The following is a 115,343-nucleotide window of genomic DNA, read 5'->3' on the forward strand; positions in this document are numbered from 1 at the left end:
CGCAGGTCGACGCCGATGTGGTGGCCGAGATGGTGGCGCTGATCCGGTCGTTTGGGCCGAAGCTGGTCATCAATGTGGCTCTCCCCTACCAGGATCTGCCCATCATGGACGCCTGTCTGGAAGCCGGTGTGCATTACATGGATACCGCCAATTACGAACCTAAAGATGTAGCCAAGTTCGAATACAGCTGGCAATGGGCTTACAAAGAACGCTTCGAGCAGGCCGGCCTGATGGCCCTGCTGGGCTGCGGCTTCGACCCCGGCGCCACGCAGGTGTTTACGGCCTATGCCAACAAACACCATTTCGACCGGATGGACTACCTCGACATTGTCGACTGCAACGCCGGTAACCACGGCAAAGCCTTTGCAACCAACTTCAACCCGGAAATCAACATCCGTGAAATTACCCAGCCCGGTCGGTACTGGGAAAATGGCGAGTGGGTCGAGATACCGGCCATGAGTATTCATAAGCCCATCGACTACCCGGAAATTGGCCCCCGCGAGTCGTATGTGCTGTACCACGAAGAACTCGAGTCGCTCGTCAAGAACTTTCCGACCCTGAAGCGCGCCCGTTTCTGGATGACATTCGGCCAGGCTTACCTGACCCACCTCGAGGTGCTGCAAAACGTAGGCATGACCCGCATCGACCCGGTGCCGTTTCAGGGTATGAACATCGTTCCGCTCGAGTTCCTGAAAGCGGTATTGCCCGCCCCCGACAGCCTCGGCGAGAACTATACCGGCCAGACCAGCATTGGCTGCCAGATCAAAGGGGTTAAAGACGGCAAAGACCGGACGTACTTCATCTGGAACAACTGCGACCATGCCGAAACGTACAAAGAAGTGCGCGGCCAGGCGGTTAGCTACACGACCGGTGTGCCGGCCATGATCGGCGCCATGCTAATGCTGACGGGCGTCTGGATGAAACCCGGCGTCTGGAACTGCGAAGAGCTGGATCCGGACCCGTTCATTGAGCAAATGAACAAACAGGGCCTGCCCGTGCAGGAGCGCGTAGACATACCGCTTCCTCACGAGTATCCGGCCTGAGCCTAAGGCAACGGCCTGACCCGAATCGGCATCAAGCACAGTCGGTCATTATAGTGACAAACGGCCATGTGTTTTGATGCCGATTTTGTATTTTTACCCCTATTCATTCCCGTTAACCAACGAACTATCATGTTCCTAAAACAGTACGCATTAGTAGTACTGGTGCTGCTTCCCTTCGCGCTGCAGGCCCAGACGACCGACAGCAGCCGGACCAGGCGGGCGCTTAAACCCGACCCGGCGCCGGTCACGTCCAGGCAGCCCAACAACCCGCCCCTGACAAACCAGGAAATGTCGCAGATTGTCAACGCGGTGGGTAGCGCTGGTAGCCCGGGCATCATGGTCCGCACCATCGACACGCGCTACGAAGGCCTCCGCGGCACCCCCTACTTCCTCAACGGCTGGTCGAAGGGACAGATTCTGCTGCTCGGGGGCAAACGCTATACCGACGTACCCATTAAATTCGACGCTTTCCGGCAGGCACTGATTCTGCTTCGGCCTACGATGGGAAACGACTCCATCATTATTGATCGCAGCACGGTCAGCCACTTTCAGCTGGTTAGTCCTGATGGGCAGGAATACCTGTTCAAGCGATATCCGAACGTAAAAACATCCGATGCGGCCGCCGATGGCAGCTATTTTCTGGTGTTGTATGAGGGCAAGACCGCCCTGCTGAAACGGGTCGCGAAAACGTTTCAGGGCGCTGATTACAAGCAACCCTACTCCAACGACATCCGGTACGACTCGTTCCAGAACAGCCACGCTTACTACCTGCTCAAGCCCGACCAGACGCTGGTTAAAGTAAGGCTGACGAAAAAATCACTGCTCGACGCCCTGTCCGACAAACGCGACGGGCTGAAAGCCATGGCTGACCAGCTTAGTTTCAAGAACGAGGGCGACGCGGCCAGCCTGGTGGAGCAATACGATAAACTGTAGTCATAGCTGGTCCGCAAAAAAAAGCCGCCCTCATCGAAGGCGGCTTTTAATCGTTCCTACTTAATTTAACTCACATGATTACTGGGGCCCGGTGGTGCGCGTGTCCCAGAAGACAGGCCGCTCACTCAGGCTATTTCTTTGGCTGATATTGGGATTGGCATCGACCTCCTGCTGGGGGTACGGTAAAGCCCGCGGCACACGCCCCTGATTACCCGGGTTCACGGACGTCGGTATGCGCGACAATCCTGGGTAACCGGTTCTGCGCCAGTCGTTCCAGGGCTCGAGCGCCACCATGAAATTGCCAACGTACTTTTCTTCGATAATTTGCTGGAGCTGCTGCTCAGGTGAACCGGTCAGGGTGCCGTTGCGGGTAATATAGGCCGCTGCCTGAGCCCCTAAGCCCGCGTCGGTAAACGAGGCCGTAATACCGCGCTGAAAGAACGTCTGTGCATCGCCGGGCCCACCGTATCGTAGGGCCAGCTCGGCACGGATGAAGTTATACTCCGCAAAATTCAGCATTTGTACCGGCGCCGTACCGTCGTAGGCCAGGCCGGTCACGCCGAGCGTTGGGCCGGCCGGTACCGATGCCGCCGGTGTAGTCACGTTACCCCGCACGTAGGTGTGTAACCGCGACAGGGTGTTCCGAACCTGGTTGCCCCCCGTACCATTCTGCAGGCCTATATACCCTGTTGTACTGGCCGGGGGAGTTGCCAGAGCCGCCGGGCTGAACGGAGCGGGCGTAAAATAAACCGCCCGGCGCGGGTCGGCCTTGCTGTTCATCAGATTCATGATCGTTGCGCTCACCGCAATATCGTCCGTGCGGGTCAGGATGAACTGATGAATAGGGTTCTGGCGGTTGGCAGTTGCTTCGAAGCGCTGCTGAAAGTCGTCGGCCACCCCGGTCATGAAGCCTGTCTGCGCGTTGGCCTCGGTAGTCCGAACAAACGCATTCACAAACTCGGGCGTTACGGCACCGGCGTTCAGCATATGCAGGTATAACCGGAGTTTAAGCGTATTGGCCAGGCGAATCCAGCGCTGCGTATTTCCAGCATACACATAATCGGCAGTCGTGGGCGCGGCCAGAGACGACGTCTTTCCCAGATCAACGATGGCTTCGTCCAGGAGCCGGATCAGGCCCGTGTAGATATCACGGGATGGGTCCAGCTTGGGCTGGGTATTCGTTGTTCCCTGCAGGGCCTGCGAGAAAGGCACATCGCCCCAGAGATCGGTAATGACGCTGTACGTGAACGCTTTCAGCGTTTTCGCAATTCCGAAGAAGGCCGGGTGGGTCACCTGCGGGTCTTTGGCCAGTATCTGCTCCAGATCGGCCATAACACCGGCGTAGAGGTTAGTCCGGAACAGCCCGTTTACTTCAGTCGACTGAAGGTTATAGGCATCCCAGGCCTCCGTCTGCCGACCGTTCTGAGCAGCCAGCTGCTGGGAGAAAAGCAAGGTATACCGGTGTACATCACTCCCCATCGTAAACCCGAGCATCCCTTCAGCACTTGTCAGCAACAGGTTGGCCGGTGCTGACGCAGCCAGGTTAGGGCTGGTATTTACATCGAAATAGTCGCTGCAACTCGTACCGGTCAGTAGTAACCCCGCTACGATCAGCGAACGAAATCCTGCTTTGTATGTATTCATTGGTGATTTTTCTTTTTGCGTGAAACACAATGGCCGACTTAGAACGATAGCCGCAACAGGGCTCCATAGGTCCGGGCCTGCGGCATGGTGTTGAACTCAATACCCTGCAGGTTCTGGTTGCTGTTGACATTGAACTCCGGGTCAATATGAGGCACCTTTGTCCAAAGCAGCAGATTACGGCCGTTGACACCCACTTCGAGCGAACCGAATGGCGTACGATCCAGCCATTTCTTAGGTACCGTGTAGGTCACACTAGCTTCACGCAGGCGGGTCCAGGAGCCATCGAAAACGAACATGCCGGGCGCGTTGAAGGTATAGAGCTGCCCCCAGTACTGCTGACCCGATATAGCAATGTCGTTGGCCACGGGGGCCTGGCCCGACGCCAGAGCCTGCCCTTCGCGGGTTGTCAGCACCGGCGCGTTCGTTGTCGGATTTATCGTTCCGTTGCCATACACGCCATCAATCGTATAGTTGCGCAGTGGCTGTCCGTCGGCGCCAAAACGGGGTCGGTCAGCGGTTTCAGCCGCCACACCCGTCCGGCGCAGATCGCCCACCACCCGCGACAGCACATCGCCACCCCGGCGGATATCGATCAGGAAATTCAGATTGATGCCTTTGTAGCTGAAGTTGTTGATAACGCCCCCCGTCCAGCGCGGGTTAGGGTCGCCTACGTTCTGCAGACCACGGGGGTCCAAAATGGGAAGCCCGTTGGTTGGGTTAACGACCAGCTGTCCTTGTGGTGTGCGGAGCAGTGTGTTGGCAAACATAGTTCCGTACGGCAGTCCGGCCTGAATACGCCCCTGGGCGGTTGTGAACGGCCCGAGCGATATGTTCTGCACCCCTTCGGCCAGTGAAATCACGTTGTTGCGGATGCGGGCTCCGTTGAAACCGATATCCCACTTGAAGTTAGCCTTCCGAATGGGTGTAATGCTCAGGTTCCACTCCCAGCCGCGCGACTCCAGCACCCCGGCATTTCGGGCTACGTTGGTAAAGCCGGAAGCGGCCGCAATGGGTACCGAGATAATGATATCGGTCGAGCGCTGGTTGAAATGGGTTATGTCTAACCCGATGCGGTTTTCCCAGAACTTCAACTCTACCCCATATTCGAGACTGCGCGTGAATTCGGGACCCAGTTGCGGGTTACCGGCTCCGTCCTGTAAGGTACGCCCCTGCTGCCCCAGAAACGGATACTGTATCTGCGGACCAAAGCCATCGGATGGGTTGGCGTTATCAAAATAGGTAGCCGTGGCAAACAGAAACGCTTCGCGGCCTACCCGCGCCCAGGCCCCTTTCACCTTGGCGAACGACAATACCCGCTGGTCGGCAAACAGCCGGGGCAGCGCATCGCTCAGGATAACGCTTCCCGACGCAGAGGGGTAGAAATACGAGCGGTTCCCGGCAGCAAACGTCGATGACCAGTCATTCCGGCCCGTCAGGGTCAGGTTGGCCCATCCTTTGTAGCGAAGGTCGACGTTGGCAAACACCCCAACCAACCGCCGGCGCAGCTGTTCGTAATACGGGATAAAGTTGGTAGCGTTGTTGATATTGTTGAAATCACGCGTGGCGAGCGTATTACCAACAACGGCCTGATCGACCTGATTGATCTGGTTGATTTCGCTACCCACCAGGGCCGTCATGCGCAGGTCTTCGGTCAGATCACGGGTCGCCGTAAACGTATTATAGAAACTCGTTTCCCGGCGGGTTATGTTTCGGTTGCCGATGGCGCCTACCCCCGCCACAGCGTGGTTGGCTTGCCCCCGCGACCCGATTGCATCGACCGTAAACCGGTTTTCGGTGAACATATCGGTACCCGCGCGACCCGTGTACGACAGCCAGTCCGTCAACTTGTAGGTAAGGTTCACGTTACCAATCAGCCGGCTCCGGTTGTCGTCGTAGAGGTTGTTGCGGAGTGTCCAGAACGGATGATCGGTGTTGGCATTGAAGTACACCTGCGAGCCATCAGGACGGGTATTGGGTTCGCCAAGCAGATCATAATCGCGAGGCAAAAACCACCCCCGAAACAGCGGATTGGCCAACTGGTTACCAATCTGGCTCCGCTTCGATGTGTTGTAAATGTATTGAATATTGGTACCGACGCTCAGCCGGCTGGTCAACTGCGAGTTAGCGTTGGCCGAAAAAGTGTGGCGATCCAACTGGTTGTTCTCCAGAAAACCACGATCACTCAGCATCCCGTACGAGAAGTAATAGTTCGACTTATCGGTTGCGCCAGAGAAGCTGACATTATGCTGCTGGTTGATTCCCTGCCGAAACATGTTACGGACGTTGTTGGGGTAAGCAGTCAGCGTAACTGAATCGGGCAGGTTGAACAGCGTACGGTCGGCAGCCGAGTACGAACTCGCCACCCGCTGACCCCGAATAACGGGGCCCCAACTCAGCTGATCTGCATTGGGCTGATAAACGGGGGCCGCGGGCTGCCCCTGCGCATTGAGCGAGGTGCCGCGGGCGTATTCATTCTGGTAGTCAGGAAACCGGTTCACCTCAACGACGTTGAACGAACCGGTATAGTTGACAGTATTTTTTTTATTGCCGTTGGCCCGGCCTTTCTTGGTGGTAATCATAATGACACCGGCCGCAGCCCGCGACCCGTACAGGGCGGCAGCAGCAGGCCCTTTCAGCACGGTCATCGTTTCTATATCATCCTGATTGAGATCGATGCCACGGTTTGAGTTAGACACCCCCGTTTGCGAATTCGAGGTATTGAGCAGACCGGAACCGGCTACCCCGCCCCCGTTATCGACCGGAATGCCATCGACCACGAAGAGAGGCTGATTACTCTGCGTAAACGTCGTTAGCCCCCGAATCTGAATGTTCGACGAGGAGCCCGTCATACCATTGGAGCCGGCGATGCGCACCCCGGCAATTTTACCGCTCAGTGCGTTGGCAATGTTGGTGGTTCGGCCAACCGTTAGTTCCTGGTTGTTGATGGATGTCTGGGAGAAGCCTAGTCCTTTGGCTTCTTTCTGAATTCCCAGCGCGGTCACGACAACCTCTGTCAGTTGTCGCGAATCGGGTTTGAGCGCAACATCTATGACCGATCGACTCCCAATTTCAACTTCCTGGCTCATCATGCCAACGAAACTGACGACAAGCCCGTTGTCGGTACCTACATTGAGCCGGTAAGTGCCATTGACGTCGGTTGTAGTGCCACGGTTCGTCCCTTTTATCGAAACACTGGCTCCCGGGATAGGAGTGCCATCTTCCACATTAGTGATTTTTCCGGATACAATCCGCTCCTGGGCAAAAGCCAGTCCGGGTAAAATCAGCAATAACCATCCGCCCAGCAGTAATCTAATACACGTTATACGCATGATACATCTCGATTAAGTTACAAGAGTAGGGTAAGTAATATCACTTAGATATTATTACTATCTAACTCAATAGCAAAGTAAATAGTTTTGATAGTATTACTATTATTTATACGCAGAAAAATTACTTACCCCCAGTAAAGCGCACGTTCACCTGACTTCCTGGCTTCTCTTCGTCTGAATTGTGGAAATTGTTTCCGGTGCGCATCCATGCGGTACAAACCAAACCGCTCCGAGATCATGTCCCGTATAGCTACGCCAGCCGATGCGCTGACCTACAACGAAATCATTTTTCAGGCCCGGCATCGGGCCTACGGTGCTTTTGACCTGCGCCAGCAGTACCGGCCAGCGCTTACCCGCGCCCTATGGGTCGGCGTGGGTTTGTTTCTGCTGGGTCTGGCGGCACCAACTCTCTACGCCCGGCTTTTTCCAAAGCCCGACCTGAGCGATCAGATCGTACTGGTCGAAACTGATCTGGTCAAACTACCCGACACGCCCAACGAACAACCCGTACCGATCCCGCCGGTTGAACAGGCCCCGGCGGTCAGTACCGTCCGGAACCTGCCACCGGTAGTACTGCCCGACCCCGAGGTCGTCGACGAAGCCCTGCCACCCACAACCGAGCAGCTGGAGAAAGCCACCTCCGGGCCGGTTACGGCCGAAGGAACGGGGGTCGATGAAGTCATTGCCGCCCCCGAGGCTACCGGCCCCACGGCAACCGAACGGGCCCTGGACGTAGCTCCTACCAACCACGACGAGACCTTTATTGCGGTCGAGCAGCAACCCGAGTACCCCGGCGGTATGGCCGCCCTGAGCGACTTCGTTACCCGTACGTTACAATACCCCCGACGGGCCAGCACGGCGGGTATATCGGGTCGGGTATACGTCAGTTTCATTGTCAACACAGACGGGAGCCTGACCGAGGTTCAGGTGCTGAAAGGAATAGGATTCGGCTGCGACGAGGAGGCCGTACGCGTGGTCCAGAAGATGCCCCGGTGGCGCCCGGGTAAGCAGTCGGGGCGCTCCGTTCGGGTGAAATTTACCTTACCTATTGCCTTCACGCTCGAATAGCCCGGCCGGCGGGGTAGTAATGCCGGATCGGTCGCGTGGTCAGAACCAATCAGGCCGTACCTTTGCGCCATGCAAACGACCTTACATCAACCGGCTTATATCAATACGGCCCCGTCGCCCTGTTTCGTGCTCGACGAAGCCAAACTACGCCGGAACCTGGAACTCATCGACTCGGTGCAGCAGGCGGCCGGTGTCACCATTATTCTGGCGCTGAAAGGGTTTTCTATGTACAGCGCGTTTCCACTCGTGCGCGAGTACCTGAGCGGAGCCACGGCCAGTTCGCTGAACGAGGTCAAGCTCGTAAACGAGTACATGAATGTTAAAGCCCATACCTATATTCCGGCTTATCAGGATAGCGATTTCGACGAGGTCGTTGAGCGGAGCAGCCACCTGACGTTCAACTCCTGGAGCCAGTGGGAACGGTTCGGGCGCCGGGCAGTGGGGCGGGTATCCTGCGGGATTCGGGTCAACCCCCAGTATTCGGAAGTAGCGACAGACATGTATAACCCCTGCGTACCGGGTTCGCGGCTGGGTGCCACCCGTGATCAGCTTCCCGACCAGCTCCCCGAAGGCCTGGAAGGCATTCACTCACACACCCTCTGCGAAAACGACTCCTATACGCTGGAACGCACCCTCGACGCGCTCGAAAGCCGGTTCGGCTCTTTGCTTCACCAGGCCCGGTGGGTTAACCTGGGCGGGGGCCACCTGATGACCCGCGAGGGCTACGATACCGACCACCTCGTCCGGATTCTGCGGGCGTTCCGGCAGAAGTACAACGTAGATGTCATTCTGGAGCCGGGTTCGGCCATTGCCTGGCAAACGGGCGTACTGGTTTCTACCGTACTCGATGTGTTTAACAGCCAGGGCATCGATGTTGCCGTTCTGGACACGTCGTTTGCCGCCCATATGCCCGACACCCTCGAGATGCCCTACAAACCGCGCATTCTGGGAGCTTACCACGAGCCGGTAGCCGGCAAGCCTACCTACCGGCTTGGTGGTATGACCTGCCTCGCCGGCGATTTCATGGGTGATTATTCGTTCGACGAACCGCTGGCCGTTGGCGACCGTATCGTTTTCGACGATATGATTCACTACACCATGGTGAAGACGACCACCTTCAACGGCGTGAACCTGCCCAGCATTGGTATCGTCAACGAAGACCAGCACTTCCGGCTGGTACGGAGCTATGGCTACGATAGCTTTAAAGATCGCCTGAGTTAACCGGTTACCGCTGGCGCAGATCTGTTCCGTTCGGCGGAGTAGATTCGCGCCAGCGGACCGGCCATAAAAAAACCTGCATGCATCGGGGCACGCAGGTTTTGATCAGACAGCTAAAGGTGTTCTGCACAAGGCAGATACTGCCGTAAAAGTACAAATAGATTTACGATTTCGTGATAAAGTTTCCAACTCGTTCCTAGGCCGGTCGGATACGCGCCAGGCGGGGAGCTCGTCTACCTTATTTGAACTCGCGATGATAGGCGGCTTTGTACAGTTCTTCCTGAGGCAGGCTCTTGAAGTATTCATACGTAACCCGAAGTCCTTCGGCCCGCGACACCCTGGGCTCCCAGCCCAGTAGTTCCTTAGCCTTGGTAATGTCGGGCTGCCGCTGTTTCGGATCGTCTTTCGGCAGGTCTTTAAAGACCAGTTTCTGCGACGTACCGGTCAGCTTGATAATTTCTTCGCCAAACTCCCGAATCGTGATTTCAGACGGGTTACCGATGTTGACCGGGTAGGCATGATCGCTGAGCAGCAGCCGGTAAATGCCTTCAACCAGGTCGTCGACGTAGCAGAACGACCGGGTCTGGCTCCCATCGCCAAACACGGTCAGGTCTTCACCGCGCAGGGCCTGGCCAATGAAAGCCGGCAACACCCGACCGTCGTTCAGCCGCATCCGGGGGCCGTAGGTATTGAAGATCCGGACAATGCGCGTTTCCAGACCGTGGTAGGTATGGTACGCCATCGTCATGGCCTCCTGGAACCGTTTCGCTTCGTCATAGACACCCCGCGGCCCGACCGGATTCACATTGCCCCAGTACTCTTCGTTCTGCGGATGCACGGTGGGATCGCCGTATACTTCTGAGGTCGAGGCAATCAGTACGCGGGCGTTTTTTACCCGGGCCAGCCCCAGACAGTTGTGAATACCCAATGAGCCTACTTTCAGCGTCTGAATCGGGATTTTCAGGTAATCGATTGGGCTGGCGGGCGAAGCAAAGTGAAGAATATAGTCTAGTTCGCCCGGTACATGGATGAACTTCGAGACATCGTGATGATAGAACTCGAAATTCGGCAGGTGGAACAGGTGTTCAATATTCCGGATGTCGCCCGTGATGAGGTTATCCATCGCAATGACGTGATAACCTTCTTTAATGAAGCGATCACTCAAATGCGACCCCAGAAAACCGGCCCCGCCGGTAATAAGTACACGTTTCATGAAATGCCTGTAAAATGAATAAACATAGCGAAGTAGCTAACCACACAGCGTAACGAAGATTGCCGTATGCTCTGCAAATCTCCGTTACGCCGTCGTTAAAAACTACACTTTTTGCTCTACTGGTGCCAAAACGGCTTCGCGGCCTACGCTATAGTACGTATAGCCCTGTTCACGCATCTGGTCCAGTTCGTACACGTTACGACCGTCGAAGATGACTTTGCCTTTCAGCAGCAGGTTCATCTTGTCGAAATCGGGGGTACGGAACAGCGGCCACTCCGTCACGATCACGAGTGCGTCGGCATCGTCGAGGGCGGCATACTGGGTATGGGCGTAGGTAACGGTGTTGCCGATCAGGTTGCGCACGTTCTCCATCGCTTCGGGATCGTATACGGTTACTTTAGCACCCGCGTCGACCAGCGCCCGGATGTTGTCAAGCGCCGGCGCTTCCCGAATATCGTCAGTATACGGTTTGAACGCCAGACCCCATACGGCAATGGTTTTGCCTTTCAGATCACCCCCAAAGTGGTTCAAAATCTGCGGAATGAGCTTGATCTTCTGCTCGTAGTTTACCTCCATGACCGACTTCAGCACTTTGAAGTCATAATTGAAATCCTGGGCGGTTTTGGCCAGCGCCTGAACGTCTTTCGGGAAACAACTACCGCCGTAGCCGATACCCGCAAACAGGAATCGTTTGCCGATACGGCTGTCGGTACCGATACCGCGCCGGATGTCGTCAACGTTGGCGCCCGCCCGCTCACACAGGTTGGCGATCTCGTTCATGAACGTAATCTTGGTAGCCAGGAACGCATTGGCTGCGTATTTGGTCATTTCGGCCGAGCGCTCGTCCATAAAAATGACGGGGTTACCCTGCCGCACCAGCGGGGCGTACAGTTTGTTCATGACCGACTTGGCCCGCTCAGAACGCGTACCGATAACCACCCGGTCAGGCTTCATAAAGTCTTCTACGGCTACGCCTTCGCGCAGGAATTCCGGGTTCGAAACCACGTCGAAATCGACCGTTGCGTTGTCGGCGATGTGGGCGTGTACCTTTTCGGCAGTTCCTACCGGCACCGTACTTTTATCCACGATCACCGCGTACTGCTTCAGGATCGGGCCCAGATCACTGGCTACTTTCAGGATATATTTCAGGTCGGCCGACCCATCTTCGCCCGGCGGGGTGGGCAGGGCCAGGAAAATAACTTCGGCACCTTTGATGCCTTCTTCCAGGTTTGTAGTGAACGATAAGCGTCCTTCTTCTACGTTACGGTGAAAAAGCGTCTCCAGTCCCGGCTCGTAAATTGGCACGATGCCGTTGTTAAGCTTCTCTACTTTCCGTTCGTCAATATCGACGCACGTCACCTGGTTGCCGGTCTCCGCAAAGCACGTTCCCGTCACAAGACCTACATAGCCGGTTCCAACGACTGCCAATTTCATAGACTGAACATTAAAGAGTTGTTACTAAGAGTTGGTTGAGATAGACCGAATGACGGTCGAACGTTGCAAAAATAGGAGTTTTTTAATAATACGCTACGTTTCCATACGAATACTAACTATTGCAGCTAAACTTATAGACCTGATTGACTGCTCCCGGTATGGTGCTTTATCCCGTATGACCTGAGCCAGTGGGTAAGTTATTGGTAATCAGAACGACTCGGACTCGTATTTTCCGTGAAAAATGTCTCAATTCTGGTATCCATTTTGCCTACATGGTGGTTAGATAAGAAGCGATTGTATTTATCCGTTTTAAGGATAGCTTCAACAACAAACCGATAAAACCAGGAACTGCACTTATGGTCAGTGAAATTGTAGAAAACCAAGTTAGTACATCTGAGCGAACGGCACTGTCGCAGCTCATTATCCAGGCCGTCCGTGACATCAGTGAGCGTCATATCCGCCCAAACAGTCGCCAGTGGGACGAGACCCAGCATTTCCCGGCCGATCTGTTTCGCCTGTTGGGCGAGCAGGGCCTGATGGGTATGCTCGTGCCGGCCGAATACGGCGGGGCCGGGCTCGGCTACCGCGAATACGTAGCCGCTATTGTTGAACTGTCGCGGGTCGATGGCTCGATTGGCCTGTCGATGGCCGCCCACAATTCGCTCTGCACCAACCACATTTTATTATTCGGCAACAGCGAGCAGAAGCAGGCCTACCTGCCCCGGCTGGCCAGCGGAGAATGGATCGGAGCCTGGGGCCTTACCGAGCCCAATACCGGCTCCGATGCGGGCAACATGCGCACAACGGCGGTTCGCGACGGCGACGAGTGGGTTCTCAACGGGGCCAAGAACTTCATCACCCACGGCAAGAGCGGTAACCTGGCCGTAGTGATTGCGCGCACTGGCGAACCAAACGCCCCCCATAACGCTACGGCCTTTGTGGTTGAGCGGGGTACGCCCGGTTTCACGGGTGGACGAAAAGAAGATAAACTGGGCATGCGCGCTTCCGAAACAGCCGAGATGCTGTTTCAGGACTGCCGGATACCAGACAGCCAGCGGCTCGGCGAAGTAGGCGACGGCTTTGTTCAATCGCTGAAAGTGCTCGATGGCGGGCGTATTTCGATCGCGGCTCTGAGTCTGGGAATTGCCTACGGAGCCTACGATGCCGCAGTAGCGTATGCCAAAGAGCGCGAACAGTTCGGCAAGCCGATTGCCAGCTTCCAGGCCATTGGGTTCAAACTAGCCGATATGGCTACCGAAATCGAGGCCTCCAAACTGCTGACCTACCAGGCAGCGGATCTCAAAGACGAAGGTAAGACCGTAACGAAAGAGTCGGCCATGGCCAAGCTGTTTGCGTCGGAGACGGCGGTGCGGGTTGCCAACGAAGCCGTTCAGATATTTGGCGGTTATGGCTATACGAAAGATTTCCCGGCCGAGCGGTTCTACCGCGATGCCAAGCTGTGTACCATTGGCGAAGGCACCAGCGAAATCCAGAAGGTTGTGATCTCCCGCCAGATCCTGAAATAGTCTGAAAACAGCAGCGGGGTCAACAAGAAGAGGAATGTGCCGTATCCTGCTTCTTGTTGACCCCGCTGCCTGTTATAGTCTTTATTATACCGTCCGGCGCGAGCCTTTGATCAGAGCCGCAACCCCGAGGATAATAACTGCCCCTACAAACGCGGTCAGAATCTGATCAATGATACCACCGTCGCGGCCAAAAATCCATCCGCCAACGAATCCACCGGCAATACCGAGCAGAATTTCGACGAGCAGCGAAAACGAGAACCGTTTAAAAACAAGGTCGGCCAGCCAGCCAGCTACCGCACCCACCAGGATTGAAACTAGGATACCCATGGTCTTGTGTGTTTGGTTTATTATGCGTTGAGTAAAAGTTGTTTGTGTCAAACACATACTTAACATGGGACCTCTAACTTTGTTTAAGAGACCGATCCAATGACCGCGAGCATACGCCCCGTTTGCCCCTTCTCGGCCCGGTACGAGAAGTAGTCGGCCCGGTGGGTTACCGTCGAGAAGGGAGACAGCTCGATCTGGTCAGCCGGCAAACCGGCCTCGATCAGCTGTTGCCGATTGGCCGCTTTCAGATCGACAGCCGGGCGCTGTGTCTCGGGTTGCACCTGTACGAAATCGGCGGCAAACTGATCAGCCACCTCCGGCCCCACCTCAAACGAGCAGGCATCGATACAGGTACCTATATATCCATAACAATCGGCCGGGTCGGTACCGAACTGGTCAGTCATAGCGGCCAGCGTTTTCACGACAATACGGCCCACGGTACCGCGCCAGCCCGCATGAACAGCCGCTACGGCCCTATGCCGGGGGTCGTAGAGCAGGATCGGCACGCAGTCAGCTACCGTAACGCCTACCAGCAGCCCCGGTACGTTCGTGATTAGCGCGTCGTATCCGGTATACCGACCCGGCTCGGTGGCATACAGCACATCGGTGCCGTGGATCTGGTGAGCAGACGCAAATCCCAGATCGGTGGCGCCGATGTGCTGGAAGAAGCGACGCCGGTTCTCCTCCACATGGGCGGGCAAATCGTCGGTATTGATACCCAGATTCAGGGAAGCAAACGGAGCCGGGCTTACACCGCCATGCCGGGTACTCTCGGCCGATACCAGCGCATCGAACCGGGCAAACAACGCTGGTTTTCGATACAGCGGGGTTTCTGTCGTAGTTGGTTGATTGATCATGTTGCTCATCTGCAAACCAGACGGGTTCGCCATAGGCCGTTAACGCCCGAAATGTACGAAATCGGTTAGTTTACCTAATGATCCGGACAGCTTTGCTCCCGTACGGCGACCGGCTGCCAGGTTTGTACCGCATCGAACCAGGCTGACTGCTGCGCAACTTGACAGGCCTCAAACCACTCATCCCGTCTATCGACCATTCCGCTAGTTTGTAATGCATAGTACTGTTCGGTGCCTATATCTTTGTTTCACCAACCGAGACAAACCCGGCTGCTGAACACAAACAACAAAAGCTATGAAAACCCTCATCAAATCACTGGCTCTAACTATTCTGACAGGCATCGCTACAACATCGTTCTCGCTGGCCGAAACAAAACCCATTGTTCGCCCTACGGCTGCAGCTTCCTTTAAAACGGGTGTTTACAGCACCCCCAGCGGCAAACTGCACATCTCGCTCGACAAACAAACCGGCGGTACGGTCGACGTTCGGCTCAAGGATGCCAAAGGTACCGTACTGTACAGCGAACGCCTGGGCCGGAACGAAACCCGCTACCGCACCCGTCTGGATTTGTCCGAACTGGAAAACGGCACCTACGAACTGGAGATGACCAACGGCGTTGAAACCACCCGCCAGACAGTCGTCATCAACGCGCAGCAACAGCGGATTGTCAACATTCAGCTGCTGGCCGCCAACTGATGCGAACCGCCCACTGGCCCCGACCGCCGGACTGATCACCCAGTCCGGCTTTTTTATGGCAAAAAAGGCCAAATTCGAGGTGTAGCGTATCATTTTTGGTACTGTTTCTGCCCATAAATACGTTACTTGTGCTGTCTAAGTTGCCCATCTCTGACCGCTCGTCAACCTGTATACGCGTTATGGACAAACCGCCCCGCTACCAGAATTACGTAATCCTCCCCGCTATCGGCGTTCATTTTTCAAACAATCATCCGGTTTCAGAAACGCAGGTTCAGTACGCCAGACTCACGCCCAACACCCACCTCAACACCCTGCTGGACGGTGGCCTGCCCGACCAGGCGGTGGTGCTGGACTCGACCGAACGGGGCGATATCAAGCTCATCCGGCTGCCCGAGTCCGAACTACCCGACCTGCGGGCTCAGCTACCGGGCCTTCGCTTTGTTCCGGAAGTGTTTTACTACCCACAGCGCTGGCAGCACGAAGTCCGCAACAAACCGGCTCCGCTGGCCAACCAGGTTCGTACGGCGGTGCGGATTGTGCTGCGGGCCGCCAAAACCAATGTCCCCATTGCGGGTGCCACGGTCATTGCCTTTACCAACTTTGACGAGCGGGAAGGCGAACAGGCGGTCTCGAATGCGCAGGGCGTTGTTCGTTTCAACAGCGTCGGCAACCGACCTATCGATCAACTCTTCGTGTATCCTAAAGTGGGGTACTGGAGTTTCTGGAAGCAAAACCTGAAGTTGACCAACAACGAGGTCTTTCCGATACAGCTCGTTACCCCCGACTATACTGACGCCAAGACCTATTTTTACCCACCCGCGCCGGCAGGAGACCCCAACGGCCGACAGGTCAAAGTAGCGGTTATCGACACCGGTGCCGGCCCCCACCCCGATCTGATCATTAAAGGGGGAGCCTGTACCGTAACCGGCGATGACCCCGACGATTATGCCGATATCGATGAGCACGGCACCCACGTATCGGGCATTATTGCCGGACAGGGCACCCCGCCAGACAGCCTCCGGGGCGTAGCACCCAACGTCTCGCTGTATGTATACCGCGTATTTGGCCGGAGCAGCCAGGGAGCGTCCAACTTTGCGATCATCAAGGCCATTGAACAAGCCGTGGCCGACGGCTGCGACCTGATTAATATGAGCCTGGGAGGTGGTGCATCAGACGACGCCACCGAAGATGCTATCAGCTATGCGCACGCAAACGGGGTTGTCTGCTTCGTAGCGACCGGCAATGATGGCCGGCAACCGGTCAGCTTTCCGGCTTCTTACTCGCTGGCCCTGGCGGTTGGGGCCATGGGGCGCAAAGGCACGTTTCCGGCCAACACGACCGACGCGCCAAACGTAGAGGCTCCTTTCGGGACCGACCGCAAAAATTTTGTAGCCGCCTTTTCCAACATTGGTCCCGAAGTCGATTTCATTGCGCCGGGCGTAGGGATCGTCTCAACGGTGCCGGGGGGCTATGCTCCGCTCAGTGGTACGAGTATGGCCTGCCCGCTGGCAACGGGTATCGCAGCCCGGCTGCTCTCGGCCGACCCCGACATCCTCAACATGCCGCGTACAGCTGCCCGGGCCGAAGCCATTGTCCGCCTGCTGGCTACGAAAGTAAAAACACTGGGTTTCGGACCAACCTTCGAAGGGATTGGAATGTTGTTTGTGTAAGTTTTGTTGGCTATCTATGCAAACAGTTTGCAACCCAATGACAATCAGGACTATGGCGCAGGACAGATATATCTTGAATTTTAAGGGCACCCCGCCCCTGCCTGCCGATGATATCCGGCTGATCCGGGCCAAGTCGAACGTGGTCGATTCGAGTCGAAAAACGCTGCTGGTCGAAGTCAACGAAGAGGAAGCCGTTTATGAGCTAACCCGCCGACTAACCGACTGGACCGTTAAAAAGGAAACCCACTACGCCGTACCGACCACCCGACCCAAGGTTCAAAAACCGCCCCGGCCGTACAAGAAATAACTCATTGATACCAAGCCAGTCTTCTGCATACGAAGACTGGCTTTTTTTCTGGTAGCCGGCCACTGCCCAGGTCGGGCTAACATTGGGCTGTCGCGTTTGTTGTATATTCAAGAAATTATTTACTTACAACCGTTGACTGACTGGCACAGACCCTCGGCTCAGGCCCGGCTGCCCGCCACTCGTTGATCAGCCCATAACCGTTGCGCAGACCCCGGTCGGCCAGCGCCTTATCCAGTATGTCTAGTACGCCGTCTATCTCCTCAACCACCGCCTGGCCTGACCTGGCTACCGATACTCAATTCCGGGCTGATCTGGCTCAACTCTTACTGCCGTATATCAACACCTGCCGTTGGTTTGCCGGTAAAGCCCGGCAGCAGACGGGCTGCTCCGTACAAACGGTTCACACCCTGCCGCTGCCAGACGATTCCGTAGCGTATCTGCTCATTCTGGAAGCTACCTACGCCGACGGCATCCCGGAAAGCTACCAGCTTCCGCTGGCGTTCCTGCCCGAGGACTCACCCGCGCTGGAGGCTGTGCCCGACAAAGGCCGCATCGGTACCGCCACCCTGGCCGGTCAGCCCGGTACGCTGATCGACGCCATTTACGACGAGCGTTTTCGAACGGCTTTATTTACAGCCATATACGCCAACCAGACGATAGCCCAGCCGGAGGGTACGCTGGCGTTTCACCGCGGTAAAGGCCTGGCCGACGGCGATGCCAGCCTGCCTTCTCAGGTGTTGCCCGTCGACTCGAGTAACTCGGCCATGACGTTCGGGGGCAAATACTTTCTGAAGCTATACCGCAAGCTCTTCAACGAAACCAACCCGGAGGTCGAGATGGTCGCCTTCCTGACCGACGAGAGCGAGTTTGCCCATATCCCGGCCTTTGGCGGTAGCCTGGTCTGGCAGCGGCCCGAAACCGATATAACCCTCGGGATGGTACAGCGTATGGTGCCGAACGATAAAGACTCCTGGGCACAAACGGGCGATTACCTGAACGACTTCCTGTACGCCGTACCGCAGCGCCTGTTCGCCATCCGCGAAGACGTATTCGACAAAGTAGAACTACTGGGCCGACGAACCGGCGAAATGCACTGCGCCCTCTACAAACCCGACCGGCCCAACGAACCGGCCAACCCGGCATTCGCCCCGGAACCGTTCACCAATGAGTATCGCGACTTCCTGATCCGGCGTTTCGAAGACCTGCTCGACCGCCGGTACGCCCTGCTGATCGACAACTACACCCGGCTCGACGCACAGGCGCAGCGGCTGGCCTGGGTATTTATGGAGGCCAAAGAGATGATCGACGCCTTCGTCGACGATTTTCGCACGCGCCCCCTCGACTCGCTCCGCATTCGGATTCACGGCGATTATCACCTCGGACAGGTGCTGGCTACGGAGTCGGACTTCGTGCTGATCGACTTCGAGGGCGAACCGGAGAGCAGCATCAGCGAACGAAAAATAAAACACTCGCCCCTAAAAGACGTGGCGGGCATGATCCGGTCGTACCATTACGCCGTGTCGGCCAAGCTCTTCAACTCCGCCGAAACCGAAGGCATCGACCCCGACCATCTGCAACGGGTGTCGGACCGCTGGTTTTACCTGATTCGGGATACGTTTCTGGATGCTTACCTCGACACCTTTGGCGCACCCCACCCGCTCTTCAAGAACAACAACGAGATCAACTTCCTGCTGCTGATCTACCTGCTCGAAAAAGCCGTGTATGAGCTGGGCTATGAAATCAGCTACCGACCCTCCTGGGTAAAAATTCCGCTTAAAGGTATTATTGACGTGGTACGCGAGATCGAAAAAATCCGGCTTAGCGACGGCGACCTCATACCCGACGTACCCATGCTGCAAACAGGGCTTTTGCAGGGGAAGCCTAGCTGATCGTAGTTCGTCCTAAACCCATACCGTACACTTGAATCCGTTTCAGAACACCATCGTCCTTATTACCGGAGCCGGGTCAGGGATTGGCCGCCAGCTCACGATTCAGGCCGCAGCGCAGGGAGCCGCTGTGCTGGCCACCGACCTCAACGAAGCCGGTCTGGCCGAGACCAAAGCCTTGTCGACCGGTGCGGTTACAACGGCCCGGCTGGACGTTTCGGACGCCGGCGCGATTCGGGCATTTGCCGCCGAAACCATTCCAGTTCTGGACGGGCGTAAACTCATTCTGGTCAACAATGCCGGGGTAGCCCTGGGCAGCGGCCCGTTCAGCGAAACCGACCTGGACGATTTCGAGTGGCTGCTCAGTATCAACCTCTGGGGCGTTATCCGGATGACCAAAGCCTTTCTGCCGTATATGCTGGATGGGAGTCGCGCGGATGGCCCGGCCGGTCATATCGTCAACATATCGAGCGTATTCGGCCTGGCGGGTGTCATGAACCAGTCGGCCTACTGTACGGCTAAGTTCGGCGTTCGGGGCTTTTCAGACGTGCTGCGCATGGAGTTGCTCGACACCCCGGTTCGGGTAACCTGCGTACACCCGGGCGGCATCAAAACCAACATTGCCAGCAGCGCGCGCGTCGGCAAAGGAACGTTCGTTACCGAGGCCATGCATAAACAGGGAGCCGCCAGTTTCGAGAAAGCCGCCCGAACCACCCCCGACGAAGCCGCCCGGGTGATCTGGAACGGCGTTCGGAAAAACAAAGCCCGGGTTCTGATCGGGGCCGATGCCTACCTGATCGAGCGGCTGACCCGTTTGTTTCCGACCGCCTATGTCGGGCTGATGAAGAGCCAGATCGAAAAAGCGTTTAGTACGGAAGGCTAAGATTTTTTCTAACTTTCCGGCCCTGATCGCGTTCAACAACGTACGTAATCCGATTCGTATACCCAATGGCAAAACGCACAACTTCTTCCGAATCAACGTCTGATTCCTCCAATACGCCCCGGCCGACCCGTTCCCGTTCGGCCAAAAAAAGCGACCCCATCACCGAATCGATCAACGCGCCGGAGGTACCGGTTCAGGCCGATCCCGTCGGCCAGCCGCCCACCGAAACCGGGCCTTACTCTCGCTTCACTGATTTCGATATACACCTGTTCCGCTCGGGCAAGCACCAGCGGCTGTACGAAAAGTTCGGCTCGCACGTGGTTGAACACAATGGCGTTACAGGCACCTACTTCGCCGTATGGGCCCCGTCGGCTCGTTATGTAGCCGTCATCGGTAACTTCAACGGCTGGGACCGGGGCAGCCACCCCATGAACGTTCGCTGGGACTCGTCGGGTATCTGGGAAATTTTTGTTCCGCATATCGGCAGTGGCGAATCCTACAAATATTTCATCGTCCACGAAGGCGGCCGCGAGCTTGAAAAAGGAGACCCCTATGCCCACTTCTGGGAAGTACCACCCCGTACGGCTTCCATTGTCCGGGATACCTACTACGAATGGCAGGATGGCGACTGGATGGCAAACCGAAAAGCCAAAAACGCGCTCAACGCCCCCGTTTCGGTCTATGAGGTTCACCTCGGCTCGTGGAAACGCGACCCGTCGGACCCCGAACGGGAGCTGAGCTATGGCGAAATAGCCGACGCGTTGGTGCCGTACGTGCAGGACATGGGCTTCACCCATGTCGAGTTCATGCCGGTGATGCAGTATCCCTACGCCCCGTCGTGGGGTTACCAGATTACGGGCTACTACGCCCCCAGCAGCCGCTTCGGCACTCCCCAGGATTTTATGCGCCTGGTCGAGCGGCTCCACCAGGCCGGAATCGGCGTATTGCTGGACTGGGTACCGAGCCACTTTCCCGGCGATGCCCACGGGCTGTACGAGTTCGATGGGTCGCACCTGTACGAGCACCCCGACCCGCGCAAAGGCTATCATCCCGACTGGAAAAGCTATATTTTTAACTACGGCCGGCCCGAAGTGCGCTCCTTCCTGCTGAGCAACGCCCTCTTCTGGCTTGACCGGTGCCATGCCGACGGCCTCCGGGTCGATGCGGTCGCGTCGATGCTTTATCTCGATTACTCGCGCAATGCGGGCGAGTGGGAGCCGAACGTATTTGGCGGTCGCGAAAACCTCGATGCCATCTCGCTCTTCAAAGAGATCAACGAAGCCGTTTACCTCAACTACCCCGACGTACAGACCATTGCCGAAGAATCGACGGCTTTCCCCGGCGTGTCGAGACCGGTATTTACGGGCGGACTGGGCTTTGGCATGAAATGGATGATGGGCTGGATGAACGATACGCTTCGTTACTTCGAGCGCGACCCCGCCTTCCGCAAGTTCCACCAGGACGAGCTGACGTTCAGCACGGTTTATGCCTTCACCGAAAACTTCATGCTGCCGCTCTCCCACGACGAGGTCGTGTACGGAAAACACTCGCTGGTCGGCAAGATGCCCGGCGACGAGTGGCAGCGGTTCGCCAACTTACGGTTGCTGTTCAGCTACATGTTTACCCACTCAGGCACCAAGCTGCTGTTCATGGGTGGCGAGTTTGGGCAGACATCGGAGTGGAAGTTCGACGCCAGCCTCGACTGGCACCTGCTGGAGTTTGCCCCGCACCAGGGTATGGCGGCCTGCGTCAAGGCGCTCAATAACCTGTACCGCACCGAGCCAGCGCTGTTCGACCGCAACTTCACGGCCGACGGCTTCGAATGGATCGACACGACAGATCGCGAGAACAGCGTCATCACCTACGCCCGGAAGGGTGAAAATCCGGCCGATACGCTGCTGATTGTCCTGAACATGACCCCGATTCCGCGTGGCGATTACCGCATCGGAGTACCGTCGGCGGGTTCGTACAAGGAGATTTTCAACTCCGATGCGCGGGCTTTTTACGGAAGTGGCGTACAAAACGAAGGAACCATCGGCAGCGAAGAGCAGCCCTGGCAGGGTCGGCAGCAGTCGATCCGGCTTAACGTGCCTCCGCTGGGGGCGGTGGTGCTGAAGATTAGCCAGTAAACACCCACTCCTGCAAAGGCCGAGGGAGGACACCGAGAAGAGCAGACCGTTAGCTCCCTTCTTTGTGTCCTCCTTCTTCTGTTTATTCGCTTTCTCTATCTTTGCCCGCATGAAGACAGTTTTTGCTGGTTTGTTTCTCCTGCTATCCGTTCAAAGTTTTGCCCAGTCGCCGGTGGCAGCCCGCCTGAACAGCGGATATGATCTGGGCATGGCCTACTCGAAAGATCGTTATAACCCCTCGCTTGCTTATTATCAACTCATCAACATCGGCGAACGAAAGCTCTTCTCCCTGGGGTGGACACTACGGCTTGGCGCCTTCTACGGAGATAACCTCAATTACTACACGGCTCCGGCCCGGCTCACGCGCGAGAAAACCGGTTTCGAAGCGCTGGGAGCTCCGCTCGTGGTGCGGAATGTAGACACCGTTCGTTATGATTACATTACCGCCACTTCGCTGAACGTAGGCGTTCGGGCCCAGGTCAACCTCGGGCGGGTAACCCTGGGCGCCAGTGCCGACCTGCTGGGCCTCACGCTAGGTCGCTGGCGCACGGGGCGTTACCGTTCGTCTACGGGTCAGTTTACCATACCGAGTGCTTCGGGCAGCGATTCGGCCAATGTCTTCTTCCAGGGAGCCAACACCTTTCAGCGGTCGTACCCTAGCCGGGTTAACCTGAGGCTCCTGGGCGATAATGATATCGGCACCCTCTCGACCGAGGTATACGCCCGGATCAGTGTGTCGCAGCGCCTGGGCGTGAAACTCGGCTACCAGTGGCTTACCACCGAAGCAACCGTTCAGAACCGCGACGTCATTGCCGACAACAACCGCTTCCGGCATCGCGCGGGCATGCCTTATCTGGCCCTGACGTTCCCGATCTTTTACTGACACTTTTCTACCATAACTAAAAAAGGGACGGCGCCAAACCGTCCCTTTTTTAGTGTAGCTGCGTGTCTCTTTTGCCGCCTGCCGGCTAGCAGAAGGGGTGATACTGAGAAACGAGCCTATAGGAGCGGGCCACGTTTAATTCTCTATGGTATCCAGCCCCTGCTCCCTCAGTTTGGCCAATTCGTCTTTCATGGCTTTAACCTGTTCGGGGGAGTGTCCCTGCCAGAGCGTAACCTCCCCAACGACTTTAAAGGGATGCACGGAGCGATACGCCATCGTCGGATTACCGGGAAACTTCCTGTTGGTCAGATTCGGATCATCTTCGATCGGTCCCGTTGGTTCTACCAGATAGATCCGTTCGCGGCCCTCGCCAGATGCGAGTTCGGCGCCCCAGACAGCCGCGTCGAGCGTTGCGGTCAGGTAGATGTGGTTCAGCTTACCGTACTGAGCATAATTTGAGTTGAAGCCCACCTGTATATAGTCACCTACCTTCAGGTCGGCCCTGGTACCGTGCAGGTATGTCTGGGCAAACGGGCTGTAAGAAGGGGCTGTCGTTTTCGTTTCGCGCTGCGCGTCTTCCATAATCGAGAGTTAAGAAGAATTCGTTGGTTGATGTTTTATGACGTGACACTCGGGCGTAGTGCTCAATGAAGGGCTTCCTTACAGCTTGTTTCTTCCTGACTAGTCTTCCGATTTTTTGACAGTCGGGAGCCAATCAGCAAAGAAAAAACCAGCAATAAGAAGGGAAGGATACCCTCTTTCTGTGTAGACGACCAGATAAACAGGCCAAGCTGTACACCAATGAGCAGCGCATACGGAATTTTCTGTACGTTCATTCTTTGCTTTTCTGCCACTATTTCATCTACCCAAAAACACCCAGACGGAGCCCAGTCAAAGCATCTGGTTCCGAGCTTGTAGCTCCTTCTTGACGATTCTCACATCATTTATATTAATATAAAGAACCGAAGACAGGGCCAGAGGAATCATCAGCAGGGGGAGTCCGATGGAAGCCTGCTGATTAAAGCACAAAAAGAGAGCGGCCAGCAGCAGGACCGAGAGTAATCCACCGAGCGCAGCTGTTACCACTTCGGTTGTCTTTTTCCGTTTGAGCAAAGCCTCGTTGCTCATCTCCTGAATTGTCGGGCTTTTCATACAGCTAATGTAGCAAAATCAACGTTATTTATCGGGTGTATAGTCCGTTATCGGAACGCTTCCTGGCTAATCCGGCCTTACCTGGAACCGTCATCTATATCGCACCGAGCTTAAAAGCGCGACCTCCCGGAGCGTACCTTCGTAAGCCAGGACCGCCTGCGACTTTCAAACCCCGCCAGCTAACTACTTAGAGCATCACTACCAGTTAACCCGACGGGCAAGCAAATAGTGAATTGCTCCTATCAGGAAACATAACAAACCTACCCCCCTTAGCAGAATCCCCCAGCCGATGACGTAATACGTGTCATAAAGCTGAATGTCAAATTCACTACGACCAGCCCCAAAAGAGACAACTATCAATAGCAGGCTAAATCCTAATAATATCAATCTGGTGTTCATTACTACTTTGTCTACGATGAAGATGTGTTCAGGTCCACGTTCCCGCTGCACGAACGCGGGCACACGAACATTGACGAACGGTCCATCCAACGCCCGAAAGGGCTGATGGCCGCCACTCTACTGAACGCAAATAATGTGCCCTGACCTTTTCACCCTTGTCTGCGTCGGGAGTCGCTTTGGCATACCCAGCCAGTTTCCTGTCTCAGGTAAGTGGACCCCGCAGAGCTGAATTCTGGACTACCCGCTTGCTGGTTTCACTTACTTAACTTATCAATATATTTCACGATCATCTTGATTTGCTTCTCTTCGTTTCCTCCAGAAAGAATTTTAGCCAAAATCCCATTTCTCTCCTTTTTCGGCAACTGCTCAAATGATTCTAAAACTCCTGATTCTTTGAAAGTGTCCAAAATCTGTTTCTCTGTTATTGGGTCTTTGGTAGTCAGTAAGTAAAGTGTCACAGTTACGATATCGCCACCACTTTTGTTGATTGAGTCTCTTATTACTTGATTTATAGAAATGAGTTTGTCCTGACCCTTAATTGTAAAAAGGTTTTTAGCTTCCAGTTTATATCCGTCAATAAAGCCTGAAACTTTGAGATCTCCCCACTTTCCTACAATGTGTTTCGTGTTCGGAATCTGAATGTGATAGGTCCAGGCACCTTTCCCTGATTCATATTTCAATTCAAGTTTTTCGTCTCTTACCAGATAATCCATTTTTGTCATTGTCGTCTTTTGGCTCTTTTAATTTACTTCTGAAATGCAAGTAGCCTAATTCGTTTTGAGCCGAGGCTATCAATCGATGGCACTCAGCTACAGCTTGCACCGCAAGGCTGGGTTCCCGTCGGTCAAAACGCATTTTACGACGTTCTACTCACGGTGAATTAGCCTGTCGCCGGATGCGTTGCCGACCAGCCAAAACGTGCTATCGAACAGGCTTTGACCTGTCTACAGAGATCCCAATTTTAACTTTTATCCTTAGCCTTTCTGTTGTAGTAGTAATACGAAGCACCAACCACAAATACACCCATAAACAGAATACGTTTCCAGTCTACAGAAATTAATGATTCAGAAAAACTCAAATGATTGGTTAGGTTTTTGAAGACTTCATATAGATAAGCCCCAAATCCGATTCCCACTCCAATTCCTAAGACAAGTTGTACAGTTTTGCTATTCATGATCTGATTTTTTGAATTCCTCTCGCCCAACGCCAACGAGGGCTGATGGATGCTGACGCTACGTCCCTGAACAACCGAACTCGCAACCTTTACACCCTCGTTTGGTTGGGCTGCAAAGCCTGCCCACCGGGACGTGCTTCCTGTCACACGACAGCTACCCCACGCGGAGCGGACAATTACGCAAAAGATGTTATAACAAATCCAAATAACTTGCACCACTTTCGATTAGCTCTCTGATTACGCCTTGAGTTACCTGAGATGCTGTACCTTCAAGTAACTTTTTGAGAAAACCCTTAGCTTGATTCTTTTCTTCAACGTTTGACTCATTACTCTTAATTTGCTGAATAGCTTTTGCAATTGATTCTCTATCAGCAGTAGATGAATTATCAGTTGCAAGCAATTCAATTATCTTCTTATCTGTGTCAGTGAAAACAGAATTATTGTTGATGATTTTATCACCAAACTGTTGGTTACCTCCGTATATTTTTTGACTATTAATTTTCATAAGTCATGTTTGATTATATCTGCAAATTGTTGATTTCCTCCATTAATCAATTGGGCATGAATAATGTTGTCCTTATTAGTTATACGTTCAAGTAAAGTATAAATTCTATCATTTTCTTTTTGAAGCATTGAATTTTTAAGATTAGCAAGCTCCATACTATGCTTCAAATTTGTTATTTGTTGTTTTAACTCTAAAACAAATATATCAAAACCTTCCTTTGTTATCGGCGTTTCAATGTTAACGCTTAAAGAATCAATATTCTTTTTTGTGAAATTGATATACTCACTCAGATATATCTCAAAATCACTTACAGTAATTGATTCATCTACTAATTCCATATCTATTATTAAACTTTCATTCCTCTTTAAAACATCAAATTTTATATTTTTCCCTTTTGTTATCTCTACGTAATTTGTAAAAAATGATAAGAATTGTTGGTATGACGTTACTAATTCTTTCGGAATCTCAATTTCAATAAACTTAAATTTATTATTAAAATATTCTACGAGTGGCTTTAAATCATTAATATTTTTAACAGTTATACTGTGGTCATAGAATTCGTGAAACTTTTGGTTTGTTAAATAAGTATTAATATAATCTGTGCTATCGTTTATTTTTTCTGTTGATATAAAGATTCTACCTGACAAAATATTTGAATATCCAATGTCTCTTGTAAAAGAACCAAAAAAGCAATTATTCTCAATTGTTGATAAATCACCAGCAATACTTATTTCATAAATCAATTTGGCTGGAGCGTATCTAATTTCATTATTCTCTTCGTCATTCTTTTGATTTTTATTTATATAATAATCATCTGTTAGAAGTGACCATTCTTCGCTATTAGCAATAACAGGTTTTTCGTATATTTTACATAATGTAGAGCCGTTATTCAATGTATAAGAGCCGATATATGATTCATCGTTTTTAATATCTCTAAAAGTGTAATTCTGTTCCAATACATCTATTCTGCCTTCAAGTAATTTTAAAACTTTTGTGTCTTTTTCAAACAAGTATATGTAACAATCGTGTATGTAATAGCTTTCTTTGTCTTCATGAATAAAACCAATTTCTCCGTTATCGTTAACTAAAATCGAAAGTTTGTATTTTTTCAGTAGACGAACCAAATAATTCTTTCTCGTTTCATAAGAAAGATGATTGTTCGGGTTTTTTAAGCCATAAAAATATGAAGCAGAAATTTCAAGTTCTTTTGCAATACTCTTAGTGCTTACCTTTTGATAATGTCTAACATATGTCATGGTAGCATCAAGTAAGACAGTGACTTGAGAAGGGTGAAAAGTAAATTTATTCATATTGGAGCAGCATTCTTAAGCTTTATATAACGACCAACAGCACTTGCCAGATCAATAAGTCGATATTAGGACGAAGCATAATGTAGTGGTTGTTGGCGCAATGTAAGCAATCGCTAACTGATTAAATATGTTGGCTAGCCCAACCGGAGCGTTTCCTTTGTCGCAGGAAAGTCCGATATGGAAGCTCAGCGACCCAGCCGGGGCACTTCTCGTGTCAACGGGAGCCGGACTTTGGCGCCTAAAAGTTCACTGTCCGAGCCGTGCCCCTTGTCGACCGAAAGCCCACCACTATGTTGTTTCTCAGCCCCGCACCCAACGACCATGAGTGTTGATGGTGGTTTAACAACTCACGGCAACGAACGTACCTGAACCTTTACACACTCATCATGTTGGGCTGCGACCTGCCTTCGGGACGAGCTTCCTGTCGCAGGAAAACTACCCCTTATAAACTCAAACTAATAAAATTGCCATTCCAGCCTTTTGTCTAACCTCGGTTTCTATTTCTTCAATGCTTTTCCAAAGGCATTGAAATTAGCCGGTTCAGTCTGTATGTAGAATGTAGCCTTGAAGCTATTAGGAGCAGTAAAAAAGTTCTTAGCCACAACCTTCATGGCAGATGCACCGTTGGGGGCAACGCAAAATACTTCAAGTAATATATAGTGGCTTGAGTTTTCCCAATCGCCTGATTTGTATTGTACAATGTGGTTGGTGTTTTTCGGGAAATCTACAAGTGCATTACCAAACTCTAGGAACGTCTCGTCATCTGCATAAAATACCAACTTGCACGAAGTCTCACCATTTGACATCCGAATGGAAAGCTCAACCATGTCATCGTCATCCCAAATGTTTGTAATGTCAATTGTTTTCATTTTTTCTGTTCAAACCTGACTTAGCCAAGTGGCCAACTTGTCGAGGGAACCTGCTCCAATTAATCTTGGGCTTGCCTAGTACGGCGTTCGCCCTGTCAACCGGAACCCGACCAACGAACCCAAACTTGCCTATCGGGGCGGCTCCACTGTCGCCGGTAACCCGCCTTGCACTCATATCCTGGCCGGATCACCCAACACCCCTGAGTGTTGATGGTTGGTAACGCTACGTGCCTGAACGCAAACCGCTTTCAACCTTTACACACTCAGTCAGTTGGGCTGCCAACTTTCCTGCGAGACGTGCGTCCTGTCCCCCACTAACTACCCCACGCGGAGCGGACAACTACACATTGTTCACTCGCATGGAACACTTATTGTGCGGGTAGATATTTTATATATGCAAAATATCTACTTGGTGCAGTACCTTCTTCACCATATGCAAATCTAATTCGTCGTCCAGGTACCAAAATAGCATGGAGCCAGCTTAATCCCGCTCTTCCAACGGCTTGTTTGGCTTCCCAAGGATCATATAAACTTACCCAAACTTTATCATGCACTCTGAGCCCGCTTTCATCACTTCCGCCATTCTTGGTAATATATATTTCGTAAGTTGTATTTTTTTCATCTACTTCTGTAATGATTCCTTCACACTTATCGCTAACCCAAGAACCGTTTCCGTTTCTACTTTTCAGTGCTGAATATGATTCTTCGTCTAAAAGATTTTCTGTGTTGAATTCAGACATCCCTCCCGTGAAATCATCAATATCTGGTGGTGGCGGTGGAATTGCAGAATTGTATCTTGTTTCATTTGCTTCATTCCAGCCCTTTTCAATAGCGGCTAATCTTCTCTGTTTTGCTGGATGAGTCAAAGATTCGGTTTCACTACCAAGCGTTTCCATTGCTGCCTTTGCTTGGGCAAGCGTAGCTCCAAGTTTATACAGTACAAAACCAGAAAATTTATCAGCCTCAAGTTCATCTGATGGATTTGAGCCTTTTTTGGAAATAGTGTGACCTGCAAGGTGGTGTCCGATTTCATGCGCTAAAATAGACATTGAAGACCAATAGTCGCCAGACTGCTGGTCAGTATATGCTAATAGTCTTGGGTCATATAAAATGTATCTTTCATTGTTTACAATTGTGGCAATGGCATTCTCAATATTGGCACTAAAAATCTTAAAATTAGATGCAAGGCCCGAAAATTTTAAGATTGAATTAATTTGACTTAATTCTCTAGGTCTTGGTTGATACAAGGTTATTGAATTTTGCTCAGGTGTTTTATTATAGCCACATCCGCCGGAAAATCCATCAATTTTACCGTTGATCGACTCAGTTGGTTCGGTTACTTGAATAATTGTATGTTCAGTATGCATTTGATTTTGAGTGGTTTCATTGTTTGTTTTGCTTGGCTGATTGTTGCACGAAACTAACAACAAGCTAAAGAGAAATAATTTTGTTGTTTTCATAGTTGCTATGGGAATTCAAATTGTCAAATCCCTAATCTATCTTTTATCTCATTAATATCATCTTGGATTTCATCAATTTGAGACCAACATTGGCAACTGTCAGCTTCATCTAAAATCTGTGCTTGTTGAAATGCTAAGAACAAAAGCAGAGCAATTATAATTAACTTTAAATGATTGACGACTACAGAATTTTTTGCTTTTTCCATTGCGTATATATTTACTGCTGAACACTCAATTCTTGCATACGTTGTACAAAACTCCTTCTTCGAAAAGTGCTCGCTGTCAGCGGAAGTCTGTCTACGCGAAGCGAGCAAAACGAACTTTATCCGCTTTTGTCGAGCCGCAAGCACCGGGACGTTTCCTGTGTCGCAAGAAAGGGGCTAACCTATCTAAGCCCGAATTACGGGGCGGTTGGCTTGTCAACGGGAGCCGCCTAACGAGCTAAAACCACCCTGTCACGGGACGTACCGTCTGTCGACCGACGCCCGCAAACACGCTTTTCTTTATACCTGTCTGGCGCACCCAACGACCACGGGTGTTGATGGTGAGCGAGTCACTTGCTTGAACAAAAGCCACTTGAACCTTTACACACCCGTTCGGTTGGGCTGAAAATCTTCCTCCGGGGCGAGCAACCTGTCACAAGAGACGACCTCACGCGGAGCATATGCAACTTCTTCTGATTTAGAAGTCCAAAAAAAGTTGGCTTTGGTCAGTCTTCTGTTCACCCAATCTTGTTTTTAAAAACGGTAAAAGAAGAGATTCTTTAAATAAAAGAGTCTGGTCAGATTGCCTTATAGTTATGTATTCTTTGTTACTTAAATTGTGAACTGCTTCCTCCAATGAAGCACGATTTAAGTTAGTTATTGAGAGTAATTGTTTATAGATATCACTTGCTTTTGTAGGTTTATAAAACCTAATCAAAGCTTTTAATATCTCTTTTTCAGAAACGCTTAATTTGTAAAATGTAAATTTGTATTTAAATAGTAAACTACTAAAAGCAGATTCAAAAGCTCTTTCCTTACCTTTCAAATAATGTTGAATGTTAATTGTTTTACTGGATTTATCATTATTGAATTCTTCCAGCATATAAAAACCAACCTGCTGTGCATAATAGGGTTGTCCTAAAGATTCAATAGCTATAATTTTTTTTATTTTGTCTGGGATTTGTAACTGAAGATGTTCCTCAGCTTTCGACAAGAAGATAAATATGTTTTTCTCGTCAAGTGGTTTTAAATAAATAGGTGTAATATTTCTGCTTATGCTAGGATGCTCCCCAAATATTGAATGTACTTCTTTTCCGATTCCAGCAAAAACAAATTTATGTGGAAAAGTATCGGATTTATTAGAAATAGCTTTAATTAGTGAAACTAAATTGTGTTTTGTTCCATTATCGAGGGTATCCATTTCATCAAGAAAAATTATTTTCCTATCCTTAATTTTTCTCATTTCAGACTCAAGCATATAAGCGTTAAACTGTGCATTGGCTATGCCTTTTTCTGACGATGTTGTTTTTGAACTTGAATCAAGTGAAGCTTCAATCAAAAACTTGCCACCAATTTTACCTACCTGTTGATTTTCATACGTATTATTTGTAATACTGATATTTAATCCACACTCATTCAATATTGCAAAAGAAAGTTCTGTAAAGTTAGCTACAGTATTGACTTCTATTTGTATAAAATTCTCGGGTAATGAATTTTTCACCAAGGATGTTTTTCCTATACCACGTGGCCCCAAGACAAAGGGGTATTGTCCCGATGATTCGAGAATAGATAATAGGCGGCTTGCTTCTTCCTCTCTTCCTATCAACATATCACTATATACAGGAGGAGAACCTGGGGTGAAAATGTTTTGATAAGTTACCTCGTTCTTAGTGGCCATAAATCTATTGTTAGTCGCACCTACCATTTTTGTACCGAGCCTTGTCAAGCCTGACTATTGGGGCGGTTGGCCTGTCGCAAAGACGCGGCCCCGCAAACCAAAACCTTACTAACCGGGGCGTTCAAATTGTCGACCGAAACCCGCCGAACGAGCAAAAACCTGACCGTTGGTGCAGGCAACCTGTCGCCGGAACGCTGCCCTGCAAGCACTTTATGGACTCGCACCCAACATAGTATTGTACGCAAAACTGCGGAACTACTTCTTGCTGATAGTCAGGCAGATATAGTTCCGCAAGTGACGCTTAATTTTGTGTAGCTTCCAGCACCGTTTGTAAAGAACGAGAAAGCCAGTAACCCCCACAACTACTTACTATCCAATTGACTAAACGGTATATATCTTTATCAGTACAGCGGCTTTGGGATATCGACGGTTACCACAATTACTTCTTCGATCAGGCTGGTCAGTTGTACCGATTTACGGCCCGCGGTGATGTCAAAACTGTGCGCCGGACGATGAAGCGATACACACAGGGCTATGTATTGACCAGTAAATTCTATAGTCTGACCCAACTTCGTCCCCTGCTCCGGCGGCACGTACCTACAGATTATCTAATGGGTTCGTGAGGGTGCCGATTTTATTAGCCGTAACGTGGGTGTACTGCATGTGCTCATGACCTAAACGTCACGGCATAGCGAGTTGGCCGTGCCCATCGCCAGACGGCAGTCAGCTACGAAAGCATCGCGTGCGCGAGATGAAACTGAGCCGACACGACTGAAAAAGCCACCTTGGTTACCGTTAGGCCTCTACGGGCTTCAGATCAAAATAGGTCTGAAAAATGGCCGTACCCACTTCGTTTGTGCGCGTCTGAAACTGATCGAGGTACTGGTGCAGGCCCGCCTTGAAAATATCGGCGGTTTCGGTGAATTCTATTTCGGTACGGAGCTTGGAGAGAGCCCGTTCGGCGGGGGTACCGAAGCCCTGGGTCGGGTTATTGCCCGATATCTCATACAGCGACAACTCGGCCTGCCGGATACAGTGGGCCACCGCTCGGGGAAACATCTTATCCAGGATCAGAAATTCGACAATGCTGGATGGCGTCAGGCTGCGGTACTGCTGGCGGTGCATGTTATACGCACTGACCGACTTCAGTACGGCCGACCAGATCATGAGGTCGATGGTTGACCCGACGGCGTCTACTTCGGGCAGCAGCGTGAAATACTTCACGTCCAGAAAGCGCGACGTTTTGTCGGCGCGCTCCAGAAACCGGCCCAGCCGCCCAAAATGCCAGGCTTCGTTGCGGGTAATGGTGGCGTCGATGATGCCGTAGAACAGCTGGGTGCTGTTGCGTACTTCGGTAAAAAAATGCTGAGTCTGGTTCTGGCCCCACTGCTGCTTGGGAGCCATGTCACGCACCATGAGGTAGAACTGGTTCAGGTGTTCCCACATCTCTTTGGAGATGGCCTCCCGAATGGTACGGGCGTTTTCGCGGGCGTTGCTCAGGCACGACACAATCGAGTTCGGATTCCGCTTGTCGAACGTCATAAACTGAATTACGTTCTCCCGGGTGGGCTGGTCGTAATATTTCTCGAACAGATGATTGTCGGCCGTAGCAATCAGCAACGGCTCCCACTGCTGGTCTACGTTGGGAGGTAGGTCGAGCGCCAGGTTAAAATTCACGCTCATGAACCGGGCGTAGTTCTCGGCCCGCTCAATATAGCGGTGCATCCAGTAAACAGAGTTGGCAACGCGGCTCAGCATAGACTAAAAGCGTTAGTTTTAGAGGTGGGTGACCAACAAAAATAGGGTTTATGCGCTATTCTACAAGTATTGCAACCCTGGTTTTCGCTTTTCTCCCGTAGCGACGGTAGCCGACCACTCCCCTACCGGCCCGTCAGTACAAACCTACATTCCTGTATCAACCACGGCTATCCCTATCGCCTGCCCGTCTTTACCATTATGTCCAGACTATCTTTTTTACTGACCCTCATCATGCTGTCAGTGTCTACGCTGCATGCCAACGCAGCACCGGGAAAACCGGCTTCGTCCAAGCTTTACGAAATTCGCATCTACTACCCTACGCCCGGCAAATATGCCGAGATCGTGGATCGATTCCGGCAGTATACGACCCGGCTCTTTGCGAAGCACGGGATGGAAAATATCGGCTACTGGACTCCTACCGACACGAGCCGCAAAGAATTGATTTACATACTGGCCTATCCCGATCGCGAAGCCCGCGAAGCGTCGTGGCAGGCATTCAGAAACGACCCCGAATGGCAGGCGGTAGTAGCCAAAACAGAAGCTAAGGGAAAGCTGGTCGACCACGTAGACCAGATTTTCATGACCGAATCGCGGCTGTCGCCCACCATCAAAACAGGCGTCAAAAACCCCGAGCGTGTTTTCGAGATGCGTACGTACACGTCCCCTCCCGGTAAACTACCGAACCTGCTGACCCGCTTCCGGGACCATACGATCAAGCTGTTCAGCAAACACGGCATGACCCATATCGGCTACTGGATTACGACCGAAGCCGATAACAAACAGCCTAAGCTCATCTACATCCTGGCCCATCCGAGCGAAGCAGAAGGCCGACAGCACTTCAAGGACTTTGCCGCCGACCCCGACTGGGTCAAAGCCCGCGAGGCCTCAGAAGCCAACGGCAAAATCACCGAGAAAGTCGAGTCGGTCTATATGAAGCCCACCGATTATTCCCCGATCCGGTAGAGACGCAAGGGCCGGGCGGCCCGGCGCGACGGCGGCCCAGCCCTCGCGACAGCAACAATCCATCCGGTCAGGAGACGTAACCCATCCGGTCAGGAGACGCAAGGGCCGGGCCGCCGGGCGGTTGCGTCTCTACGGGTTCGAAGAAATACGACATGCGTTCGCCTTCTACGTCGTCGTAGGTGTAGATGGTGCGGGGGCGGTGTCTGTACCAGTACCGAATCAGAACAAAATCGCCGATGCAGGCACTGCTGTGAATGAGCAGAAGCCCCGCCCAGAACACGTAATAGGCCGGCACGAGCACCCAGCCCGCAACCAGGCCGATGGTGATAACCAGAAAAGGCATAACGGCCACAAAGGCCACTTCGCGCATGGTGGTCGGGAAGTGCTGGCTGTAGGCATATACCATCAGACTTTTCAGGGAATACCCATACCCTACCTTTGGCGCACCGATGTATTTGAAAGCCAGCCCGTGGATGAGCTCATGAATAGGTAGCAACAAAAAAAGTCCCAATACGGCCGCGCCGATCTCCCATAACTCTGTTCCAGCGCCCGATTTGCCCACGCTGCTTACCAGGTAGTAGGTAACAGTAAAACCAAGCGCCCCGCTGATGGCACCCACTCCCATCATGGTCAGTGTTTTCTTCCAGTTTTGCCGGGCGGATTGCTGCGGAGATGGGGCCGTGCCCAGTTCGCGCATAATGAACTGATTCATCTCGTCGATTTTAAACGATTCGATCAGTCGATACTGCCCGGAATGATGTAGTTCTTCGACGGTAGGACGCATGGGCGCAGTCGATTAGTTTTCGTAACAAAGGCACAAACAGCAGGTTCAGTCACCAAAGCTACAACGTTATGAAATTACTTGAACACCTCGCCAATGGGCCGGCTACCGACACCACGGATACCGCTTTGTCGCGCCAGCATTTTCTGCGGCTGGCGGGGCGCAGCGTAGCCGCAGGCTTCGCGGGAAGCCTGGCCGCATCGTGCCAGACGAGCCGGAACCCGGCCACAGCTTCGGGCGTATACAGTACCGCGGGAGGAGCGTCGGTGCCAAAGCTCCCGGCCACATCGCCCCCCGCCAACGTACCCGACAAACCCGAAGATCCCGTTAAACTGGAAGCCTGGAAGGCAAAGACCGAACGGGAGTCCGGGCCTACGCCGACCCCCATGGCCCCGGATCAGCGCGTTGGCTATGCGCTGGTAGGTCTCGGCCATCTTACCCTGGAAGAGTTGCTACCCGCTTTTGGCGAATGTAAAAAGTCGAGGGTGGTAGCCTTGGTGAGCGGTAATCCGGACAAAATGCGTAAGGTAGCCCGCCAGTATGGCATCAAAGAATCCAGCCTCTACAGCTACGACACCTACGACCAGCTGAAAAACAACCCGGAGGTTCAGGTCATCTACATTGTACTGCCCAACGGCATGCACGCCGAGTACACCATCCGGGGTGCGCAGGCGGGCAAGCATATCCTCTGCGAAAAGCCCATGGCCAACACCCCCCAGGAGTGCCAGGCGATGATCGACGCCTGCCAGAAGGCCAACCGAAAGCTGATGGTAGCCTACCGGATTCAGTATGAACCGAACAACCGCATGATTCGGGAAATGATACAGTCGAAGCGATTTGGCCAGACCAAGTTCGTTGAAGCGTTCAATGTGCAAAACTCAGCCAATCCGGATCACTGGCGCCACAAGAAAGCGCTGGCGGGTGGCGGAGCCCTGCCCGACATCGGCTTGTACTGTCTCAATACGGTTCGCTACCTGCTGGGCGAAGAACCCACCGAAGTGTTTGCGTATCAGTACAGCACGCCCGGCGACGCCCGTTTTCGGGAGGTAGAAGAGATGGTCAGCTGGCAGATGCGGTTTCCGAGTGGTATCGTTGCCAACTGCGGCACCCACTACGGTGTTCACGAAACCCGTCGCTACCGGGTCATGGCCGAACGCGGCTGGATGGGACTCGATCCGGCTTTTGCCTATAACGGACTGCAGCCAGAGGTGTCTTATGCAGAAGGAAAAATCGAACATAAAGAGCAGCCGAAGCAGGCCGAGAAAAATCAGTTTGCAGCCGAGATGGATCACTTTTCTGACTGTATCCTGAACGACAAGCAACCCTTTACCCCCGGCGAAGAAGGGCTTCAGGACCATAAAATCATGGCCGCTATCTACCAGTCGGCCCGCGACGGGCGCCCCGTGAAACTAACGGCCGTGACGAAAAAAGATGCGTTTCGCGGACCACTGCCGGAGATGCAGTAACCGGCCCGGGGCTAGAGTAGCACAAACTCGACCCGGCGGTTCTTTTTTCGGTTTTCTTCGTTATTGTTCGGCGCCACGGGTTCAGTGGGGCCACGCCCCACGGCCCGGAGCCGCTGTTTACGAATGCCTTTGCCAACCAGATAATCAACCACCGACTGGCAACGGTCGCGAGAGAGCTGAACGTTGGCGTCGAAGTCGCCCTGGTTGTCGGTATGGCCCTGTATCTCGATACGCATCGACGGATACTGGCTCAGTACCTCATACAGCTGATCAAGTTCGGCATAGGATTCGGGACGCAACACCGGACTGCTCTGATCGAAATACAGCTTGTTGAGCCGGATGCGTTTTCCTTTTTCAACCACACCGAACGCTTTGGTAGCTACCGCCGATACGGAAGCGGCTGCGGTTTCGGGACCAGGAGCTGGCGTTGGCGTTGGCCTAATCGCGCTGGAGTCCGTCTTCTGAGCGACTACCGCAACGGGTTTCGCCACTAGTCTGACCAACACCTCGTTCTGCGCCTTATCAATGGTAACGGACCGGCTCAGGTCTTCGTACCCTTCGGCCAGGGCGGTAAGCTGATAAGTTCCTTTCGTGGGCACGTGAATGCTGGCCTGCTGCGTACGCGCATCGGTTTTTAGCGACTGGGGTTCCGGCTGGTCGGGCCCGGCCAGCCGGAACTGCGCATTCGGAACGGACTGGCCGGTCTGGCTGTCGACGGCCCGCACCGTCAGAAAAAAACGAATCGCATCCAGCTCCGCGTCGAACTCGTACCGTTTCCCGCCCGCCGGTACGTCGATGCGGAGCGTTCGTCGAATCGATGTATAGCCCGGCGCACTCACCTCGATCGTCAGGTCATCGTTGGCCGTGAACTGTTGCTCAAGTCGCCCGTCGGGTAGCGTAAACTGTTCCGTTTTCCCGCTGGCTGTCGACGTGATGGCAACGACGGCCGAACGCAGCGGCTGCCCGATGTGCATGGCGAACACTTTGATGGTTAGCACGCTGGGCTGTCGGCGCACGGTATCGGTCAGCACCAGACGCGCCGTATCGGCCAACGCCGGTTGTGACGCCCGTATTCGCTCAACGACGGGCTCTGCCGGTTTAGGAGCCGCTACGGGCGGGGGTACGGGTTCCACACTGGTAGCCGCCGACCGCGGTGGCTCGGTTACAATTACAATATCGTCGGCATGACGGCCCGCTGCGGGCAGGGTGCTGGGGTCTGCCCGAATGGATCTCAACCGAAAATTGGCCGGAATGACGGCGCAGGTCAGGTAAGCTGCCCGGTCGACAGCCCGGCTCATAAGCCGGTATTCTTTTTCATTGACCGACAGCCGATACCCGTTCGTTATGGGCAGCAGCACCGTATAACGCCCATCGGCCGGGTTGGTCTCGACCGTGGTGACCACGCTTCCAGACGCTACGTCGGTCACCACCACCCGGACCGGCAGGGGCGCGCCCGTCAGCGAGTCGGTCACGAAGCCCTGTACGGTAGCCAGTTTAAACGGCCGGAGTTCTTCAGGAATTGCCGTTGTGTACAGGTCGCCGTCGCTGACGTAGTAGAGCAGATCCCCGCAGGCGCTGATGGCCACCGACTGATCGGATCGTTTCGTGTTGATATATTGTAGGTTCTTCGGCTCTGACCAGCGCCCGTCGGCCTGCATGGTACTCATGTAAAGATCGAAATCGCCCATGCCTCCGGCTTTGATCGACGAATACACCAGGGTGCGGCTGTCGGCCATGATGCGCGGAGCTTTCTCGCAGTCGAGATTAACCGGCGGGGGCAGTTCGATCGGGCGTTTCCACTGGCCGTCGCGTCCTTTTTCGGAGACCAGGATGCTGTAGCAGGTATGCCCCTCGCGGGAGCGGCTGGTCAGGTTTTCGCGGACAAAATACAGCCGGCGCCCATCGGCCGAAATACTGGGAAACCCTTCGTAGCCGCTGGTGTTGATGGCCGGGCCGGCGTTGACGGGCGGTCCCCAGCCGTCGCGCTGCCGAACGCAGTAGTAAATATCCTCGCGACCAAAACCGGGTTTGGTGGGAAAATTGGCAAAGAAGAACAGGTAATTGCCATCGTAGCTGATGCTGGGCCCGCCAATCAGGGGTGTCATCCCATCGCTATCGTATCGATTGATCGACTGGATCGGCTCGGGCCGGGTCCACTGCCCGCTCGGGTGCAGATGCGCTTCGTACACGCCGAAAAACTGGGCGCTGAGCTTATCGTCGACAGCCTGCTGATCACCCTCGGCGTTGATACGCGGCACTTTCCGATACGCATTGACAAACAACCCGTAGCGATCCGACTGAAAAATGAGCGTTTGCCCGTCGGCACTCACCGATGGGGCATATTCGATATGTTCGCGTAGGTTCAGCGGCTCCGGCATTCGCTTTTTCCCCTGCGCCAGCGCATCGGCACCTGGCACAGTCAGCAGCCCGGTCAGTACGGCCCTGGCCAGATACCTAAAAACCGGTCGACTCAGGCATTGCCGGAAGCCAATAGTGATCATCATGCAGGTTGTTTTCAGCTATCGACGCGATGCTCGACTCCTTTTATTCATCCTTGAACGAAACCCGCAGGCCGGCTGCGGTACCCGACCGCACCGCTACCGAGAAACGAAACCGTTTCGTATCGCCGAAAGCCGTGCCCAGCTCTTCTTTGAACAGATTAGCCACCCGAACCAGCGGTTCCTGATCGCTCCCCGAAAACTCCAGCACAACCACCCGCTTCGGATTGGCCGACAGGTACGTTTTCAGGTTCCCAATCGCGTCGTCATCTTTTTTGGGCCCAAGCAGCCAGCGCCGGTTCAGTTGATCGAGCAGAGCGCTTTCGGCAGCCGACAAATTCGCAGCAGGCAGCGGCTCCAGTGCTTTCAGGGCGCAGCCATCCAGTTCTTTCAGGCCAGCTTCGGTAGGGCAGGCGTCCTGACTATCGCGCAGGCCATCCTGATCCCGATCGGGGCAGCCGCCCAGCGCCGGTACCCCCGCCACCGTCGGGCATTCGTCGTCGTTATTGGCGATTCCGTCGTTGTCCGTATCGGGGCATCCGTTGAACCGGGCCGGGCCTGCTTCGTTGGGGCAGGCATCGTTTTTATCGAATATACCGTCTTTATCAGCGTCGGGACATCCTTTTGTTTCCGCGGGTCCGGCATCCTGCGGACAGGCATCATCTTTATCCTGAATACCATCGCGGTCGGTATCGGGGCATCCCTGAAACATCCAGATACCGGCCAGATCGGGGCAGCGGTCCCGGCGGTTCGACACATAATCGCCGTCGCGGTCGGGTGGTCGTCGGGCGCCTATGGGCAGGGCTACACCCGCAAAAACATGGGCCGACAAGCCGTTGTCGCTGAAGAAGCCCAGCAGGTTATCGGTACCGACCGTAAACAACCCCACCCGAACGTGGGTACCGACCGAGAACTTTCCGAGTGGCTGCCAGTAGTTACCCGTCACCGAGAACTCGCTGCCCGCCGACTCGTAGCGCGGCCCGAAGGTAATCAGTTCGGCCCGGTGCTGGGCAGCGGCATCGGCGGTAGTCGGTTTCCACCAGGCCGCGCCGAAGAACCAGCCCTTCCCCAGCTGCGCATCGGCCTGAACCGAGAACGTCTGCGGGAGTTTATGGGTCAGATCACCGATGCTTCCTTCGGGCAGCACCCCCAGCGACTGCGCTACGGCATTGCGTACCTCGGTGGGTGTTTTGGGGGGTTGAACGGCCGCCTGCTGCAGCGTGCCGGTTCGGGGCTGAACGGTCCATGAACTGGCATTTTTATACCGGATCGAGCCGATATCGAGCAGGGCCAGCCCCAGCCGGAACTGGTATTTGGTCTGCGTCACATCGGCCATTGGCTTGCCATCCATCTGATAGCGGAACGACTCGGCCCGGGGTCTGAACTCATAGGTAACGCCAATGTCGAAGCCACTCCCGCTTCCCGGAACGCTACCGAGCAGTACATCGGCGACGTTCAGCTTGCTCAGCGTGGCCAGGTCTGAGTAGGTCGTCTGCAGGCTGTTCAGCGAATAACTGACCTGGGTAGACGGGGCGCTGAAATCGCCGTTGGCCTGTAGGCTGGACGATTGAAGCCCCCGGATGTATTTGTAGGTAAGCCCCGCTTTCACGAAATGCTGCTGCCAGTCGAATACGGGCATCGCATACGAAAAAGCCACCTCGCCGAACGCATCGGAGCTGAGCGCCACGGAGCGGTTCCCGGCGGGGAGCGGGGCTTTGCTTCCTTCGAACCAGTCTACCAGATCGTATCCCCCCGTCAGGTTGATGTCGGATCGGTAGCGGGTTGTAATCGCAAACGCTTTACTGTCGCGCAGTTGTACCATCAGGCCCGGTCCGCGCAGGTCTGCCTCTTTTACGGCCAGGTCCTGCCCGCGCAGTTTCAGGCTGGCACTGGCAAAAGGAACCGTAGCCAGCGGCAGGCGGGGCTGAGCTGCAGCCTGAACCGATACCGTAGCCAGATTGATGTGCGTACCCAGTCGCGAGTCAGCCATCGAAGACGGATTCAGATATACGCCGTTAGTACCGGCATAATTACTGAGCTGATAGGCCGTCAGGCGCTGGGCAAACGCATGAGCAGACAGCAGACACAAAACAAGCGCAACGAAGAAGTGGGGCATATCGAGAGGAGAAACGTACCCGGCAAAAATGCCGAATTGTGCCCCCGCATCCAAAACTAACCCAGTCTGATTTAGTAAGCGCGCAATCTACTGATAACCACGAGCCTGCAAACCAAACAATTCGGCGTAGCGACCGTCTTTCTCGAGTAGTTCGTAATGACTGCCAATTTCGAGCAGGGTGCCGTTCTCCAGCACCAGAATCCGGTCGGCCATCCGAACCGTACTGAACCGATGGGAAATGATGACTGATGAGCGGCCTTCGGTCAGTTTGATGAACCGCTGAAACACCTCGTACTCGGCGCGGGCATCGAGGGCGGCCGTGGGCTCGTCCAGAATGATCAGCTGCGCATCGCGCATGTAAGCCCGGCCCAGCGCTACCTTCTGCCACTCGCCCCCCGACAGTTCAACGCCTTTGTTGAACGAACGACCCAGTTGCTGATCGTAGCCCCCGGCCAGTTTAGCGATTACGGTATCGGCCAGGCTTCGCTCGGCCGATGTTTCAATGCGCGGCTGGTTGGTTCGTTCGTCGATGTCACCCACGGCGATGTTGACCCCCGCCGACATTTTGAAGCGTGTATAGTCCTGAAAAATAACCCCGATGTTTCGCCGGAGTTCGAGCAGGTCGTACTCGCGCAGGTCATAGCCGTCGAGCAGGATACGGCCTTCGGAGGGGTCGTAGAGCCGGGCCAGCAGTTTAACGAGCGTGGTTTTACCCGCTCCGTTCTCGCCGACCAGCGCCAGCTTTTCGCCAGCCTGCAGCGTGAACGACAGGTTGCGTATGGCCCAGCGTTCGCTGTTGGTGTATTTGAAGCCGACGTTCTCGAACACGAACCCGATGCGAATGGGACTGGGAAAAGGGCGCGTCGTTGCGGGCGAGTCGATCAGCGGCTTGATGGCAAAATAGTCGAACAGGTCCTGCAGGTAAATGGCTTCCTGAGTCAGGCTGCTGAACTGCAGCAGGATCCCTTCCAGCGAAGCGCGCACCTGCCGGAACGAGCCCGCCAGAAACGTCAGGTCGCCCAGCGAAATCTGCCCGTTTACGGCCCGGAGCACAATCCAGACGTAGGCCCCATAGTACCCCGCCGTACCCAGCGCCGTCAGCAGCACTCCCCAGCTGGCCCGGCTGATAGCCAGCGCTTTGTTTTTCTGAAAGAACTCGCTCGATAAGGTCCGGAACCGATCGATCAGGAAACCCGACAGACCAAAAATCTTTACTTCTTTAGCCGTTTCATCACTGGCCCCTACGTAGCGGAGGTAGTCCAGCTCGCGCCGTTCGGGCGTCCAGGAACGCGACAGCGAGTAGCTACGCTGGTTGAAGTAGTTGTCGCCGATAAACGAGGGGGTTACGGCTACCAGAATCAGCAGCAACAACCAGGGGTTATACACGGCCAGACCAGCCGCCAGAAAGCCAACCGAAATTAACTCCTGCACCTGCCCGAACACCCCCGACAGCAGCACCGTACGACCCGTAGTTTGCCGACGGGCGCGCTCCAGCTTATCGTAAAACGTAGCGTCTTCAAACTGTTCCAGATCGAGCGATGCAGCATGCTCCATCAGCCGGATCGAGGTGCGGTTGGCAAACAGATCGCCCAGCAACCCGTCCATGAGCGACACGGCCCGGCCCAGAGCAGTAGACAAAATAGCCATGCCAAATTCGGCCGCCACCAGCCACCACAGGTAATCGGTATCCTTGTCGGCTGTCTGTCCCGCCAGCCGCACCACTTCGTCGATGAGCAGCTTGCCCACGTAGAGCGTCGCTGCCGGAATAGCCGCCCGCACCAATCGCAGGAGTGCATTCCCGATAAAAAGCCCCGGCGACACCGCCCAGACCAGTCGAAAAAAGGCGGGCAGGTTACCCAGAGCGGCAAACCGGTCGCGCCAGCTTAGCTCTTCCTTCCGGTCCGTTGGCACCGCACCGTTCGGCGGACCGGCGGGGCGTGTAGTTGTCTTTGCCATATACGAAAAAGACAAGGGTCGTATGTGATTAGTTCATAGATAGCCGACCCCGCCAGACTGGTAGTAAAATCATATTATGCCAGTCTGGCCAGAATAGCCGTTATTTCGTGTAAAGATGCCAAACTGCCCCACTGCATGAATACGAACAAATTCACCGCCTTCTTCGAACGCTTCGCATCCCGGGCCACCCGTGCCACTGGCTCCTCAACCGCCTTTCTGCTCGCCCTGCTGACCATCCTGGTCTGGGTGATCACCGGCCCTGTTTTTGGCTATTCAGACACTTGGCAACTGGTCATCAACACTGGCACGACTATCATCACGTTTCTGATGGTGTTCCTGATCCAGAAATCGCAGAATAAAGACTCGCTGGCTATGCAGATCAAGCTGAACGAACTGATTGCCGTCAATCGAAAAGCCAGCAACCGCCTGCTCAACCTCGAAGACCTCAATGAAGCCGATCTGATTGCACTGCATCAGTTTTTTGGTCGACTCGCTGAGAAAGCCAAACAGGAAGACAGCCTTTCGGAGTCACACTCGATCGAAGAAGCCGAAGAGATCCACTTCGAAAAACAGGAGGAGAAGAAACAGCGAAAACAAAAGAAAACATCTAAAACCAGCCCGCAGAGCACTCAGGCGTCAACGCTGTAGACCAGTGAACTAGCTGGCCTGCCCGGACACCTAAAATATTCAACTGACTGTCAGCGAATTATCGACGTACCAATTACGAAATACAGCCTTTTTTGAGAGGGGTAGATGACTTTGCGCGCTGCTATCGTCAATAGCGCACAGTCATTTACCCTTTCTTATGTTACGACCCTACAAAATTGTGGTATGCGTTGTACCAGCCATCCGATCCACGATCCTTTTTCTTTTCGGACTCTGGCTGCTTGCGAGCTGTAGGGAAACGTTGCAACACCGGAACCGGCTTACAGGAGCGGCACCGAAACCAGTTGTTCATTCAAGGCCTCAGGAAGAAGGAAATCATCCTCAGGTTGATTTCGCCCACAATTCGATTGCTCTGTTAAAAAGCCACTTTACCGCCTATCCTGGCGACGGCGTTGTTATTTGTCAGAAAGAAAATCAGTTCAATAAAAGCGACATCGACTTTACCGGAAAAGTACGCCCTTCAGACCGGGCTTCGGATCGTATGACCGACCACGCTACATCGATAGCCTCCATGCTGGCTGGTCTAGGGCATTCGTCACCGCTGAATGAAGGAATTGCGCCAAACGCTCATTTAATTTCAGCCTCTTTCAATTCATTATCGCCGGAGCCAGATGAGTTTATTCTGGACAACAAAGTATGCCTGGTCAATCACTCTTACGGTTCTTCGATAAGCTACCAGTACAGTGCTGATGCCGCTGCCTACGACGAGCAGGTAAGCCGGCTTCCGTACCTGATGAACATTTTCTCAGCTGGCAATAGCGGCCAGGATACGGCTTCGGATGGTCTTTACAGAGGAATTCCGGGCTTTGCCAACCTGACAGGTCATTACAAAATGGCTAAGAACGTGCTGCTTGTCGGCGCCGTCGATGCAGAGGGATCCGTTATGGAAAACAGTTCGCGGGGTCCGGCTTATGATGGTCGGCTGAAGCCCGAACTAGTGGCTCACAGTCCCGATGGTACTTCGTTTGCGGCAGCCCTGGTTTCGGGCGTAACCGCCATTCTGCAGGATATTCATCAAAAATATTATCGGCAAAAAGCACCGGCCTCCCTGCTGAAAGCATTACTTATTAATTCGGCCGACGATCTGGATGTACCGGGTCCAGATTTTAAAACGGGATATGGAGCCCTGAATGGGTATGCAGCAGCATCGGCTTTAACCAATAAGCTCTTTAAAAACGGTATCGTAAGTAATGGCAAAGAGGTAACGTTTAGCCTGCCCGTACCAGCCAACGTACGCCGAATGAAGGTCACATTAGCCTGGGTAGACCCTGCTGGGAACCCCCAAAGCCTGACATCTGCCGCTTTAACCAACGACCTGGATCTGGAAGTCGTACAGAACAAAACCGTATGGCAACCCTGGGTGCTATCAAATAGCGCCCATGCAGATTCGTTACGATTACCAGCCCGGCGCAAGCGAGATGCACTCAATCCTGTTGAGCAGGTAACCCTGGATAACCCCAAAGCTGGTATTTATACAGTGCGGATAAAAGGTAACAGGCTTACATCGTCTGCGCAATCCTTTCATGTTTGCTACCAATTTGATCTGGCCAACACTTTGACCTGGCTCTACCCTACGGCTAACACCCTTCTTCGTAGCGCTCAGACAACAACCCTTCGCTGGAAAAGCACCTATACTGCTGACGAAGGAAGCCTGCACTATTCAATCGACCAGGGAAAGACCTGGCGTCTGATTTCCAGCGAGGTACCCTTAAAAGCAGGCCAGTACACATGGGAACCTCCCAATCTATTAACCGACTGCAGGCTCCGTCTAACCCCAAACGGTAGTGTAGTCCCTATAGACGTACGCTGTTCGGTATCACCCCAGCTGGAAGTAGTTCCGCAACGGCTTTGTGCCGATTCCTTGCTACTCACCTGGCCGTCTGTACAGGCTACCACACCGGTTCGGTATCTTGTTCAACAATTTAATACTCGTACGGGCTGGGCCACTATAGCCTCAACGGATCAGCGTCAGGTTTTTGTCAGACCTTCCGATAAAGCGGTCTGGCTTGCCATAACCCCCATCTTATCATCTGGCAAAGCAGGGTTACGCAGTACCGCGTTTTCTTTGGCCGACCAACCCGTTTATTGTTACTACGAAAGCTTCGACGCTAGCACAACCAATAACATGAGCGCGAATCTCTTCGTAACGCTAACCCAGACCACAGACATTGCGGAGGTCGTATTTGAAAAAATGACTTCATCGGGTGAATTCAATCCAGTATATACAAAGCCCGTAACGCCTGATTCGCTATATTACGAAGCTACAGATGCTACTCTGAACGATGGTTTGAATAGATACCGGGCGCGAATTCGGTTGGCTTCAGGAGCCGAAGTGGTCACAACCACAAAGGAGGTTTTCCGATTCCAGGAGCGGCAGCCGATTGTGTTATATCCTAACCCCATAAACGCCCAGGCTGCCGAGCTGACTGTTATGATTCAGCAGCCTAATGACTACACACTGGTGCTTTATAATCTGCTCGGGCAGATCGTACTCAGCACCAATCTATCGCAGTCAACGAATACCGTAGGTTTGACGGGGCTGCCACCTGGCCTCTACATAGCCCGCATCCAGCTGGCCGGCCAACTCGTTCAGACCAGTCGACTTCTGGTTCGGTAGGGCTGACTTTTGTTTATCGGTAAGCTATCGAGTACCCGTTTTGCAACACCAACCAGTTAACGAAGCTTAACTCTTCCGCTAACCAACCGATAAATAGACTATTGAATGCGAACACTGGCCATAGCTGACCAGGGTGACACACCGTTATCGGTATACAGTATCCGCACTTTGACATTCAACAAACCTCCTCCTGTTGTACATGCACAACGTCTGTAACGGAATGTGTATGAGCCAGCTCTACCGTCTGAAGTCTGTATAGTGAAGACTGGGTTATCAACCTCAATACCCCGCTGAATGGTTGAATGGACTATCTGAAAACCGGCTATTCTGTGGTAAGGACCTTTCCAGCGTAAAATTACCGGTATACTAGTCGGGTCAAAGTACAAACTGTAGGGCGCTGACGGATACAGGGCTTTAACAGCTAGTTTGTCTTTTGCTGAAAGTCCGGTCAGATTGCTATTACTACTAACAATGTAAACAGCGTTCATAATTGAGGCAGCGTCTGCTCCGGGCACGGCTGGTATGTCAACAGAATTTGGTTCACCAAAACGGCGCCAGTCTGTATGACGAAAGCCAATGGTATGACCAAATTCGTGAGCTATCAAAACCTTCTTAATATTATCTGGCATCACACGTATTTTGGCCACATCAAGTACGATGTCTCGCCCAGGCTTTCCCAGCAAGGGCAAGTTGGATTCACCAACAGCATCAGGACCATCTATAGTGCCGTTGTAAATAGTTATATCTCTATCAAACCGGTTTGGGGCATTTACAAATCGAATGCTGCTCCCGGCATTGTTCCACATTTGCATAGCTTGCATTACATGGCCAGCAATGGGAGCTATTTCTGGCTGTGCCCAAACCCGGATGTTTCGAATTCGGTTATATCGCTCGATCAAGGCATCTCTATCTTCCCAGGCCTGCTCTTCCAGGGCACCAGTCAGGTTGGGCACTTTCCTGTCTTTGGGAAACCTCATATCGCCTTCGACCACAAAGTATTCGCCCGCATCGACAATCAGTGAGTCGGCATAGCCTAACTTATTGAGGTAGGCCCGCACGGCCGCAGCGTTGTCGGCACTGGTGGGGAGGGGTAGCTCCTGCACCTGACAGGCATATGAAAAAACCAATACAACCAGCAGCCAGACAAATCCTAAAATGATCCGCATAATTTAGTAGTATTAAAAATGGGTAGAGATAAAACGAGGTACTTCTTTCACCCCCCTTTTCGTCGTCTTAGACTAGCAAAAACACCCAGGTAACCACATCGCGTCAATTTGCTTTCAGAAATAGACTTTCTGTTCTGAACACTGACCGGCGGCAACCAAGCACCCACCCATTTACTCATAGCCAATTCGTTAACCATCCCCCATCTGTCCGTTCAAAACAAATTTTTAAGTATATCAAACCCGCCAATCAGACACTAGTAAGAGCCGCTTTTACTTACTGGCTACGTCGAAAAATTGACAATAAATTAATTGACCCATCGCTATGTTGTTCACGCTGAACAGGTATAACCAAGGCCTTCAAATCGTCACTTCGACATGTTGGGTTTGGGCAAGTTCTATGAACTCAATTTTATAGATACCAATAAGAACACTGCTATAGTCCTTAGTGCCCCATCGGCTATCTTTATGCCATGAAGCGACTTATCTCCGTTTGTGTACTGTGCCTGCTGCTAATCAATGTCCGCGCCGACGAGCCGATGGGTATGCGGTTCTTTGTTGGCTCCTGGCAACAGGCTCTGGCCGAAGCCCGCAACCAGCATAAACCGTTGTTCGTCGACTTCTATACAGCCTGGTGCCCGCCCTGCCGTCGTATGGCCCGCGAAGCGTTCCCCAACCCGGCCATCGGCGACGCATTCAACGGCCGTTTCATCAATTACCAGCTCAATGCCGAAGTCGGTGAAGGCCCCGATGTGGCCCGGCAATACGGCGTAGGCAGTTACCCGACCGGCCTCTACCTGACCCCTACTGGCGAACTGGTTCATCGGTCGGTTGGTTACGCGGGCGTTAACGCCATGATTCAGCAGGCAGACCTGGTCTGGCGGATGCCCAGGCTACGCCGGTCGATCAGCAAACGGAATCGGGTCTATACCGAGGAGGGAAAGTAAAAACACCGCATCGGGCACTTTCTCTGGGGTTGGTACTTACAGATCCTTAGCCCGGCTATGCTCACCCGTCGTGACTTTTTACAACGTTCTTCGCTCAGTGCGGCTGGCGCGCTGGTAGCGTGGGAAACCACCTCCGGCACGCCCCTCCAACTCCCAACCCAGCCATCCGGCGTTCAGCCGCCCGCTGGCCTTCGGTTTCGACAGGTACACCTGGACTACCACACCAGCGAGCTGATTACCGATGTGGGCGCCCAGTTCGACCCCGACGAGTTTGCCGATACGCTTGCCAAAGCCCGCGTCAACTCGGTTACCTGCTTTGGGCGCTGCCACCACGGCTACATTTATCACGACACCAAACGCTTTCCGGAGCGGCATCACCCCCACCTGAAGCGGAACCTGCTGAAAGAGCAGATCGAAGCCTGTCACAAACGCAACATCCGGGTTCCTGTGTACCTGACCGTGCAGTGGGATCATTTTACGGCTCGGGAACATCCCGAATGGATCGTCATTGACGAACACGGCAAAGCCAGCGGCACCGAACCCTTCGACGCCGGATTCTATCGCAACCTGGATGTCAATACGCCCTATGGCGATTTCCTGAAGGAATACGTGGCCGATCTGTTCGAAGCGGTACCGATCGACGGGCTGTTTTTCGATATCGTTAAAGTGCTCGACTCGTCGAACCCGCATACCATCCGCCAGATGACGGCCAAGGGAATGAACCCGGCCCTGAAGAGCGACCGCATCCTGTTTTATAACGAGGTAATGGCCAACTGGCGGGCTGATATGTCGGCCTTCGTTCGCAGCAAAGACCGCAACGCTACCATCTTCTACAACTCCGGCCACGTTGGGCCGTATATTCGCCGACACCTGCCTACATACAGTCATCTCGAGCTCGAATCGCTGCCGAGCGGTGGTTGGGGATACCTGCATTTTCCGCTCACGGGCCGCTACGCCCGCACGCTGGGCATCGATTTTCTGGGTATGACCGGCAAGTTTCACACCTCCTGGGGCGATTTTAGCTCGCTTAAGAACAAGGCCGCTCTGGAGTTCGAATGCTTCTCGATGCTGGCCCTCAACGGCAAATGTTCCATCGGCGATCAACTGGCCCCCAACGGTAAAATCGACCCGGCCACCTATGATCTGATTGGCTCGGTATACAGTCAGGTCGAGCAGAAAGAGCCGTACTGCGTCGACGCCCGGCCCCTGGTCGATATTGGTGTTGTAACCATGGAAGAGATTCAGCCGCTCGACGTCACTACCCGCGTACCGGACCCGATGATGGGCGCTATCCGGATGTTGCAGGAGGGTAAACACCAGTTCGACGTCATCGACGGTCTGACCGACTGGTCGGGCTACCGCGTGCTTATCCTGCCCGACCAGATCCTGCTGACCGACGCTCTGAAGACCAAACTCGACGCCTATCTAGCCGGGGGCGGTGCTGTACTGGCCTCCCACAACTCGGGCCTGACACCCGACAAGCGAGCCTTTGCTACCAACGCCTTTGGGGTGTCGCTCGTGGGCGAAGCACCGTATAGCCCTGACTTTATTGTGTCGACCGGCGAAGGAGTCAGCGCCGGGTTACCCGCCACAGAGCTGGTCGTTTATCAGAAAGCCAATGAAGTCCGGGTAACCGGCGCTACTGTACTGGCCATGACCAATGTGCCGTATTTCAACCGGACGTATCAGCATTTTGTGTCGCATCGCCACACGCCCTCCAGCGGCAAACCCGGCTACCCGGCCATTGTACAGAATGGGAAGGTCATTTACATGGCTCATCCCCTCTTTTCGCAGTACGCCCAGAACGCGCCACGCTGGTGTCGCCAATTGGTGCTGAACGCCCTCCAGCGGCTCCTGCCCGACCCGCTCGTGCGTACGCCCGAGGCTCCCACTAGCCTGCTGGCCACCCTGAACAGCCAGGCGACCGAGAACCGCCGTATCCTGCATTTGCTGCATTACGTTCCCGAACGGCGCGGGCGCGATTTTGACGTTATCGAAGATGTGATTCCGCTGTACAACGTAGCGGTTTCGGTAAAAGGGTCGGCCAAACGGGTAAGCCTGGCTCCGTCGGGAACAGCGCTGAAGTTCACCCAGCGAAACGGTCGGGTCGAGTTTGTGGTGCCGGCGCTGCGCGGGCACCAGCTGGTGGTGTTGACCTGAGTTAGTCGGCAACCGCCCAGGTACCGGAAGCGACGTACTGTACCCGACCGCCAATCTGCAGATCAAACAGCCCTCCGCTGGTGAGCGAACCGTTCAGTTCGAGCAGCGATGGTCGGCCCGCTTCGTAGCCCTGTTCAAGCCGCAGCTGAACCGGACCCAGGCCAAATACCCGATGCCGGAGCAGGTAGGCCAGCAGGCATGACCCCGCGCTGCCCGTAGCAGGATCTTCGGCTACCTGCCCCTGCTCAAAGCAGAACATGCGCGCATTGAGCTGATTGGTGGCCTGGTAGGTTTCCCGGCAGAACGGGTAGAGCGAGCCGTGCAGCCCTTCGGGACTGTTGGTCTTATGTAACCCATTCGCCAACAGCCAGGCTTCCAGCTCGTTTTTGTCGAGTCGGATCGCGCGCACCGCAGCCAGCGAGCGAAGCGGCACCATCACGTAGGCAAGCCCTGTACTGACCCATTCAACGGGCCAGTCCGTATCCATTGCATCGGGATGCAGGTGTAGCAGGCGAGCCAGATCGGCAGAATCATAGGTTTGACCGAAACGAGGCTGGGCGGCTTTTAGCCAGGGCGTCTCCCCTTCCCATCGCACCGGAACGGGGCCTACACCCAGGTTCAGCGAAAAAGGAACAATGCCGGTTTTAGCCAGATGGTGGGCCAGTACCCAGCTCGTTCCTAACGTAGGGTGGCCAGCAAAAGGCACTTCGTATTCGGGCGTGAAGATGCGTACATCAAATCCCCGCTCCACCGACCCACCCATCACGAACGTACTCTCCTGAAAGTTTATCTCGCGCGCCAAGGCCAGCATCAGCTCGGTTGTCAGTACATCGGCGGGTGTATTACGCGCATCGAAAACAGCCAGGGGGTTGCCCTGATAGCGCTGGCTGGCAAACACATCGACAATAAAAAACGGCAGAGTAATCATGGGAAGCGTACAGATCAGGCGGTAATCTCGATCCGATTCTGCTCGGGATCGAGTACCACACTTTCGTAATAGCCGTCGCCGGTTCGGCGGGGTTCACCCACGACGGCGTAGCCATCGGCCCGAAGCCGTTCGGTCAGGGCATCGACGGCGGCTTCGCTGCCGACTGATATGGCGAAATGAATCAGTCCCAACGCCTGTTCGAACGGGTCGTTCTGCGAGTAGGGAATTCCGGGCATTTGCATTAGCTCCAGCCGCGCCCCACTGTCGAAGCTGAGAAAATAGGATGAGAACCCGGTCCGTGCGTTTCTGTACGTATCGTTACTGGTAGCGCCGAAGTAGGTTTCATAGAACGTTCTCATCGACTCCAGATCAAGAACCCAAATAGCCAGATGGTCGATACGCATGTCAGAAACCTACTTTTACGGCTTCCTGCCGCTCGCCCGAAACTGTTTGTTCTTCGAGGTTGAAGATGTCGGCCAGCGTCATGGCCTCCTGGGTGCGGTACTCCATACCGAGATGAGCCAGCAGGTCGTTGGCTTTGTTGGTAGCCAGTTTGCCGAAGGCGTAATCGACCATCAGGCGACCTTTCCGGAGGAGAGCTTTGTCGAGCAGATGCTTGCTGGCGTTGAAAGTAGCAATAACCTGAATGTGCATACAGTCGGCCAGCAACCCGTCGGTCAGGTTGAGGATGTTGGAAACGCTGTTGGTATCGCCCCCGGCCTCACGCGACTGAAGAATCCGCTCCGCATCCTCGATGATCAGCACCGAATCTTTGTTATCGAGCAGAAACGGAATGATCTCCGGCGAAGTCAGGTAGTTGGTCATGTAGGGCGGCAGAATCAGCATGTCCTTCTTGACCAGTGAACTCAGGTACTTGATATAGGTTGTTTTGCCGGTTCCCGGTTCGCCATGGAGCAGAATCAACCCTTTGCTTTTGGGTTGTGCCAGCAGGTTTACCAGCCGTTCGTGTACCGGCGGAAAATCGCTGTTGTAATGCAGTTCGAGGTCTATGCTCGGCGGCAGAATCTCAACGCGCTCGGTATGCAAGCCACCCAAACCGCTCTGAATCAGATAAATATGCGTCTGATTCTCTTCATGCACGTATTTGTGTTCGTAAAAACCGGTCAGCAGTTCTTTTGCCGAGGCCTCATTGAGGTAATAGCCATAGAGCCGAAAGAAGCGTTCGCCAACAAATTCGGCTTTCAGTACCAGGCCTTCGTCGTGTTGATAGATACGCTCGATGGTGTGCCAGCCTTCGTCGTTGACGCGGCTCGTATGGTTGATCAGCCGAAACCCACGCCCATCCAGTAACTCCCGCGCCGACAACTTGAAGTCGTCGTTAAAGTGCAGATAGTTCGGGTAGGTACCGAACGCCTGTACAAAATGGGGAGCCAGCGGAAACTCACGGTCAAGATCGCTGGGAATATACAGGTTCTGAATAGTTTGTTGGTTGGGCATACGACTGTCGGCCGTCAGATAGCGAAACATGTCAGCCCTTGAAAGCTCTTCGTAAGGTTTCAACGGGACGCTGGATTACGTTTCAACGCGTCTAAGTTACCGAAAAATTAACGAATAGACCAAGGAGTATTGTGTGTGTACAACCCGGTTTGCGTGGCTAGTAGACGAACTGCAATGCACCGGGCGAGAAGCGTAACGCAATTTCGTGGACGCTTGGCTGGAAATACAAACTGGCGTTCGGATTCTCGGGTGTTTGTGAATAGAACAGATAGCTGATCCGAATCGCTTTGGTAAACTGGTATTCGGCCAGGGCGTGCAGGTAGTTGGTTTGCACCAGACCGGGGCTGTTGTGCCGATACGAAATGCCCAGTCCGATCTGCTCGTGGAACCAGATGCGGGCATTCAGGTCAGCTCCCACCGGGCGATCGGCAATTTTGGAGATCAGCACCGACGGGATCAGGACGGCGTTGTCGCCAACGGCAAAGCGAGTGCCGGCCTGCACCATCAGCGGCCGTACGCTCTGGTACAGAAACCGCCCTGACAGATCGAGCGCGCGTCCCGTAAGTTCGGGCAAGGAAATACCGCCAAAAAATCGGTCTGACTGGTAATAAACGCCAACGCCAAAACTTGCGATAGCCCGGTTCAGGCTCGATGCGGTGGCATAATCATACAAGGGTAATACATTGACACCGCCCTGAACGCCGATCGACAGTCTTGCCAGCGCGGGCAGGTTAAACCGATACGCCACGCTCCCCGACACGCCGGTAGCGGCAAAGAGCCCCATTCGATCATTGAGCGCCTGGAAACCTAACCCGACCCGCCCGTTGGCCACCGCCCCATCGGCAGCCACGCTCTGCGTCAGTGGCGCCCCCCGAACACCGAGCCATTTGCGTCGAAGCAAAGCCGTCAGCTGAAACGATTCGCGCGCGCGCGCATAAGCCGGGTTGATAGCCAGTGGATTAACCAGGTACTGTGAATAAAGCACTTCGCGCTGGGCCTGGACCGGCTGAACCAGCCCGCCACATAGGGCAGTCAGAAAAAGGAGAAAAAAACGGACGCGAACAAAGCGGGGCATACCAAAAACCAGAGTTGAGCAATCAAATTGGTCGCTTTTCATCTAAAATCCTAATCGGGACAACTGAGTTGCCCTGTTAGCCCGATGCCTGTTTACAAAAGCAAAAGCGAGCAATACACCAGGGTATTGCTCGCTAATTTATTGTTAAGTTGGATAAAGCGCTTGTCTGTTAATAGGCAAAAACTATACCAATGTTTCTACATTTAATCAATCCATCGACAGAATTTTTATTTCTGTACGCCGATTTTGCTGATGATCCGTCTCTGAGCAGTTGATACCGTCTTTACAGGTGTTCAGCAGCAACGTTTCTCCGTATCCTTTGGCGATCATTCGTTTGGCCGGAATACCTTTCGATTTCAGGTAAGCAACGGCTGCTTTGGCACGGTTGGCAGAGAGCGTATTGTTGTAGGTACTGGTAGCGCGGCTGTCTGTATGCGACCGCATTTCGATCCGCATGGTTGGATATTTCGTCATCAGCGCTACCACTTTATCAAGCTCCACAGCCGCATCCGGGCGGATGTTGAATTTATTGAGGTCATAATAGATGTTGTCGATTTTGATAACATCCCCTTTGCGGAACATGAGCAGCTCGGTAGACCCCGTGCCATCTTTGGCGATATGCGATCCGGTAGTACCCATGTCGTTTTTCATCGCTTCGAGCGAGTAATCACAGCCCGATGTAATCGAGAAGGAGTAGCTGCCGTCTTCTGTCGTAGTCGTTTCCTGGGAGCTGCCATCGCATTCGTTGATCATTACTACCTTAACGCCCGACATGGGTTTTTTATCAGACTGGGCTATTACACGCCCCCGCAACGTACTAACCACCCCCGCGGCTTTGGCTGAACCTTTGGGGCGACTGAGTGGAATGTCGAGCCGGGAGGGCTGATCGTCAGCCATGTCTTTGGTCGAGAAACCGATTTTATTGTCGAGGTACCCATCCCGGCTGGCCAGGATGCTGAATTCATTATCTACGTCGACGCAGAATCTGACCAGTCCTTCGGCATCGGTCTGGAGTTGCTTCTGCCCGTTAGCCGCTGCATTATCGACCGCCACCGTGGTGTTGATCAGCGGTTCGCGGGTTTCAGCGTCGAACACGCTTACCGTCAGCTCCCGACACGGATACAGCGAGCCTTCGCGCGTGAATCGATACAGATCGTCGTCAGCCCCTCCGTTTTTTCGGTTACTGCTGAAATACCCCCGCTGCCGATTGCCATCGGTAACAATGCCGAAGTCATCTTTGGGCGAGTTGAGCGGTTCACCCAAATTGCGGATGCTGGTAGCTGACGTTCCCTCTTCTATCAGGCTCGCATAAAACATATCCAGATCGCCCAGACCCGGGTGGCCATCCGACGAGAAGTACAGATTACCTTTTTCGTCGACAAACGGGAACAGCTCGTTGCCCTTCGAGTTGATCGTAGGACCAAGATTCACGGGTTCACCCCATTTATCTTTGTTCCAGCGGGAGACATAAATGTCACTCCCCCCGAAGCCACCTGGCCGGTCAGATGCGAAGTAAAGCAACTGATCTGGCGTGCCGTTTTTATCTTTAGCCAGGGCCGGGTGACCCGTTGAAAACTCGTCGCTATTGAATGGTAACTCTTCCGCTTCGCTCCAGTACCCATTGGTATGGGAAGAGGAATACAGCTTTAGTTTGTTAATCCGGTCAGAACTCTGGCCGTATTTCCCGTTTGTATAGTTATTCCGGGTGAAGATGACCCGTGAACCATCTTTGGTAAATGAAGCCGGCCCCTCATGGTACTTGGTGTTAAGGGTCTGGCTAAACCGATCTGCTTCGCTAATGACCTGATCTTCGTACCCCTGGCTGATATTTTTACCCCCAAAGAAACCTACCGTGCGCGAATCATTGGCCGTAGGACTGGTAAAATCATCGCTACCCAGCGGACGAATGAGCTGCATACGAGACGCAGGCTGTTTTATAGCCGACCCACCCAGGCTCGAGGCTTTAGCGGCCCGTAGTCCTTTTACTTCCGGGAGGTAATGCAGATCCAGAAATGGGGTGCTGTTCCAGTTAAATACGCGCTTTATACCGGCTCCACTGCTTTTGGACGATACAAATACCAGTCCGTCTTTATACAGCATGGGGCTAAATTCAGCTTTGCGGGTATTCATCCGCAAAAATTCAACCTTGTAACTAGCTGCGTTTTTTGTGAGCGGGGTTAGGTCGCGGTAGAGTTTGGAGAAAGCGGGCCCGCGTTTGTCCATCGTCTGAAGAGTACTGTATTTTTCGTAAGCTTCCTGCGCTTCGCGGTACTTCCCATTGCTGGCCAGCGACTGTGCATAATACAGGTAATATTGATTGTCTTCGGGCGATAATGAGCCGCTACTAATCAGGTCTCGATAGACCCGCTCGGCGTTGACCATATCACGAATTTGCTGGTAACTGTAGCCCAAACGCGTTTTGGTCAGGCGCAGCTCTTCGGCCGAGAGTGAAGCCGGTTTAGCGAGTGCCTGTTCATAGAGTTCAATCGCTTTGGCGTAGGCCAGCTGGTTAAACTGCGTGTCGGCTTGTTTGACCAGCGACTGAGCCAGCAGCGAACCCGCCCAAAGACACAAAAAGGCAAGAATAGGAAATGTACGTGTCATACATTATGGTGGTTATGAGACGGAACGAGAGGGAGTGAGCAATTTTATGCTTTTTGAGTCCCGTAGAAAATACACCTTTCCAGTAAGCAAATACTGCGCCGAATTTCTGACTTCTGGTTACGGAGAAAACAACCAAACGGCCCATGATATCGACAGCTTTTCGGGCTTTGTCAACATCATGGGCCGTTAGAAACCCACACGCTATAGGATAGGTCTATTAGAAGTAGCGCGGGGTCAGGATGCGGTTTTTACCGAAGCCAAATTCGTACCGAAGCATGACCTCGTGTGAACTGGGCGCAATGGACCGCAGGCCGTTCATGGTTCGATCATAGGCGTACCCAAACCGGAACTGATCGGTCAGCTGAACCTCCAGCATCCCTACAATGGCATCAGTCGAATAATCGGTCCAGGTAGAGAACTGATTTCGGCGAATCGAAGCGCCAATGGCTATCCGATCGGCAAACCAGAAGTTGATGTTCCCGTCGAAGCCGAGCGGTGCGCCTTCTGCATATTTGACCAGTACAGACGGCTTCATTTTCACCGCCGGGCTAATGCCGACTACGAAACCAGCTGCCGCAAAGGCATGACGCGCCTGCACCGACCGCAGATCCCCGACGTTGTATTCGCTCAGCTTATTCTTGATCAGGCGCGGTACCGATAGGCTCAGGTACGACCGGTCATTACTGAGGTAAATTCCGGTACCGAAGTTGGGCAGCACTTTTGAGATATTCTGCGCAAAGGCCGGATCGATTGATCCGTCGGGATTGGTGATTACCTCTGCCAGGTTAGCCCGGTAGCTGGATGCTCCACCCTGCAAACCCAGAGCCAGCGTTGTACGCTGCCCTACCTTGATTCGGAATGCGTATGACGCAAAGGCACCGGCCTCCTCCATCACGCCGTACCGATCACCATACAACTGCAACCCGATACCGACACGCTCCTGGTTGAGCGGCATGTCCATAGTGAACGTAGCGGTTTGAGGAGCCCCCTGCACGCCAGTCCACTGATTTCGGTAAAGTGCCGACATGCTCAGCACATCACGGCTTCCCGCATAAGCCGGGTTCAGGGCCATCATATTGAACATGTACTGCGAGAACATCTTGTCCTGCTGCGCCCGGACCTGGCTGCTGCCGATCCCGAGGATCAGCAGCAGCGCGATTGCCCACTGTTTTTTTACTAACTGGTTTACCATCGGTATTAGCGGTTAATCGTCATGTATCGTACAAACTTGCGCCCGTCGCTCAGGTTGATCACGTAGTAGTACGTTCCGTCAGGTACACCAGCAGCGTTGTCGCTGATTACAGTCCCTGCATTCGGCTTACCGTCCCAGTCGTTGCGATAGTCATCTTTCTTGTAAACAAGGTGTCCCCAGCGGTTGTACACCTCGAGATTGATCGTTGCCGCCCCGGTTCCGCGAATGACGAACAGGTCGTTGATACCATCACCGTTTGGTGAGAAACCTTCCGGAATAAACAACGCGGTGCTGGTAGCGGGCAGATTCAACGGAGTTGCTTCACGCTCGTTCAGATCGGTTGGGTTGCTGTTTCCGTTGATGTCCGGGTTCAGACCATTGGTCGAGACATCAGACACCTTCTCCGTACCCGAGATTGCCTCTGCGTAAGCCGTGTTCAGGAAGGTAGTTGTGCTACCGAACGTAACTACGTTCACCACAAACAGAATGGTGTCTACTTTACCGGCAGCCAGTGTACTGGTGCTATCGCCGAGAACGAGCAGCGGATTAGCGCTGCCATCGAACGCTGGGTTCAGCTTCAGTGCGCTACCGGTCGAAATTGTCACCGGCGGACTCACCACCTTGTAGCTGGCTCCGGTTATGTTGTTAAACACCTTGGAGAGCGTATCACTGACTGACACCTTCTTCAGCAACTCACGACCGAAGTTCTTTACAACGACCTGATACACTACGTTGAAGCTTTGATCAGCCTGACGAACGGTATCCCGAACAGACATAGCCACACCGATGAACGATCGCGTCGACAGGCTATTGAGAATCACCGGTGTTGGTGCGCTGTTGTTACGCGGGTCGAGGTCTTTATCCGGATCATAGTCGGTACCCGTCGTCGACTGGTCTTCAACTACTTTTTTATCCGGTGTCAGTGCTGTAGCCTTTGCCGTGTTATAGAACGTCAGCGAATCCGCATTGCGGGCATCTACCCGTACTATGAACGAGAGGCTACGACTTTCTCCTACGCCCAGGCTACTCAGTGAATCGACCAGCATCTGCGTAATCAGTCCCTGACCAGTATACTGCGGGTTAACGGTCAGCCCCGAGCCAGCACTTACGCTGATCTGATTGCTGACAATAAGCGCCCCGTTACCAAACGTTTCGGAAAGATTATCAACCACCTGCACTTTGGTGAGCGGCACCGTACCACAGTTTTTCAACGTGATCGTATATGGGATGTCGAATACACCTTCAGAGACAGCTATCGGCTCTCCAGCCAGCTTGGCTACACCGAGCAGACCGGCGGGCAGATCAAAGCGAACAGGTGTTGAGACGGCACCCGGCTTAACAGGATCAAGCCCGTCATTCGAGATGTCACTAACCGTCTGATTCGTTCCAGTCGTCTGTCCTGTCACCGTTGCCGAAGAGAAGAATGGACCATTATTGCCATTCGGCTTCACATTGACCACAATCAGAACAGTATCCTGCTCGCCTGCTGCCAGTTTGCTGGTTCCGGCAAGTACATTGGGGTAGGTATTGCCGTCATAATTGGCATCCAGTACCAGCTTGCTGCCAGCGCCTACTTTTGTGCCCACCACCGTATACGATACCGGCGGGGCGAAGGCCTGTACCAGACTGTCGGTCAGACTAATGCCTGTCAGATCAACATCACCCAGGTTCTTGATTGTTGCCTTGTAGGTAATGGTATAGCTGCTGTCAGCCTTCGGCTCAACCTTCAATACAGTGAGGGCCAGACCAATACCCGGTCCCAGTGGCTGTCCACCACCCAGCGTAAAGCTGGTTACAGTCGAGTTGTTGGTGGGGTCACCATCACCATCCGGATCAGTATCGCCACCGCTTGTCGACAGATCGGTTACGGTTCCAGAGCCATTCAGTGCCGTAGTACTTGCAATGTTGATAAATCCTCGGGTCGTATCGCCCGGTACGCGTCTTACAACCACGTCCATCGTGAATAGCTGCGAACGGCCTGGTGCGATATAGCTTACCGGGTCGAGCAGATCAACGTTACCTCCTGCACCTGTGAAGGTAGCAAGCGGCTTCAGGGTAGAACCGACCTCTGGCTTCACGACCGCACTCACCAGTTGGTTGGGTGCGAAGAAGAAAGCCAGATCATCAACCACCTGCACTTTCCGCAAGGTATCGTCACCGAAGTTAGTCGCAACGAAGCGGTAGGATACTTTGATCAATGAATCGCCCTCAGCTTTTGGCGTACCTAGTACCGACTTGGCAAGACCAATCTGGCTTGGTTTATAGGCCGAGTTGTTGGTAACCGTCACACTAGCCGTGTTGTTAGCCAGATTGGTGTCTTTCTGGTCGAAGTAAGTGATAGCAGCCGTATTGACAACCGCGCCTTTGGCTACGAGTCTTGCCTGGAAACTGATCGAATCAGACTCCCCAGCCTGGAGGCTGTCAATCCGCTTCGTTATCACACCATTCGATACCGAGAAGTCAAAGACCTCACTTGGTATCAGTTCGAGTCCCTTAGGCAGTACGTCGCGTATGTCGATGTTCTTAGCCGTATGCAGGCCGTTGTTCGTTACCTTGATGGTATACGTTACCGGCTCTCCATCCTCTACCGTCGATATATCTGCCAGCTTACTGATAGATAGGTCTGTCTTAACTGTATCTGTAGCACAGTTGAAGATACTTACTACCACTTTGGCAGGTGCGCTCACACAACCGTTGCTGTTCCGGGCAAATACGTAGTATGTGCCGGCACCTACTGAGTCAGGGCGCGTGATGAGTTTCGACCAGGCTGGCTGCCCGATACGGTACTCATAGGTGCTACCCGCTGTTGTTGCCGAGAGAGCCGACGTCAGGTTAGCTACTACCGACGGACAGTTGTTGCGAATGTTCGCGACGAGCGGCATGGGAGCTGGTTCGGCTACTTTCACGACAACTGGCTCGGAGAAAGCTGAACTACATCCGCTTCCATCTACAACCTGCAGGGTGTAGGTGCCACTGGTTTTCACTACGATGCTCGATGAGCGCTCTTTGTTACTCCAGACGTAGCCGCTAGCACCTACTGGTCCAATAAGCTTGACAGAGTCACCATAACAGAGGTTCGTTGATCCTACGATCTGAACCGTCGGGACGGTCTTACTACCTTGAATCGTCAGCACCATCTCGTCCTTAGCGACTGCGCAGGCTGCGTTGTTCGTACTTACTGACAGCGTCAGCGTTACTTTGCCTGACGCTATATCCTCGGCGCTGGCCGTATACGTGGCGTTCAGCTGGAACGAGTTATCAAAAGTACCTGTACCGCTGGTGGTCCAGTGGGCGGTTTTACCCGCACCACCCATTACACCCGCTAGTTGATAGGTCTTCGCAGCGCATATGCTGGCGTCAGCACCCGCATTGGCCGTTGCCGGATTCTGCGGATTACAGGGTGAAGCGTCGCCACAGGTATTGATGTTAATATGGATGGCAACCGGCAGGCTATAGCAGCCGTCAATCGTTTTCTCCACCACATAATACGTACCGGCACCTACTGCTGTGTTCGTCACCTTTGAGGCTGCGCTCAGCGACTGGCTCGTATAGAACTCAAATACACCACCGCGGGTCGAGACCTGACTAGTTACGGCCGTCGTCAGATCGACCGTATTAATTGGACAGGTATTGGCTTTGTCTACTGTCTTCGGCTGAGCCACTTTCGGTAGTACCGTCACTGTTACCTCATTCGAGGCTTCGCTCTTGCAATTATCCGATGTGCAGCAGCGGGCCGTATAGGTTTGCGTAGTAGCCAGAGACACCGTCAGGGTCGAGCCTACCTGGTTGTTCGACCAGGTAACGTATGAACCAGCCGGGCAACCCTGCGCTACCAGCGTTACTGGTGCACCGAAGCAAGCAGTCGTGCTGGCTCCGCCGGCCACCGAGATCGTTGGCGCAGCAGGAGCACCTGCTTTAATAGTCGTGTATGGTGACCAGGCGCTCGAGCACTCTCCAATCTTACACTTCACCCGGTAGCTAACATCGTTTGTGGCGATGAATGACAGGCTGCTACCCGTTGTAACGTTGTCGGACCAGATATACTGACCACCCTCACAGCCTGTAGCGGTGAGTGTTACCCACTCGCCTTTGCAGGCAACCATCCGATCGGCAGAGATCGTTGGTACGTTCGGCGTGCTCACTATTGCATCGCCCATGTTCGAGTAATCGCTGGTACAGCCATCGATGGTGCACGTAGCCATTACCCATAGATCGGCCACGATTGTTTTCGTAATCGATGCGCCTACATCGCCGTTGGTCCAGCGGATGGTACCTCCCTCACAACCAGTGGCTGTAAACGTAACAGCAGTACCAGCACAGATCGTAAACGGTTTGTTCGGGCTTATGACAGGCGGAGCCACGCGTCTGACGTTAATCTTGGCCCCAGCGACATCGAGATCAGCACAGATCTTCCGTTCTGCAATGAGCTTAACGACATCGCCACCCGTTGTCAGACCCGGTTTCACAGCCGACAGGTCGAAGTAGTTCGGCGTATTTGGTGTAGCGTTGTACACCAGCGTATGAATCGTATAGCTACCCGCTGCGTTGGTGACGCTGAAGGTTGGCGTGGTACTGGTCTGTTGAATTACCAGATCAGCTCCTTTTGTCAGCACATATAGTACTGAGTAGCCCGTCGGCTGCACCAGACCACCGTTTGGCGTAGCGGCCAGCGTTATAACGGTGGCAGTACCCGAACAGATTGTAGCTTCAACCGGCACCAGCGTACCTGCTTTGGCGACGCAGCTGCCCGGGTTCACGATAATCGTGTTCGACGGATTGCTGAGACAGGTGCGGTAGCGGCACTGGGCATAATACGTCTGCGTACCGTTCGGACGGACAACAATCACGTTACCCATGTTGTTGCCGTTGATATCGTTGGCGCTCCAGATGACATCACCCGTGCAGCCGATGGCGGTCAGCGATACGGTACCACCAACTTCCACAACGGTTGCCGAAGCGACAATGGTTGGCGTTGGTACCGGCGTCACCGTGATCGTGTAGGTTGCCGACTGCGGGCTCCGGCATTTGCCATCCTGGCAGTAGACCGAGTAGCCCGTCGTTACCGTTGGCGACACGATGATGCTGGTCGTTGTCTGACCTGTGCTCCACATTGGTGTACCCATGCAGTTGGTCACCGTCAGCGTTACTTCTTCGCCTGGGCAGGTGTGATCCGTGCTGCAGGTTACGATCGGCTGTGGGGTTGCAGTTACGCTCACCTTGATGGTGTTCGACCGGCTGCTGCCACAGGCACTTCCGCTGGTAGCTGTACAGATTGCGTAGAACTCGTTTTGCGTTGGCGTTGCCGATACAGACACCACCGAGCCGGTCTGACCATCAGACCAGGTGATGGTACCTCCCGTGCAACCCGTTGCCGTCAGCGACACCAGGCCGCTGCCACAGATTGAGGTCGTTGAAGCAACAATCGTTGGCGGTGCTATTGTACCTGAAGTCGTTACCGTTACCCGGATACCGAGCGACCGGTCGCTTTCGCAGTTCCCCTGTTTGCAGGTAGCGAAATACTCTTTTGTTTCTGTCGGGAAGAAGCTAATGCTGGCACCGACGCGGTCAATACCATACCACTTAACAGTCCCTTCACATCCTTCGGCCGTGAGCGTCACTTTCTCCCCGCTACAGATCAGGTTTTTACCTGAGGTCAGACTGATTTGCGGAGCCTGTGGGTTCACGATCGTTACCGGAACGGCATTCGATGGCTCGCTTAGGCATGTGCGATAACGGCACTGAGCATAATAGCGCATGCTTGCCGTTGGCCGAACGGTGATAACTGACCCGGTCAGGGAGTTACCATCTGTACCCGCCACGTTCCAGATAACGGTACCGTTGCAGCCCGATGCTGTCAGCGAGATTGGCGCCCCGGCGCAGGCCGTATCCGCACTGGCCGTTACAGTCGGAACCATAGCCGGGACTACGCTGATCGAGTATACTTTTGAAGACTCGCTCCGGCAACCATTTGATTTACAGTATACCGAGTAGCTATTATTACCCAGGCTCGGGCGGACAACGATGCTTCCCGTCGTAAGAGTTGTGCTACTCCATACCGGTGTTCCCGCGCAGCCATTCACGGTTAGGGTTACTTCTTCACCCGGGCAAGCAATGGTTGTACTACAGGTGATGGTCGGCGTCGGCAGGCCTGTCGAAATATCGATGGTCTTCGTAGCCGGTTTGCTTGGGCAGCTACCAACGACACACTGAGCCGTATACGTAGTGCGGTTTGTTGGTTCAACCACAATCACGTTGCCGGTTTGTGCCCGCTCTGACCATTCAATTTTACTACCTTCACAACCCGATGCAGTCAGCGTTACGGATGTACCTGGGCAAACCTGATCCGCACTGGCCGTAATGACTGGTGGCTGCGGATCCCGTACGGTTACCGTGATGAGGTTCGACCGGCCACTGATGCAGGCCTGACCCAGTACACAGCTAGCCGAGTAGGTAGTCGTTACAGATGGCGTTACGATCACACTGAAACCAGTTTGTTGATCCGACCACCGAACAGTACCTCCTTCACAGCCTCGGGCCACCAGGGTCGTCGAACTGCCTTTGCAAATCTCCGTCAGGGCGCAGACAATAACCGGCGGTTCGGCGTTACAAACCGACACATCTATCGTTGCGCGAGCGGTATCGTTTTTCGCATATCGCGGATCGTTGTTCGAACCGCTGATGATGCCCGTATTCGTAATCGTACCACCAGCGTTAATCGTTGCTTCGATTAACAGGCTACGGTTCGATCCTTTCGTGAGCGTACCGATGGTCCAGGTACTGGTAGCTGCATTGTACTCAGCAGCTGGCGTGGCGCTTACAAATGTCAATGTGGGCGGAAGCACATCTTTCACCTTCACATCGGCACCCGTAATCGGTCCGTTGTTGCTGGCCGTGAGCGAGTAAGTTATTTTCTGACCTACTTTATACGGACCTGCCGTCACGACAGTTTTCGCAAGAGCCAGGTCTGGCAGGCACGTTCCGACCGTGATAGTCAGCGACGCACGCGGGCTTACACAACCACTTGAGTTAACTGCCTCGGCGGTATAAACCACCTGGCCGGCCGTAGCTGGCGTTACGATCAGTTTACCACCGCTTTCCGTTGTACCCACCAGTTTGTTATTCTGATCATACCAGTTGATACGAGCACCCGGCGCAAAGCCTATCAGCTTAGTGCTGCTACCCTGACAAACCAGTGTGTCGTCGCAGGCTACACCAACCGGCATATCGGGCCGCTTGTTGATAGAAACAAGCATTGAACTGGTAGCAGCCTTACAAACACCGGCTCCGTCAGGATCGTTGGTTGTTGCAGTCAGCATAACTGAACCGCTGGCAACATCAGCTGCAGATGGTGTATACGTAGTGCTCAGGCTGGTTGGGCTGCTGAACGTACCCGTACCGTTGGTCGACCAGACAACACTTGTTGCCGAACCAGACAGTACAGCTTTTACAGGAACGCCATCACCCGAGCAGATCGACACCCCTGGGCCTACATTGACACCTGCCACGTTCTGGCAGTTACAGTCTACAATTTCCACCGTCAGCACCGTTGGGTTGCTGTAGCACCTTCCTGATTTGGCAAACAGGTAGTACTTCCCGGCACCTACTACTGTAGTGTTCGTCACCCGGGTGGCTTCTGAGCGGGTTAGACTCGTATACCACTCATAAGTAAGTCCTGTACTGTGGTTTTCTATTTCGATCGTTGTCAGATCGACAGTTGTCTTCGGACAGATATTCTTGATGTTACCGAGACAGATTGGGGTGGGCACGGTCGTTACCGTTACCACGATCGGCTTGCGTGGGCTAACGCAGCCTTCTGTCATTGCTTCGGCATAGTATACAGTCGTTGTGGTCGGATTAACCACGTACGGCTCACCACTGGCTGTGGTCGCAACAGCTACCCCGTCATATGGGGTGAGGTACCAGCGAATTTTTGCACCCGGAACTGAAGTCGATGCCACCAGCGTGGTACTCTCCCCGTTACAGATGCTGGCATCAGCAGAAACCGTCAGGTTGAAATTATCCGGGCATCCTGTACCAATAGAGATGCTGTACGGAACAGCTACCAGGCAGGATTTGGCATCTGTAGCAACAACCGTAAAGTTGCTGACACCAGCCGTAGTTGGCGTCCCGGATAGTACACCCGTAGTCCGATCCAGCGTCAGACCAAGAGGTAGGCTACCAGCCGTCACAGCGTATGTATAAGGTGATATGCCTCCCGTGGCTACCAGAGTCTGACTATAGGATATCCCTTTCACACCTGCTACCAGCGTTGACGGCGTCAGGGTTATTGGCTGACAGAGTGTGCAGGACGCCGGCACGGCATAGGTCGTACTCTTGATCATATTCACCACACCTGCCAGCGTTGCCGTAACTGTGCGCGAAGCAGGACCATTGCTGACCCCCGTCAGAGAGAACGAGACGGAAGCCTGTCCAGCCGTAACCGTGAATGAGGCAACAGGCGAACCATTTTCCGTAATCGTCAAAACACCCGGAATAATGTTCGTAAACGAAACAGTACCGGTGGTGATGTACCCGTTCGTAGCGGTATTACAGATAGCTGGTGCTACAACGATGGCCATAGCCGGCATTCCACCTACCGTTACCGGTACAGACGCAGTATTATTAGACGGGTTGGTATCAACAGGTCGGTATCCATCCGTGTTCGATACCGATGTGAATGGACTGAGGACGGCTATGTTGGTCAGCGAACCACCCGCAAACGCGGCACTGATCTGCGCCGACAACGTCAGCGAGGTTGTACCTCCGTTGGCGGCCAGCGGTCCGGCAATCACCGTGCTCACCGAATTGGCTCCGCTCGTCGCGAAACCAGTTCCGCTCACAAAACTCATACTGGCCGGTAAGAGGTCATTAACAACCACATTATAAACCGGATAAGCTGAGTTGTTCGTAACCCTTACTTCATACGTAACAACATCACCAGCCGTGAACGAGCTGCGGCCACCGGCTACCGTCTTAGCGATACCTACATCATAGCCCGGTACAAACCCGGCATCCAGACTGCCGTTGAACTCGCCCGAGGTCAGCGTCACGCTGCCCGTGCGGCCCGTGGCCAGCAGGTCACTGTCCATGGTACGATCCGTACCGCTCAACGGCGTGGTAGCCGTGAAGCCCGTCGGTGTCGAGAAGCCTACCGCATAGCTGTTGCTGCTGCCCGGGGTCAGCCCCGTAAAGCTATAGAAGCCCGTGCTGCTGGTGAGCACCGTCTGGCTGGTGGGCTGTCCGTTGAGGAACAGCGTGGCCACCACCCCGGCAATGCCTGGTTCTCCGGCATCCTGCACGCCGTTGCTGTTTAGGTCCGCCCATACATAGTCACCCAGACCGGCGAAGCTACCCACAGGTACCGTCGTCGTGGCCGTGTTATTATTCGGTGTCGAATCCTGGGGCTTGTACCCATCCACGTTACTGGTGGAGGTAAACGGACCAACTACTGCTACGTTGGTAATGCTGGTGGCCGAGTAGGTGTTGCTAATCTGGGCGGTATAAGTCAGGCTCACCGAACCACTAGCTGCCAGCGGACCAGCGATGGTACCACTGGCTGAACTGGGGCCGCTGCTAACCAGGCCGCTGCCGCCTACAAAGCTCACCCCGGCAGGCATCTGATCTTTCACCTCTACGTTATAAACCGGGTAGGCCGAATTGTTGGTGACCAGTAACCGATACGTGATCAGGTCGCCCGGCAGATAGCTGCCTTTGGGGTTCACCACCAATTTCTCGATACCTACGTCATAACCCGGTACAAACCCGGCATCCAGACTGCCGTTGAACTCGCCCGAGGTCAGCGTCACGCTGCCCGTGCGGCCCGTGGCCAGCAGGTCACTGTCCATGGTACGATCCGTACCGCTCAACGGCGTCGTGGCCGTGAAGCCCGTCGGCGTCGAGAAGCCTACCGCGTAGCTGTTGCTGCTGCCCGGGGTCAGCCCCGTAAAGCTATAGAAGCCCGTGCTGCTGGTGAGCACCGTCTGGCTGGTAGGCTGTCCGTTGAGGAACAGCGTGGCCACCACCCCGGCGATACCCGGTTCTCCGGCATCCTGCACGCCGTTGCTGTTCAGGTCCGCCCACACATAGTCACCCAGGCCAGAAGTCGGAATCAGATAACCGGCATCGATAGTCGTGTTGTTCTCACCCGAGGTCAGCGTCACCGAACCGCTCAGCCCCGTCACCAGATCGGCGTCGGAGTCAATCGTGTTATCGGTGCCAGAACGCGGGGTAGTCGCCGTCAGACCGGTCGGGGCCGTGAAGCTCACCGAGTACACGTTGGTCAGGCCTGGCGTCAGGCCTGTGAAGCTGTACAAGCCACTAGCATCGGTTGTGGTCGACGCCACTACTGTACCGTTGAGCAGTAGACTCACCGGCACGCCCGAGATGGGGGTGTCGCCGGTCGACTGAACACCGTTGCGGTCGTTATCGGCGAAGACGTAGTTACCCAGGCTGGCAGGCTTGATGAAGCCTGCGTCTACGGTGCTATTGAACTCGTTAGCGGCCAGTGTGTAGCTACCCGTCACACCCGTGCTGGGATTAGCATCACTATCCGTTGCGTCAGGGCCTATGTTGGCCACCGTTCCGCTAAAGCCGGTTGGGGTTGAGAAGCTTACCGAGTAGACGTTGGTCGAGCCAGGGGTCAGCCCCGTGAAGCTATATAAACCACTGGCATTCGTCGTGGTCGTAGCGATCTCCAGCCCATTGAGCCGCAAGCTTACGGTTACCCCCGAAATAGGTGGCTCACCGGCATCCTGCTGCCCGTCGGCATTCTTATCTTCCCAGACAAAGTTGCCCAGGCCAGCCGTCAGACCCTGGTAGCCGGCGTCGATGGTCGTATTGTTCTCACCCGAGGTCAGCGTTACCGAACCGCTCAGCCCCGTCACCAGATCGGCGTCGGAGTCAATCGTGTTATCGGTGCCAGAACGCGGGGTAGTTGCCGTGAAGTTGGTCGGGGTGGAGAAGCTTACCGAGTACACGTTGGTCAGGCCTGGTGTCAGGCCTGTGAAGCTGTACAAGCCACTGGCATCGGTTGTGGTCGACGCCACTACTGTACCGTTGAGCAGTAGACTCACCGGCACGCCCGAGATGGGGGTGTCGCCGGTCGACTGAACACCGTTGCGGTCGTTATCGGCGAAGACGTAGTTACCCAGGCTGGCAGGCTTGATGAAGCCCGCGTCTACCGTTGGGTTATTCCGGGCGGTACTCGATTCAGGCTGACTTGTATCTATAGTATATACGCGCGTCAGTCCATTGAGGCCCGCATCACTGTTCATGTCGTCCGATACACCCGTTACCGTTTGCGACGTAGGCTGGAACCCAGCTGGTGTCACGAACTTAACCGTGTAACTGCCATCGGTCAGACCGGTAAAGCTATAGAGCCCACCCACGGTTGTTGTGGTCGAGGCCAGCAGCGTTGTACTCGTTGGATCATATAGCTCAACGGTTACACCGCTGATACCGGGTTCGTCAACGTCCTGTTTGCCATTGGCATTTTTGTCTTCCCAGACAAAGTTACCCAGGCTCCCCAGCGGCCCCGGTACAAATTCGATGTTACAGCAGTTTGATGAAGCACATTCATTCTTGTAGGTCACAAAACGATAAACGCCCACCGACTTTATAGTCAATGAGTTGTCATTGTTTACTACAGCCAGCGAGGTCGATACGGCGGATGTACTGATGGGTACATCGTTGCGAAACCATTCGATCCGGTCGAAACCAGCTGGTACTGACACAGTATATTCATCACCCCCATAGAAAAAGATAGGAATAGCGAAGCAAACGGCCGCATAATCATCTTCGTATATATTACCAGACGCAGGCGAATCGGGATCGGTCTGATCGAGGCTGGTAACCTCGGCGGTGTTAAACCATACTCCTCGTCCGACTACGGTGGCCCGGAAGGTAAGCGTCGCCGATGCGCCGGGCGCAATCGAAGGAATACGCCAGGTTCCGGTCGTCACCGTTGATGACGCTGCCGCCGTGTATGTTCCGGACGAAGTCGACGCTGACGAAGGCACATAAGCAGCCCCTTCCGTAAGCAGGAGGTCCGTTACTACTACATTGGTGGCAGTAGCAGTCGCATTAGCTGCGTTGGTAACGACCACCGAATACGTGATGACATCACCAAGTGCCGGGTTCTGGTTGCTGACGGCTTTAGTCAGACTTAGGTCGACGACGGCCGTTTGCGCAAACGTTGCCGGAATACCGCCCAGCCAGAAAACAAGCAATGCCACTAGTGACAGCACTCCCTGACGAGACCGCGCGCCCCATGAACGACCCTCGCCCCCTGCACCGGCCAGACGTTGTGAAAAACGGCTCGTGCGAGTAGGCTTCTCTAATGCCGTATTATCCCCCCTGCCCACGTTAACTCTGGGTCGGCTTATGGACATATGAGGTGATTCGTTCTGTAAAATTTGATCATTCATTCGCGGTAGAGTAAGAAAAGTGGGTAGCTGCTGGATAAAGTCTATAGATGGGTTGATAGTACGCCCGGGCGGAATATCGGGCGGGCGCCCCGCCGACCGGATACTGCCAACGGCAAAGAGCCGGGCTGGCGCCAGCAACGACTCTGTCATGAAGAAAGGGAAAGGTTGCTGTTTGGGTTGAATTGATGGAAGAGGCTGAAACTTTCTCTGTATCAGCTGAAGCACATAGCCAACTACCTGATTTGCCAGATAACCTAGTTTTTCTCGGACATTATCAATCTTCCGGTCGTTTTTACGACCGACCGGATTAACTGAAACGTCAGGACGTTTTATGCGAAGCGTAGACGTTACTTCCATCTGCAACTTTATTTGGAGCGTATACTTAGCGGCAAAATCAGCCCGCAAACGTTGCGATTATTCTGACCGACAAACCATGCATAAGTCACGGTTTGCCCTGCCTGAGAACAGTGGCTATTTTACTCTCCAAGAATTTAACTAAAACTATGCCAAACACCCACCCCTCAGTGATACGCAAACAGGACGGCAAGTAAATCATTGTATATTCGAGAGTTAATGACCCGCACGTATAGTGGTTGGGGTAAGTAAGGGCAGTCTGATCCCTGCCGAATTACTCCAATACGACTACAGGAGCAACCCGCCGGGTTTAGCGAAAACTATGCCAAGTGTAATGTAACCTGCCCGGCGTGACTAATTTATTCAGCACGCCAGATTACGCATGACGGATCACTCTATTTGACAATAAAGCAGCCCAGCAGGCAGGTCGATAAGAGAGGATACGAGAAAATGGGAGCCGGATAAGAATGTCCAGAGAGGCTTATCAACATAATCGGCCGACAAATATAGCTACTCAACAGAGTAAAATAGTTCTGACTCGATAATTTGACCTAAAAAAAAGAGCTGCCCTTTTAGGAGCAGCTCCGGTAAGCAGTTGCGAGTAGTTTTCCTAGAAATCGTAGCCAAGCGTCAGGTAGGCAATGGGCTTGGTGACCGTTTTATCTTCCAGCCCCCAGCCGTAATCAAACTTGACGAAGTAGCCGAACAACATGGTTCGGGCGCCGGCGCCGTAACCAATCAGGAACGGATTTTTGAAGTTGGTGACCCTGGCCCGGAACGGGATATTCCCCCCTCCTACACTTTCCGTATTCAGACTATTCTGCTGGCTGAACGGCCCACTTCCCGTCCAGGCGGTACCAATATCGGTAAAGGCCACCAACTGCAGATTCCGCAGGAAGTTCGACGTGATGTTGCCCCGATACAGGTACCGGATCAGCGGGAGCCGGAGTTCGGCGTTGAATAGCATATAGCTGTTACCCGTCAGTTTTCCCTGCCGGAACCCCCGCAGCGGAGCCGCGAAATCCAGGAAGAATACATCGCGGTAATCATACGGAATTTCGTTGGCCAGCGTGTTGGGCACCCGTAATGGGTTATTGACAATAGCATCTTTCTGGTTCGCTCCAATCCAGTTTTCCATTCCGCCCAACGTACTTTGCTTCGGCGATGGTCCACCCGACTGGCTAAACGCAAAACGGGCGGCCAGAATCAGGTCCCGGTGTATTTTCTGGTAGTGACGCAGATCGAGCGATAGCCGGCGGAAACCCTGCGAAGCAGCCCGCAACCCACCGTATTCCTCGAAACGGAGTTTCATGCGGGTGCCTACGGTCATATTCATGCCGTTAACCTTTGTATTATCGAACACAAACTCGCCCCGCAGACCGGCATAGTCCGACACGCGGTCGGGTTCAGCAAAGGTGGTCAAATCAATCAGCCGGGTAATGGCGTAGAAGGGCGAGATGGTAAGCCGGCTGTTTACCGAAATCGGATACGAAGCCGACACGGCTATGCGGTTGTATCGATATTTCTGAGTCAGGCCCAGCTGATCAATGAACAGGGTCTGCCGATCAACCCGGGCGCCGTAATCGATGCGGTTCGTCTGATTGGTGTACTCCGCGAAGAGATCGCTGTTTCGCAGGGTCGTTGTGATGAAACCACCCGCCCGAAGCACGTGATTCTCGAGCAGGTCGGTTAAAGTTACGTCCTGCGCGAAGCCAAAGCCCCGAATCGGATCGATGCGCCAGTTTGAGGTAGCATCGTTGATGGTAAACATTCCTTTGTACGCATACGGCCCACGAATGGTAATGTTTTCGCGCCGACGATTACGCGGAGGAGCGGTGGCAATACTAGGGGTTAGCCCCACTGTCCGGCGCTGGCGGTACTCGGCCGCCTTCAGCACCTCGGGGTCGAACTGGTAATTATCGGTATCCACCTCACCAGGTTCCAGCGCCAGCTGCCGCGCCGGTTCAGGACGTACCGTATCGGCCTGCCGGGCTGCTACCGAATCGCCCGAAACGGCACCGGCCCGTCGGGTGGTATCGGTACGCAGCTGCTCGGCCCGAACCGAAGCCGACGGATTGGTGCGATTGAGCGTTGCCACCCGCGGGGTAAGCGGAGCCTGAGCCGTTTGGGTCAGGTTTAGTTTTGAGCGGAACCCGATATACTCATCGCCATCCTGCAGAGTGCTGTAGACGAAGCCACCCGTGGCCGGGTTGAGGTCATACAGTCGGATACTCTGCGGGAAAGCGGTTACCTGCCGGGCCGTACGCGTTTCGGTATTATACCGGTACAGGTTACGGACACCGTTGGCGTCGTTCAGATAATAAATCGTCGTTTCATCGGCCGGAATGGGGTTCGCAGCATGGGTCAGCGAATCGGTCAGCCGCTGCACCGACAGGTTACGGGCGTTGCCTTCGTGGCTGAACAGGGTAAGCCGGTCGCGGATGGTCTTGTAGCTTCCTTTGTCAACACCCAGCGTGTCGAGCTGGCGGTTGGAGCTGAACACGATCTGCCGGGCCGTACGCCCAACAAACTGCGGATACAGATCGTCGTAGAGGTCGTTTGTGATCTGCTGGTAAGACCCGCGGTTAATACTGTATAAGAACAGATCATTCTGCCCTTTCCGGTCGGCGCTCATGATGAGGCTGCTGCCATCTTCCGACGCATCCATCCAGACAACCTGCGTTAAGCCGTTCACGGTGCGTCTGAACTCCTGGCTTGGCCGCTTTTCCAGGTTAGAAAACTGGTACAGGTTCGTACGGCCCAGCTCGTCGGTCAGTACCAGCAGGTTGTTGTCTTTCTGCCAGGCCACCAGGGGCGTACTGGTCCGGGTCGACTGCCCATCGAGCCGGTACCCACCCGACAGTACGGTTGTCTTTTTCCGGTTCGTTGTATTGACAACTTCTACGTTGAATTTACCATCCCGAAGGACGGTATACGCAACAAACTGGTTATCGGGGCTGATCTTCAAACTAACCAGCGATGATTTTTCGTCGGCCGAGCTGACATTGAGTCGAAAATCGTCGGAGCCAGCCTGGTACGACTGCGATACGCTCCCGGCCATACCGGCATAGTATTCGCGCCATTCGCGCAGGAACCGGTTGTAGGGTACACCGAGTGTGCTGGCAATACTGCTTTGCTCGTTCCGGATAATGCGGGTCAGGTTCAGGATATTGGATACATTATCGCGCCCGTATTTCTGCACGATGTAGTTCCAGATGGAGTGGCCTACCCGTTCGGCTTCGGCCCCGGAGAGGAGCGACGGTTTCTTGACGGGTCGGGTCAGCGATACGTCGCGCATGTAGTCGTCGAGTTCTACACTATTGCCCTCGGCAATATACGACGCCACCCCCGGCATGAACCAGTCGGGCAGCGTCAGCAGCAGTGAGCTTTGTAAGGCATCTTTCAGACTCCCTCCGTACAGCATGTCGTAAACGAACAGCATGGATATATCGCGGATAATCTGTCGGCGAAAGCTGATCTGATCGCCTGTAAAAGCCAGCTCTACCCGCGACTTCGATAAGTCGAGATCACGACCGCTCAAGCCCGACTGTGCGTTGAGACCAATGTTACTCTGTGCCAGTTCCTGCGGGGAGTTGAACAGAAAAATTTTGATACGATTGTAGGGGGTATAGCCCAGGAGTTCGGTGATTCGGTCGAACTCCGACTCGGCATACTGGGCCGTCAGGTTGGCGATCTGAGTGCCGTCCTGGTAATAGTAGATTTCGAAGTTCGATGTCCGAACAATTTTCCAGTCGAAGTTCCGGTACTGAATCCGGTTTTTACCGAACCGCTCGAGCGACGGATAATTTTGCGCCACGGCTGCGCTCAGCCCTCCCAGCCACAAGCCCAACAGCAGTATGTAATGGTTCCGCATAACGAAATAGTATAGACGTTGGCTACCGGTTTTCGGTACTCAGTATACGGTAAACGACCTGATAAAGATGCTGGTTACCGATCCGAAACTGAAAACTAATCAACCGTGACTGTATAACGACACACAGCGGCTAATATTCGCTTCCGGTTCTAATTCTTCACCATCGAGCAGGTGCCGCGCAAAGTCTTCGGCCAGGTAGGGGGCCAGCGATACGCCCTTGGTCCCCATACCGCCAAAAATCCCCACAGCCGGATGTTCAGGATGGATCCCAACAAACGGCCGCCGATCTTTGGTAGATGGTCGAATACCGGCCTGCTGCGCCACAATCTGATACGGTACCCGCAGGACTGGCTGTACTTTCGACTCTAAAAACGATCGACCGTCATCGGTTGTTTGCCAATCGAGATCATGCCATGAATAGGTAGCCCCGATACGGACCAGTCCCGGACGAACGGGCAGGATAAAAACCCCCTGATTAACTATAGCCGTAATAGGATAATTTTCGATGACCGCCGTCAGAATCTGTCCTTTAACAGGATTGTAGGGTAAGTAGCCAAATAACGGATTCTCACGGGCCTGCACCCCATCACAGAATATGACTTTATTGATAGAGATACCGTTCCACTTTACGCTATTCTCTTTGACAATCAGATCACTATTATCAACTCTACCTTCATAGTATTGATTTTTTCTAACAAAATAGCCTTTTATCAACCGAACAAACTCGGTTAAATCGACCCATCCGGCCCCGTGCACATCCAACCCACCGTAAGGATTGTTGATATACGCCCCATATTGCTGATTATCAGCTGACTCCCGCGCATACGCATGAGCCGCCGGGTCATTGATCAGAGCGAGGTAATCGGCTTTCTCGGCTTCGGAGCGAAACGGACGGTAGATGGTTTTAGGATGAAAAAACCGCACGCCCAGTTTCGCTTCGATACCTGTATAATACTGGTGCAAAAACGGGAATAACGCATCCGCTTTCCAGGTACGAACGAGTTTACGGCCCGTGAGCGGATTGACAATACCAGCCGCCACACCCGACGCTGACGGTAAAGCCGGATCATCAGCGAGCAGCACCGAGCAGCCCCGCTGGTCGAGTGTCCAGGCCAGCACCGACCCAGCCACCCCCTGCCCCACTATCAGAAAGTCGACGGTCATTTACAAGGAATGATGAGTGATGAATTAATTATACATTATTCATTTCCCACTATACATTTTTAGCCTGCTCACTTTATTGCTTTCTGCCGATGGAGTTCAGACAGGCGCCGGTCGGCCTGTTCGATGACCCAGTCGACCTGCTCTTCGATGGTCATGTGCGACGTATCCAGCAGGGCCGCATCTGGTGCCTGCATGAGTGGACTTTCTGAGCGGGTGGTATCGATCAGGTCGCGCTTCTCAATATTTTTAATGATATCGTCGAGGTTGACCATGTCGCCTTTTTCAAGCAGTTCCTGCTGTCGGCGTTTGGCCCTGATGTAAGTATCTGCCGTCATGAACACTTTCACCTCTGCATCGGGAAACACCTTGGTTCCGATATCCCGGCCGTCCATGACCACGCCCCGTTTGCGCCCCATTTTCTGCTGCTGAGCGACCATGGCCCAGCGCACTTCGGGGATGGCACTTACCTCGCTGACAATGTTCGAGATATACATGGTTCGGATCTCTCCTTCTACGTTGAGGCCGTTCAGGCACGTCTCGTTCTTGCCGGTACGGGGGTTGTGGTTGAAGGTAATATGAATTCTGTCGAGGGCAGCTACCACTTCTTTGTGGTTGGAAAGCGCAATACGTTCCTGCGTGAAGAACAGGCTTACAGCCCGGTACATAGCCCCGGTATCAATATAGCCGTAGCCCATGCGGGCGGCCACAGCTTTAGCGGTGGTACTTTTGCCACAGCTCGAATACCCGTCAATCGCGATAACTATCTTCGGCATGTAATAAGAACCCGCCGAAGCGGTAATGTTTTGGCAAAATAACCACAAAAAAAGCAAAGGGGAAAAAGCAGCGGGCCTGGAGCCTGGGGTACTGTCTACTTCCCCAGACTCCAGGCCCCGGCCCACAGGCACTTATCCCCGTTCAGCCCGCAGGATAGCAAAGACATGCTCATCCAGGTACTGGTTGTTCTTGACGGCAGCCTTCTTATGGATCGCTTCGTGTCGGTACCCGGCCGACTCCAGCACCCGCATAGACCCGATGTTGCCTTCCAGCACGCAGGCAAAGATCCGGTTGACCTGAAAATTACTGAAGATGTAATCGGTCATGATCGGTACGGCCTCGGTCATGATGCCCCGCCCCCAGTACTCTTCGCTGAGCCAGTAGCCGATCTCGGCGTTGTAGCGGTAAATATCATCCTTCACCGTAAACCCGATATTCCCAACCGCCTGTCCGTCAACTTCAACAGCCAGGTTGTTGGGCTGCTGGTACGATTTGTTGGACCGAACCCACGAATGCGCATCGCGGGGCGTGTATGGGTACGGGAAAAAGTCACGGACATTGTTCCAGATACGCCGGTTACTGGCGTGGTGTGTTAGCGAATCTTCGTCGCCCTCGCGCCAGGGGCGAAGCCGACCCAGGGTTAGATCGAACGTAATCAACGTCGTTGTCAAAGAAGTCAGGGTTAATACTACGACAGTAACAACTGGATTAGGTAAATGTTAAGTCGCCCGGTTATTCGGGTAACACGACGGTCAGGCTCCGGGCGCCGTGCGCTCCAATGACCAGCGACTGTTCGATATCGGCGGTCTTCGACGGGCCCGCAATAAATGTTCCGTAGGTGAGCCGGGACCGGTCAAGGCGTTCGTAGGCTACGTGCATGTTGGGAACGAGCGCGTCGCGGTCAACCACCAGCACCAGGTATTGGGTGATGAACGGCAAAGCCCGGTGCATCATTGAGGCCTCCGGTATCCAGATGGCCGCGTTCTCCGCAACGGCAAAATCGCCCCGCAAAACGGCCACGTCAATCTGCTCAAGCACCTGCTTGTCGGTCTCCGGCCCAACCGGCACCAGAGCCAGCCCCGGCAAAGGCACCGACGAGGCAATTCGCTGAGCATCAGGAAAAGTTTCCTGCAGAAAACCAACCAGCGAGGCCGGGGTGGCCTGTAGATCGACCAGTTGACCGCCCACAAAAGCCAGCGCTTTCTCGAACCGGTCGCTCAGATCGTCGGCTTCGTTTACGAAGGTCGGCACATCGGGTAGCGGTAAAGGCTCCGGCTTGTTCTGCCGGATGCGGGCAAGCATGGTATCCCGGGTGGTCGTCATGGGCGGCAAGTTGGTTTTGTAGCCAATACTACGAAATAACTTCGTCAGCACCCTAACGGATTTCATACCCGCCATTCGGGCGTTCGTCAGAAAAGACTCCGCTGTCGGCTGACCGTGCGATAGTTTTGTGGCTGTCGACACCTGCATAAACCGACTATACACCGTACTTTTCATGAACCTGGCCAGCTCCGTATCCGCCGGTATTCTCTATCATTTTCCGGCCGGAACCCTCTTCTGTGTCGATCCTATCGGGATTTCGGGCAAACCGGTCCGAAGCAGGCCACCGAAAATGTACTATTTTTAGACCGGCCAGCAATCTTATTCCGACAGGAGTGTCAGCCAGACCCCTGCCTGCTGAGCAACCGATTTTCTGGATCTATTCTGCCACGCTGTCGTTAAGAAATGCGATACACCCACTTTCTGAGGATGAACAACCGAAGACTATCTTCCGACCTATGACCCGCGAACAACTTATCGGCACGATTGGCAAAAATGGCAAGCGGCTAAAGCTGCGGGGGTGCGATCTGGCTAATTTCGACTTTAGCGGCCTCGACATGACGGGGGCTGACCTGAGTTTCTCCGACCTGGCCCGAGCCAATTTCCGCGGAGCTATTCTGCGTGGTGCTAACCTGAGTTTTTCCAACCTGACCGGCGCCGACTTTACCGACGCCGACCTCTACGAAGCCAACCTGAACTACTGCGGTCTCCAGCAGGTCAACCTCACCGGTGCCAACGTAGAAGGCGCTTCGTTCAACTTTTCGGGTCGAAGTTCGTACCAGCCCAATCTGCGCCGGGAGCCCATTACGCTCACCACCATCCTGCAGAAACCCGGCTGGGGAACCCTGATCGGTATGATTCTGGGGGCCCTGCTGGTGTACGGAGCCAGCGGCATTATCTATTTCACCAACTTGATTGCTACGGCTACCGACGACTGTATTGCCGACCTGTACCGGTTTGTAATCGCCCAGAACATTGCCGATGGCATCGCTACCTTCCTGGTGACCTGGGGCCTGCTGGGCTGGCTCACCCAGCGGTTTACTACGACCTGGAAACGGCACCTAATCTTGAGTATTGCGGTATTGGCTTCGGTCATGACCATCAGTACTATTGTTTATTACTGGTTAGGAAGAGAGGTCCTCACCGAACTGAGCAAACGTCCCGATTACAATAACACCAACGCCCCCTGGCACATCTATTTGATAGCCGATGTTTTGATAGCCAACGTCTTTTTATACGTGCTGCAACAGGGCCGGCAGCTGACCCGCAAGCTCTCCGAACAGGAGTTCCAGCTCCTGAACATGGAGAAACTGAAAACCCGAGCCGAACTGGATGCCCTCCAGGCCAAAATCAATCCCCATTTTCTCTACAACGCGCTCAACAGCATTGCCAGTCTGGTTCATGAAGACCCCGATAAAGCTGAAGAAATGACACTGCTGCTCTCCAAACTATTCCGCTATTCGACGGGGCGCGAAGGCGAGTTGTTTGCCAGCCTGGCCGATGAACTCGAGATGGTCCGAACTTACCTGAAAGTGGAGCAGGTTCGGTTCGGCAACCGGCTGGCGTTCAGCGTAGAGGTGTCCGAACCCAACCTGATCGATCTTAAACTACCGCAGTTTCTGCTTCAGCCCATCGTCGAAAACGCTATCAAACACGGCATCGCCAAACGCGCCGATTCGGGCCGTATCGATGTTCGTATCTACGAAAAAGCGGGGGAGTTACACCTGTGCGTTCATGATAACGGCCCGGCCTTTCCCGACGAGATGAGTGGTGGTTACGGCTTGCGCAGCATCCAGGACAAACTAAAACTGCTCTACGGCGACGACGCCCGGGTGGAGTTGCAGAACTGGCCGCTCAAGCAGGTGCTGCTGTCCATAAAACTGGCAAAACTCGTCCATAACGACCAGTCATTCTCCGTATCGGAGGTCCACTAATATCCTACCCTTTTACATTTCCCGATTAGCTTCGCCAGCCTTATGTCATTTCCCCTCAGAACCCTACTCATCGACGACGAACCACTGGCTGTCAGTCGCTTACGGCGCCTGCTGGATAAACACAGCGATACGTTTACCGTCATTGGCGATGCGCCCAACGGCGCCGAAGGCCTGACACTCATCGAAGCCCGGCAACCCGACGTTATTTTTCTGGACATCGAAATGCCGTTGCTCAACGGGTTCGAGATGCTTTCCAAACTCACCGCCATGCCCTTGGTCATATTCGCCACCGCCTACGATCAATACGCGATCCGGGCGTTTGAGGAGAACTCGGTCGATTACCTGCTCAAGCCGATCGAAGCCGAACGGCTGGCCCGAACCGCTCAGAAAATCCGGGCGCTGGTCGAGCGTAACGAGCCCGAGAGCCGGAGTAATCCGATGACCGAAAGCGTGATGCGCCTGCTGGCCCAGATGCAGCCCAAAAAAGAAATCTATTCGATTTCGGTCAAAACCGGCGAAAAAATCAGGCTCGTGCCGCTCTCCGACATTGCCTTCTTCGAAGCCGAAGAGAAATACGTTTTTCTGTCGACCGTTGACGGGCAGAAGTTCCTGACCAGTTACACCCTGACGGCCCTGGCCGAAAAACTACCCGATACGTTCGTGCGCGTCAGCCGGTCGGTGCTGGTTAACCGGCAAAAGATCTCGGAAGTCCACCGCCATTTCGACGGCAAGTACCTCCTGGCCATGAGCGACAAAAAAAGCACGAAACTGACCACAGGAAGTACGTATGGCGATACCGTGCGGCAATTGCTCGAACTGTAAACCAAAACGGAGCTGGGTGGACGACACACTGAGCAGAACCGATTAGTTTTGTAGTATGAGCAAGAAAAACCGCTCCGGGGTTGTCTACTCGACCAACCCGGATTTCAACTACCAGGCCGATGAGCAGCCACCGGCCGAAACCCTGCCGCCCGCCCAGCAAAACCTGAAGGTATGGCTGGTTAAGCTGGGGGGCAACAAAGTGGTTACGGCTGTTCGGGGGTTTATCGGCAGCGAAGCCGACCTGGCCGAGCTGGGCAAACAACTCAAAGCAGCCTGCGGATCGGGCGGCTCCGCTAAAGACGACGAAATCCTGATTCAGGGCGACCACCGCGACAAAGTCCTGGCCTGGCTGACCAATAAAGGCTATAAAGCCAAAAAAGCCGGCGGATAAAGCCATGCCGCTGGCCTGCTCCAGTCCGGAACGATAGGCTCTATACGTAATCCAAAGCGATTAAGGTAACACTAAAAAGGCCAGCGCCGGTGAACTTCCCAACGCTGGCCTTTTTAGTGCACCGATACGCCTTACTCGGTCGTCTGCCCGTCTTCCGGTAGCTCCATGTAGTTTACCTCCCAGTGATGACCGTCGAGGTCGAAGAAGCTCCGGTAGTACATAAAACTCTCATCGTGAGGCTCCCCGGCGGGGGTAGCTCCGCCAGCCATGGCCCGATCTACCAGCGTGTCGACCTGCTCCCGGCTATCGGCCGATAATGCCACGATTACTTCCGTCGTTTTAGCGGTGTCGGCCAGTTCTTTAGGAGTGAACGTTGTAAAGAAACTGTCGACCAGCAGCATGGCGAAAATGTTCTCGCTGATGATCATACAGGCCGCTTTCTCGTCCGAAAAACGGGGGTCGAAGCGGAAGCCGACGCCCGTAAAAAACTCGACCGACCGATTCAGGTCACGAACGGGTAGGTTCACAAAAATTTTGGTTGCCATAGTAGTTGTTGTTTGATTTTGTACTGGACAAAGGTACCCACCCCCGCCAGGGCCCTTGCTGTGTGATCAGGACAAGTTGAGGGGGTGATTGCGACAACCCATTTTATTCGCATTTTTACCCGCCCGCAACCGGCATTTCTCTTAACCCACACGGTATGCTTCGCCCTTCTTACGTACTCACGTTACTGTTCATCTGCGCGCTTCTGAGCGCCGGTATGGCCCCCGGCCCAACCTCCAAACCCATTGTGCTGGCCTACGTTGGCGGCTTCCGGGGGCTGGTCAACACCGACCAGATTGCGGTCGAAAAACTGACCCATATCAACTACGCCTTCGTCGATGTGCGGAATAATCGCGCCTGGCTTCACAACCTGGCTACCGACTCGACCAACTTCCGGAAACTGAACAACCTCAAGCAGCGCAATCCCGACCTGAAGATTCTGATCTCGATTGGCGGCTGGTCGTGGAGCGAGAACTTCTCCGATGCGGTACTGAGCGATACCGCCCGCGTAGCGTTTGCAGCCTCGGCCGTCGACATTGTGCGGCAATACCAGCTCGATGGGGTCGATATCGACTGGGAGTATCCGGGTATGAAAGGCGAAGACAACATTTTTCGGCCCGAAGACCGGCAAAACTTTACCCTGCTGTTCAAAGCCCTGCGCGACCAGCTGAACAACCTCCAGAAACAGACCGGCAAACCGTATCTGGTTACGACAGCCCTGCCCGGCTTCGACGCCATCTTTACCCATACCGACATGGGTCAGGCGCAGCAGTACCTCGATTACATCAACATCATGTCGTACGACCATTATACGGGCGGGCCGCTGGCCGGGCACCATACCAACCTGTATCCGACGGGTCAGGTACCCAACGAACAATCGGGCGACCGGGCCGTACAGGCGTACCGGAAAGCGGGCGTACCCGCCAGCAAGCTCCTGCTGGGCATTGCCTTCTACGGGCGGGCCTGGCAGCTTCAGCAAGACAACCCCAACACCCACCCCAGAACCATCGCGAAGGTAGAACGGGGCGGGGGTTATACGTTCATCAAAGACAGTTTGCTGACCAACCCGGCCTACAAACGCTACTGGGACCGTAAAGCCAAAGCGCCTTACCTCTACAATGCCGACCTGAAACGCTTCGTCTCCTACGACGACGAAGCATCGGTAAAAGCCAAGTGTCGGTATGTGAGAAAAAAAGGGCTGGGGGGCGTCATGTTCTGGGAGTACTCCAGCGACCCTAAAACCTACCTCCTCAGCGAGATTGACCGGCAGCTCCGCCAGCCATAACTTCACACCGCAACCTCTGTTCCTATACCCTTACCCCCACTCCCATGACGGCCAGCCGCGCACTTTTTCTGTTCTGTTTCCTGCTGTTTACTGGCCACGCCCGGGCCGCCAAAGTCGATACTGTCGACACCTATAGCGCATCGATGAAAAAAACGATCAGGGCCGTGGTGATCACGCCCGACTCGTATACCACCGGCGCCGAGTTCCCGGTCGTTTATCTGCTCCATGGGTATAGCGGCAACTACAGCAACTGGATTCAGAAAGCACCCGCCCTGAGCCGGGCGGTAGACGCCAACGGGATCATTGTGGTTTGCCCGGACGGCAACTACGGCAGCTGGTATTACGATAGCCCCGTCGATGCGTCGTTCCGCTACGAAACCTACGTCTCCAACGAGCTGGTAGCCTGGGTCGACAGCCATTACAAAACCATCAAAGACCGGCAGGGGCGGGCCATTACGGGCCTGAGTATGGGCGGCCACGGCGGGCTCTACCTGGCGTTCCGGCATCAGGACGTTTTCGGAGCCGCCGGCAGCATGAGTGGCGGAGTCGACATCCGGCCGTTTCCGAACAACTGGGACATTGCCAAACGGCTGGGTCCGTATGCCCAGTTTCCCGACCGCTGGGAGAAGCATACGGTCATCAACCTGCTTCATCTGCTGACTCCCGGCTCGCTCTCGCTGATTATCGACTGCGGCACCGACGATTTCTTTTTCCGGGTCAACAACAACCTGCACGACAAACTCCTGGAGCGCAATATAGCCCACGACTACATCACCCGGCCCGGCGGCCACAACTGGACGTACTGGAATACTGCTATATCCTATCAGCTCCTGTTCATGCGGCAGTTCTTCGATAAACGGAAGCCGGGTTGAGCAGCCATACGACAGCGTTCAGCAGACGCAAAATAGGTACGGCCGACGGGACCAAACAAAAGGCCTGGCTAGTGGTCTTTCCATAAAGACTACTAGCCCATGAATACGTCAACCAACACCGTCCTGATTACGGGCGGAGCCTCCGGCATTGGCTGGGCCCTGGCCGAGCGGTTTCTTCAGGCAGGCAGCCAGGTCATTATCTGTGGCCGACGCGCCGATAAGCTGCAGGAAGCCCAACAAAAGTACCCACAGCTTCACACGCGCCAGTGCGATGTAGGCCAGGCGGCTGAACGAGTAGCGCTGCTCGACTGGGTCCGTACCGAGTTTCCGCAGGTCAATGTACTGATCAACAACGCGGGTATTCAGCGCCGGATGCAGCTGGCCGATAGCCAGGACGACTGGAGCGAGAGCCAGCAGGAAATTGCGATCAATCTGGAAGCTCCGCTGCACCTGGCTACGCTGTTTATTCCGCATTTGAAGCAACACCCACAGTCGGCCATTGTCAACGTAACATCGGGGCTCGCCTTTGTACCGGGCGCGTTTGCCCCGATATACAGCGCCACCAAAGCGGCTCTGCACTCGTTTACGATGTCCCTGCGGCATCAACTGGCCAACACCTCGATCGAGGTTATTGAACTGGTACCGCCAGCCGTCAATACCGACCTGGGCGGGCCGGGGCTGCACACCTTCGGCGTGCCCGTCGGCGACTTTGCCGATGCCATGATGAACGGCCTGCAGGCGGGCGCAACCGAGATTGGCTACGGCACTTCAGAAACCAATCGCATGGCCTCCCGTCCGGAAATCGACGCCATCTTCGCCCGCATGAACAGCCGATTCTAACAAAAAAACGGCAACCCTCGGCTGGCCCTTTCGGCCCGATTCCGATGCTCGGGTACAGAGTCAGGCAACACTATAATATTTTTTTATCATACATAATATAACTATAGACAAAAGCGCTTACTTTTAGACCATAAACAACATGCTGAACAAATCTGACAGAAGCGGTCATCGTCGGTTTTGTCAGGCTGCTGTATAGCCTGCTGGTTGCGTAACCCTCTGTTTAGCCACCTTTTGTTATGGTCACGAAAAGAAAGCAGATAATCCGGGTCGTCTTCGACGTGCTCGATGAAATGAAAAACCAGCTTCGGCTGAATGAAGACTTATCCGTTGCGGCCACCGACCCCGACGAAGCCATTGACTGGGTGTTTGCCGAGATGCAGCGCCAGTTCAACCGTTCCGACATCCGCCTGTCGCGGGTGCGGATCGATGCGTAAGAACGTCAGGTTCTCAGCCACCACGAACGACGAAACAGCCGCTATGGAGTCGGCGCCGGGCTGGATGACGACGAGTAACACAAGATTCTTGTAGCAGTGCCCAGCCCCGACCGTCTGCGTCGGGGCTGCTGCTTGTAGGCCCCCTCCTGTTGATCTACTCTCCCCTGTCTTTTTTACTGATAAGCCATGCAGCAAATAGTACTCACCCAGCAACAGACTACTATCTCTACCAATTTATTAGTCATCGAAAAATAGATTATTGAAAATCATTTCTACATTTGTCTTGCTGAAAAGCGAAGCTTTAGGGGTGCCCGTACGGGCTGAGAGATCACCCTTTGAACCTGAACAGGATAATACCTGCGGAGGGAAAAGCGAGACAATAGATTCCTGTAGTGGCTCTGTGCGCGTAGCGCTACAGTAGGCCTGCTCCTATTTTTTCGCCTTCTTTTTCCGGTTTATCCGCGCGGTTCGCTCCCTGGCTTGTGCTTTTCTATGCGCTGAAGCACAGGTTCCATGATTGTATTCGTCAATAACCAGTCCGTAGAAACGCCCGATACGGCATCGCTCGAGAGTCTTCTCGCTCAACTGGCTATGGCCGACCGCAAAGGCATAGCCGTAGCGGTCAACAATGCCATTGTGCCCCGCACGGCCTGGGCACAGCTTGCCCTGTCGGGCAGCGAAAAAATTACCATTCTACAAGCAACCCAGGGAGGATAACGATGAGCCAGAAAACCGAACAACTGCCTTCGCAGCAGACCATTACGCGCCAGCCCCTGACCGGTTCGCGCAAAATCTACGTGCCCGGCCAACTCTACGACATCCGCGTGGCCATGCGCGAAATCACCCTGTCGGATACGGTCACGCAGGTGGGCAACCGGAAAGTCAGCCAGCCCAACGCGCCCGTAACGGTGTATGATACCAGCGGCCCCTATACCGACCCCGACGCCAGCATCGACCTGCAACTTGGCCTGGACCGATTGCGCGAACCGTGGATCCGGGACCGGGGCGATACCGAACAGCTGACGTCGTTTTCGTCGGACTACTGCAACCAGCGACTGGCCAACCCCGATCTGGACGCCCTGCGGTTTGCTCACATCCGGTTTCCGGTGCGGGCCAGGGCGGGCCAGAACGTGACGCAGCTCCATTACGCCCGCAACGGCATCATTACCCCCGAGATGGAGTACATCGCCATTCGGGAAAATCAGCGGATCGATACCCTCAATGATCAGTCGTCGCTCTGGAAACAGCACCCGGGCAACAGCTTTGGCGCCAACACCCCCGCTCCCTACATCACGCCCGAATTTGTTCGGCAGGAAGTAGCCGCCGGACGGGCCATCATCCCGGCCAACATCAACCACCCCGAGAGTGAGCCGATGATTATTGGCCGTAATTTCCTGGTCAAGATCAACACCAATATCGGCAACTCGGTTGTGTCGTCGGGCATTGACGAAGAAGTCGAAAAAGCCGTATGGAGCTGCCGCTGGGGTGGCGATACGCTGATGGATCTATCGACGGGCAAGAACATTCACGAAACCCGCGAGTGGATCATCCGGAACTGTCCGGTGCCCGTCGGCACGGTACCCATCTATCAGGCTCTTGAAAAGGTAAACGGGAAAGCCGAGGCCCTGACCTGGGAGCTGTTTCGGGATACGCTCATCGAGCAGGCCGAACAGGGGGTCGATTATTTCACCATTCATGCCGGCGTATTGCTGCGCTATATTCCGCTGACGGCCCGGCGCGTGACGGGTATCGTTTCGCGGGGGGGCAGCATCATGGCCAAGTGGTGCCTGGCCCACCATAAGGAAAACTTCCTGTATACGCATTTTGACGAAATCTGCGAGATCATGAAGGCCTATGATGTGTCGTTCTCGCTGGGCGACGGACTGCGCCCCGGCTCCATTGCCGACGCCAACGATGCGGCTCAGTTTGCCGAACTCGAAACCCTGGGCGAGCTGACTAAACTTGCCTGGCAGCACGATGTTCAGGTGATGATTGAAGGCCCCGGCCACGTTCCCATGCACCTGATCAAGGCTAACATGGACAAGCAGCTGCGGGACTGTAACGAAGCCCCTTTTTACACGCTCGGCCCGCTCACAACCGATATTGCCCCCGGCTATGACCACATTACGTCGGGTATTGGCGCGGCCATGATTGGCTGGTTCGGGACGGCCATGCTCTGTTACGTTACGCCCAAGGAACACCTCGGCCTGCCGAACAAAAAAGACGTTAAAGATGGAGTTATCACCTACAAGATTGCCGCCCACGCGGCCGATCTGGCCAAAGGTCACCCCGGGGCGCAGTACCGCGACAACGCCCTGAGTAAAGCCCGTTTCGAGTTTCGCTGGCAGGACCAGTTCAACCTCTCGCTCGATCCGGATACGGCGCGGGAGTTCCACGACGAAACGCTGCCCGCCGAAGGCGCCAAAACCGCCCACTTCTGCTCGATGTGTGGCCCGAACTTCTGCTCTATGAAGATTACGCAGGACGTTCGTGACTACGCCGACCAGAACGGCCTGGCCGATACCGACGCCCTCGATCAGGCTATGCAGGTGAAAGCAAAGGAGTTTGCCGAACAGGGAAGTCAGCTTTACCTATGACCGCATCGCGCACCTGGCCACCGGTTCAGCACGAACGCCCTTACGCACTGTCTATTGCCGGACTCGACCCCAGTGCCGGAGCGGGGCTGCTGGCCGATGTGAAAGTTATGGAAGCTCTGGAGGTCTACGGCCTGGGGGTTTGTACGGCCCTGACGATGCAGCATGATGCCGATTTCAGGGCCGTTGAGTGGGTCGCGCTGGATTCGATTATCGCCCAGTGTATGCCGCTGGCTGACCGCTACCCGGTTTCGGTCGTCAAGATCGGCCTGGTTCAGTCGCTGCCGGTGCTGGCGGAGCTGACCGACTGGCTAACCCAAACGTGGCCCGGCCTGCCCATCATCTGGGACCCAATCCTGAAAGCCTCCGCGGGCTTCGATTTCCACGCGATGACCAGCCAGACGCTGCTGTCGACCCTACTGCCCCGGCTGAGCCTGCTAACCCCCAACGTGCCCGAGGTGCAGCAGCTAGCCGCCACGGATGAAGCCGTCCGGGCCGCCAGGACGCTCAGCGTGTATTGCCCGGTTTATCTCAAAGGCGGTCATGCGGAACCGATCAACGGCGTAACAACCGACAGGTTGCTGAAGGATGGGCAGGAGATCGCCAGGTTCCCGGCTCCGTTCCTGCCGGATGGCGAAAAGCACGGCAGTGGCTGCGTACTCTCGTCGGCCATTGCTGCGGGCCTGGCCAAAGGACAACCGCTACCAGAGGCTTGCGCTACGGCGCGTCGCTACATGAATCAATACCTGGCCAGTAGCCCCGGCTTGCTTGGCTTTCACCAGTCGCTCCCATGAAAATAAGCCAGTTACACTATATCGTCACCCAACCGGAACAGGCCGAAATCGCCTGCCGCGCCGGTGTCGACTGGATTCAGCTTCGGCTAAAAAACCGACCCTATGCCGACTGGAAGGCAGTAGCGCAGGATACCCTCGCGGTTTGTCGGCACCATAACGCCCGGCTGATTATCAACGACAACCCAATCCTGGCGGGCGATATCGGAGCCGACGGCGTACACCTGGGTCAGGACGACATGCCCGTGCCAGACGCGCGGGCGCTCCTGGGCGATGGGTTCCTGATCGGGGGCACCGCCAACAGGCTCGACACCATCCTGACCCACTACCGGCACGGCGTCGACTACGTTGGGCTGGGGCCGTTTCGGTTTACGACAACGAAAGAAAAGCTCAGCCCCATTCTGGGTCTGGCAGGCTACCAGGCGATCCTGTCGGCCTTGCAGAGTCGCTTCCTTTCTGTGCCCATTGTTGCTATTGGCGGTATTACCCTGGCCGATGTGCCCGCGCTGATGCAAACCGGTCTGCACGGTATCGCCCTATCGTCGGCCATCAGCGGAGCCAGCGACCCCGCCCGCCAGACCCGCCTTTTTCTGGATCAGCTCTCACTCTCTACCCTCTCTTTTCCACTGACATGATCACCCAGCCTTTCGTCATTGCCGGCCAGTCGTTTTCATCGCGGCTGTTCACCGGCACCGGTAAATTCGGATCCACCCAGCTGATGGAAGAGGCCCTCCTGGCCTCGGGTACGGAGTTGGTAACGGTAGCGCTGAAACGGGTAGACGCCTATACCCATCAGGACGATACCCTCGTCCACCTGACCCACTCCCGGCTGCGCCTGCTGCCCAACACCTCGGGCGTACGAACGGCCCGTGAAGCTGTTTTTGCGGCCCAGATGGCTCGCGAAGCACTCGAAACCAACTGGTTAAAGCTCGAAATCCACCCCGACCCCAAATACCTGCTTCCCGATCCGATCGAGACGCTGAACGCGGCCCGGGAGCTGGTAAAGCTCGGCTTTATCGTTCTGCCCTATATCCATGCCGACCCTGTTTTGTGCAAGCGGCTGGAAGAAGTTGGGGTAGCGGCCGTGATGCCGCTTGGCGCCCCGATCGGTACGAACAAAGGGCTGCGAACAATCGATTTCCTGAAAATAATTATTGAGCAAAGCCGGGTTCCGGTTGTGATTGATGCAGGTTTGGGGGCCCCGTCGCACGCGGCTGCGGCTATGGAGCTGGGGGCCGATGCGGTGCTGGTCAATACCGCTATTGCCGTTTCTGACGATCCCGTACGCATGGCTACTGCCTTCAGGATGGCCGTTGAGGCCGGTCGGCTGGCCTACGAAGCCCGGCTGGCCCGCCCCGCAACCACCGCAAACGCCAGCAGCCCACTCACCGCTTTCCTGGACGAACTATGACCTCCAAACCCTGGTTTGAGGCCCACGACTGGACAACCGTTCAGCGTGACATTTACGCGACGACGCCCCGGCAGGTGGAGCAGGCGCTGGCCACTAGTCGACGCACACTCGATGATTTCAGAGCCCTGATTTCGCCGGCCGCCCAGCCTTACCTGGAACCGATGGCTCAGCTCAGTCATCAGCTGACGCAGAAACGGTTCGGGAAAACGATGCAGCTCTACGCGCCCCTCTACGTATCCAACGAATGCCAGAACATCTGTACGTACTGCGCCTTCAGCCTCGACAACCGGATTGCCCGGCGCACCCTGACCGCCGAGGAGCTACTGCGGGAAGCGCAGGCCGTCCGGGCGCTCGGTTATGAACATATCCTGCTGGTAACGGGCGAGGCCAACCAAACGGTGGGGGTTCCGTACCTCAAACAGGCCATCCGGCTGCTGCGCCGAATGTTTTCGCATATCTCGATGGAGGTGCAGCCGCTCGACCAGCCGGAGTACGAAGAGCTGATTAGCGAAGGGCTGAATACGGTACTGGTCTATCAGGAAACCTACAACCGCAGCACCTATAGAAATCACCATCCGAAAGGCAAAAAATCGAACTTTGCCTACCGGCTCGAAACGCCCGACCGGCTCGGCCAGGCAGGTATTCACAAAATTGGCCTGGGCGCCCTGCTGGGACTCGAAGACTGGCGCACCGACAGCTTTTTTACGGCCGCTCATCTGCATTATCTCGAACGAACCTACTGGCAAACCCGGTACAGCGTTTCGTTTCCGCGGCTGCGCCCGATCGACCTTCGGCAAAACGGTGCCATAACGTCGAAGTCGTTCGAGCGGTGTATGTCTGACCGGGATCTGGTGCAATTGATCTGCGCCTACCGGCTGTTCAACGAAGAGGTTGAGCTCTCGCTTTCGACCCGCGAAACACCCCGCTTCCGGGACCATGTGTTGCGGCTGGGCATCACGAGTCTGAGCGCGGGCTCGAAAACGAATCCGGGCGGCTACGTCGTGGAGCCCCAATCGCTGGAGCAGTTTACCATCTCCGACGAGCGCAGCCCTGCCGAGATAGAAGCGGTTATTCGGCAGCATGGATACGAACCAGTCTGGAAAGACTGGGATAAAACGTTTATGCCCCTATGACTCCGGAAGAAATCAACCGATACAACCGCCACATCCGCCTGCCGGAAATCGGTTTGGCCGGGCAGGAACGGCTTCGGCAGGCACGGGTGGCGCTGATCGGCGCGGGCGGGCTGGGCTGCCCGGTGGGGCAGTACCTGGCCGCTGCCGGCGTGGGCAGGCTGGGCATCATCGACGGCGACCGGGTGGAAGCCAGCAACCTGCAGCGCCAGATTCTCTTCGCCCCCGAGCATATTGGCCAGTCCAAAGCCGACGTAGCGGCCCGGTGGCTGGCCCGTCAGAACCCGCATATTGAGGTGATATCCCATGCCGTATTTCTGGATCGGACCAACGCGCTGGAGTTGCTGGCGCCTTACGACCTGATTATCGATGGATCCGATAATTTCGCAACCCGCTACCTGGTCAACGATGCCTCCGTGTTACTGGGCAAACCACTGGTAGTTGGGTCTATCTACCAGTTTGAAGGGCAGGTCAGCGTTTTCAACTACCAGAACGGGCCTACCTACCGCTGCCTGTACCCCGAAGCGAGTGAGCTGGCGACCTGTAGCGAGGTAGGGGTCCTGGGCGTATTGCCCGGTATGACCGGCTGCCTGATGGCCAACGAAGCGATCAAGCTCCTTACGGGCATCGGCACGTTGCTCAGCGGAACGGTGCTGGTTTTCAACGCGCTGACCTGCTCGTTCGATACCTTTTCGTTTACGGCTAATCCGGCCAACCGAACCCTGAAGTCGCTGCCCGAGCCGGTGCCGGTTTGTGCGGACATGTGGCCAGAGATCGGGCCGGAGGAGTTGCCCGACTGGTTACAGCGAACCGACAAGCCCCTGTTGCTGGATGTACGGGAGCCGGCTGAGTACGAGCAGGACAATATAGGTGGGCAGCTGCTGCCGCTGGCCGATCTGTTACAACACCCCACCCAGGTACCCGCCGATCGACCGGTTGTTATTCACTGCCAGTCGGGTGGGCGAAGCCGGCAGGCGGTTCAGTTTTTATGGCAGCGGGGCTACCGGAACGTGGTCAACCTGCGCGGAGGTCTGAACGCCTGCCGAAGCCGGTCAGCGACCTACGGAAGCCTTTATCTCGGTCAGCGCCCCAACCGGATCGGGTTGCTGCCATAGTCCACCCATCAGTGCGGCTCCGTCAAATCCGGCCTGTCTGACCAGGGCTACGTTTTTGGCCGTGATGCCTCCCAGCCCAATCAGCAGCGGCAACTGGGTATGCTGCTCGCGCAGGGCCAGTAGCTGACGCCCGATGGTATCCAGGCTGACCGACGGGCCGTAGCCAGGCTTGCTGATACTGGCGAACACCGGACTGTAGAAGACCATAGAAACGCGCCCGGCCAGGTTTGCCCACTCGCTAAGGTGATGAATACTGGTCGAGAACGGAGCAGCTTCGCGGCCCGTCAGCCACTGCCGGTCGGCTTCTTTCACATGCCATCGGAACGGAGGGCGAACCGCATCGGGCCGGCTGGCCGACAGCAGCACCGAGGCCTGTTTATCGGGCGGTAACCTGTCCGGCGAGGCTTCCTGCACGGCCGAACGCCAGTACAGAAAGTCAAGCCCGTTAGCTAACAGAGCCGCCAGCGTCGGTATGTCCTGACTCTGGGGGCTGCCGTCGGTTATGCCGACCAGCAGGAATGAAGGTGCGCTCATGGGGGCAAATGTAGCTGTTCAGGCCCCGTCGGGCTTTCCCGGGCGCGGTCTATTTTCTATCTTAGAAGCGTCTCCCCCTTTACAAACCAGACAACCTGATGAAAACGTCCCGACGTCATTTTTTACGCCGAACCGGCCAGCGCGGTCTGGCGGCTTTATCGGTGGCTGCGCTGCCGGCCGGTGCCAGCCCGCTGCTGACCAGCCAGTCGCCCTTACCGGCTTCTCCAGCCACCGCCATCAAGCCCGACCACGTAATTCGGTCGTTGCCCGAAAATATGGTATGGGGCTACTTCGGGGCCGATGTACCCACGGTTTATACCGTGAAAGACGGCGATGTGGTCGAGATTCAGACGGTCAATCCATCGGGCGTAAGCCGCACCAATCCGGACGAGTTTTACACGAAGAACAACCTGCCCATCGACGCCCACGCGAAGGAGGTGATCGCCATCATGAAGAATGTGAAGCCCGAGCCCTCCGGCATTCGCGGCCATATGCTGACCGGCCCTATCTACATCGACGGCGCGCAACCCGGCGACACCCTGGAAATCCGCATCCTCGACCTGACGTTCCCGGCTGGCTTCGGGGTAAACAGCGTATGGCCCGGTGGCGGAGGTATCCCCGACGCCGTCACCTCGCGCGAAACCTTTGTCTATCGCTACGACAGCAAACGCCGGGTGGCGGTATTGAAAGAAGGAGTCGAAATTCCGCTGAAACCATTTATGGGCGTTATGGCCCTGTCTCCGCCCCCCGAAACCGGCCGGGTCAGCTCCATCCCACCGGCTTTTTTTGGCGGCAATCTGGACATCAAACACCTCACCAAAGGCACTACCCTCTTTCTACCCGTCTCGGTACCGGGGGGTCTCTTTACCACCGGCGACGGTCATGGCGCGCAGGGTAACGGCGAAGTCAGCGGAGTCGCTATCGAAACGTCCCTTACCCTGACGGCCCGATTCATTGTGCACAAAGGAAAAACGCTGAAGATGCCCCGTGCCGAAACGCCCACTCACTTCATTGCCGTCGGGCTCGACAAAGACCTCAACAAAGCCATGAAAAACGCGCTCACGGAAGCCGTCACGTTCATGAAAGAAGAGTTGGGGTTTACCTTTAACGAGGCTCTATCCATTGCCAGCACCGGTGTCGACTTTGAAGTAAGTCAGGTGGTTGATCAGACACTGGGCGTTCATGCCATGATCCCCAAGTCCATCTTCACCAAACGCAAATTCTCTTACTGGACGTAACAACTACCTTGGTCCGTGTCTCCACGGACCAAGGTGATCAGCCGACCGAACCCCAGTGTCGGCTGACCACCGACCGCCCGTCTCCAACAAACCAGTGCGTATTCATGTTAAAATGAAATAGTCAGCATTTGTTTCGCGAACTGGCCGATAACGCCCGGCTTCTACAACGGCTGGCGCACATGGTCTCAACGGTATCGTTCAGATGGATCTATCGAAGCTGTTTGGTCTGATTACGCCACTCGTCCTGCTGTCGCTGATGGGCCTGATCATGATTCTGTATGGGTTTGTCGATATGAAGCAGGAGAATAACGTACTCCAGTTTTTCTTCGGCATTCCGCTCATGGCGGGCGCCCTTGGGCTCCACTGGCTCGTTCGGCGGGCTGTCCGCTATGACACGCGCTACGTCTGGATTATCGAGTCCATCATGGTGGCCTTTATGTGGTACGCTTTTAACCACTCCTGATGGCGGCCTCCCGATCTGCTCACCAAACCTCCACGCTTATGCTTCGCTCCGCTTTGTTTGCTGGTTTTCTGCTCATCTCTGCCCTTCTCGTCGGCTTTCAGTCGACAGACAGCTGGCTGGGCAAATGGTCGGGTGAGCACCCCGATGGCGTCACGTATACCATCACCGTGAAAGACAAGTACAAGGGCATGAACCTGTGCGACGTACACGCGCAGGGCATCCAGACCTTCTATCACCTCGAGTGCTGGGCAACCGGTACCCCAACCACGCTGAAGGTCTATTACCGCTCCACCACCGACGGCGCTTTCTACGCCAAAGACCGGGTTAAGCTGAACCAGCCGCTTTTCATCCTGCAACGGGATAAAGGTAAAACGAACTGGCAATGGCAGCAGATCTTCGACGGAAAAATACCCGTTCGAAAAAAAGCGTCGGCATAAATACCGACGCGATTCATGAACCCAAACGGCAGGGTTCACATTGAGGGCTGTCTATGAATAGGTCCGGCATTCATGCCGGGATATATTATCCACGAATACGGCATCGGCATAAATGCCGATGCTAGTCATGAACCCAAACGGCAGGGTTCGCATTGAGGGCTACCGATGAATAGGTCCGGCATTCATGCCGGGATATATCATCCACGAATACGGCATCGGCATAAATGCCGATACTAGTCATACCTCGCCCTGAGCGGAATCCGGACCGGGGCGAATCATGAATAGGCCCGGCATTCATGCCGGGATATACGATATACAAACGGGATATATTATCCACAAACACAACCCGGCAAGCGCATTACCGGCGAGTTGCCTGCTGTTGCAGGGCTTTTTTGAAGTACGTTCCCTGGCGGGTAGGTTTGTAGGTCCAGTCGGTAAAGAGCATGGGAGCCCACTGCGGGTCGAACACCCAGACGATGTACGAAATGCCGTTCGCGTCGCAGTACCGCGTGATGGCGTCGCCGTACGATTCGTCACTGATGACCGGCACATGAGCGCCTTTGTCGTCGGGACCACAGAAGCCGATTTCGGTCAGGATCAGCGGGTATTTCTTGGCCACAAAGCCCCAGTCGGCCGTCCATTTATCCTCCCAGGGCTTTTCGCGTTTCATCGGATACGGATGGCTCACGTAGCCGATTCCCTCGGCATTGATCGGACTGCCGGCAACGTCCCGGAGGTCATAGGCCCAGTTAAAACCCGCCACCAGCGGAATCGCTTTGCCGCCGTTGGCCCGGATAATAGTGATGGTTTCTTCCATCAGCGCTTTCCACTCGGCCCAGCTGCAGGTACCCAGTTTGCCGCCCATGACGGTAGGCTCGTTGAAGAGTTCGAAAAAACCAACGGTCGTGTTGTCTTTGTAATGATCGGCTATTGTCCGCCAGAACTCGAACGTTTCCCGGCGGGTGGTTTCGTACATGGGGTTCTGGTACATCTCGTTTTTGAGGTTACCGATGGTATGCCAGTCGATGACCACGTACAGCCCCAGTTCACCGGCCCAGGCCACGCCTTTGTCGAGCAGCTGGAGGTACTGAGCTTTACCCCGGTTGCGCCAGGCAGCCGGATGAACCGGAAACCGAACGATGGTAGCGCCCCAGCGTTTCATCTCTTCAAAATACGACCGGTCCCAGTGGCCACTCTTTTCCAGCTTATCGGGATCGCTGGCATTCAGACCCTGAAAAACCACCGGCTTCCCGTCGGCCGTAACGAAGGCGTTACCCTGAACCCGCAGCCGGCTGAGGGGCGTAGCGGGCTGAGCCAGGAGCTGACCAACCACCAGAAAAAAGCCGAGAGCCAGACCCGGCACTGAAAACCTCATCATCAGACTGGTCGCTTAAAAATCAGTGTCGGCTTTGGCCAGATCCATGTCCTTGATCCAGAGATTGCGGTACAGCACGTTATGCCCTTCGGCCTGTAGTTTCAGCCCACCGGGGGTTTCGGTGATGCCTTTTCCGCCATCGTTACCGCCGTCGATACCCGAGTTGGGCCCGCCCCAAACCTGTTTGATGGCATGGTTGGTATGCACTTTTTTTCCGTTGAAATACATAGTTACCAGCGGCCGCTCGGTTAGTTTCCCGTTTTCGAAACGCGGAGCGCGGTACATGATGTCGTAGGCATTCCACTTGCCGACGCCGTTGTAAGCGTAATAAGGCGAGGGCGTTTCGTTGATGACCGCGCCCATACCGTGGGAGGTGGTGTCGCCGTCGAACACCTGAATCTCGTACCGATTGTGGAGATAAACGCCACTATTACCGCCCGGCTCCGGAATGAAAAACTCGACGTGAATACGCGCATCGCGGTAGTTCTTCTTCGTCACGATGTCAGCGGCACCGTACTTGCCGCCTGCGCCGGCCGGGTCGTTGGTATTCAGCACCATGCCTTTCCCCGCGGGGTCGGGCACGAGAAACCATTTGATGGGGAGCGTAGCTGCCAGACGCGGTCCCTGCCAGTACGTCCACTTATCGTCGAGGGTCTGCCGCTTCCCGTCGAACAGGATATCGGCGCCTTTGGGAGGCTTCGTTCCAACGCCGAGCGGCTCTTTGGCCTGGGGAATCATGGCAACACTACCAGCCAGCAACAGCAGAGCCGGTAAAACGAAAGCGGGTTTGCGAAGGAATGTCAACATAGACTTGGGAGGTTACAAGATAGGTTTAGGTTATGGCCACTGTTGAAGCGGTTGTACGGGCCGGGCCGATTTGGCAGCCGCCCGCTCGGGCAGCAGCGACACGGTCAGGACACCCTGAGCACCGGCCGCTACGGGTACCTCAAAGGTCAGCAGAGTTGTGCCGGGGTTGGGCGCATCATAGTCGTGGTTTGGTTCGGCGGGGGCGGTTTTTAGCGTCACGGCGGCCGGTTCCTGCACCTGAACAATGAGTTTCTTCCCGTTTTTGGTCAGTTCGGCGCGGTTGTTTCCGACTACGGTTACGGCAGCCGTTGTGAGCAGGGTCCAGCGGATGGTAGCCGGACTGGCAGCGGCTTCGACTTCGTCACGCACCACCACATAATCCTGGTCAACGATCGCAATACCCCGGCTGGCTTTGGCCAGTGAGCCGCTGTAGAGCGAACTGAGGTCGGTCGTGGCGTGCATGAACCCGGCCGATCCCGATGAGCGGGTAATGGGCGCGTAGCCGTCAACCCGCTGCAGACCATTATTGACGGTGAGGGTATTGTGTACGGCATTGCCGTAGCGGTAGACCTCCCAGCGCTGCGAATCCTGCTCCTTACCCCATATTTTGATGCCTTTCGACTCCAGCGAGTTGTAATCCTGCATGCCCAGGTCCATAGCCCACCGAACGCCATCGGCTTCCATCACGAACGAACCGGCATCCATATGCGCGTGGTTAACCGACGGCGACCCGCCTTTCATCCCGACATAAACAGCCGCCGGATCGGTCCAGGACGAGCGCATCAGCGCCACCGGGTTTTTCCCCTTGCCGATCCACAGCGTCGACGCGGGCGCCGGAATGGAGTTGACCCGTATGCCCCCGTTCCAGAGCATGATGGCCGGCAGCAGCCGGTCTCTGACCTGGCGGGCGGGGTCTTCCGTCAGCAGCCGCCCCCGCTCTACCCAAAGCAGCGACGGATTCTTCGTTTTCGTAGCGAACCAGAACATGGCCGGCTGCAGGCTACCGCCCGTACCCGCGTCGGAGTAGTTGAACGAGCTGCCCGTCGGTCCCGTCATATTGGCCATATACTCCGCCGTTTTCAGGAAGCCGGGCTGGTTCGACAGGCCAAAATCGCGACCGAAGGCTTTCTCCATAGCGCTGATGTACATAACGTTGAAGCTCGTACCGTACCCCCAGTAGCCGTATCCTTCGGGATAGGCGCCGTCGGGACCGTAGTCGCCCATCGACAGGACGATGGTTTCGACAGAGCGGTTCAGGATCGTACGGGCCAGCTCGGGCTGATCTTCGTAGATAGCCAGGGCGCCATAGGCCATACCCGCGTTGCAGACCTGGTTCCAGTTGTGCGTTGCTTTCAGCCAGCTGTTGTAACGGCTGTCGAGCGAGGGTTCGATTCCTTTTTTCAGAATGGCCGTTTTGATGGCGGTTCGGGACGCGGCCGACAGATCGTTGTAGAGCCAGTCATAACCGATCCCGGCGGCCATGGTCATTTCGGCCACGTCGAGAAAATGTGACGGGTTCCAGTCGCTGAAGGCCGATATGGCGAGCAGTTCTTTCTCGGCCCGCTCCAGGTACGGCCGCTGTTTGGTCGTTCGCCAGGCGTATGATAGCAGAAAGAGCCGGCGCAGGGCCTCGCGCGATTTATCGAGCAGCCGCCGGCCAATCTGAATCCGTTCTACCGGGGCTACCGCGATCAGCTTGTCGCATTCGGCCAGCATCGCCTGGTGCAGGCCGTTCCAGGTTTTATCGGCGCGGAGGGTCTGCTGAATGGTCGCTTCTTCGCCAGCCAGCATCAGGATACGCGGATGGGCGGGCAGTTTGGTGGCTGCAGTGATGGGCTTGTCCTGAGCCTGCAGCGCCGGGCCGCAGAGAACAACCACCGTAAGTATTCGAAGGTAAATGGAGAGGGACTTCATGAAACGCTGATTTAGTCAGAAAAGCAGTCAGTCCCCTATTTATACCGGCAATGTATTCCGGCTTGTTATCCCTCATCACGATTTGTGATGCCTGCTGGCGACCCGGCCGGGCTACCTTTACGGCGAATTAATCACCTCATCCGGGTGTTTTACCAATAGCGTTGGTGTCCTCCAAACAGGCCACTGACCGAACCTCGTACCAACAATGATTACGACTGATATATGCATTATTGGCGCAGGCCCCGTTGGTCTGTTTGCCGTATTTGAAGCGGGTTTGCTGAAAATGCGCTGCCACCTTATCGACGCCCTGCCGCAGGTAGGTGGTCAGCTTTCGGAGATCTATCCGCACAAACCGATCTACGATATTCCCGGCTATCCGGCCATCAACGCGCAGGATCTGGTCGACAATCTGATGGAGCAGATCGAGCCGTTTCACCCAACGTTTACCCTCGGCGAACGCGTCGATGCGCTCGAACGCCAGCCCGACGAGTCGTTCATCATCACGACCAACGAAGGCACCGCCGTTCACTGCCAGGTGGTGGTCATTGCGGGTGGACTCGGTTGTTTCGAGCCCCGCAAACCCGAGATCGAAAACCTCGAGCAGTTTGAAGGCAAAGGCGTAGCGTACATGGTCAAGAACCCCGAGCAACTCCGCGACCGGCGGGTGGTGCTGGCCGGTGGTGGCGACTCGGCCCTCGACTGGACGATCTTTCTGGCCAATGTAGCCAGGGAAGTAACCCTCGTTCACCGCAGCGACACCTTCCGGGGGGCGCCCGACTCGGCCGAAAAGGTGTTCGAGCTGGCGCAGCAGGGTAAGATCAACCTCGTTCTGCAATCAACGATTACGAGTATCAACGGAAACGGCCACCTGCAGGAAGTCAACATCACGGCCAAAGACAAGACGGTGCGGACGCTGGAGGCCGACAACCTGATTCCGCTGTTCGGCCTGACGCCCAAGCTCGGCCCGATTGCCGACTGGGGGCTCAGCATCGACAAATCGGCCATCAACGTCGATACCACCGACTACTCGACCAACGTGGAACGGATCTACGCCATCGGCGATATCAATACCTACCCGGGCAAGCTGAAGCTGATTCTGTGCGGGTTCCATGAGGCTGCGCTGATGTGTCAGAGTGCGTTCAAATACGTACACCCCGAGCAAAAACTCAGCTTTAAATACACAACCGTCAATGGCGTTCCTGCCTTTTAGTTAAGCCGGTCTGACTGCCAGCAATGGGTAGTCAGACCTTACCATACCGTTATGATTCAATTCACTGTAGAAGACCGCGACGGCACGCGGCAGACGCTGGAGATTCCGGAAGGCATCAACCTGAGCCTGATGGAAGTGCTGAAAGCCTCTGAGTACAACATCCTGGCTACCTGTGGCGGGCTGGCTCTCTGCGCCACCTGCCACGTACAGGTGCTGGCCGGACTCGATGCCCTGGCTCCCGCCCAGGACGCCGAACTCGACATGCTCGACACCCTACCCGATGCCGACTCCGACAGCCGCTTAGCCTGCCAGCTCCGGGTCGACGAACGACTCGAAGGCGGCCTCTTCCGGATTCGGGGCGCCGAGCAGTAACCATAACAGACAATAGCGGGCGTGGTGGCATGACGTTATGTCGGGCATCGCGCCCGCTCCGTGTTCACTCTCTCTACTCTACCTCCACGACCATTTCGATCTCGACGGCGTAGTTGGATGGCAGCGCGGCCATACCCACCGCCGACCGGGCGTGTTTGCCTGTATCGCCAAAAGCGGCTACGAGCAGGTCGGAACAGCCGTTGATTACCTTGGGCTGATCGCCAAAGTCGGGCGAGGAATTGACGAAGCCCGTCACCTTCACAATCCGCCGGACCCGATCGAGGTTTCCCAATTCAGCTTTCAGACTCGACAGCAGCGCGATCGTTGCCTGCCGGGCGGCTTCGTAGCCCTGCTCTACAGTCAGATCGACACCCAGTTTACCGGTTGTTGTGGAGACATGGCCGGCCAGGAAAACCAGATTGCCGGTGCGGACGGCTTTGACGTAGTTAGCCATCGGCTGAGCGGGCGGGGCCAGGGTTATACCCATTTTGGCCAGCGTTGGCTCAATCGACTGGGCATTGGCAACGACGGAGGCTGTCAGCATCGACAGCAGGAGAAAGACTCGTTTGGGGTTCATCAGACAGGAGAATCAGGCCGGAAAAATAGGCAAAAGGACCGAAACCGCAGTTGAATTAACCCCCGCCCGCCGTTAGCAGTTAGGTCTTTGCAACTAACTCAACGACAACATGAACAAGCCAATTTCGAGACAACAACACGGCCTGGCCGACTACACCTACGCGCCCCTGGTAGCCACCGCCCCCGAAACCCTCGGGTTCTCCGACAACCAGACCGCTACAAACCTGTGCCGACTGCTGGGGGGTGCCGTGCTGGCCGCCACTCTGCTCACCCGCGCCGAGTGGGGGCTGGTAAAAGCCATTCCGTTCAAAACCCACCTGACGCTCGACGTCATCAGTGGTGCTCTGGCAGCAGCGGCCCCCTGGCTGTTCGGCTTCTCGGGCAACACCCGCGCCCGCAATGCCTTTCTGGTCATGGGCGCGACCAGCCTGGTTGTGGGTGGGGTACTAACCCAGCCCGACGAAATGCCCCGCTAAGAAAGTTGTTTGATACCTGTACGACCCGGCCCGGCAGAACCGAAGTAGTTCTGCCGGACCGGATTTGCTGAGTCGAGCCTGCTCCTGTCCGGCAAAGGCCCAACCCGACTACGGGCTTTAACTCACGGATTTTTCCAGCACGATAAACGAGAGCGGCACTTTAGGCATACCGAAGCGCGGGTCATCCATCGGAAACGGTTTAGTCTCACCCGTGGCGCTGTACCCACGCCGTTCGTACCAGGCTACCAGTTCGGTACGTTGCGGAATAACGGTCATGGTGATGGTGCGGCACTGCCAGTCCCGGGCCATTTCTTCAGCGGCTGCCATGAGCTGCTTACCAATGCCCCCAGCCTGCGCATCGGGCGATACGGTCAGCATACCCAGGTACAGACTGTCGCCTTTTTTTTCCAGATAGACGCAGCCCAGCAGCTGATCGGCCATGCGGTAGGTCAGGATGGTAGCCAGAGGATTGTCAAGCATAGCTTTCAGCGACTCGTCATCGGTGCGGATACCGCCGAGCAGATCCGCTTCGGTGGTCCAGCCCCGGCGCGAGCTGTCGCCCCGGTAGGCGCTGTTAACCAGTTGATTCAGGATTGAGACATCGCCTTCGGTGGCCGGCGAGATAGACGGATTGTTCATGGTGCAAAGATAGGGAACCCTTCCGCACAGGTGCTTATCCTCTCCATAGCAGCCGGTCGGGTCGCCATTTCCGGGTAACTTAGGGGCGTCTATTACAACCTGCTATGAAAACCTCTGTCTGCCTGCTCGCCTTCCTGCTGACCACAGCCGCTCTTGCCCAGACCCGGCCCGACCTGATCACCCCCTACGAACGAAGCCAGGGTCGACAAACGGCAACCTATGCCGAAATCATCGATTACTACCGCCTGCTCGATCGGCAGTTCGAGCAGGCCAAACTTGTCGACGTGGGGAAAACCGACGTAGGTCAGCCCCTCCACGTGTTTCTGCTCGCGGCCGACAAGGTCTTCACTGCCCGGCCCGACCGCGTCACCCTGCTGATCAACAACGGCATTCACCCCGGCGAACCGGAGGGAATCGATGCCTGTCTGATGATGGCGCGCGACCTGCTGCTGACTAATAAACTGCCCAAAAACGTCTTGCTGGCCATCGTACCGGTGCTGAACGTAGGCGGCTGTCTGAACCGGGGCGTATCGCGGGTAAACCAGAACGGGCCGGAGACCTATGGCTTCCGGGGTAATGCGCGAAACCTGAACCTCAACCGCGATTTCATTAAGGCCGATGCCGAAAACACCCGCTCGTTCCAGGCCCTGTTTCAGCAGCTGAAGCCCCAAGTACTGATCGACAACCACACCAGCAACGGCGCTGACTACCAGCACGTGGTCACCTATTTCTCCACCCAGAAAGACAAGCTCCACCCGGCTCTGTCGGGCTATATGACGAAGACCTTTCAGCCCGATCTGGACAAGGTACTGACGGCCAGAGGATTTCCGCCCGCGCCTTACGTCAACCACCCTAAAGACACACCCGAAAGCGGGCTGCTGGGCTATAACGACTCACCGCGCTACTCAACGGGCTATGCGGCTCTGTTCAACTGCTTTGGCTTCACCCTCGAAACCCATATGTGGAAAGACTACCCGGCGCGAGTCAAAGGGAGTTATGCCTTCGACGAGGCCGTTCTGCGCCTGTGCGAGCGAGACGCCAGTCAGATTCTGGCCAACAAACGACGCGCCGATGCCGCCGTTAGCCAGCAGACGACCTTTGCGCTCAACTACCGGCTCGACCGCAGCCAGACCGACACGATCACCTTTCTGGGCTACGAAGCAGGCTATAAACCCAGCGAGGTATCGGGTCTCCGCCGATTGTATTACGACCGTAGCAAACCCTTTACCAAACGGATTCCATACCAGAACACCTTTGTAGCCGATCTGGAGCTGACCAAACCCCAGGCCTACCTGATTCCGCAGGCTTGGTCTGAAATTCTGGCGCTGCTGAAACGGAACGGGGTGCAGATGAAACGACTCACCAGCGATACCCTGATCACCGTTTCAGCCTACTACCTCGACGAGTACCGCACCAGTCCGCGCCCGTATGAGGGCCACTACCCGCACTCGGGCGTGAAGGTCAGGACCGAAACGCAGCGTATTCAGTTTTACAAAGGCGACTACCTCATCCCGACCAATCAGCCGGCCAACCGGTACCTGATCGAGACGCTGGAGCCCCAGGCACTGGATTCGTTTTTCGCCTGGAATTTCTTCGACAGCATCCTCGACCAGAAAGAATATTTCTCCGACTACATCTTCGAAGACACAGCCGCGGAACTGCTCCGCAACGATCCGGCCCTTCGTCAGAAACTGGCCGATAAGCGAGCGTCTGACAAAGCCTTCGCCGAAAACGCCGACGCGCAGCTCTCGTTCATCTATAAACAGACACCCTATTTTGAAAAGACCGTCAATCGCTACCCGGTTTTCCGGCTGGAACGCGCCCGGTAAAAGCTTCCAACGGCCTGACCGGGTTTGATTCCTCTACCCCATCAGGCCGTTTAGCTGACTAGTTGTACCAGGCGTCGAAAGCGGCTACTACGTCGGTCCATACGCTCGTACCTGCTTTCGGGTCCGAGTTGACCAGTACCGCCACGTAGACTTCATTCCCGAAACCAAACACCCACGCGCCCACTTCGCCCGAGTTCAGGGAAGCCGGGTAGCCCCCGTTTTTCATGACGTATTTGATCCCCGTGTTGGTCAGTATGTTCGCGTTGTCGTACCCCAGCGTGTCCCGGCGCATGGCATCGGCCACCGACTTGGGCAGAATCTTGTAGGTATGATGCAGGGCGTTCATGAAGGTTGCCATCTGCAGGGCCGACATGTTCCAGCCGCGCTCCGCATTGGTCAGGGTCATATCGCCCCAATCGGTACCCTTTCCGTCAGGAGCGGCCCATTTGTAGCACAGCGCCGGGTTGGCATCGGTGGGTTTGCAGGCCATGTTGGGGGCTATCCCGATCTTATCGAACACGTTGAGCTGGCAGTAGTTCATGTACGCATCGGTATACTCCTGCGCCTGCTTCTGCTCGACCTCGCTGATTTTCTGAGCCGATGCGTTGGCTGGCATGGGCGTGATGGAGTAACCGCCGACCAGGTTGGGAATCAGGAACCGCATGAGCGCGAAGTTCATGTTCTGATAGTTGTACGTCAGCCGGGGTGAGGTAGCCCCAACGACCATAGCCGCTTTCAGCGAAGCATAATCCGAAGCCACGTTCTTGGGAAAGCCACTGCGCATGGCCAGTAACTGGCGGAAGGTAATGGTTTTGATGCTCTTGTGCAGTGACCAGTGTTTGGGCAGGTAGGCCCACATGGTTGAGTCGATGTTGATATTTTTGGCGTTGAGCGCGTGCAGCAGGGCCGCGGCCGTAACGGTTTTGCTGACGCTGGCCACGTTGATTTTGTCGCCTACATCCATCTTGCGTTCGGGCGCATCGGCGGCCCGGCGGGCATTGCCTCCGGCGCGGGAAGCCCGCAGCGAGCCGTCGGCAAACACCACAATCTGGTACCCCATCACGTCGGGTTTGATACGCGCTTCAATGTCGTTGGCCAGGGCGTCTACGTCGAGCGATTTACCATTTTTACCCACGTTGGCAGTGGGCTCGCAGGCGGTCAGCACCGCAGCCAGGGCAAGCAGGCTGATGACTGAGTTAGAAAAGGTTTTCACGGGCAGTTTTGGTTTAGTATGTCCGGGGCAAAGGTACCGCAGCTGCCCACGGCCCCACAAGCGCATAAAACCCTGTCCTGATGGCGATTAGTACGGATTCTTGTAGTCAAGTATTCCTACGTATCAACCCATGTATTTACGTAAGGATAAACATATAGACCAATGCTGGTTCGATCGTTCAGCGCCCTGGCACTACCAGGATTCGGGCCATAACCGGTATTGGAGACGGGGCTTAACAGTTGGCCCGCAGATTCGTTAAAGAATCACGAGCCGGCTAAGGCTGTAGACGAAACGCTTCGACCACGACATCCCGTCACGACTATGCAGACAACCCTGCTCTGGGCAGGCCTGGAACACCCGTCGCTGGAACACTGCCTGATCACGGCCAGCGCTACCGGATTTGAGATCCATTCGGTGATTGTAGGTCTTGCCGACCTCGGCCCGTATCGCGTAGACTACACGATCACAACCGATGCCTACTGGCAAACGACAGACTGCCAGCTCCTGATGCAGCTGGATACCCAGACCAGGCAACTACACCTTCGTCGCGATGGAAACGGGAACTGGCTGGCGAATAACGAGAAGATGACGGCCTGGCGGGGCTGTACCGATGTCGATATTTCGTTGACGCCCTTTACCAATACCTTACCGATCAACAGGCTCCGGCTGGCTGACGGACAGGCTGAGCGTATTCACGTTGTTTATATCGATGTGCTGGCTCAGCAAACCGCGGCCGTTCATCAGCGCTACACCCGACGCTCGGCCACCGCTTACCAGTACGAGAATGTACCCAACGATTTTGAGGCAACGATTACCGTTGATGGCGCCGGGCTCGTAGTCGATTACCCCGGTCTGTTTACCCGACACGCACAACGCCAGACCGGCTAATGGGCTAATTGAACGAATGGCGGAAGGCCAGCGGAGACGAACGGGTCTTGTTTCTGAATAATTTGCTGAACGACTGCGGGTGTTCAAACCCCAGCCGGTAGGCGATTTCACTGACCGACAAATCGGTGGTCGACAGCAACTCTTTCGCCTTTTCGATCAACCGACTATGAATGTGCTGCTGAGGAGCCTGCCCCGTCAGCGACTTCAGCAGACTGCTCAGGTAAGAGGGCGACAGATTGAGCTGATCGGCCATGTAGGCCACCGTAGGCAAACCCGATCCGAGCAATTCGTCGCTGTCCAGATAAGCCGCCAGGGTTGCTTCAAACCGATCCAGCACATGGTGGTTGGTGATCCGGCGGGTAATGAACTGCCGCTGGTAAAACCGGTCCGCGTAGTTGAGCAACACCTCGAGCTGAGCAATGATGATGTTCTGGCTGAAGGCATCGATAGAGGCCTGGTACTCCTGCTGAATCTGCCGGATGATGTTGACAACCACGGCTTCTTCCTTCTCCGACAGGAACAGGGCCTCCCGGATGGAATAGTCGAAATAAGCGTGTTGCCGAATGGTTTTGGCCAGCGCAGTACGCCACAGAAAGTCGGGGTGAATCATCAGCAGCCAGCCGGTAGGCTCGGCGGGTTCGTCGGTCGTTACGGTAAGAACCTGACCGGGAGCCAGAAACACCATCACGCCATCGTCGAAATCATACGGCTGCTGGCCGTAGTTCAGCCGGCCGTTGAAATTCCGTTTCAGCGCGATCGAGTAAAAATTGTTCACAATAGCTTTCGGCCTGTCGATCTGCCGCGGTCTGATATCATCGAACCGGACCACGCTAATGAGCGGATGGTCGGGCTTCGGAAGACCCGCAAACTGATGGTAGGCAGATATGGTATCGATGTGATGAAGCGGTCCGGTTGTCATGATTCTATCAGCTTGTAGCCAGTCCTGGTATCGGCAAGGCCCGGCATGTTACCTGGCATAGAGCGTTGCTAGTCCGTCGCGGAGGGGGGTGGGCCTACGACCCAGCAGCATCTCCAAATCCGGGCTGACCCGGTCTTCCTGCCCATTGGCAATATCGGTGATAAACCCGGTGATTCGGCGGGCTACCACCTCGCTCAACCCGCGCCCAAGCAGCTGCGTTTCAAACGTGGCTGGCGCTGCCGGGGTGTAAGTTACCACCTTATCCGACAGATTCGAAAGGAATTCGGCTACATCATAAAACGAGTAGGATTCGCTCCCCGTCAGCAGGTAGGTCACGTTGCCGTCGGTGCGTCTGGCCAGCGCGTTGGCAATGGCTTCGCCCATCTCGCTTCGAAGGGCAAACGCAACCCGGCCCTGCCCGGCTGGTACGTAGATACCCTGCTCAAAAACGGCATCACCACCCAAAAACTGCGGCAGAGCGTCCATGTACAGCACGTTCTGGAACAGGGTGTAGGCCAGCCCACTGGCTTTGATATAATCTTCGGTCTGAAAATGGCCGTTCATCAGCTGGTTGACCAGCGTAGCCGGCTCTTTCAGGGCCCGACTCGTGTAGGCAATTCGCCGAACCCCGGCTTTTCTGGCTGCGTCTACCACGTGCTGGTGCTGGCGAACCCGGTTTTGCTCGTCGGTGCCCGCAATCAGGAGTACGGTTTCCATACCCACCATAGCGTGGTCGAGGGCCTCCGTATCGTCATAATCACCCCGGCGTATCGTTACGCCCTGTTCGAGCAGATGGGCGGCCTTATTTTCGTCCCGCACCAGGGCAAAAAGCTGGCTGGCCGGTACGAGTTGCCGTAGCTGCCGGATAACGGCAGTACCCAGCTGGCCGGTGGCTCCGGTTACTAAAATCATAGCGTTGCTTTGTTTTGTTTAGGACAAAGGTCCGCCGGATTGTGTCCGCAAACGTAGCCGGATTTGTGGTAGTTGTAGCCGAATCGATGACCGGGCCGGGCTGATACCGGACCGGCCTATACGCCAACCGGCCCAGGCGCTGATTCGTACAGAACCACCGCCTGGGCCAGCCAGTAGAGGGCGTTTACTTCCAGCCCCCGCCCAATGCCCGGTAAATAGTCACCATGGCATTCATCTGCTGCATCTTGGTCTCAACGAGTTCGAAACGGGCCTGTACCGCATCGCGCTGGGTCAGCAGCACTTCCATATAATCGGCTCGGGCTGAGTTGAAGAGTGTAGTTGAAATATCGATCGATTGGGTAAGCGCCTGTACCTCCTTCGATTTCACCCCGTAGCTCTTCGCCAGGTTGCTGATGTTCGAAAGCTGGTTGGCCACCTCGATATACGCGTTCAGCACGGTTCGTTCGTAGTTGTAAACCGCCTGAATCTGCCGCGCGTTGGCGCTGTTATAGGTGGCGACAATCGCGTTTTTGTTGATCAGCGGAGCGGCCAGATCCCCCGCCAGCGACATGATTATCGACTCGGGCGTCTTCAGCAGGTAAGCCGGATTAAAAGCCTGATAGCCAATACCGGCCGAGATACCCAGCGATGGATAGAAACGGGCTTTGGCCACCTGAACATCCAGTTTACTGGCCGCCAGTTCCTGCTCGGCCCGCCGAACATCGGGCCGGTTTTCCAGCAGCTGCGACGGAATACCGACCCGTATGCTGTCGGGGACCAGGTCGTTGAACGTCGCCGAGTTTCGCACCACGGGCTGCGGGTACCGCCCAACCAGGAAGTTGATCCGGTTCTCTGTTTCCACGATCCGCTGCTGAAGGCCATATTGCAGGTTCTGGGTATTCAGCACCTGCGCTTCGAACCGGCGTACGGCCAGCTCGGTAACCCGGGTCGCTTCTTTCTGCAGCCGGACCGTCTTGAGCGCGTTGTTCTGAATCTCCATGTTCTGCCGGACAATAGCCAGCTGATTATCCAGCGCCATGAGTTCGTAATACGACGTGGCTATTTCGGAGATCAGGTTCGTGATGGTAAAGTTTCGGCCTTCAACGCTGGCCAGGTAGCGGTTCACAGCCGCCTTTTTCGCATTGCGCAGCTTATGCCATATATCTACCTCCCAGGTAGCCACGGCCCCCACCATGAAGTTGGGCAGCGGGTCCGGAATCTCTTTTCCCGGCTTGATCTCCGTCGTAGCCTCCGTTGCACCCAGCAGCGTATAGCGACCTACTTTATCGACACCGGCTCCACCCCGCAGCCCTACAAAAGGCAGGTATTCGCCCTGCCGGGCCCGAATCTCGTTCTGGGTAATCTGAATCTCCTGCAGGGTGATGTTCAGCTCCTGGTTGTTGGCCAGGGCCGTATCGATCAGGGATACCAGGTTGGGATCGGTAAAGAATTCGCGCCACCGCAGCCGGGCCGTGTTGGTCGAGTCCTGCGAGGTGTGGTAACTCACCGGAACTGTGCGGCTTTCAGTTCTGGTAACCAGAGCAGGCGTCTTGCAGGCAGTAAACGCTACCGACAGGCAGGCCACTACCAGGTAGATAGGCAGGCGTATTTTATACATGGTCAGGATTGTCTTCGGTTACAGGAAACGCATCTAACTGATGCACCAGGTTTTCGGTCAGCGGATCGTGTTCTTCATCCCTGATCATTTTCCGGCCGTCGGCCAGATGACCGAATATGTAGTACAGGCCCGGGATGATGATGACCCCGAAAATGGTTCCGAACAACATACCCCCCAGCGCCGACGCCCCGATGGTCCGGTTACCGATAGCCCCCGCACCGGAGGCCGTAATCAGTGGAATCAGCCCGGCTACGAAGGCAAACGAGGTCATCAGGATCGGGCGGAAACGAACCCTGGCGCCTTCGATGGCCGCGTTCAGAATCGTTTCGCCCTGCTGCCGCTTCTGCACCGCAAATTCGACGATCAAGACGGCGTTTTTACCCAGCAGACCCACCAGCATGATCAAACCGATCTGGGCGTAGATGTTGTTCTCCAGCCCCATCAGCTTCAGCACCAGGAACGAGCCGAATATTCCGACGGGCAGCGAAAACACAACGGCTAGCGGAATGATGAAGCTTTCGTACTGCGCGGCCAGCACCATGTAGACGAAGGCCAGTACGATCAGAAATACATACAGCGACTCGTTACCCCGGATCGACTCGTCGTACGAAAGCCCTTCGAACGCAATGTCGTAGCCTTTCGGCAGCGTTTTGGCCGCTACCTCCCGGATGGCCTGTATGGCTTCGGCGGTGGTGTAGCCTTTGGCCGGCAGGCCCTGAATGGCGGCCGAGTTATAGAGGTTGAACCGGGTAATCTCGTTCGGCCCCTGCCCTTTTTTCAGCTTCATGAAGGCCGAATACGGGACCATCTCGCCTTCGTCGTTCTTCACGAAGAGCTTCAGCAGATCGGACGGGAGCCGCCGGAAACTCGGATCGGACTGTACATAGACCTTGAAAAACTGGTTGAACTTGATAAAGCCCTGCTCGTAGGTACTACCGATCAATATGTTCAGGTTGTCCATCGCTTTACCGATCGACACGCCTTTCTGCATGGCCAGGTTATTGTCGATCTCCAGCTCATACTGCGGATAGTTGGCCGCGAAGAAGGTAAACAGGCCCGCCAGCTCTTTGCGCTTGCCCAGATCCTCCATGAACTGCTTGTTGATTTTATCGAATTCGCTGTAGTCCGTGTCGGTGTTCTTATCCAGCAGGCGCATCGAGAAACCGCCCGACGTGCCGAAGCCGGGAATGGCGGGTGGTTCGAAAAACTCGACGGTAGCGCCCAGGTTTTTCGATTTCTCTTCCAGCTCTTCCATGATCTCCTTCACGTTATGCTTGCGCTCCGACCAGGGTTTGAGGTTGATCAGACAGGTACCCGCGTTGGAGCCCCGCCCTTCGGTCATGATCTCGTAACCGGCCAGCGACGAGATCGACTCGATGCCCGGCACCTCTTCACAGAGCGCCTGAAGCTTTCTCGACACCTGGTTGGTTTTTTCCAGGGTAGAACCCGGGGGCGTCTGGATAATGGCGTAGATCGTGCTCTGGTCCTCGTTCGGAATAAAGCCGGCCGGCAGAATCTGGTTCTCATACGCAATGCCCAGACAGAAAGCCGCCAGAATCGCGAACGTAACGAACCGACGGCTGACAATGAGTCGCAGCAGGCCTACGTAGCGTCCGGTGAGTTTATCGAACCCCCGGTTGAAGCTGTCGAGCGCGCGGGTCAGCGGATTTTTCCGGCGGGCGTGTCCGTGGTGGTTCTTGAGCAGCATGGCGCAGAGCACGGGCGTCAGCGTCAGGGCGATCAGGGCCGAAATCACGATGGAACTGGCCATGGTGATCGAAAACTGCCGGTAAAACGTACCGACCGGCCCCGTCATGAACGAGATGGGCAGGAATACCGATACCATCACCAGCGTAATGGCGATAATAGCCCCGCTGATCTCGCCCAGCACTTTTCTGACCGCCCCGAACGGCGACAGATAGGGCTCTTCTTCCATCTTGGCGTGCACAGCCTCTACCACCACAATGGCGTCATCGACCACGATACCGATGGCCAGCACCAGCGCAAAGAGCGTAATGAGGTTGATGGAAAGCCCGAACGCCTGAATGACGAAAAACGCCCCGATCAGCGACACCGGAACCGCCAGGATTGGTATCAGCGTCGACCGCCAGTCGCCCAGGAAGATAAACACGACCAGGGCCACCAGCAGGAAGGCGTCGCGCAGGGTATCGATAACCTGTTCGATCGACGCGTCCAGAAACTGCGATACGTCATAGCTGATTTTATAGTCGACCCCCGGCGGAAACGAGGCCTTCATGACCTCGAGCTTGGCTTTTACTTCCTCGATCACGTCGCTGGCGTTACTACCATAGTTCTGCCGCAACACGATAGCGGCCGACGCATGTCCATCCAGGTTCGAATAGATGTCGAAGAATTCGCTCCCCAGCTCGACCCGGGCTATATCGCGCAGGTGTATACTTTCGCCGGCCGAATTGGCGCGGATAATAATACCCTCATACTCTTCGGGTTTGTTGTATCGCCCTTTGTAGGTAAGCACGTACTCGAGCGACTGAGCCGCTATGCCGGAGCTTTGCCCGATCCGGCCGGGCCGGCCAATGATGCTCTGTTCGCCCAGGGCCTTCATCACTTCTTCGGTAGAGATGTTGTAGGCCCGCATGCGCTCGGGGTTCAGCCAGACGCGCATGGCGTACCGCCGGCTTCCCAGAATCTGCGCCCTGGCTACCCCTTTGGTCCGCTGAATTTCAGGGATCATCTTAACGGTAGCGTAGTTGAACAGGAATTTTTCGTCGATGCTCTTATCTTTCGAGTAGAGGTTGACGTACATCAGCATACTGGGCTGGATGGGCGTGATGATGACCCCCTCCCGCTGAACCAGTTCGGGCAGCAGCGGCATCACCTGGTCAACCCGGGTTTTGACCCGGATAACGGCATCGTTCGGGTCCGTACCCGGCTCAAAAATAATCCGGAGCGTGGCCTCACCGGCGCTGGTTGCATCGGTAGCGATGTACCGCATATCCTGCACCCCGTTGATAGCCTGCTCGAGGGTAATGAGCGTCGATTTCACCAGCACATCAGCACTGGCGCCGGGATAGGCGATAAAGATGTTTACGGTTGTTGGGGCGATATCCGGAAATTGGGAGATCGGCAGTTTCTTGATAGCCAGTACACCGATAAAGACGATCATGACCGAAATCACAATGGCGAATACGGGCCGGCGAATGAATTTGCTAAACATATGCTGGTTTGAATGACTACTAAATAATGAACAGGACACAACAGACCCGTAAGCCGCTATCAGTCAGCCGACAGCAGCCACTCGTTATGTCTTTCACATGGTACATTCTCTTATTCGGCGTACAGGCTCAAATGAGCGATAACAGCGGCAGGCTGCTCGAATTTGTATTGTATTTTCTCGTTCTCTTTCACCTGGCGCAAGCCTTCCAGCAGGATTTTGTCGGTTTTGGTCAGACCCGACCGAACCACAAAAATGTGCGGCATCTCGGCGGCTACGGTGATTTCCCGCGACCGGATCACGTTGTCTTTGTCGACCACGTAGACGTACTTCTTGTCGAGCACTTCGAAGGTTGCTTTCTGCGGAATAATGAGGGCGTGTTTGAGCGGTAGGGTCATCTGAACCGTACCCGTTTCACCATGTCGCAGCAGCCCTTTCGGGTTGGGGAAGGTGGCCCGGAACGCAATGTTGCCGGTTTCGTTGTTGAAGTCGGCCTCGATGGTTTCGACTTTACCCGAGAACGGAAACAACTGGTTGTTGGCCATCAGCAGGTGTACGTTCGTCAGATCGCCCGACTGCGCTTTGGTCCGGTAATCGAGGTATTCGGCTTCCGGCACGTTGAAATAGACCCACATCCGGCTGTTGTCCGACAGCGTCGTCAGCAAGTCGCCTTCATCGACCAGGCTACCCTGACGTACGTGAAAGTGGTCCATTATGCCGGAAAAGGGCGCTTTGATTTTCGTGAATCCCAGGTGCGTCTGGGCCAGCGACACCTCGGCTTTGGCCTTGTCCAGTTTGGCATTGGCCATCGACAGTTCGTTGGGCGCTACGATTTTGTTGTCGGCCAGTTTTTTGGTGTTCTGGTATTCGATAGTGGCGAAGTTGGCCTCGGCTTCGGCCTTCTGCAGCTCGGCTTCGTACAGCTTGGGCATAATCTGAAACATCATCTGCCCCTGGTGCACATACTGCCCTTCATCAACGAAAATGTTCTGAATATAGCCCCGCTGCTGCGCCCGCATCTCAATGTGGCGGATGGCCTGTATCTGCGATACGTACTCTTTGGTGATCGTCGTATCGCTCACCAGCGGACTGGTAACCTGATACCTGACCGCTTCCTCTTTCTTTTCTTCTTCTTTTGTACAGCCCGTGCAGCACCAAACGGCAGACAGGCTCACAAGCATCAGGATTTTTTTCATACAGGTTGTATGGTTTACACAAAACGTTTTGGATAGGGGTGTATGGGGGGGTATTCTCGGTTAAGAACGCTAATCGGACGGCTGGCGCTGGGCGCTGACCATCTGCTGCGGAGGGGCGTTGGGCGCTTGCTCTAACTGATGAATCAGGCTGTCTTTGTGCTCATTAGCGCGTTTGCAGTCTGACAGCTGCTGCTGCCAGACCAGCAGATCGACGGGATGCACGGCGCTGCCCGCATCATAGTCGGCCAGCCGTGGCGGGCGACTTTTTTCATGCAACAGAAATCCGTTGAACACCAGCGAAAGAGCCAGTGCTAACCCGAAGCTGTAAAGCAAAATCGATGGAGAATGCCGACGCTGCATGACTCGTGTCCGTGTTAGATTGACACAAAGCAAGCACCACCACATTAGAACGGTGTGAGAAGGAAATTAGAAGATATTAGAATAGTATAATGGGTAATTATTCTAGAGCCCCGAACAGCTGCTCAGGTTATAAATTATTATATTTTTTAACCTATAAAGTCAAGTTAAGATAGTTAGTTTCTTACGGGTTTTATCACCAACGGGTGAGGTATAAACGTAGTCTGTTCAGTAAGGACTACGGATCATGTGTAGCTAACAAACTAATTTACAGTCAGTCGGTAACCGCACCCATCACCAAAACTACAACGATGGATGGTCGAGCCACTGTGGTAGCCTACGCCTGGGCTGGCAGACGAATGGTAACCGAGGTGCCTTCGTTGACGCGGGAGCTGATCTGAATACTGCCCTGGTGCAGCTCCATAATTTTTTGGGTTACGGCCAGTCCAATGCCATAGCCAGGCACGCCCTCTACGTTTTTGCCGCGGTACAGCGGGTCCAGGATATGAGCCGTGTCGGTTTCGGCGATGCCCCGCCCCTGGTCGGTTATGGTGACGACAATTTCTTCGTTCAGCGACTGCAACTGCACCGAAACGGCTTCGCCGGAGTACTTACAGGCGTTGTCCAGTACGTTCAGGAAGGCCGTTGTCAACAGCGTGGCATTGCCTTTTACGGTCATCGAGGCTTCGTCGGCGGTAGTGAATCGAAGCGGCAGGCTGCGGCCCGGGTACTTGGTCTGCACCTGGCCGATGGCCGTCAGCAGACAGTCGTCTACCTGAACAGACGTCAGGGCCACCGTTCCGTCAGTCACCTTGGCCAGACCCAGTAGTCCGTTGGTCAGCAGGATGAGTTTCTTCAGCTCGTCGACGGCTACTTCCATACTGTCGCGCCAATCGTCGGGGTTCTGGTCGTAACGGAGGGAGGTTTCCAGCGTACCCAGGGTGTTGGTGAGCGGAGTTCGC

At 54.9% G+C, this 115,343-nt stretch carries 90 protein-coding genes and 1 riboswitch (2 of these 91 cut by a window edge); of the genes, 40 read left to right on the forward strand and 50 right to left on the reverse strand.

Annotated features, from left to right (window positions below; translation table 11 throughout):
* Positions 1 to 1,043: the 3' portion of a saccharopine dehydrogenase family protein gene (locus tag EQG79_RS05745; protein WP_129600523.1), read on the forward strand. Its footprint begins 172 nt before the window's first position; the window shows 1,043 of its 1,215 coding nt (coding positions 173-1,215); its start codon lies beyond the left edge, outside the window; it ends in the stop codon at positions 1,041 to 1,043.
* A gap of 129 nt (positions 1,044 to 1,172) precedes the next feature.
* Complete coding sequence (locus tag EQG79_RS05750; protein ID WP_077924141.1) at positions 1,173 to 1,976, forward strand: hypothetical protein; 804 nt, start codon at positions 1,173 to 1,175, stop codon at positions 1,974 to 1,976.
* A 78-nt stretch (positions 1,977 to 2,054) separates the two neighbouring features.
* Here the strand turns inward: EQG79_RS05750 and EQG79_RS05755 are convergent, their stop codons facing one another.
* Positions 2,055 to 3,620: a SusD/RagB family nutrient-binding outer membrane lipoprotein gene (locus EQG79_RS05755; protein ID WP_129600525.1), complete on the reverse strand. Its 1,566-nt coding sequence runs from the start codon at positions 3,618 to 3,620 to the stop codon at positions 2,055 to 2,057.
* A 38-nt stretch (positions 3,621 to 3,658) separates the two neighbouring features.
* Complete coding sequence (locus tag EQG79_RS05760; protein ID WP_129600527.1) at positions 3,659 to 6,949, reverse strand: SusC/RagA family TonB-linked outer membrane protein; 3,291 nt, start codon at positions 6,947 to 6,949, stop codon at positions 3,659 to 3,661.
* 246 nt (positions 6,950 to 7,195) lie between these two features.
* On the opposite strand from EQG79_RS05760, the gene EQG79_RS05765 reads away from it, so the two are divergent.
* Together EQG79_RS05765 and nspC are read left to right on the forward strand one after the other, a co-directional pair.
* Positions 7,196 to 8,017, forward strand: a complete 822-nt coding sequence (locus EQG79_RS05765; protein WP_394343300.1) for an energy transducer TonB — start codon at positions 7,196 to 7,198, stop codon at positions 8,015 to 8,017.
* A gap of 69 nt (positions 8,018 to 8,086) precedes the next feature.
* The gene (gene nspC, locus EQG79_RS05770) at positions 8,087 to 9,238 is read left to right on the forward strand and encodes a carboxynorspermidine decarboxylase (RefSeq protein WP_129600531.1); all 1,152 of its coding nucleotides are present in this window, start codon (positions 8,087 to 8,089) and stop codon (positions 9,236 to 9,238) included.
* Positions 9,239 to 9,473: 235 nt separating this feature from the next.
* Here the strand turns inward: nspC and EQG79_RS05775 are convergent, their stop codons facing one another.
* Together EQG79_RS05775 and EQG79_RS05780 are read right to left on the reverse strand one after the other, a co-directional pair.
* Positions 9,474 to 10,448, reverse strand: coding sequence for a UDP-glucuronic acid decarboxylase family protein (locus tag EQG79_RS05775; protein ID WP_129600533.1), 975 nt, complete (start codon positions 10,446 to 10,448; stop codon positions 9,474 to 9,476).
* A gap of 102 nt (positions 10,449 to 10,550) precedes the next feature.
* Positions 10,551 to 11,882, reverse strand: coding sequence for a UDP-glucose dehydrogenase family protein (locus EQG79_RS05780; RefSeq protein WP_077924081.1), 1,332 nt, complete (start codon positions 11,880 to 11,882; stop codon positions 10,551 to 10,553).
* Between the two features lie 356 nt (positions 11,883 to 12,238).
* Here EQG79_RS05780 and EQG79_RS05785 point away from each other — a divergent pair, with 356 nt between their 5' ends.
* Positions 12,239 to 13,408, forward strand: coding sequence for an acyl-CoA dehydrogenase family protein (locus tag EQG79_RS05785; protein ID WP_077924080.1), 1,170 nt, complete (start codon positions 12,239 to 12,241; stop codon positions 13,406 to 13,408).
* Between the two features lie 84 nt (positions 13,409 to 13,492).
* On the opposite strand, the gene EQG79_RS05790 is transcribed toward EQG79_RS05785, so the two are convergent.
* Together EQG79_RS05790 and pgeF are read right to left on the reverse strand one after the other, a co-directional pair.
* Complete coding sequence (locus EQG79_RS05790) at positions 13,493 to 13,735, reverse strand: GlsB/YeaQ/YmgE family stress response membrane protein (protein WP_077924079.1); 243 nt, start codon at positions 13,733 to 13,735, stop codon at positions 13,493 to 13,495.
* Positions 13,736 to 13,818: 83 nt separating this feature from the next.
* Entirely contained in the window at positions 13,819 to 14,625 is an 807-nt protein-coding gene (pgeF, locus tag EQG79_RS05795) for a peptidoglycan editing factor PgeF (protein WP_369822742.1), read from the reverse strand.
* 259 nt (positions 14,626 to 14,884) lie between these two features.
* Here pgeF and EQG79_RS05800 point away from each other — a divergent pair, with 259 nt between their 5' ends.
* The 7 genes from EQG79_RS05800 to EQG79_RS05830 all read left to right on the forward strand — a co-directional run bounded on the left by EQG79_RS05800 (position 14,885) and on the right by EQG79_RS05830 (position 23,044).
* Positions 14,885 to 15,286: a T9SS type A sorting domain-containing protein gene (locus tag EQG79_RS05800; protein WP_129600535.1), complete on the forward strand. Its 402-nt coding sequence runs from the start codon at positions 14,885 to 14,887 to the stop codon at positions 15,284 to 15,286.
* Positions 15,287 to 15,465: 179 nt separating this feature from the next.
* Positions 15,466 to 16,956: a S8 family peptidase gene (locus EQG79_RS05805; RefSeq protein ID WP_129600537.1), complete on the forward strand. Its 1,491-nt coding sequence runs from the start codon at positions 15,466 to 15,468 to the stop codon at positions 16,954 to 16,956.
* Between the two features lie 37 nt (positions 16,957 to 16,993).
* Positions 16,994 to 17,263: a hypothetical protein gene (locus EQG79_RS05810; protein WP_129600539.1), complete on the forward strand. Its 270-nt coding sequence runs from the start codon at positions 16,994 to 16,996 to the stop codon at positions 17,261 to 17,263.
* A gap of 236 nt (positions 17,264 to 17,499) precedes the next feature.
* Positions 17,500 to 19,152, forward strand: a complete 1,653-nt coding sequence (locus EQG79_RS05815) for a putative maltokinase (protein WP_129600541.1) — start codon at positions 17,500 to 17,502, stop codon at positions 19,150 to 19,152.
* A 31-nt stretch (positions 19,153 to 19,183) separates the two neighbouring features.
* Entirely contained in the window at positions 19,184 to 20,032 is an 849-nt protein-coding gene (locus EQG79_RS05820; protein ID WP_129600543.1) for an SDR family NAD(P)-dependent oxidoreductase, read from the forward strand.
* 65 nt (positions 20,033 to 20,097) lie between these two features.
* The gene (gene glgB / locus EQG79_RS05825) at positions 20,098 to 22,161 is read left to right on the forward strand and encodes a 1,4-alpha-glucan branching protein GlgB (RefSeq protein ID WP_129600545.1); all 2,064 of its coding nucleotides are present in this window, start codon (positions 20,098 to 20,100) and stop codon (positions 22,159 to 22,161) included.
* A 109-nt stretch (positions 22,162 to 22,270) separates the two neighbouring features.
* Positions 22,271 to 23,044 (forward strand): hypothetical protein, encoded by a 774-nt coding sequence (locus tag EQG79_RS05830; RefSeq protein ID WP_129600547.1) that lies wholly within the window; start codon positions 22,271 to 22,273, stop codon positions 23,042 to 23,044.
* A gap of 135 nt (positions 23,045 to 23,179) precedes the next feature.
* Here the strand turns inward: EQG79_RS05830 and arr are convergent, their stop codons facing one another.
* The 12 genes from arr to EQG79_RS05895 form a co-directional block, all read right to left on the reverse strand.
* Positions 23,180 to 23,626 carry an NAD(+)--rifampin ADP-ribosyltransferase gene (arr, locus tag EQG79_RS05835; protein ID WP_129600549.1) on the reverse strand — a complete coding sequence of 149 codons (447 nt, stop codon included), beginning with the start codon at positions 23,624 to 23,626 and terminating at the stop codon, positions 23,180 to 23,182.
* A gap of 62 nt (positions 23,627 to 23,688) precedes the next feature.
* Complete coding sequence (locus EQG79_RS05840; protein ID WP_129600551.1) at positions 23,689 to 23,880, reverse strand: hypothetical protein; 192 nt, start codon at positions 23,878 to 23,880, stop codon at positions 23,689 to 23,691.
* A 55-nt stretch (positions 23,881 to 23,935) separates the two neighbouring features.
* Entirely contained in the window at positions 23,936 to 24,196 is a 261-nt protein-coding gene (locus EQG79_RS05845; RefSeq protein ID WP_129600553.1) for a hypothetical protein, read from the reverse strand.
* Between the two features lie 653 nt (positions 24,197 to 24,849).
* Positions 24,850 to 25,317, reverse strand: coding sequence for a DUF1905 domain-containing protein (locus EQG79_RS05850; RefSeq protein ID WP_240699281.1), 468 nt, complete (start codon positions 25,315 to 25,317; stop codon positions 24,850 to 24,852).
* 239 nt (positions 25,318 to 25,556) lie between these two features.
* The gene (locus EQG79_RS05855) at positions 25,557 to 25,769 is read right to left on the reverse strand and encodes a hypothetical protein (protein ID WP_129600555.1); all 213 of its coding nucleotides are present in this window, start codon (positions 25,767 to 25,769) and stop codon (positions 25,557 to 25,559) included.
* A 190-nt stretch (positions 25,770 to 25,959) separates the two neighbouring features.
* Positions 25,960 to 26,274, reverse strand: a complete 315-nt coding sequence (locus tag EQG79_RS05860; protein ID WP_129600557.1) for a hypothetical protein — start codon at positions 26,272 to 26,274, stop codon at positions 25,960 to 25,962.
* Positions 26,271 to 27,584, reverse strand: a complete 1,314-nt coding sequence (locus EQG79_RS05865) for a hypothetical protein (protein WP_129600561.1) — start codon at positions 27,582 to 27,584, stop codon at positions 26,271 to 26,273. The genes EQG79_RS05860 and EQG79_RS05865 overlap by 4 nt, the downstream gene beginning before the upstream one ends.
* A 497-nt stretch (positions 27,585 to 28,081) precedes the next feature.
* Positions 28,082 to 28,453 (reverse strand): hypothetical protein, encoded by a 372-nt coding sequence (locus EQG79_RS05870; RefSeq protein WP_129600565.1) that lies wholly within the window; start codon positions 28,451 to 28,453, stop codon positions 28,082 to 28,084.
* A gap of 368 nt (positions 28,454 to 28,821) precedes the next feature.
* The gene (locus tag EQG79_RS05875; RefSeq protein WP_129600568.1) at positions 28,822 to 29,913 is read right to left on the reverse strand and encodes a M48 family metalloprotease; all 1,092 of its coding nucleotides are present in this window, start codon (positions 29,911 to 29,913) and stop codon (positions 28,822 to 28,824) included.
* Positions 29,914 to 29,936: 23 nt separating this feature from the next.
* Positions 29,937 to 30,119, reverse strand: coding sequence for a hypothetical protein (locus EQG79_RS05880; RefSeq protein WP_129600571.1), 183 nt, complete (start codon positions 30,117 to 30,119; stop codon positions 29,937 to 29,939).
* Positions 30,120 to 30,594: 475 nt separating this feature from the next.
* On the reverse strand, positions 30,595 to 31,794 hold the full coding sequence (locus EQG79_RS05885; protein ID WP_165358839.1) for an ATP-binding protein: 1,200 nt from the start codon (positions 31,792 to 31,794) through the stop codon (positions 30,595 to 30,597).
* Between the two features lie 795 nt (positions 31,795 to 32,589).
* Positions 32,590 to 33,552 (reverse strand): alpha-E domain-containing protein, encoded by a 963-nt coding sequence (locus tag EQG79_RS05895; protein ID WP_077924060.1) that lies wholly within the window; start codon positions 33,550 to 33,552, stop codon positions 32,590 to 32,592.
* Between the two features lie 198 nt (positions 33,553 to 33,750).
* Here EQG79_RS05895 and EQG79_RS05900 point away from each other — a divergent pair, with 198 nt between their 5' ends.
* Positions 33,751 to 34,515, forward strand: a complete 765-nt coding sequence (locus EQG79_RS05900) for an NIPSNAP family protein (RefSeq protein ID WP_129600577.1) — start codon at positions 33,751 to 33,753, stop codon at positions 34,513 to 34,515.
* 67 nt (positions 34,516 to 34,582) lie between these two features.
* Here the strand turns inward: EQG79_RS05900 and EQG79_RS05905 are convergent, their stop codons facing one another.
* A complete protein-coding gene (locus EQG79_RS05905) occupies positions 34,583 to 35,299 on the reverse strand; it encodes a DUF3267 domain-containing protein (protein WP_129600580.1) in 717 nt (238 codons plus the stop codon).
* A 68-nt stretch (positions 35,300 to 35,367) separates the two neighbouring features.
* Here EQG79_RS05905 and EQG79_RS05910 point away from each other — a divergent pair, with 68 nt between their 5' ends.
* Positions 35,368 to 36,762, forward strand: coding sequence for a Gfo/Idh/MocA family protein (locus EQG79_RS05910; protein WP_129600583.1), 1,395 nt, complete (start codon positions 35,368 to 35,370; stop codon positions 36,760 to 36,762).
* A gap of 11 nt (positions 36,763 to 36,773) precedes the next feature.
* Here EQG79_RS05910 and EQG79_RS05915 read toward each other — a convergent pair whose 3' ends face one another.
* From EQG79_RS05915 to EQG79_RS05925, 3 genes are all read right to left on the reverse strand, one after another.
* Positions 36,774 to 39,266 carry an OmpA family protein gene (locus EQG79_RS05915; protein WP_129600586.1) on the reverse strand — a complete coding sequence of 831 codons (2,493 nt, stop codon included), beginning with the start codon at positions 39,264 to 39,266 and terminating at the stop codon, positions 36,774 to 36,776.
* Between the two features lie 40 nt (positions 39,267 to 39,306).
* Positions 39,307 to 41,376 (reverse strand): DUF5723 family protein, encoded by a 2,070-nt coding sequence (locus EQG79_RS05920; RefSeq protein ID WP_240699282.1) that lies wholly within the window; start codon positions 41,374 to 41,376, stop codon positions 39,307 to 39,309.
* A gap of 87 nt (positions 41,377 to 41,463) precedes the next feature.
* Positions 41,464 to 43,332 carry an ABC transporter ATP-binding protein gene (locus EQG79_RS05925; RefSeq protein ID WP_077924055.1) on the reverse strand — a complete coding sequence of 623 codons (1,869 nt, stop codon included), beginning with the start codon at positions 43,330 to 43,332 and terminating at the stop codon, positions 41,464 to 41,466.
* A gap of 135 nt (positions 43,333 to 43,467) precedes the next feature.
* Between EQG79_RS05925 and EQG79_RS05930 the strand changes: the two genes are divergently transcribed.
* Together EQG79_RS05930 and EQG79_RS05935 are read left to right on the forward strand one after the other, a co-directional pair.
* Positions 43,468 to 43,980 (forward strand): low affinity iron permease family protein, encoded by a 513-nt coding sequence (locus tag EQG79_RS05930; protein WP_077924054.1) that lies wholly within the window; start codon positions 43,468 to 43,470, stop codon positions 43,978 to 43,980.
* A 157-nt stretch (positions 43,981 to 44,137) separates the two neighbouring features.
* On the forward strand, positions 44,138 to 46,615 hold the full coding sequence (locus EQG79_RS05935) for a S8 family peptidase (RefSeq protein ID WP_077924053.1): 2,478 nt from the start codon (positions 44,138 to 44,140) through the stop codon (positions 46,613 to 46,615).
* A gap of 98 nt (positions 46,616 to 46,713) precedes the next feature.
* On the opposite strand, the gene EQG79_RS05940 is transcribed toward EQG79_RS05935, so the two are convergent.
* Positions 46,714 to 47,781 carry a M57 family metalloprotease gene (locus EQG79_RS05940; protein WP_129600589.1) on the reverse strand — a complete coding sequence of 356 codons (1,068 nt, stop codon included), beginning with the start codon at positions 47,779 to 47,781 and terminating at the stop codon, positions 46,714 to 46,716.
* A gap of 470 nt (positions 47,782 to 48,251) precedes the next feature.
* On the opposite strand from EQG79_RS05940, the gene EQG79_RS05945 reads away from it, so the two are divergent.
* On the forward strand, positions 48,252 to 48,725 hold the full coding sequence (locus tag EQG79_RS05945; RefSeq protein WP_129600591.1) for a thioredoxin family protein: 474 nt from the start codon (positions 48,252 to 48,254) through the stop codon (positions 48,723 to 48,725).
* A 57-nt stretch (positions 48,726 to 48,782) separates the two neighbouring features.
* Entirely contained in the window at positions 48,783 to 50,885 is a 2,103-nt protein-coding gene (locus EQG79_RS05950; RefSeq protein WP_129600593.1) for an alpha-amylase family protein, read from the forward strand.
* 1 nt (position 50,886) lies between these two features.
* Here EQG79_RS05950 and EQG79_RS05955 read toward each other — a convergent pair whose 3' ends face one another.
* The 12 genes from EQG79_RS05955 to EQG79_RS06010 form a co-directional block, all read right to left on the reverse strand.
* Positions 50,887 to 51,813 (reverse strand): PhzF family phenazine biosynthesis protein, encoded by a 927-nt coding sequence (locus EQG79_RS05955; protein ID WP_129600595.1) that lies wholly within the window; start codon positions 51,811 to 51,813, stop codon positions 50,887 to 50,889.
* Between the two features lie 14 nt (positions 51,814 to 51,827).
* Complete coding sequence (locus EQG79_RS05960; protein ID WP_129600597.1) at positions 51,828 to 52,217, reverse strand: VOC family protein; 390 nt, start codon at positions 52,215 to 52,217, stop codon at positions 51,828 to 51,830.
* Position 52,218: 1 nt separating this feature from the next.
* Positions 52,219 to 53,301, reverse strand: a complete 1,083-nt coding sequence (locus tag EQG79_RS05965; RefSeq protein WP_236648926.1) for an AAA family ATPase — start codon at positions 53,299 to 53,301, stop codon at positions 52,219 to 52,221.
* A 127-nt stretch (positions 53,302 to 53,428) separates the two neighbouring features.
* Positions 53,429 to 54,346: a PorP/SprF family type IX secretion system membrane protein gene (locus EQG79_RS05970; RefSeq protein ID WP_129600599.1), complete on the reverse strand. Its 918-nt coding sequence runs from the start codon at positions 54,344 to 54,346 to the stop codon at positions 53,429 to 53,431.
* A 207-nt stretch (positions 54,347 to 54,553) separates the two neighbouring features.
* The gene (locus tag EQG79_RS05975) at positions 54,554 to 56,950 is read right to left on the reverse strand and encodes a carboxypeptidase regulatory-like domain-containing protein (protein ID WP_129600601.1); all 2,397 of its coding nucleotides are present in this window, start codon (positions 56,948 to 56,950) and stop codon (positions 54,554 to 54,556) included.
* 217 nt (positions 56,951 to 57,167) lie between these two features.
* Complete coding sequence (locus EQG79_RS05980; RefSeq protein ID WP_077924045.1) at positions 57,168 to 58,142, reverse strand: PorP/SprF family type IX secretion system membrane protein; 975 nt, start codon at positions 58,140 to 58,142, stop codon at positions 57,168 to 57,170.
* A gap of 5 nt (positions 58,143 to 58,147) precedes the next feature.
* On the reverse strand, positions 58,148 to 70,375 hold the full coding sequence (locus EQG79_RS05985) for an SdrD B-like domain-containing protein (protein WP_165358841.1): 12,228 nt from the start codon (positions 70,373 to 70,375) through the stop codon (positions 58,148 to 58,150).
* Between the two features lie 1,156 nt (positions 70,376 to 71,531).
* Positions 71,532 to 74,795 carry a hypothetical protein gene (locus EQG79_RS05990; RefSeq protein ID WP_077924043.1) on the reverse strand — a complete coding sequence of 1,088 codons (3,264 nt, stop codon included), beginning with the start codon at positions 74,793 to 74,795 and terminating at the stop codon, positions 71,532 to 71,534.
* 99 nt (positions 74,796 to 74,894) lie between these two features.
* Positions 74,895 to 75,959 (reverse strand): NAD(P)/FAD-dependent oxidoreductase, encoded by a 1,065-nt coding sequence (locus EQG79_RS05995; RefSeq protein WP_129600605.1) that lies wholly within the window; start codon positions 75,957 to 75,959, stop codon positions 74,895 to 74,897.
* Between the two features lie 68 nt (positions 75,960 to 76,027).
* Positions 76,028 to 76,732: a (d)CMP kinase gene (gene cmk, locus EQG79_RS06000; protein WP_077924041.1), complete on the reverse strand. Its 705-nt coding sequence runs from the start codon at positions 76,730 to 76,732 to the stop codon at positions 76,028 to 76,030.
* Positions 76,733 to 76,864: 132 nt separating this feature from the next.
* Complete coding sequence (locus tag EQG79_RS06005; RefSeq protein ID WP_236648925.1) at positions 76,865 to 77,404, reverse strand: GNAT family N-acetyltransferase; 540 nt, start codon at positions 77,402 to 77,404, stop codon at positions 76,865 to 76,867.
* A 61-nt stretch (positions 77,405 to 77,465) separates the two neighbouring features.
* Positions 77,466 to 78,056 (reverse strand): LutC/YkgG family protein, encoded by a 591-nt coding sequence (locus tag EQG79_RS06010; protein ID WP_129600607.1) that lies wholly within the window; start codon positions 78,054 to 78,056, stop codon positions 77,466 to 77,468.
* Positions 78,057 to 78,511: 455 nt separating this feature from the next.
* Between EQG79_RS06010 and EQG79_RS06015 the strand changes: the two genes are divergently transcribed.
* Genes EQG79_RS06015 through EQG79_RS06025 form a run of 3 tightly spaced genes read left to right on the forward strand, consistent with a single transcriptional unit; the run spans position 78,512 to position 81,200 of the window.
* On the forward strand, positions 78,512 to 79,987 hold the full coding sequence (locus EQG79_RS06015; protein WP_129600609.1) for a pentapeptide repeat-containing protein: 1,476 nt from the start codon (positions 78,512 to 78,514) through the stop codon (positions 79,985 to 79,987).
* 42 nt (positions 79,988 to 80,029) lie between these two features.
* Entirely contained in the window at positions 80,030 to 80,809 is a 780-nt protein-coding gene (locus EQG79_RS06020; protein ID WP_129600611.1) for a LytR/AlgR family response regulator transcription factor, read from the forward strand.
* A 55-nt stretch (positions 80,810 to 80,864) separates the two neighbouring features.
* Positions 80,865 to 81,200, forward strand: coding sequence for a translation initiation factor (locus EQG79_RS06025; protein ID WP_129600613.1), 336 nt, complete (start codon positions 80,865 to 80,867; stop codon positions 81,198 to 81,200).
* Positions 81,201 to 81,331: 131 nt separating this feature from the next.
* On the opposite strand, the gene EQG79_RS06030 is transcribed toward EQG79_RS06025, so the two are convergent.
* Complete coding sequence (locus EQG79_RS06030; protein ID WP_129600616.1) at positions 81,332 to 81,745, reverse strand: VOC family protein; 414 nt, start codon at positions 81,743 to 81,745, stop codon at positions 81,332 to 81,334.
* Positions 81,746 to 81,900: 155 nt separating this feature from the next.
* Between EQG79_RS06030 and EQG79_RS06035 the strand changes: the two genes are divergently transcribed.
* The 11 genes from EQG79_RS06035 to moeB all read left to right on the forward strand — a co-directional run bounded on the left by EQG79_RS06035 (position 81,901) and on the right by moeB (position 92,215).
* Positions 81,901 to 83,028, forward strand: a complete 1,128-nt coding sequence (locus tag EQG79_RS06035) for a glycoside hydrolase family 18 protein (protein WP_129600618.1) — start codon at positions 81,901 to 81,903, stop codon at positions 83,026 to 83,028.
* Positions 83,029 to 83,072: 44 nt separating this feature from the next.
* The gene (locus EQG79_RS06040) at positions 83,073 to 83,900 is read left to right on the forward strand and encodes an alpha/beta hydrolase (RefSeq protein WP_129600620.1); all 828 of its coding nucleotides are present in this window, start codon (positions 83,073 to 83,075) and stop codon (positions 83,898 to 83,900) included.
* A 99-nt stretch (positions 83,901 to 83,999) separates the two neighbouring features.
* Positions 84,000 to 84,740 carry an SDR family oxidoreductase gene (locus tag EQG79_RS06045; RefSeq protein ID WP_129600622.1) on the forward strand — a complete coding sequence of 247 codons (741 nt, stop codon included), beginning with the start codon at positions 84,000 to 84,002 and terminating at the stop codon, positions 84,738 to 84,740.
* Between the two features lie 236 nt (positions 84,741 to 84,976).
* The gene (locus EQG79_RS06050) at positions 84,977 to 85,174 is read left to right on the forward strand and encodes a hypothetical protein (RefSeq protein ID WP_077924033.1); all 198 of its coding nucleotides are present in this window, start codon (positions 84,977 to 84,979) and stop codon (positions 85,172 to 85,174) included.
* 293 nt (positions 85,175 to 85,467) lie between these two features.
* A riboswitch (TPP riboswitch) is annotated at positions 85,468 to 85,559 on the forward strand.
* A gap of 128 nt (positions 85,560 to 85,687) precedes the next feature.
* Positions 85,688 to 85,891, forward strand: a complete 204-nt coding sequence (thiS, locus tag EQG79_RS06055; RefSeq protein ID WP_077924032.1) for a sulfur carrier protein ThiS — start codon at positions 85,688 to 85,690, stop codon at positions 85,889 to 85,891.
* A gap of 2 nt (positions 85,892 to 85,893) precedes the next feature.
* On the forward strand, positions 85,894 to 87,771 hold the full coding sequence (thiC, locus tag EQG79_RS06060; RefSeq protein ID WP_129600624.1) for a phosphomethylpyrimidine synthase ThiC: 1,878 nt from the start codon (positions 85,894 to 85,896) through the stop codon (positions 87,769 to 87,771).
* Entirely contained in the window at positions 87,768 to 88,562 is a 795-nt protein-coding gene (locus EQG79_RS06065; RefSeq protein ID WP_129600626.1) for a hydroxymethylpyrimidine/phosphomethylpyrimidine kinase, read from the forward strand. The genes thiC and EQG79_RS06065 overlap by 4 nt, the downstream gene beginning before the upstream one ends.
* The gene (locus EQG79_RS06070; RefSeq protein WP_129600628.1) at positions 88,559 to 89,194 is read left to right on the forward strand and encodes a thiamine phosphate synthase; all 636 of its coding nucleotides are present in this window, start codon (positions 88,559 to 88,561) and stop codon (positions 89,192 to 89,194) included. The genes EQG79_RS06065 and EQG79_RS06070 overlap by 4 nt, the downstream gene beginning before the upstream one ends.
* Positions 89,191 to 89,970 carry a thiazole synthase gene (locus EQG79_RS06075; protein WP_129600630.1) on the forward strand — a complete coding sequence of 260 codons (780 nt, stop codon included), beginning with the start codon at positions 89,191 to 89,193 and terminating at the stop codon, positions 89,968 to 89,970. The genes EQG79_RS06070 and EQG79_RS06075 overlap by 4 nt, the downstream gene beginning before the upstream one ends.
* On the forward strand, positions 89,967 to 91,103 hold the full coding sequence (gene thiH, locus EQG79_RS06080) for a 2-iminoacetate synthase ThiH (protein ID WP_129600632.1): 1,137 nt from the start codon (positions 89,967 to 89,969) through the stop codon (positions 91,101 to 91,103). The genes EQG79_RS06075 and thiH overlap by 4 nt, the downstream gene beginning before the upstream one ends.
* Entirely contained in the window at positions 91,100 to 92,215 is a 1,116-nt protein-coding gene (moeB, locus tag EQG79_RS06085; protein ID WP_129600634.1) for a HesA/MoeB/ThiF family protein, read from the forward strand. Before thiH ends, moeB begins: the two co-directional genes overlap by 4 nt.
* Here the strand turns inward: moeB and EQG79_RS06090 are convergent.
* Positions 92,153 to 92,749, reverse strand: a complete 597-nt coding sequence (locus tag EQG79_RS06090) for a thiamine phosphate synthase (RefSeq protein ID WP_129600636.1) — start codon at positions 92,747 to 92,749, stop codon at positions 92,153 to 92,155. The genes moeB and EQG79_RS06090 overlap by 63 nt on opposite strands.
* A 98-nt stretch (positions 92,750 to 92,847) precedes the next feature.
* Here EQG79_RS06090 and EQG79_RS06095 point away from each other — a divergent pair, with 98 nt between their 5' ends.
* From EQG79_RS06095 to EQG79_RS06105, 3 genes are all read left to right on the forward strand, one after another.
* Positions 92,848 to 93,987 (forward strand): acetamidase/formamidase family protein, encoded by a 1,140-nt coding sequence (locus tag EQG79_RS06095; protein WP_129600638.1) that lies wholly within the window; start codon positions 92,848 to 92,850, stop codon positions 93,985 to 93,987.
* A gap of 202 nt (positions 93,988 to 94,189) precedes the next feature.
* Positions 94,190 to 94,450: a hypothetical protein gene (locus tag EQG79_RS06100; RefSeq protein ID WP_129600640.1), complete on the forward strand. Its 261-nt coding sequence runs from the start codon at positions 94,190 to 94,192 to the stop codon at positions 94,448 to 94,450.
* Positions 94,451 to 94,488: 38 nt separating this feature from the next.
* The gene (locus tag EQG79_RS06105) at positions 94,489 to 94,887 is read left to right on the forward strand and encodes a DUF5991 domain-containing protein (protein WP_129600642.1); all 399 of its coding nucleotides are present in this window, start codon (positions 94,489 to 94,491) and stop codon (positions 94,885 to 94,887) included.
* A 358-nt stretch (positions 94,888 to 95,245) separates the two neighbouring features.
* On the opposite strand, the gene EQG79_RS06110 is transcribed toward EQG79_RS06105, so the two are convergent.
* Genes EQG79_RS06110 through EQG79_RS06120 form a run of 3 tightly spaced genes read right to left on the reverse strand, consistent with a single transcriptional unit; the run spans position 95,246 to position 98,983 of the window.
* Complete coding sequence (locus tag EQG79_RS06110; RefSeq protein ID WP_240699283.1) at positions 95,246 to 96,265, reverse strand: glycoside hydrolase family 5 protein; 1,020 nt, start codon at positions 96,263 to 96,265, stop codon at positions 95,246 to 95,248.
* A gap of 12 nt (positions 96,266 to 96,277) precedes the next feature.
* Positions 96,278 to 97,069 carry a 3-keto-disaccharide hydrolase gene (locus EQG79_RS06115; protein ID WP_077924021.1) on the reverse strand — a complete coding sequence of 264 codons (792 nt, stop codon included), beginning with the start codon at positions 97,067 to 97,069 and terminating at the stop codon, positions 96,278 to 96,280.
* A 30-nt stretch (positions 97,070 to 97,099) separates the two neighbouring features.
* Positions 97,100 to 98,983 carry a heparinase II/III domain-containing protein gene (locus EQG79_RS06120; protein WP_129600644.1) on the reverse strand — a complete coding sequence of 628 codons (1,884 nt, stop codon included), beginning with the start codon at positions 98,981 to 98,983 and terminating at the stop codon, positions 97,100 to 97,102.
* 205 nt (positions 98,984 to 99,188) lie between these two features.
* Between EQG79_RS06120 and EQG79_RS06125 the strand changes: the two genes are divergently transcribed.
* A complete protein-coding gene (locus EQG79_RS06125) occupies positions 99,189 to 100,193 on the forward strand; it encodes an NAD(P)/FAD-dependent oxidoreductase (protein ID WP_077924019.1) in 1,005 nt (334 codons plus the stop codon).
* A 51-nt stretch (positions 100,194 to 100,244) separates the two neighbouring features.
* The gene (locus EQG79_RS06130; RefSeq protein ID WP_077924018.1) at positions 100,245 to 100,565 is read left to right on the forward strand and encodes a 2Fe-2S iron-sulfur cluster-binding protein; all 321 of its coding nucleotides are present in this window, start codon (positions 100,245 to 100,247) and stop codon (positions 100,563 to 100,565) included.
* Between the two features lie 73 nt (positions 100,566 to 100,638).
* On the opposite strand, the gene EQG79_RS06135 is transcribed toward EQG79_RS06130, so the two are convergent.
* Positions 100,639 to 101,142, reverse strand: a complete 504-nt coding sequence (locus EQG79_RS06135) for a RidA family protein (protein WP_129600646.1) — start codon at positions 101,140 to 101,142, stop codon at positions 100,639 to 100,641.
* A gap of 109 nt (positions 101,143 to 101,251) precedes the next feature.
* Between EQG79_RS06135 and EQG79_RS06140 the strand changes: the two genes are divergently transcribed.
* Positions 101,252 to 101,617: an SPW repeat domain-containing protein gene (locus EQG79_RS06140; RefSeq protein WP_129600648.1), complete on the forward strand. Its 366-nt coding sequence runs from the start codon at positions 101,252 to 101,254 to the stop codon at positions 101,615 to 101,617.
* Between the two features lie 117 nt (positions 101,618 to 101,734).
* On the opposite strand, the gene EQG79_RS06145 is transcribed toward EQG79_RS06140, so the two are convergent.
* Complete coding sequence (locus tag EQG79_RS06145; protein ID WP_077924015.1) at positions 101,735 to 102,256, reverse strand: GNAT family N-acetyltransferase; 522 nt, start codon at positions 102,254 to 102,256, stop codon at positions 101,735 to 101,737.
* Between the two features lie 104 nt (positions 102,257 to 102,360).
* Between EQG79_RS06145 and EQG79_RS06150 the strand changes: the two genes are divergently transcribed.
* On the forward strand, positions 102,361 to 104,085 hold the full coding sequence (locus EQG79_RS06150; protein WP_129600650.1) for a M14 family metallopeptidase: 1,725 nt from the start codon (positions 102,361 to 102,363) through the stop codon (positions 104,083 to 104,085).
* A 58-nt stretch (positions 104,086 to 104,143) separates the two neighbouring features.
* Here the strand turns inward: EQG79_RS06150 and EQG79_RS06155 are convergent, their stop codons facing one another.
* On the reverse strand, positions 104,144 to 105,298 hold the full coding sequence (locus EQG79_RS06155; RefSeq protein ID WP_161492818.1) for a serine hydrolase: 1,155 nt from the start codon (positions 105,296 to 105,298) through the stop codon (positions 104,144 to 104,146).
* A 321-nt stretch (positions 105,299 to 105,619) separates the two neighbouring features.
* Here EQG79_RS06155 and EQG79_RS06160 point away from each other — a divergent pair, with 321 nt between their 5' ends.
* On the forward strand, positions 105,620 to 106,186 hold the full coding sequence (locus tag EQG79_RS06160) for a putative glycolipid-binding domain-containing protein (RefSeq protein WP_077924012.1): 567 nt from the start codon (positions 105,620 to 105,622) through the stop codon (positions 106,184 to 106,186).
* Positions 106,187 to 106,190: 4 nt separating this feature from the next.
* Here EQG79_RS06160 and EQG79_RS06165 read toward each other — a convergent pair whose 3' ends face one another.
* The 7 genes from EQG79_RS06165 to EQG79_RS06195 all read right to left on the reverse strand — a co-directional run.
* Positions 106,191 to 107,105, reverse strand: coding sequence for a helix-turn-helix domain-containing protein (locus EQG79_RS06165; RefSeq protein WP_077924011.1), 915 nt, complete (start codon positions 107,103 to 107,105; stop codon positions 106,191 to 106,193).
* Between the two features lie 48 nt (positions 107,106 to 107,153).
* Positions 107,154 to 108,017: an SDR family oxidoreductase gene (locus tag EQG79_RS06170; RefSeq protein WP_129600652.1), complete on the reverse strand. Its 864-nt coding sequence runs from the start codon at positions 108,015 to 108,017 to the stop codon at positions 107,154 to 107,156.
* Between the two features lie 184 nt (positions 108,018 to 108,201).
* Positions 108,202 to 109,635, reverse strand: a complete 1,434-nt coding sequence (locus EQG79_RS06175) for a TolC family protein (protein ID WP_129600653.1) — start codon at positions 109,633 to 109,635, stop codon at positions 108,202 to 108,204.
* Entirely contained in the window at positions 109,628 to 112,831 is a 3,204-nt protein-coding gene (locus EQG79_RS06180) for an efflux RND transporter permease subunit (RefSeq protein ID WP_129600655.1), read from the reverse strand. Before EQG79_RS06180 ends, EQG79_RS06175 begins: the two co-directional genes overlap by 8 nt.
* A 110-nt stretch (positions 112,832 to 112,941) precedes the next feature.
* A complete protein-coding gene (locus EQG79_RS06185; RefSeq protein ID WP_077924007.1) occupies positions 112,942 to 114,024 on the reverse strand; it encodes an efflux RND transporter periplasmic adaptor subunit in 1,083 nt (360 codons plus the stop codon).
* Positions 114,025 to 114,093: 69 nt separating this feature from the next.
* Positions 114,094 to 114,384: a hypothetical protein gene (locus EQG79_RS06190; protein WP_129600657.1), complete on the reverse strand. Its 291-nt coding sequence runs from the start codon at positions 114,382 to 114,384 to the stop codon at positions 114,094 to 114,096.
* A 334-nt stretch (positions 114,385 to 114,718) separates the two neighbouring features.
* Positions 114,719 to 115,343 carry the 3' portion of a sensor histidine kinase gene (locus EQG79_RS06195; RefSeq protein WP_129600659.1) on the reverse strand. Its footprint extends 731 nt past the window's final position, so the window shows 625 of its 1,356 coding nt (coding positions 732-1,356); the start codon falls outside the window, past its right edge; the stop codon is at positions 114,719 to 114,721.

The organism is Spirosoma sordidisoli (assembly GCF_004138325.1).
GTDB lineage: Bacteria > Bacteroidota > Bacteroidia > Cytophagales > Spirosomataceae > Spirosoma > Spirosoma sordidisoli.

Bases quoted from the DNA above. Each gene is read 5' to 3' on its own strand.
- EQG79_RS05870 (WP_129600565.1), bottom strand. From the start codon at position 28,453: ATGAAAACAATTGACATTACAAACATTTGGGATGACGATGACATGGTT.
- EQG79_RS05945 (WP_129600591.1), top strand. From the start codon at position 48,252: ATGAAGCGACTTATCTCCGTTTGTGTACTGTGCCTGCTGCTAATCAAT.
- EQG79_RS05875 (WP_129600568.1), bottom strand. From the start codon at position 29,913: ATGAAAACAACAAAATTATTTCTCTTTAGCTTGTTGTTAGTTTCGTGC.
- EQG79_RS05755 (WP_129600525.1), bottom strand. From the start codon at position 3,620: ATGAATACATACAAAGCAGGATTTCGTTCGCTGATCGTAGCGGGGTTA.
- EQG79_RS05840 (WP_129600551.1), bottom strand. From the start codon at position 23,880: ATGAACGTACAGAAAATTCCGTATGCGCTGCTCATTGGTGTACAGCTT.
- EQG79_RS05935 (WP_077924053.1), top strand. From the start codon at position 44,138: ATGTTACGACCCTACAAAATTGTGGTATGCGTTGTACCAGCCATCCGA.
- EQG79_RS05805 (WP_129600537.1), top strand. From the start codon at position 15,466: ATGGACAAACCGCCCCGCTACCAGAATTACGTAATCCTCCCCGCTATC.
- EQG79_RS05845 (WP_129600553.1), bottom strand. From the start codon at position 24,196: ATGAAAAGCCCGACAATTCAGGAGATGAGCAACGAGGCTTTGCTCAAA.
- EQG79_RS05800 (WP_129600535.1), top strand. From the start codon at position 14,885: ATGAAAACCCTCATCAAATCACTGGCTCTAACTATTCTGACAGGCATC.
- EQG79_RS05930 (WP_077924054.1), top strand. From the start codon at position 43,468: ATGAATACGAACAAATTCACCGCCTTCTTCGAACGCTTCGCATCCCGG.
- EQG79_RS06015 (WP_129600609.1), top strand. From the start codon at position 78,512: ATGACCCGCGAACAACTTATCGGCACGATTGGCAAAAATGGCAAGCGG.
- EQG79_RS05965 (WP_236648926.1), bottom strand. From the start codon at position 53,301: ATGTTTCGCTATCTGACGGCCGACAGTCGTATGCCCAACCAACAAACT.
- EQG79_RS05990 (WP_077924043.1), bottom strand. From the start codon at position 74,795: ATGCGGAACCATTACATACTGCTGTTGGGCTTGTGGCTGGGAGGGCTG.
- EQG79_RS05885 (WP_165358839.1), bottom strand. From the start codon at position 31,794: ATGGCCACTAAGAACGAGGTAACTTATCAAAACATTTTCACCCCAGGT.
- EQG79_RS06130 (WP_077924018.1), top strand. From the start codon at position 100,245: ATGATTCAATTCACTGTAGAAGACCGCGACGGCACGCGGCAGACGCTG.
- EQG79_RS06035 (WP_129600618.1), top strand. From the start codon at position 81,901: ATGCTTCGCCCTTCTTACGTACTCACGTTACTGTTCATCTGCGCGCTT.
- EQG79_RS06170 (WP_129600652.1), bottom strand. From the start codon at position 108,017: ATGATTTTAGTAACCGGAGCCACCGGCCAGCTGGGTACTGCCGTTATC.
- EQG79_RS05830 (WP_129600547.1), top strand. From the start codon at position 22,271: ATGAAGACAGTTTTTGCTGGTTTGTTTCTCCTGCTATCCGTTCAAAGT.
- EQG79_RS06020 (WP_129600611.1), top strand. From the start codon at position 80,030: ATGTCATTTCCCCTCAGAACCCTACTCATCGACGACGAACCACTGGCT.
- EQG79_RS05950 (WP_129600593.1), top strand. From the start codon at position 48,783: ATGCTCACCCGTCGTGACTTTTTACAACGTTCTTCGCTCAGTGCGGCT.
- EQG79_RS06025 (WP_129600613.1), top strand. From the start codon at position 80,865: ATGAGCAAGAAAAACCGCTCCGGGGTTGTCTACTCGACCAACCCGGAT.
- EQG79_RS06105 (WP_129600642.1), top strand. From the start codon at position 94,489: ATGCTTCGCTCCGCTTTGTTTGCTGGTTTTCTGCTCATCTCTGCCCTT.
- EQG79_RS05975 (WP_129600601.1), bottom strand. From the start codon at position 56,950: ATGACACGTACATTTCCTATTCTTGCCTTTTTGTGTCTTTGGGCGGGT.
- EQG79_RS06150 (WP_129600650.1), top strand. From the start codon at position 102,361: ATGAAAACCTCTGTCTGCCTGCTCGCCTTCCTGCTGACCACAGCCGCT.
- EQG79_RS05895 (WP_077924060.1), bottom strand. From the start codon at position 33,552: ATGCTGAGCCGCGTTGCCAACTCTGTTTACTGGATGCACCGCTATATT.
- EQG79_RS06135 (WP_129600646.1), bottom strand. From the start codon at position 101,142: ATGAACCCCAAACGAGTCTTTCTCCTGCTGTCGATGCTGACAGCCTCC.
- EQG79_RS06125 (WP_077924019.1), top strand. From the start codon at position 99,189: ATGATTACGACTGATATATGCATTATTGGCGCAGGCCCCGTTGGTCTG.
- EQG79_RS05760 (WP_129600527.1), bottom strand. From the start codon at position 6,949: ATGCGTATAACGTGTATTAGATTACTGCTGGGCGGATGGTTATTGCTG.
- EQG79_RS05995 (WP_129600605.1), bottom strand. From the start codon at position 75,959: ATGACCGTCGACTTTCTGATAGTGGGGCAGGGGGTGGCTGGGTCGGTG.
- EQG79_RS05880 (WP_129600571.1), bottom strand. From the start codon at position 30,119: ATGGAAAAAGCAAAAAATTCTGTAGTCGTCAATCATTTAAAGTTAATT.
- EQG79_RS05915 (WP_129600586.1), bottom strand. From the start codon at position 39,266: ATGATGATCACTATTGGCTTCCGGCAATGCCTGAGTCGACCGGTTTTT.
- EQG79_RS06165 (WP_077924011.1), bottom strand. From the start codon at position 107,105: ATGACAACCGGACCGCTTCATCACATCGATACCATATCTGCCTACCAT.
- EQG79_RS05815 (WP_129600541.1), top strand. From the start codon at position 17,500: ATGTCTAGTACGCCGTCTATCTCCTCAACCACCGCCTGGCCTGACCTG.
- moeB (WP_129600634.1), top strand. From the start codon at position 91,100: ATGACTCCGGAAGAAATCAACCGATACAACCGCCACATCCGCCTGCCG.
- thiS (WP_077924032.1), top strand. From the start codon at position 85,688: ATGATTGTATTCGTCAATAACCAGTCCGTAGAAACGCCCGATACGGCA.
- EQG79_RS06145 (WP_077924015.1), bottom strand. From the start codon at position 102,256: ATGAACAATCCGTCTATCTCGCCGGCCACCGAAGGCGATGTCTCAATC.
- EQG79_RS06090 (WP_129600636.1), bottom strand. From the start codon at position 92,749: ATGAGCGCACCTTCATTCCTGCTGGTCGGCATAACCGACGGCAGCCCC.
- EQG79_RS05860 (WP_129600557.1), bottom strand. From the start codon at position 26,274: ATGAAAATTAATAGTCAAAAAATATACGGAGGTAACCAACAGTTTGGT.
- EQG79_RS05900 (WP_129600577.1), top strand. From the start codon at position 33,751: ATGTCCAGACTATCTTTTTTACTGACCCTCATCATGCTGTCAGTGTCT.
- EQG79_RS05810 (WP_129600539.1), top strand. From the start codon at position 16,994: ATGACAATCAGGACTATGGCGCAGGACAGATATATCTTGAATTTTAAG.
- EQG79_RS06185 (WP_077924007.1), bottom strand. From the start codon at position 114,024: ATGAAAAAAATCCTGATGCTTGTGAGCCTGTCTGCCGTTTGGTGCTGC.
- nspC (WP_129600531.1), top strand. From the start codon at position 8,087: ATGCAAACGACCTTACATCAACCGGCTTATATCAATACGGCCCCGTCG.
- EQG79_RS06010 (WP_129600607.1), bottom strand. From the start codon at position 78,056: ATGACGACCACCCGGGATACCATGCTTGCCCGCATCCGGCAGAACAAG.
- EQG79_RS05925 (WP_077924055.1), bottom strand. From the start codon at position 43,332: ATGGCAAAGACAACTACACGCCCCGCCGGTCCGCCGAACGGTGCGGTG.
- EQG79_RS06050 (WP_077924033.1), top strand. From the start codon at position 84,977: ATGGTCACGAAAAGAAAGCAGATAATCCGGGTCGTCTTCGACGTGCTC.
- EQG79_RS05785 (WP_077924080.1), top strand. From the start codon at position 12,239: ATGGTCAGTGAAATTGTAGAAAACCAAGTTAGTACATCTGAGCGAACG.
- EQG79_RS05970 (WP_129600599.1), bottom strand. From the start codon at position 54,346: ATGCCCCGCTTTGTTCGCGTCCGTTTTTTTCTCCTTTTTCTGACTGCC.
- cmk (WP_077924041.1), bottom strand. From the start codon at position 76,732: ATGCCGAAGATAGTTATCGCGATTGACGGGTATTCGAGCTGTGGCAAA.
- EQG79_RS06160 (WP_077924012.1), top strand. From the start codon at position 105,620: ATGCAGACAACCCTGCTCTGGGCAGGCCTGGAACACCCGTCGCTGGAA.
- EQG79_RS06095 (WP_129600638.1), top strand. From the start codon at position 92,848: ATGAAAACGTCCCGACGTCATTTTTTACGCCGAACCGGCCAGCGCGGT.
- arr (WP_129600549.1), bottom strand. From the start codon at position 23,626: ATGGAAGACGCGCAGCGCGAAACGAAAACGACAGCCCCTTCTTACAGC.
- EQG79_RS05850 (WP_240699281.1), bottom strand. From the start codon at position 25,317: ATGACAAAAATGGATTATCTGGTAAGAGACGAAAAACTTGAATTGAAA.
- EQG79_RS05865 (WP_129600561.1), bottom strand. From the start codon at position 27,584: ATGAATAAATTTACTTTTCACCCTTCTCAAGTCACTGTCTTACTTGAT.
- EQG79_RS06040 (WP_129600620.1), top strand. From the start codon at position 83,073: ATGACGGCCAGCCGCGCACTTTTTCTGTTCTGTTTCCTGCTGTTTACT.
- EQG79_RS05905 (WP_129600580.1), bottom strand. From the start codon at position 35,299: ATGCGTCCTACCGTCGAAGAACTACATCATTCCGGGCAGTATCGACTG.
- EQG79_RS06100 (WP_129600640.1), top strand. From the start codon at position 94,190: ATGGATCTATCGAAGCTGTTTGGTCTGATTACGCCACTCGTCCTGCTG.
- EQG79_RS06190 (WP_129600657.1), bottom strand. From the start codon at position 114,384: ATGCAGCGTCGGCATTCTCCATCGATTTTGCTTTACAGCTTCGGGTTA.
- EQG79_RS06065 (WP_129600626.1), top strand. From the start codon at position 87,768: ATGACCGCATCGCGCACCTGGCCACCGGTTCAGCACGAACGCCCTTAC.
- EQG79_RS06075 (WP_129600630.1), top strand. From the start codon at position 89,191: ATGATCACCCAGCCTTTCGTCATTGCCGGCCAGTCGTTTTCATCGCGG.
- EQG79_RS06115 (WP_077924021.1), bottom strand. From the start codon at position 97,069: ATGTTGACATTCCTTCGCAAACCCGCTTTCGTTTTACCGGCTCTGCTG.
- thiC (WP_129600624.1), top strand. From the start codon at position 85,894: ATGAGCCAGAAAACCGAACAACTGCCTTCGCAGCAGACCATTACGCGC.
- EQG79_RS06180 (WP_129600655.1), bottom strand. From the start codon at position 112,831: ATGTTTAGCAAATTCATTCGCCGGCCCGTATTCGCCATTGTGATTTCG.
- glgB (WP_129600545.1), top strand. From the start codon at position 20,098: ATGGCAAAACGCACAACTTCTTCCGAATCAACGTCTGATTCCTCCAAT.
- pgeF (WP_369822742.1), bottom strand. From the start codon at position 14,625: ATGGCGAACCCGTCTGGTTTGCAGATGAGCAACATGATCAATCAACCA.
- EQG79_RS06120 (WP_129600644.1), bottom strand. From the start codon at position 98,983: ATGAAGTCCCTCTCCATTTACCTTCGAATACTTACGGTGGTTGTTCTC.
- EQG79_RS05910 (WP_129600583.1), top strand. From the start codon at position 35,368: ATGAAATTACTTGAACACCTCGCCAATGGGCCGGCTACCGACACCACG.
- EQG79_RS05955 (WP_129600595.1), bottom strand. From the start codon at position 51,813: ATGATTACTCTGCCGTTTTTTATTGTCGATGTGTTTGCCAGCCAGCGC.
- EQG79_RS06070 (WP_129600628.1), top strand. From the start codon at position 88,559: ATGAAAATAAGCCAGTTACACTATATCGTCACCCAACCGGAACAGGCC.
- EQG79_RS05780 (WP_077924081.1), bottom strand. From the start codon at position 11,882: ATGAAATTGGCAGTCGTTGGAACCGGCTATGTAGGTCTTGTGACGGGA.
- EQG79_RS05790 (WP_077924079.1), bottom strand. From the start codon at position 13,735: ATGGGTATCCTAGTTTCAATCCTGGTGGGTGCGGTAGCTGGCTGGCTG.
- EQG79_RS05940 (WP_129600589.1), bottom strand. From the start codon at position 47,781: ATGCGGATCATTTTAGGATTTGTCTGGCTGCTGGTTGTATTGGTTTTT.
- EQG79_RS05855 (WP_129600555.1), bottom strand. From the start codon at position 25,769: ATGAATAGCAAAACTGTACAACTTGTCTTAGGAATTGGAGTGGGAATC.
- EQG79_RS06110 (WP_240699283.1), bottom strand. From the start codon at position 96,265: ATGATGAGGTTTTCAGTGCCGGGTCTGGCTCTCGGCTTTTTTCTGGTG.
- EQG79_RS05920 (WP_240699282.1), bottom strand. From the start codon at position 41,376: ATGCCCCACTTCTTCGTTGCGCTTGTTTTGTGTCTGCTGTCTGCTCAT.
- EQG79_RS05775 (WP_129600533.1), bottom strand. From the start codon at position 10,448: ATGAAACGTGTACTTATTACCGGCGGGGCCGGTTTTCTGGGGTCGCAT.
- EQG79_RS05750 (WP_077924141.1), top strand. From the start codon at position 1,173: ATGTTCCTAAAACAGTACGCATTAGTAGTACTGGTGCTGCTTCCCTTC.
- EQG79_RS06045 (WP_129600622.1), top strand. From the start codon at position 84,000: ATGAATACGTCAACCAACACCGTCCTGATTACGGGCGGAGCCTCCGGC.
- EQG79_RS05960 (WP_129600597.1), bottom strand. From the start codon at position 52,217: ATGCGTATCGACCATCTGGCTATTTGGGTTCTTGATCTGGAGTCGATG.
- EQG79_RS06030 (WP_129600616.1), bottom strand. From the start codon at position 81,745: ATGGCAACCAAAATTTTTGTGAACCTACCCGTTCGTGACCTGAATCGG.
- EQG79_RS06175 (WP_129600653.1), bottom strand. From the start codon at position 109,635: ATGTATAAAATACGCCTGCCTATCTACCTGGTAGTGGCCTGCCTGTCG.
- thiH (WP_129600632.1), top strand. From the start codon at position 89,967: ATGACCTCCAAACCCTGGTTTGAGGCCCACGACTGGACAACCGTTCAG.
- EQG79_RS06140 (WP_129600648.1), top strand. From the start codon at position 101,252: ATGAACAAGCCAATTTCGAGACAACAACACGGCCTGGCCGACTACACC.
- EQG79_RS05980 (WP_077924045.1), bottom strand. From the start codon at position 58,142: ATGGTAAACCAGTTAGTAAAAAAACAGTGGGCAATCGCGCTGCTGCTG.